An 89,392-nucleotide genomic window follows, 5' to 3' on the forward strand; every position below is an offset into this window, starting at 1 on the left:
CGGCGCGATGGTCACGGGCGAGAGCATCCCGTCGTCCTCCTTCAAGGGCTGGCCGTACGCTGGGCGACCCCGGCTTGCCGAAGGAGAGCTGAACGTCGCGGGGCAGAACGCGGCTTTCTCTCACAGCTACTGGAGGGCGAGCAGGCGAGGACGCGCACTCCGAATCCGGGTTCTTGGACGGAAGTACGCCTACTTGGAGGAAGGGAGCAAGCTGCACCACGCGCTGGTGCGCGACGAAGCCAAGGTCACGACTCGGCGCTCCAGTTGGCGAGAGCCGAGGACCATCTCGGGTACGACCAGTGGTGCGGCCGATTCGGTGGATGTCAGCCTTGCCATCCTCTTTGAGGGAATCTATGCGCGAAACTTGTCGCTTCGCGGGGCGTTGCTCTCGGCGCCGGGCCGAATCATGGACCGCATGGCTTAGCTCCAGTGCTGATTACCGGCAGGGGTGTCCACTCCGTCTGCCACCTTCAGCCCGCGAGGCCGTCGATGTGGTCCGCCAGGCTTCGAAGTTGAGAAGCCCGCTCGCTGAGTTCCTACAGCTCGGGGTCTGCCACGTCGAGTAACTCCGATCATCGGGGGCTACGGTTACGGCATAGCGGTACGGGCGAGAAGGCAGGGGACGACATGGTGTTCGGGAAGGGCGGGGCGCGGGACGAGGCCCCGGTAGCCGCCGTTCCATGGGTCGGGGTGCGGGAGTTCACGGTCGGTACTGTCGAGCGACCTGCGGCGTCGAAGGGCGGGCGTCCGGTGCGCGGCCCGCGAGCCATCCGCGTTCCGGCCGGAGGTGGCAAGCCGCGTGTATTCGCGCCATGCGCCTATATCGCCCCGGCGGCTCCGCCCGTTCCGGCGTCCGCGATGGAGCCTTGCCTGTTCGAGGACCCCGAAGCGCAGCGCTTGCTGTGTTATCTGGTCCCCGACGACGACGAGAGCGGTGACGGTGGCGAACGCTGCTTCCGCGTATTTGACGGCCAGCATGACGCAATCGGAACCATCAGGCGGATTCCGCCATCCAGCAAGCTGTTCAAACACACGTGGCGTATCAACCAGCCCGGGCATTCGGAAATCATCGGACGCAACCAGTGGGTCAGCGGTGACGCCAAGCAGATCGCTGAGCGGGGGGCGGGCAAGGCCTTCACCGAGGTGCTGAGTGCTGTGTCCAGCATGGGGCACGAGGGCAGCGACCAAGGCAGCCCCATACGTAAGAGCCGCAAGCTGGAATGGCGATCCGGTGGCGAGTTGGTCATGATTTCGGAGAGCATCAAACTGCTTGCCGTCAAGGCGAATTGGCTGGATCGCCGACTCGCCTTCGCGTTCGCTGTTCTCGGGGACTCGTAACTCTCGAGGATTCTGGGGCACAGGAACTCCTGAGCCTCGGGAACTGGCATCGAAGGTATCTGCCTAAGTCTCTGGTGGCAGGGCCGCCGGCCTTCGTTATGAGTGCGGTTCTGTGACGGAACGCCTGCTCATGCGGGGCCCGTCCGCATGCCCCGCGAATATCCAGGCGAGTGAAACCGTACGACACGCCGTTCTGCGGTGTCGGGCTCGCTGCGGTGGAGTTCGTACGACGGCGAAGTCAACTGTATTGCCCCAGTTCTGTGTTCGCATGGGGTACACGGCCTAGCGTCGGCCGTAGGACCGGTGCGCGGCGGGCCAGGAAGTCCCACAGTTGGTCGGCGACTGGTCCGTGCGGGCGGTCGCGCCGACGAGCCGCCGAGAGTTCCTCGACCACTCCGGGAAAGTGCCGTCCGGCGATGGAAAGCAGGCTTCCGTCACGCAACTCGTCCTCGATCATGAATCGCGGCACGTGCCCCCACGCCATCCCGTGCAGGATCAGCTCCCTCTTCATGAGGTGGTCCGGAACAGAACTCCGAGGCGCGCCTTCGACCAGGAAGTGCCCTTGTTCGGACGGATGCCGCGCCGAGTCACGGACGACGCATTGGGTGAAGGCCTGCATCCGCTGCGGTGTGATGTCGGCATCCGGAGGGAAGGGCAGGAAACCGGGCGCCACGACGGGCACCAGCGCGACACGGCCGAGATCGATCCACTCCATCCGCACGTCGCTCTTGGGGACGCGGTGCACGATGAGGTCGGCTTCGTCCTCCAGCAGCCGCTCCCAGGGGCCGGTGACCGACTCGAACTGCAGGTGCAGTCGCGTCTGCGGGCGCTGGGCGAAAAAGCGGCTGAGCATCTCCAACACGGGCGGAAGCGGGCACAAGTCCCCGAGCACCACGCGCAGTTCGGCTTCCTCGCCCATCGCCAACTGTGCGGCGTAGGTCTGCAACTCCTCGGCCTCGTGCAGCAGGAAGCGCACCTTGCGGTGGAAGGCGCGCCCCGCCTCGGTGAGCTGCACCCGATAGCCCGAGCGGTCCAGCAGATCCAGGCCCAGCTGGCGCTCCAACTTGGCGACCGCTGCGAACACGGAAGGGTGCGAGCGGTGCAGCCGCTCGGCGGCGGCCTGGAAGCCGCCGTCGAGCACAACGGCGTTGAAGCACTGCAGTTCGTGGAGCGTGAAGTTCGACATTATCCAGAAAACCTACAGGGCTCTTCCAATCTTTGTAATAGAAGTCTGCAGATGGCGATCCTAGGCTGAGTGCATAGCCGCTAGAGCACTGGAGCTGACATGACTTCTCAGACCCGTACGGCCATCACCACCGGCGATGGCGTCCGCATCGCCTACCGCTTCGACGGTGACGAGAGCAAGCCGGTACTGCTGCTCTCGAACTCCATCGGAACCGACCTCCACATGTGGGACGGCCAGGTGTCGGCTCTGACCGATCACTTCCGGCTGCTGCGCTACGACGCGCGCGGCCACGGCGCCTCTGATGTCCCGCAGGGCGCGTATTCCCTGGACCGGTTGGGGCGCGACGTGGTGGAGCTGCTGGATGCCCTGGGCCTGCGGCGGGTGCACGTGCTGGGCCTGTCTCTGGGCGGAATCGTCGCGCAGTGGCTGGGGATCCATGTTCCGGAGCGCGTCGACCGCTTGGTGCTCTCCAACACCGCCGCATATCTCGGCCCGGCGAATCAGTGGGACCAACCGATCGCCGAGCTGCTCCAGGCCCCCGACATGCAGGTCACCGCGGAGACGTTCCTACGCAACTGGTTCCCGGCCCGAATGCTGGAAGGCGACGACGAGGTGGTCGAGGGCTTCCGCCGCACTCTGCTTGCCACGCAACGCGAGGGCGTGGCCGGGAGCTGGGCTGCGGTGCGCGACTACGACCTGCGTCGCACGGCCGCACTCATCCCCAACCCGACACTGGTCATCGCGGGCGAGCACGACACCGTCACATCCGCCGACCACGGGAAGGAGCTCGCCGCGACCGTCCCGGGCGCGCGGTTCACCGTCCTGCCCACAGTGCACATGGCGAACGTCGAAGCGGAGTCGGAGTTCGTCGGGGTTGTGACGGCCTTCCTCACAGAACAGCCGTGACCCCGGCTGTCGGCGTACGAGTGGACGCGCGCCACTTCATGCGACGGAATGTGCACCGATGCTGGTGCGGGCATGGGTCGCGACCGGCGGGGCGGGGACGACTACTAGCGCGCCGTGCGCGCGCACGCGAGCAGGGCATCGCCTTCCGGGAGTTGAGCCGAGCCGAGCCGAGCCGAGCCGCGAGGACAGGCAGTGTCAGAGGCTGTCGGTAATGTGCCGGGCGTGGTCGGAACCGAGGAAACACGCCTGATCGTTCTGCGAGGCAACAGCGCTTCGGGAAAGTCATCCGTGGCGGCCGGCCTGCGCGAGAGATACGGCCGCAATCTGGCACTTGTCGGTCAGGACAACCTACGCCGCACCGTGCTGCGCGAACATGACCGGCCCGGCGCCGCGAGCATCGGCCTCATCGGAATGGAGACCGCCATCGACGCGGCCAGCACGTTGGACGGCACCGTCCAGCGGATCCTGTCCGACACCGGCCTGGACGGTGTGCCCGCAACCGACCGGTGAGCGGCCCCGGGAGCTGACCGCGCTCCCGGGCACCACGCTCAGCACAGACCCGGCCCGCCCTCGCCGATTGCCTCCGTACGCGGCTCCCCGCAGACAGGTGGACGCCGGGGAGCGGATATGGCAGGCAAGGCGTACAACGAACGAACTGCAGCCGAGGGGCCGCCCCTCCTACGCAAGGAGGCAAATGTGACCAGCGAACTGCAGCGCAGGCTCCTGGAGCAGCGCGAGGGAAGAGAACTCGAACGCGTGCTGCGTGCCGCGTCCGAGGTGGTCACGGCGCGCACGCTGACCTTCGCAGAGATACCCGACGACGCTCTGGATGCCGTGCGGGGATTCTGGAGTATGGCGGCCGAGCCCGCCGCAACATTGAACGACGAGGCGGCCAGCGAACGTCTTGACGCATGGGCGGAGGAACTCCTCGCCGAGCACGGCTACCGGACAACTGCCTTCCTGCTCACGGACCTCGGCCTTGCACCGTGGATCGAGTTTCGGCTGCGGCCCGGCTGGTTCACCTCGATCCGCCGGGCCACGGAACCCTCATGGGTCTTTCTCAGGAGCGATCTCGGTGCGGTGGCAGCGATCAGCGAGCAGGAGTATCGGTTCGAGTTCTTCGTTTCACACCTGCCGCAGACCGGTGCCGGTCGGGCTTCACGGCGATCACGGTGAAGCTCATCTGCGTCCGGTGCCTGGTTGTCTGCGCCGCTCGGTAGCGTCTGCCGGGTGACTGATGACGTTGATACGTGGGACCGGCTCGCCGCTTTGCTGCCGGAGGCCGAGGCCCAGGAGGTCAAGGACTGCTGGGACATGGGCGAACAGGAGGCCGGGCTTGGACTGCTCGTGTCCGGGCTGCTCGCCCATGAAACGCCGATCAGCGAGACGACCCGAGCCCAGCTCTCCGTACTCGCAGAGGCCTGGGGCGAGAGGGAGCGTCTGACACCGCAGATCCTCCAATGCCGTGGGGCCGACCAGATCGCCGGCGTGAAGTTGATCGAGACGGACGGCGGAAGCGTCGACGAGGTGCTGGGGGAAGCCGACCACGACCCGGCCGGCCTCGTCCTCGTGCCCTGGATCGCCTGTGCGCGAGGTGGCCGGGTCCTGATGCGAGCCCACACCCGGGAACCCTGGGGCGGTCTTTCCTACCTTGCCCAGCACTACGCGATCACGTCACCGGACCGCGCCGCCGTCCTGCGGGTGTTCCCTCCTAGCTCTACCACCACCGCGTTCGCAGCTCTTCAACGGGAGTGCGAGTGCTCGTAGCGAGCGACAACCGCAAGTGACAACCAAGAGAGGCGCCTACGGCCAGAACGTGGCCTTCTCCCCGCAGTGCAGCAAAACCCGCCGTCGACACCTCCACCGCGCCCGCGGCCTCGCTCAGATCCGCGAGACATTGTGCGGGACTTACGCCTCTCCCGTGCGTTCCTCGGCCCGACTAGCGTTGATCGCTGGCGCTTCTCGAAACGGACGGTCATGTGTAGCAGCGACACCCTCACCCACACCTGCCAGATCAACTCCGGTGCAGGCGGTCTCGTCTCGGAGGACTGGTGCATCACGCGGTTCGCCGCCGTGGTGCGCAACCTCTCGCCCGAGACCAGCGAAGCCGACGCTGCCCGGCAGGAGCTGCTGCTTCACGAGGAGGTCATTCGCGGCAGGCACTTGCAGATCTACTACACCCCCTTCGACCGAATGAACGTCAAGGCGAAGGTGCTCCTGGTCGGCATCACCCCAGGCGTCCAGCAGCTCGCGCTCGCCCTGCAAGCGGCGTCCCGCGCGCTTCAAGCCGGCACCTCGCCCGACGACGCCGTGCGTCTGGCCAAGGCCACGGCAAGCTTTGCCGGCGCGATGCGCAACAACGCCGTCACCATGCTCGATGACATCGGCCTGGCCCGCGCGCTCGATATCCCCTCGGCCTCCAGCCTGTTCGAGCCGGACTGCGACCTCGTCGGCAGCACCTCGGCCCTCTGCCACGCGGTCTTCGTCGACGGGAAGAACTACACCGGCCACGGCCTCAAGATCGACGCGACTCCCGTGCTGCGGGCCTTTGCAGAACAGGTACTCGCCGCAGAGCTCGCGGCCACGTCCGACGCCCTGGTCATCCCCTTCGGCGGCTCCGCCTCTGCGGCCGTGGAGCTCGCCCTTGAAGCGACGGGCCTGTCCGCGGATCGCTGTCTGCTCGGATTCCCGCACCCGTCTGGCGCCAACGGCCACCGAATGCGGCAGTTCACTCAAGAACGCGACCAGCTGCGAGACGCAGTGGAACGCTGGGTCGGCACTCTGTGAGCTGAGCGTAAGACCAACGAATCAGATGGCGGCCCAGGCACTAACGGTGCTCAATTTCTGCTGCCGTGACGCTCCGTGCCATCGGCGGGAGGTGTGACACAGCAGGCGTGTCGCGGGGCCACCTCATGCTGGTGGAGTTCCCCGTCTGGCGGGTTCGTCGGGCCCGGCGCAGAAGGAGTGAGGCGGCGGCGCCCGGGAGCAGGCACCGCCGCCGTGGGAAGTTGCTCTGTCGGCCTGAGTGTTCGCGTGCTTGGGCAGGCAGAACATCAGGGCCCACATCAGGGTGAGGAGGCTGCCCACCCACCACACCACGGTGATGAACGCGTCGCGGTTGAGTGCGGCGTCGGGTGAGCCGTTGGTGGTGGCGAAGAACACCAGGGCGGTCAGCGCGGTGCCCAGCGCGATGCCCAGGTGGATCGCGGTGTTGAACAGGCCCGAGGCGGCCGCGGCGATCCTGTGCGGGACCTTGGCCAGTGACAGGTCGGCGAGCGGGCCTCCGACCATGCCGAGGCCGAACCCGATCAGTACCACCGGCGCGGTCATCGCCAGCAGAGTCAGGTCCGGGCTCGCGTTGATCTGGATCCCGTAACCGGCCATCGCGGCGATCGTGGTGAGCGCTCCGGCCTGGGGAAGGCGGCGGGCGAAGCGTCCGGCGCTCTTCGCCGCGAGGGACGCGCCGGCCAGCTCGCCGAGAGAGAGCAGCACGAAGGCCAGGGCGGCGTGGAAGGGGCTCATGCCAAGGCCGCGCTGGAGGTAGAGCGTCCAGGTCATGAAGAACAGTCCGCACAGCAGTCCGTGCATCAGCTGCGCGGCCGTGCCCCCGGAGAACTGCCTGCCCTGGAACAGCGACAGGGGTACGAGGGGGGCGTTGTCCTGCTTGTGCTTCTGGTGGCGCAGGAAGACACCGAGGATGAGGAGTCCTGTGGCGAGCAGGGCGAAGCACCACAGCGGCCAGTGGTGTACGTGTCCTTCGGAGAGCGGGAAGACGATCAGGACGATGGCTAGAGCGGACAGCCCCATGCCGGTCAGGTCGGAGCGGGCGGCCTTGTTCACGGTCGACTCGGGGATGAACCTGCGTCCCAGGAGGAGCACGGCGAGGCCGACGGGCACGTTGACCAGGAAGATCGGCCGCCAGGACAGCCCGAACAGGTCTGCCTCGGTGAGCAGACCACCCATCACCGGGCCGAGAACGTTGGCAAGCGACATGACGGCCCCGTACAGGCCGAACACTTTGCTGCGGTTCTGGCCCTCGAAGGTGACGTGGAGGGTGGCCAGGATCTGCGGGATCATCAGAGCCGCTCCCAGACCCTGGAGCCCGCGGGCGCCGATCAGCACCCCCGGCACGGCAGCCAGGCCGCAGAGCAGCGAGGCCATGGTGAACACGACGGTGCCGATCAGAAGGAGCTTGCGGCGGCCGTAGAGGTCGCCGAGGCGTCCGCCGGTGATCAGCCCGATGGCGATGGGCAGTGAGTAGCCGGTGGTCAGCCACTGCACCGTGTCCGGTCCGGCGCCGGTCGACTCCTGGATCGCGGGCAGGGCGGTCAGGACGACCGACTGGTCGATCATGTCCATGAGCTCGGCGCCCAGCAGTACCAAGAGGGCGATCCAGGCCGTGAGGCCCATCTTCGACAGGCCAGGTGAGGGGCTGGTCGGGGTCTGGGTGGTGTGCTGCGGCTCGTTGGTGTGCTGCGGCTCGTTGTCGAGCGCGGAGGAAGACAAGGCGGGAACTCCTGATCCAAAGAAGGGGGAGCCTGCCGACAGCCGCACCGGGGCCGGAAAACACGAAACCCGGGGCAGACGGCAGAGCTGCACCCGGGACAGAAAGACTGCGGGGGAGGGTGAAGCAACTCAGGCCAGCGCGACGTCCGCCCCAGAACACGTGCGAGACAACAGCACGTGGGGAACGCGGACGACTACATGGCCTGGTTGATAGGACGTCACCTCGAGATCGACGCAGAAGGAACAGGAAATCCGGTCACTGCCACCGACACCTCGGCGGCAGAGCCACCCGTCGAGTGTACGGCACCGTGTGTATGACAGCAGGTGCTGCTCGGGTATAGGGCACAGAGTCCGATGGATTGGGAAGCCGCCGATCGCATCACTGAGGCGGCACCGCGGGGTCCGGAGAGCGACGCCGCTGTGGCCGGGCTCTCAGGGGCTAGCCGCAGGGGCTAGCCGCAGGGGCTAGCCGGATGGCGCGCGGCTGGTGCGAGGGCAGAAGTTGAGGGCGGTCGGCAGCGCGGTCCATGGAGGAGCTGGCTGGCCGTGGGCGTGCGCTGGTGATCGTCAGGCAGGCGCGGCACCGACCAGGCCGCCGTCGATGACGAGGTCCTGGCCGTTGACGTAGGAAGCGTCGGACGAGGCGAGGAATGCCACGGCCGCGGCGACTTCTTCCGGGCGGCCGAAGCGGCCGGCGACGATCTGGCCGGTGACCGCCGCCGCCTCCGCTTCGGTCAGCGCGTCGGCGGGGTACATCGGGGTGTCGATGTAGCCGGGGCTGACGGAGTTGACGCGTATGCCGCGCGGGGCGAGTGCGGCGGCGAGGGTTCGGGCCAGGTTGTGCACGGCGGCTTTGGTCGCCGCGTAGAGAGTCAGGACGCTGTTGCCCCGGTGCAGGGTCCAGGAGGCGTTGATGACGATCGAGCCTTGGTCGGCCAGCAGCGGCAGTGCCTTTTGGACGGTGAAGAACACGCCCTTGAAGTTGACGTCGACGCCGTGGTCGAAGTCAGGTTCGGTGATGTTCTCGAACGGCAGGAATGTCCCGGCGCCCGCGTTCGCGAAGAGGCCGTCGAGCCGGCCGTGACGGTCCCGTACGGTCTCCATCAGTGCGTCGACCGCGCTGAGGTCGGCGACGTCGGCCACGATCCCCGAGGCCCTGGGGCCGATCTCCTGGACGGCAAAGTCCACCCGTGCGCGGGTGCGGCCGGTGACGATGACACGGGCATCCTCGGCGACGAGGCGGTGTGCGGTGGCCAGGCCCATGCCGCTGGTGCCGCCGGTGATGAGGACGGTCTTGTCGGTGAAGCGGTTCATGCCGGTGTTCCCGTCAGGGTGTGCGTGAGGTGGTCGCTGAGGTGGGGCAGCCAGTCGGGCCGTGCGTTGCCCAGGAGGTGGTCTCCGTGCGGGACGGACAGATAACTGCCGTGCGGCGCCAGGCGAGCCAGTCGCTCACCGTTCGCCACGCCGGGGATGGCGTCCTGTTCGCCTTCCACGACCAGCAGCGGGGCCACGATGCGGGGTGCCAGGGCGGCGAGGTCCACGTGGCGTGCGAACTCGTGGGCGGCGGCGGCTCCTCCGGCGCGCTGGGTCATGATGTCCCGTACCGGCGGGGGCAGTTCCTCCCAGTCGAGACGGAAGGGACCGCTGACGGTGGCGACGGCCGCCACGCGCGGCTCCAGCGCCGCGGCCCGGGCCGCGAAGTATCCGCCCAGGCTCAGGCCGACGAGCCCGATGCGTGCGACGCCGAGCGTGTCGATGACCCGGCCCACGACCCGCTCGTAGTCCGGCACGAAGGTGGTGGTGGCCGCGAGCACGCCCTGTCCGGGGCCGTCCATCGCGAACACCGCAAGTCCCCTGGCCAGCAGCGCGGAGGCCAGGTCGAGGAACTCCTCCTTGGCCGAGTTCAGGCCGGGGACGACGACTACGGTTCCCGGGGCGTCGGCGGGGCCGCGCAGCCAGCCGGTGAATCCCTCGCCGCTCACCCGCCGCGCATCGGGCTCCAAGACGGTGAGCGCCCGGCCAAAGGCGTGATCCGCCTCGGCGGCAGCCCGTGGTGCTTCCGTATAAGGCGCCAGGGTGGCCAGGTGGAACCAGCGGGCCGCCATCAGCAGGTACTCACCCGCTGAGCGGGGAGATCCTGCATTCTCCGCATTCTCCGCGCGCTGGAGGTAGCCGTGTCCGGTGTGCAGGAAGGACGGCCCCCAGTCGCCGAGGGAGCTGAGGCTGTCGGTGACGCGCCGGTACTCGTGCGGGTCCACGCCCGCACCGGTGGCGCGTGTCCACTGGGCGGCAGCGAAGTCGGTGGCGTTCATCGTGTTCCTTCGGTCAGCAGTACGGCCTTGCCGCGTATCCGGCGCTCTCGCAGGTCGACCAGGGTGTCGGCGGTCTGACCCCAGTCGGTGATGCTGCCGATCTCCGGGTGCAGCCGGCCCTGTTCCACGAGGCGTACCAGTGTCGCGAGGTCGAAGCCGTAGGGGGCGCCGGCGTAGTGGAAGTGCTGGATGGTGACGCGCTCGGGCCCGCCAAGGAGCTGGAAGAAGTCGAGAGTCACCGGCGTGCGGCTCGCCTGACCGAACCAGACGAGCAGGCCGCCCGGGCGCACCTTCGACAGCGCGAGGGGCAGATCCGGCCCGCCCGTGGACTCAAGTACGACATCGAACGGTCCCTGGGCCGCCGCGACCTCGTGCACCACCGTCGCGCCCAGCTCCGCGAGCCGCTCGCCGCGCACCGGCGTGGCCGTCACCGCGGTCACCTCGGCTCCCGCGCCGAGGGCCAGCTCGGTGACGTAGTGGCCGACACCCCCCGAGGCGCCGGTCAGCAGCACCCGCCGCCCTGCCAGGGGACCAGCCGTCCGCAGCAGCCGCAGGGCAGTGATCCCGGCCAGGGGCAGGGCCGCCGCCCGTGCGCTGTCGATGCTGTCCGGGAGCACCGCGAGCGAGTGCGTGGGCACGGCGACGTACTCCGCCCAGCCGCCCTGCGCCGGGTGCCCCACCACACGGGTGCCGATACCGGGGCCCGAGCCGTCGGCTGCCGCCTGCACGACGAGCCCTGCGACGTCTTTGCCGGGCAGCGACCCCGGCCGAGGGTGTTCGAGCAGGAAGATCTCGCCTCGGTTCGGGGCGAACGCCTCGACCTTGACCAGTGCTTCACCGGGCTCCGGCAGCGGCTGGGGGACCTCGGCCAAGACGACCGGACGGGCCGCCTCTCCCGTGGGAATCAGTCTTTGCATGGAGAGGATGCAACCCCCGCGGCCGCCCCGCGATCCAACAACGAACGAGCAAAGCCGACAACCTTTGGTTGTCACCTATGGTGGGAGCCATGGATCTCGACGTGGCGCAGGTACGTGCCTTCGTTCGCACCGCCGAGGAACTGCACTTCGGGCGGGCGGCCGAGACGCTCGCCATCTCCCAGCAGGCGCTGTCCAAGAGGATCGCGCGGCTTGAATCGCTGCTCGGTACCGAACTGTTCCAGCGCGGCGGCACCGGCGTACGCCTCACCGAGGCCGGCCAGCGTTTCCTCCCACCGGCGCGGCAGACCCTGGCCGCCGCCGACGCAGCAGTCGCGGCAGCGGTCGGCAAGGACCGGCCACTGCGCGTAGACGTCTGGGGGCACCTCTACGCACCCATGCGGACGCTCGCTCAAGTCGCCGGACGAGCCGGAGAGTTGACGTTGGGTCACGGCCGCGATCTGCCGTCGGTGGCGACGGCACTGCTGCACGGCGACATCGACGCGGCTTTCGGCCGGGTCCACCCTCCGCTCTCCGCCGGGCTAGCGCACCGCCTTGTCCGCCTCGAACCGGTGGACGCCGTACTGAGCGCGGACCATCCGCTCGCAGCCGAACCGGCGCTGCGACCGGACGAGTTGCGCGACAGCGTGCTGTGGGCGCCCGGTGCGCTGGACCGGCTCGACTTCCTCCACCGGTTCGCCGACCGATTCGCCCTCCACAACACGGCCACGAGCGTCAACCTCGGGCTCGCCCACTTCCTCGCCGAGGTAGCAGAAGAACCACGACGCTTCTCACTGCTGCCCGCCGACGTGCCACTGCCCGAGGTCCACGGACTGCGCACCGTCCCCCTGGTCGACCCCACCCCGCTGTACGCCTGGTCACTGCTGTGGCGCACCGGCAACGGACACCCGGGGCTGAACAGCCTCACCACGGCCTGTGCGGCAGAAGCCGGGCGAAGCCGATGGCTGGAATACGACCCGGCTCGCGACTGGCTGCCCGAACGACCCACGAACCCTCCCGAACGCCGGGACGACCCGCATTGAGCAGCACCGCCTCAAGTGTTGCCGCCCTTGTGCAACCCGGGCGCGATCCAGTCAGGACTGCCACGGCCGGGTGGACATCCGCACCGACCTGATCGGCCGATTCCGTCGGGAAACGGGTTCATCGTGATCCAGGTGAGCCCGTTTCGTCGGTGCCCGCAGACGCCTTTCGTCGGCGCCCCAATCTGGATAGGGCACCACTACGCCCTCACCTCCTTCCAGCGGAGGACCTCACTCAGAGTGCGTGACCTCAGCATCCGCAGACGCCCGTTTGCTCAAGAACCGCCGGCACAGGCTCTGTTCATCGGACTCGGATTCGTGCGTTCCCGCAGCACCCGGTGCTCACAGAACCGCGGAACTCCTCTTCCACGTCCCCACCGAACGGAGGGAGAAGAACAGCGTCGCAATCGCTTCCAGCGAGCCGTCGGCGGCTGGACCAAGACCTTCACCGACCTCCGCCTCTGCGCGGCCATCGTCGACAGCCTCACCTTCAACGGCACCATCATCGAGACCGTCACCGACTCCTACCGCCTCGCCAGCACACGGGCCCGAGCGGAACAGACCGCAGAGGGCTGATCAACCACTTCAACGCCTGGCCGGCAGCCGCTGAAGACCGGCCAGGCCGAAGTCACGCTAGCGGGACACGATCTGGGGCCAAGGGCCCGGCGTCCAGATGGGCTGCGATGCGCCTGATGGTCCGGGTGTTGTCCTCGAAGAGGTGTGCTTGCATGCCTGCCGCCCGGGCGGCCTCGACGTTGACCTCGACATCGTCGATGAACAGGCAGTTTTCCGGCCGCACGTTCAAGTTGGCGCAAGCGATCTCGAAGGCACGCAGGTCGGGCTTCTCAATGCCGATCTCGTGGGAGTAGACAATCTGCTCCACCAATTCGTCGAAGTGATACAGCGTCGACTCTCGCTCGCGGGCGCCGACGAAGCTGTTGCTCAGGATGCCCAGCCTGCAGCGTCCGTGCAGCCCCCGCACATAGTCGATGAGGTCCTCGTTCGGCGTCCCCAGATACTCCGCCCAGAGCTCAGCCATGAAGGCTTGTCCCTGGGGACCGTCGAGGCCCAGACGAACCGCCACCTGCTCATGCACCTCTCGCTCGCTGATGCTCCCGACGCTCCCGGCCCGCCACACGTCGCGCATCCGGTCATGGACAGTGCCCAGTGGCAGCTCCAGCCGCTCTTCCCACCGTTGCACCCATCCAGTTTCCGGCGTGATCTCCAACACGCCGCCGATGTCGAGAATGACGCAGGTCGCGGTCACGCGAACCCCCCTCTTCGTCCTTGACCAGCGAGCACAGACCGCCCGCTCATGTGATCGACAGACACTGTCGTCTCCCGCTCTGGGGCAAGGTCAAGCGATCTTCGAAGCTTGTGACAGCCCTGTCGCAACCCGCCGACCCGACTCACCTCAGTCAGCAGGTGCCTTCAAACTCGGGCTCTGGCTCAACTTCTGTGGTGCGTGCACGCTGTGTAATGAGGTGGGGAGGATGGTTCCGGCTGGTTAGGCTCCGAGTTGTGAGCGGACCGGTGTTGGTGATCGAGTTGGCGGAGACCCTTCCCCGCGCGGCGATTCAGCGGCTCCGCGACCTTCTGGTTCGCTCGTCGACACGGTATGAGGAGAAGCGGGTCGGCGAGTACGACCTGCACATTCACGTGGAGAGCCTCGGCATCTCGGAGGCCGGGGGCGTCGACGGAAGCCGGCCCGTCCTGGTCTCCGTCACGGGGCCCGGCATCGGCGACGAGTCCGTATTCGAGGCCGAGCACGCCGATGAAGTCGATCAGGAGTCTCTTATCGGCTTCACGCCGACCCATGCCGTCAATGTCGTCGCCTTCTGCAACCGTCCAGTTGACCATGTCGTCACGGCTCTGCTGACCGCCGCCGTTATCGACGCGATCGGTGGAGTCGTCAACGCCGAACTAAGGGAGGACCAAGTGCCAATGGTGGTCGGCCTTCCCGGCGTCATCGCCACGACGACCGGTCTGTGGCCTGCCGCGTATGGTTCGGCGGAGTTCCTCAGAGCATGGGCTCAGCAGCCCAGCTTCCGGTTGCTGAAGTAGCCGGAACTCGGCCAGCCAGCTCAGGCGAGTAGTACCCGCTTGCGCAACAGACTGAGGCCCGCGGCCGAACATCTGGCGCTTGAGCATTTTGATCCGGTTGACATGCCCTTCGACGACGCCAGAACTTCAGGGCAGAGTGAGGCCGACGATGACGGCGTCGCGGTCGCGGTCGATGCCCACGGTGAGGGTGGGGAGGCTGGGCAGGCGTCCTGCCGGACGGCGGCGAGCTAGTCGGGCAGGCGCTCACCCGCTTGAGGGTGATGTTCTGACGCCCGGCCAGGAGACCTTTCGCCTACATCGCCCATGAGCGCGAGTCCTCCGGTGGGTCCACCGTCGGAGTCGCCCTTCGGCGACACGACCGTGCCGCCCGGCGCCCCGTGCTCGTCACCCATCGGCGCGAGGCCCCCGCCCGGAGCGCCGTCGTTCTGGGACACCTGGAATCCGTTGGGGGCGACCCCTCCGCCTGGCGAGCCGTCGGTGTCGCCCTTGGGCCGGAGGCCCGCGTCGGGTGCACCGTGGCCGTCGCCCATCGGCGACACGACCGTCCCTCCGGACGAACCGGCGTCCTCGCTCATCGGGGCGTAGCCGCTGCTGGGCGTGCCCTGCCCGTTCTGCATCGGCATGACGTGCCATTCGCTTTCATCAGCTGCCGTTGCGGTGCTGGTGGCGAGGGTGAAGCCGCCTGTGGCCAGGAGCGCCACTGCGGTTGCGCGCGCCACCGTCTTCTCGATCGTCATGTTTCCCCCGTCGGGTCGTGGATGGATCGGTACGAGCGTTACGCGCCTGTTGTGGGGGAGGCCATGCCTTACGGTTCTGCTCGAAACAGGACGGCTGACCGGATACCGACCGATGCCATGGACCGCGGGCACGGTCAACAAGCAGCAGCAGCGCGCGACCCGGTTCGAGGGCGCGGCCTGCGTCGGCGCGCTGCCGTCCGAGACGATGGCGCGCGCGTTCCGAAGAGAGGCGTGTGGACGGTTTGCGTGCGGTGCCTGACGAGCACCAACGGCCCGCCTCCCAGGGGGGCGGGCTGTGTGGGGGCGACTCCTCGGTCCTGGAGCAGGAAGCAGCCGAGCGGGCCGAGTTGGTGCACGGGCTGGGGTAATGGCAGCGCTTCTCCTGGCTTGAGTGGCAGCGGCCACCAGAAGTTCCCACGTACGCCCGGTTGCGGGGTAACCGAGGGCGACCGTGTCGGGCCGGCGGCATCAGCCGTGGGCTCGCGGCCGGTTGATCGGTCGGCGCCTTCCGGCCCAGGCCAGTGCATCCTCGGCTTGGTCAGCCAGCGTGGTGACGAGGTCGGCAGCGGCAGGCAGATCGGTGATGAGATCGACGCCCTCGCCCGCCCAAACCGGCAGGGGAGAAATCATTCCTCGAGCCACGTCGTCCTGGTAATCCTGACGAGCCTGGGAATCGCCGGCCAGCTCGACCTCCCGGCCACGCCATCGGTCGAGATAGGGGTGGGCGAGAGTACGGGCGGTGTACCTCTCGTTCGGCCAGCTCGCGCCGCGGACGATGTCCAAGACGCCGTTGCGTTCGGTGTCCTGTCCGCGTCCTTCGAGGATGGCCTGGCTGATGGAGCGGTCGACCAGGGCTTCGGCCGTGGCCTGAAAGCGGGTGCCGATGAGAGCTCCGGCGGCACCCAGAGCCAGCGCTGCGGCGACGCCGCGGCCATCGGCGATCCCGCCGGCTGCCAGGACCGGTACCGGTGCCGCGAGGTCCACCGCGAGCGGCACGAACGGCAGTGTGGAGCGCCCGCGGCGGGCGCCGTGGCCACCGCTCTCCGTTCCCTGCGCCACGATGACGTCGGCGCCCACGTCCATGGCCTGCTTTGCTTCGTCCAGATCGGTGACTTGAACGATCAGAACCGCGTCCGACCGGCGGATCCGATCGACGAACGGGCTCGGGTCACCGAAGGACAACATCACCGCCGCAGGGTTGAACTCCAGTGCCTGCTCCACCGCGTCGGCATCGATCGCCCAGGTCAGAAAGCCGACACCCCACGGCTGGTCAGTTCCCTCCGCGACGATCGGCAGCTCTCTCTCCAGCCAAGCCAGGTCCCCGTACGCACCGCCCAGCAACCCGAGGCCACCTGCTCGGGAGACGGCCGCTGCCAGTGCGCCTCCGGCTGAACCGCCCATCGGTGCCAGCACGATTGGGTGCCGCACGCCCAACAACTCCGTGAACTCCGTCGATAACGCCATGACCCCATCATTGCTCCCCGTACAGGCGGCCATGCCCCGGGTCGTGACAACGCGCCTTCGCAAGAGCACCACTCCGAGCCGCCAGCCTCAGGTGGTTCTCGCGGAGACGGCTGTGGACCTCGGCGTGGGTGGCCTCGCTGTACTTGGTGGCGTTGGCCAGGACTTCATTGGCCAGGGCTGCGTTGGCCAGGGTTTCGGCGATCACGAAGTACGCGGTGGTCTCCACGGGTACGGGCAGACACTGGGGGAGCTGGACGTCGACTGTGACGGGCAGGGCGGCGTGGGTGACAAGGTTCGCAGCTGCGGCGCCGAGGCCGTGGTCGGTGAGGGCTTTGGGATGGACGCCGCGGCTCACGTCGCGTAGTGCGTTCACCGCCATGGACACTTGCTCCTGTGCCGCGGCGAAGTGCCGGGCGGCGGGGGCGCCGGGCTCGGCATCGAGGCGGGCCGGGCCGAGTATGACGTTGAGGGAGACCAGCCGCCCGTTGCGCGCCGTCGTTCAGGTCCCGCTCGATGCGGTGGCGTTCGGCGTCGAAACCAGCGCGACGGGCAGCACCTTGCGGCTGCACCTTGACTGACGGCCACCACCTCGTCTCCGCCCGAAGCGCCACCACCTGCACACCCCGCCCCGCGCCCCCAAGGACGGCACCTAAGCCATGGGTTGGTGGCCGACTCCGCCGACCGGCAGTCCCGGCGGCCCCTCCGGGACAAAGCCGCGGGAAATCCAGCACGCCGGTGAGCTGCTCGCCGCTGATGCCCCGGTTCCATACGCTCCGGTTTCCCGCGGCGGATCCTCGCGGTCCGCGGGGGGCGGGGCGCGACGGCCTACGCGTGGTCCGACAGGAGTGGGCGACGGGCTCCTCTCTCAGGCCGTCGACGGCAGCAACGGGCACTACGCCGTGCGCCCTTTCCGCGTCTGTCCCAGGGGCAGGGTCGCCGCCTGACGGAGGGCGTCCTGGCACGCCTGTATGGCGGGGTGACGGCTCGCTCCGCGGCGTACGACGGTGAAAATGCGGCGGGTACGCCTGCCACCGGGAAGTTGCCGCAAGGGGACGGTCGGGGGACGTCCGTTCCAGACAAGGCCGGGGAGGAAGGCGGCAGCGTGGTCCTGTTCGACGAGGCGAAGGTGGAGCAGGAGATCGGTGCTCTCGAACCGGACGTCCGGTTCGAAGCCGGCCTCGCGGCACAGAGTCATCGCCCACTGCCGCGCGGCAGTGCCCTCGGGCTCCATGACCCAGGGGTAGTGCGCCAGTGCGCGCAACGCTTTCACCGCACTTCCGGTCTCTGCCGGCTGCTTGTGGTGTGGCGGGGCGAGATAGAGGGGGTCGTCCAGAAGGTCCTCCTGTTCGAGTCCAGTGGGCCGCGGGTTCGGATGGCCGGGGTACTCCTCGGCCAGGACCAGGTCGAAATCGCGGGCTTGGAGCGCCGGCAGCGCCTGCTCCGGCTCTCTCTGCGTGACATGGACGCGCAGGCGCGGATGGAGGTCATGCAACAGGCCGAGCGCTGTGGGAATCAGCGCCAGGGCAGCTGTCTGGAACGAGGCAATACGCAGGGTCCCGGTGAGATCGGACGCGGAGGCGGCGATGTCCGCTTCCGCGCGCTCGAGGCGCTCGAGGACCGCCTCGGTGTGGACCACCAGGATCTCGGCCTGCTCGGTCAGGCGTACGCGCCGCCCGACCGGTTCGAGGAGGGGGACTCCCACCTCGGCCTCCAGCTGGGACAGCTGGTGCGAGACGGAGGAAGGGGCGTACGAGAGGGCGTCGGCAACGGCGGCGAGCGTGCCACGGTGCTTGAGCTCACGCAGCAGCCGCAACCGGTGCAGATCGAACATGGGCTGCCCGCTCCCCTTCACTTCTCATGGGAACCTCTAATAGTCGGTCTTTCCGAAGGGTATAGGTCGAAAACATGCGCTGGACCGACTACTGGAGCGTGACGCACCCTGAACACATGCCTGAGACTCCTGTAAGCCCCAGCGCCACCCGTCCCCTCCGTCCGCTGCCGTGGTTCGCGCACTCCACCGCCCGCACCTGGCGTTGTGAACCAGCCCCTGCCGACGTCCGCGCCTTCCATGCCGCCCTGCCCGGCTATGCGCCCACCCCGCTCACCGAACTCCCCGCGCTTGCCGGCGAACTGAGGCTCGGCCGAGTCTTCGTCAAGGACGAGTCGGACCGGCTCGGCCTGCCCGCCTTCAAAGCCCTGGGCGCGTCTTGGTCCGTCCACCGCATCCTCGCCGAACGAGCCGCGAGCGGCGCGGAGCCCGGCCCCGTCACCCTGGTGACCGCCACCGACGGCAACCACGGCCGCGCCGTGGCCCGCACCGCCCGGCTGCTCGGGCAGCACGCCCACGTGTTCGTCCCGCACGGCGTACATCCCCAGGCAGTGGCGGCCATCGGCGCCGAGAAGGCCAAGGTCACCGCAGTCATGGGGCCCTACGACGAGGCAGTGCGTCTGGCGGCCGAAGCTGCCGCCGCGCCGGACGCGGTCCTGGTCCAGGACACCGCGTGGGCGGGCTACGAGCAGATCCCCGGGTGGATCGTCGAGGGCTACTCCACCCTCTGCGCCGAGATCGACGAGCAGCTGACCGACCATGGCGGCATCGAAGGGCCGGACCTCGTCGCCGTACCCGTAGGTGTCGGATCACTGGCCCAAGCCGTGGTCACCCACTACCGCAGCCGCCCCTCCGGACATGCCCCGGCGCTCCTGGCTGTGGAACCGGAAGCAGCGGCCTGTGTCCTGGAGAGTCTCACCCTGGGCGAGCCCGTCAGTGTCACCACCGGTGAGACCACCATGGCCGGCCTCAACTGCGGTACGCCCTCCAGCATCGCCTGGCCTTTCCTGCGCGACGGCCTGGACGCCGCGGTCGCCGTCGACGATGCCGCCAGCACCCGCGCTGCCGTCGACCTGGCGGGGGCCGGTATCTCCTCCGGCCCCTGCGGAGCCGCGACGCTCGCCGGCCTGCGCGCGGCACTCACGGGGGCGGGCGCGGAGGAACGCCGTAGGTCACTCGGCCTCGGGCCGGCGTCGGTAGTCGTGCTGTTGAGCACCGAGGGCACTGACGCCAACCCGCACGACCCCACCGATCACTGAATCCACACCCCGCGCCGTGTGCCACCGGAAAGACCGCTGAGTTGAACGACCGCACCACCACCCTGCCCTTGGCCGGCTCGACTGACCGGGCCGGCTCGGACACGAGGAGGCCTTCAGGATGCTGACCGCTCTCGCCACCGCGGCCGGCGTCCTCGCCCTGCTGACCATCGCCCCGGGCCCGGACATGGCGGTGGTCACCCGCCGAGCCGTCGACGCCGGTCCCAGGGATGCGCTGCATACGGTGGGCGGGATCGCGGGCGGGCTCCTGTTCTGGGGAGCGTTGACCGTGACGGGGCTGACGGCCGTTCTTGCCGCTTCAGCTACGACGTACCTTGTGGTCACGTTCCTCGGCGCCGGATACCTGATCTTCCTCGGCGTCCAGGCACTGTGGGAGCACCGGCCCGCCGTCCCGGCCCCGGTGGACACCCATACCGGCCCGACGGGAGGGAGCCCCTGGCGGACCGGCCTGATCAGCAACATCCTCAATCCGAAGATCGCCGTCTTCTACACCGGCTTGCTGCCCACCTTGGCCCCGCCCCACCCGTCGGCCGCCTGGGGCATGATCCTCCTCGTCCTCCTCCACGCCGCCCTCACTGTCGTCTGGCTGGGCAGTTACGTGGTTTTGCTGTCGAAGGCTGGAAGCCTCCTCGAACGGCCACGGATCCGCCGCGCGCTCGGCCGGACCACGGGTGCCGTACTGATCGGCCTCGGCCTCGCGGTCGCCGCTGCCGCCAGCTGATCGGAACGACGCCACCTGTGAATCGCCCGGGTTCGATGAAGAACTCCGAGCCGGGGCACATTTGAGTTGCAATCAGCCTCTCCTCGAGCCGATCCGTTGTGGCACTCATGGGGAGGTCATCACGTGGGGATCGCTCCGTTCCCAGCAGACGACGACACCAGGAGCACTGACGTGCCACGGTCTAGCGACAGTGAACCCGCTTGACCTGAAGTCGAGTTGAGGTACGAGGCTGTCCCTGTCCGCACCGTGCCGCGCGGACGCTACGCCACAAGAACGCGCCAGCCGTATCAGACGGCGCGCCGTCAGCTGAGGGGGTTCACATGACCAGGAAGGCTGCCACTGCGACAGCAGATGGCCACCCTGATTTCACGCGGCCCGATGCCGCCCTCGTCCGGATCCGCGAATGGACGGTGGCGGGTCCGGAGGAGCAGAGCGCGAAGGCCGCCGCGCTGGTCGAGGAGTGGGACGGTCAGCCGTGGCCGGATGAGCTGCTGTCCCGGAGCCTGTTTGCTGGTGCCGGCCACGACGCGCTGCTCAGTTACGAGCAGTGGGACGATGAGTCCGCCGTTCCGGCCGACAGCAAGGCACGATCCTTCCACCGCCGCCTGAGCTTGATCGCCGACAACGAGCGGCGCGTCCCTGGCATCATCGCGTACGCCGAGATCGACGTGGACGATACGGACTCGGCGCAGGGGCTTTTGGACGCCGTCACCCAGGCGCTCGCGGCTGACCCGGAACGTGACCACCCATGGGGAATCTCCGCCAACTTCCACATCAGCGCCGACGGTGGACGGATGGTCAACCTCTCCGAATGGACCTCTGAAGAACACCACCAGCAGGGTGTCACCGACACCAGCCGCTCACACCGCCCGGCCTGGCGGCGCATCACGACTCTCCCCGGAGTACGTCCTATCGGCGTCCGCCGGTTCCGGCTGTGCAGCCACCAACTGCCCCGTACCCTCCTGGACTCGACAGGCGGAGCACACCTCCGCAACGCTGGGACGTCAGCGGCTCGTTCTTCCGTGGCCAGCCCAGGGGATCAATTTTGAGCGACGGCAATTCACACGTGGAAGAGAGCTTCGCCGGATTGCGACCACCCCTCGACCTACCTACTGGCCCGGCCCGCCCCGGCAGCCCTCGCCCGCTGAATGCGCTGTTCGGCCGGATCAGCGGACTCGGTCGTAGGCCATGGCGATCTCGCCCAGGTCGCCGGTCTCCTGATGGGCGAGCTTCCATTTCGAGCTCGGCAGGCCGTCGTCGAACAGCCGCTGCCCACCCCCGAGGATCTCGGGGAAGATCATGAGGTAGAGCCGGTCCAGCAGGTCTGCCGCGAGCAGCGGCTTGATGACACTCGGGCAGCTGTTGACCAGGATGTCGCCATCACCGGTGGTCCTGAGGTCGGCGACGACATCCACGGCGGGGGCGTTCACCACGCGGGTGTGCTCCCACGGCGCCTCGGCCAGGGTGGTGGAGAAGACCACCTTTTCCGCGTCGACGAGCCACTTCGCATATCCATGATCGCGTGGATCGGCGTTCTCGTCGGTTGCGACCGAGGGCCAGTACCCCAGGAAGCCCTCGGCGTTGACCCTGCCGAGAAGCGCAGTTGTCGCGTCCGGCCAGATACGGGTGAGATGATTTCGCGCGACCTCGGTGGTCACGTAGGGGGCGAAAGCGCTGAAATCGTCGGCCCCGCCGGGACCGTGGTAACGCCCGTCGAGGCTGAGAGTCAGGTTGGCGGTCACCCTGCGGTCGGTCGAGTTGGTCATTTCGTGCTCCTCGTCTCGGTGCTGTCGGTGCCGCGTTCCTCCAGCGCGGTGCGCAGCCTCGGGTTGCCGCCGTACGTCACCGGTCTCGTCGACCACCAGCACCGCCTCGTCGTCGTGCAAAGGCTGCACCACGTCACGTAGTCGCTCACCTCGTTGCGGACCTGGTCGGCATCCCACTTCGTCCGCCCGAGCGGGGGTGGCAGGCCGCCCCGAGTCCCGCCCTCGGCCTTTTCGGTGATGGTCCAGCAGTTCCTGCGCGGCAGGTCCGACAACAGGCCGAGTGCCAACTTCCAAGCCCAGTACCGGAATTCGATCCGCGTGAAGCGCCCCGCTAGCCGGCTCATCAGGCCCTCGAACGCCTCCTGTCAACGCGCAGGGTCTACGCTGTAAACCTGCGGCCACGCATGATCGCTTGCGCTTGTCTTCACACACCGATGATCAACGGTGGCCGCACCCGTCTCCACACCGCGTCAGGTCGCGCAGCGTCTGCCTGCCGTCCCGTGTATCGGAGGGCTTGTGCAACGTGGCGAAGTCTGGTGGGTCCAGTTCGACGAGCGGAGGCTGGTCGTACTGCTGTCAGGAGACGACGCGTCCGGGTTCCAGGTGATGCAGGTCGTCGCTCCGGCGGGCCTCGACATCAGCGGTCTGGGCATCGAAGTGCCGGTCGGCGCCGGTGAAGGGCTGCCGCTCGAAGGCGTGCTGCGGCTCGCGTTCCCGCGTCCAGGCTTCACCCCGTGCACGTGGCTGACCACCGTGTCCCGGGACGACCTGATCGAGCGGGCGGCCGTCCTGTCCTCCAGGAAGCTCAGCGAGATCGACGGTGCCTTGCGACTCGCTGAACAAGCACACGAGCGGACCCCGGCAACGACCGCGAAGCTCAGGGAGATCCGGGACGCCCTCCGTCGCGGTGAACTCGGGTAGACGGTCGGGTAGACGGTGGAGGTGCCGACGCCCGCGACGACACGGCCGATCTCGGGCGAGCTGATCCACGCCGGACACCTGCCGCCCCACGACGCCCTCACCATCGAGATCACGATCTACGGCTGGAGTACTAGGCGGGCGTACGCCCCTGCCCGCCTAAGCTGTTGCGCCAGTGACCTGTTCGCCTGCATGGATAATCGAGCTGAGCATGGCGTGGGCTCCCTGTAGTTGTTCGATGGAGCTGCTCAGCCGCTCTCGTTCGACCTTGAGGTCCCGGTTCATTTCCTCGCATGTCGGCGCCAGTATTGCCCCCTCGTCGGCCATACAGGGCAGCATCTCCCGGATCAGGTCGGTGTTCAGCCCGGCTCCGAGCAGGATCCGTATGCGGCGCACGGTGTCCATGTCGGAGTCGTCGAACTCGCGGTAGCCGCTGGACCGCCGCTGCGGCAGCAGCAGCCCTTGCTGCTCGTAGTACCGCAGGCTCCTGGTGCTGACGCCGGTGCGTTTCGACAGCTCGCCGATGAACATGTGACTCCCGACATGGCAGTTGACTCTGACATTGACGTCAAGGTCTAGCTTAAGCGCCATGACAACAACCCAGCATTCCCAGCCCAGTTCAGCCGGTTACGCGAAGGCCCTGGCCGGCAGAAGGGCCGTCGTCACCGGCGGCACCGTCGGCATGGGCCAGGCCATCGTCCGGGCCCTCACCGACCGTGGCGCCGACGTGGTGTACACCGGCCGCAGCGAGCAGCGCCTGGCCCAGGCCCAGGAGGCGCTCGCCACCCCGCTGGCCCACCCGATCCGCTCCGACGCCACGCATGGCCCCGCCATCGCCGCCCTCCGCGATCAGGTCGCGGACCGCATGGGCGGCATCGACTACCTGTTCATCAACCAGGGCATCGCCGAGTTCCAGAAGCTCGAAGATGTCACCGAAGAATCCTGGGACCGTATCTTCGACGTGAACACCAAAGGCGCCTTCTTCACCGCCCAAGCTCTGGCACCCCTGATGTCCAAGGGCGGCTCGATCGTCTTCACCACTGTCTCCAACGACCAGATCTTCCCCGGCCTCAGCGCCTACTCAGGGGCGAAGGAAGCCGTCACCGCCTTCTCGAAGGTACTCGCCGCGGAGCTGCTCCCGCGGGGGATTCGCGTCAATACGCTCGCACCCGGCTTTATCCTCACTCCCACTATGGGCGTCGCTGAACTGACGGATGATCAGCGTGCCGAGTTCATAGAACAGGGCAACGCGTCCACGCCGATGGGCCGAGGAGGCACCGTGGAAGAAGTCGCCGCTGCCGCGCTGTACTTGGCCGTCGAGGCCACCTTCACCACGGGGGTGGAGCTGCCCGTGGACGGGGGATTCGGTCAGGGCCTCGGCGGATAACCCAAGCCCGCCCTGCACCTGGCTCACGCTTGTTTCCCGGCAGGGCGCTAGTGGTTGCGAAGGGTGACCAGTCCGGATTCGTAGGCGAGGGCATTCGTAGGCGAAGACGCCGTTCGGGGCTCACTGACGTTGTGCCTGTGCCCTGTTGGGCGGGCGGTGACGAGCGAGCAAGCTCAGTCGCTCAGAGCGTCGGTGTGCTCCGGAATCAGAATGCGGAAGGTGGCACCGCGGCCGGGAGCGGTGTGCACCTCCACTTGGCCGTGGTGGGCGGTGACCAGGGAGTGGACGATGGACAAGCCCAAGCCGGCGCCGCCGGACCGGGTCCGGCCGCGTGCGGTGTCGGCGCGGTAGAAGCGGTCGAAGACGCGGGTGGCCTGATGGGCCGTCATGCCGGGCCCCTGGTCGCTCAGTTCGAGGATCGCCTGTCCGTTGTCCGTGCCCACGCCGATGCGGACCGGGCTGCCCGAGGGGGTGTGGGCGATGGCGTTTCCGACCAGGTTGGACATGACCTGGCGCAGCCGTGCCTCGTCCCCCAGCACGGGAGCGCCGAGCGGGGGGCCGCCGCCGGGCCCGGTGAGCGTGACCGTCCGGTCCGGGGCGAGGGCTTTCAGGTCATGCAGGGCGTCGGCCGCGAGCGTGCGCAGATCCATGGGGGTCAGTCGCAGCGGCAGCTGGGTTGGGGCGGTTTTGTCCTCGTCCAGTCGGGCCAGGAGCAGGAGGTCTTCGACGATGCGTACGAGGCGGGCGGTTTCACGTTCGATGCGGTTCATCGCGGTGGCGACATCGCTGCGCTCGGGCATGCCGCCCATGCGGTACAGCTCGGTGAATCCCTTGATCCCGAACAGAGGCGTGCGCAGTTCGTGGCTGGCGTCCGCGATGAACGTGCGCATACGGGCGTTGGTGGCCGCCCGCGCCGTGTCTCCGGCCTCGATCCGGTCCAGCATGCCGTTCAGCGCTGTGGCGAGGCGTCCCAGTTCGGTGCGGGTGGGGGCCAGAGCGGGAACTCGTCTGGACAGGTCACCGTCGGCGATGGCAGCCGCGGTTGTCTCGATACGGCGCAGGGGACGCAGCCCGGCGTGCACGGCGAACCATCCGATGACGCCCAGCAGAACGAGAACCAGCGTATCGATCATCAGCATCCGCAGCCCCAGCTGCCGGATCGTGCTGCTCACCGGTTCCAGCGAGCCCGCCACCACGATGCTGCCGTACCCGCGCGACACGGTCCCCTGTTGCTGCCTGGGGGAAGGTAGTGGCTGGGCGATCACGCGCCAGTCGTTGCCGTCACCCGCTGCCTGAAAGGGGTGCACGCCGCGGGCGTTGATCGCCCCCGCGTTCAAGCGTGGCAGACGGGGCGGCGCCCCCCTCGCGGGGCGCAGGGTCTGCGCCACGGTGCCGTCCGCACGCAGACGAGCCGCGTAGACGTCACCGGTCAGCTCCCGCTCGACCGCTTCGCGCACCTTCGGCGCGGTGGCACCGGTGCCCGCTTCTGTGTCCGGGAACCGCGCCGCCGCGGTGGCGGCCGTACGCAACCGCTCGTCGAGCTGGTCGACCAGCTGCCGCTGGAGGAGCGTGACCAGCAGCGCGTTGCTGGCGAGCAGCGCGGTGACAACCAGCAGCAGACAGATGATCACCAGACGGGCCCGCAGCGACAGACGCCAGTCACGGCGGCGGATCGACGGTGTCATCCTCATGCCCGGGGCCTGCGCAGGACGTAACCGGTGCCGCGCACGGTGTGGATGAGCTTGGTATCCGCCGTGTCGATCTTCCGGCGCAGGTAGCTGACGTAGGAGGCCACGATGGAGTCGTCGCCACCGAAGTCGTAATGCCATACCTGGTCCAGCAGTTGTTCGCGGGACAGGACCTGCCCGGCGTTCTCCATCATCACGCGCAGCAGGCTGAATTCGGTCGGGGACAGGAGCACGGGCATCCCGCCGCGGGTGACGTGGTGGCTGTCGATGTCCATTTCCAGGTCACCCACGGTGAGGCGGTGGTCCTCGCGCTGAAGGCCGCTGGTGCGCCGCAGTACGGCCTGGATGCGGAGGATCAGCTCCTCCAGGTTGAACGGTTTGGTGACGTAGTCGTCCCCGCCCACCTTCAGTCCGCTGATCCGGTCCTCGGCCGCGTCCCGTGCGGTGAGGAAGAGGACCGGCGGGTGCTCCTGCCTTCCGGCCGGGCGTTCGCGCAGGCGGCGGGCGACCTCGAAGCCGTCGATGTCGGGCAGCATCACGTCCAGCACGATCAGGTCCGGGGACGTCTCGCGCACTGCCGTCAGTGCCTGGGAACCGGTCTCTGCTGAGGTCACCTGGAAGCCGGCCAGCTGCAGGCTCGCGGACAGCAGTTCGCGCAGAGTGGGCTCGTCCTCCACGAGGAGCAGGCGTTGTTTCGTCGTCATGGCATCCGTCCCCGACCGGTGATCTACTGCACGCTCAGTGTCGCTGCCGCATCAGGCATCGCGCTTGCGGAACACGACGAACGCCGCCGCAAGGAGCGCGGTCACGCATCCTGCCATGACGCCCAGCCCGGTCCAGGGGGCCAGCAGGTCCGGGTCGCGGACAGCGGTGATGATCTGGCCTCCGGCGATGGGCGGCCAGAACTTCGAGACCCAGTCGCCGAGCGCGCCGGGCAGTGCGGGTGCGAACGCCTGGACGATGAGCATGACGCCGAACAGTGTCGTCACCGTCGCCGTGGTGGAGCGGATCAGCGTGCCCAGTGCCAATCCGAGGAGGGCAGCCAGGGCGAGATACAGGCCGCCGCCGAAGATGCCGCGCAGCGCCACGGCGTTCGTCAGGCCCAGGTGCGGAGCGCCCGCCCCGGAGAGCGACGCCTGCCCGATGAGGAAACCGGCCAGCGAGACCACGGCCCCGACCGGCAGCGTCACAGCCGTCAGAACCACTGTCTTCGCGCCCAGGACACGCGCCCGCTGGGGCACCGAGGCAAGCGTGGGAACGATCGTGCGCGCCCCGTACTCCGCAGTCATCACCAGACCGCCCAGCAGCCCGAACGCGATCTGTGCCACCAGATAGCCCATCAGACTGGTCGCCAGCGGGTCGAACGCAGCCCGGTCGGCGGGGGACAGGTCCGCGTACTCGCTGCCGGAGGACGAACCGTTCAGTGCGGCGAGCCCCACGGCGAAGACCAGCGCGCCCAGGATCACGAACAGCGTCGACCGCATCGTTCGGATCTTGATCCACTCGGCGTGCAGACTGTGCCGGAATCCGGCCCTGCCCGGCTCCGCATCCTGCGGAGCGGACCGTCGACCGCGTACGTGAGAAGGCAGCTCCGCCGAGTCCTGCCGCGGCTCGGGGTGTGTGAGGGGGTGGCTCATCGGTTCGTCTCCGTTTCAGCGTGGTACTCCACCGCATCGCGGGTCAGGTCCATGAATGCTCGTTCCAGGGATGCCTGACGCGGGGACAGCTCGTGCAGTTCCACGCCGCCCGCTGCGGCAAGGGCTCCGATCTTGGCCGCTTCCAGGCCGGTGACCACCAGCCTGTCGTCGTCCTCGGCGCGCACTGCGGGGGCACCGGACAACAACGACCGGAGTACCTCGGACTGAGGGGTACGCACCAAGACCTCGTGCTCGGAGTGCGCCTCGATGAAGCCCCGCATCGTGGTGTCGGCGATGAGTGTGCCGCGGCCGATGACGATGAGATGGTCAGCGGTCAGTTCCATCTCACTCATCAGGTGGCTGGACATCAGAACGGCGCGTCCCTCTGCGGCCATCCTGCGCATGAGCGAGCGGATCCACACGATGCCCTCGGGGTCGAGACCGTTGAGGGGCTCGTCGAAGACGAGCACCGGCGGATCGCCCAGCAGCGCGGCGGCGATGCCGAGACGCTGCCGCATGCCCAGGGAATAGGTTCCTGCCCGCCGCCGGGACACCTTCTCCAGACCGACCTCGGCCAGTACCCGATCTACGCGGCTGCGCGGGATCCCGTTGCCGGCGGCGAGAGCCAGTAGGTGATGGAAGGCAGTACGGCTGGGCAGAACGGCGCCAGGATCAAGGAGCGCCCCGACCGCCCTGAGCGGGGCCGGCTGGGCGCCGTACGCCCTCCCCATGACAGTCGCGGTACCCGAGTCGGCGGCGTCCAGGCCCAGAAGCATCCGGAGGGTGGTCGACTTGCCCGCGCCATTGGGGCCCAGGAAGCCGGTCACCTCTCCTGGACGGACCCGAAAGGTCAGATCATCCACGGCGAGAACCTCGCCGTAGCGCTTGGTCAGTCCGCGTACTTCGATCATCGAGTCTCCCCAGGCCATCGGTGGCAGTAGTGCCCGTGGCGTTCACGAACACCGCACCAGCGTCGTGGCCGGAGATGGGAGCGCATGGAAGAACATGAACGCCGCATGGGAACGGCGATCCTGTGACCTGCCGCTATCGGACAGGCAGCGCGTGAAGGGGGGAGCCTCACATGAATCTCACATGCGGGCACGCTCCCCAGAGGCACGGGCGTTGCATACGCCCGCCCGGGCAGGCCTCGGGCCCGGCGAGTCTTGCGCCATGCTGTGCCCAGCGGGCCGCACCTTGACCGTTGCCATAGAACTTGGATCGCCGATGGAACTTCGATTGCCGTCGGCTACCAGGAGGTCTTGCGTCCTGCCTCGGTCAGCGTGAGGGTCAGGTGGCCGATCCACTCGCCGTCGTCGGGGTACGCCCGGTTGGCGTCGTCGACCAGGACCGCGGGCAACTCATCGCGCGCGATGGCTCTGCCGGGCAGAAAGCCTCTGCTGCCGTTAGGTGTGATCCAGGGGGTGACACGGCAGACGTCGATCCACCCGCTGTCCACGAGCGGCAGCAAGACACGCAGTGGTTGGAGACCGCGCGGGAGTGCGTGAGTCGGTGATTGGCCGAATGAAACCTAGGGCCTGTGCAGGTCCTGCTTTGCGATGCTTACCGCCGGGCTGGATGCGGCCCCCAAAGATGTGCACGAAGTCATCGGGGGCATCGCTGCTGTCCCCAGATGTGAGTACTCAACATGACGGAGAACGGTATGGAGCCATCAGAACTCCGCCGCGCAGTTGAAGCGGCACGGGCGACTGCTTTGGAGCTGGGCCTTCCGGTCGACGATGCGATCGTCATCCACAACTCGGACCGCGTCGCGGTCCGCCTGGTCCCTGGCGATGTTCTGGTTCGGGTCGCACCTTCAAGGCAGCTGGTTGATTCCGAGTTTGAAGTAGAGGTTGCTCGCCGTCTCACCAGCGCCAACGCGCCCGTGGCTGAGCTCGATCCTCGGGTCGAGCCTCGAGTCTATGTGCGTGACGGCTTCGTCATCTCGCTGTGGACCTACTACGAACCGGTGGGTTCAGAGATCACACCGGCCGACTACGCAGACGTATTCCTGCGGCACCATGCCGCCCTGCGCCAGGTCGATCTGGACGCACCGCATTTCACCGATCGAGTCGCCGTGGCAGTGAGAGTGGTGAACGACCGGGATCAGTCCCCCGAGATGCCCGATCCTGACCGGGAACTCGTCAGCGGCACACTCACTGGACTGAACGCCGCGGCCGGCATCGACAAAGCCAGAGACCAGCTCCTGCACGGCGAGCCTCACCCGGGCAACCTCTTGAACACGAGGAGAGGGCCGCTCTTCGTAGACCTCGCCACCTGCTGCCGTGGACCGATCGAGTTCGACCTCGCCCACGCCCCCGAAGAAGTGGGAAAGCATTATGCGGGGGCTGACCACGCCCTGATCCACCGGTGCCGCGCCCTGAACTGGGCGATGTTCTGCGCCTGGCGCTGGCGCAGAGACGATCAAATGCCGGAACGGGACCACTGGAGAGTGGAGGGCCTCAACCAGGTTCGTGCGGCACTCGATCGCTGCTGACCGAGCTGAACTCGACCGGTCTGAAAGACCCCCGCCTCGTGCCCAGGTCAACGACCCGGACGAGTCCCATGGCCGACCGGGCAAGTGCCGAATCCGCCGCCCTAGCCGAGGAGTTGGACGCACCCCGGTCCCGAACGAGCCGACATGGTGCCGCCTCACGGCGAACGCCGCAGCCCGGACAACGGAACTTTGAAGGAGGCTTGTGATGACGAAGGCGCGGGACATCATGACCGGCGGGGCGCAGTGCATCTGCGCGCAGGAGAGTGTGCTGAACGCCGCACGCAAGATGAAGGACCTCGGGGCAGGGGCGCTGCCGATCTGCGGCACCGACAACAGGCTCAAGGGTGTGCTCACCGACCGCGACATCGTGGTCAAGGCCCTGGGCGCGGGCAGGGATCCCGCCACCTGCCAGGCCGGCGAACTCGCGCAGAGCGAGGCGGTGACCATCGGAGCCGATGACGACGCGGAAGAGATCCTGCGCACGATGACCGCGCACAAGGTGCGACGGCTGCCGGTCGTTGACGGACACGACCTGGTCGGCATGGTCGCCCAGGCCGATGTGGCCCGCTCCCTGCCCGACCCGAAGGTCGGCGTTCTCATCGAAGCCCTGTCCAGCGACTGACTTCCGGCTGCCACACGGTGAAGGAGCCGACGCCCGCGACGGCACGGTCGATCTCGGGCGAGATGATCCACGCTGGACAAACCTGCCGCCTCGACGCCCCTCACCATCGAGATCACGATCTACGGTGCTGAGGAGAAGGGGGAGGGCGGATAACCGACCGGAATCGGTACCACCACCTCGTGTTGGTCCGTGGTCACCACTCATGCGGTGGCGGAGGCCACGAAGATGGGAATGGCGATAAGGAGGTGGCCGGTCTCGGCGCGTCGGCGCTGGTCGGTGAGCCATTCGTTGGCCTGGTCGCGGCCGACGGCTCCGCTGGCGCAGGCTGGTTCGGCGATCCTCGAGAGCAGTGACAGCATCTCGGGACCGTTGAACACGCTGGTATGCACCTCGACTGAGACGTCCTTGAAGCCGCCGTCCAGGAGCATGCGGCGGTACTGGCGGCCCGCGCGGGGCGTGGCCAGGAGGTCGGCGCGGGCCTGCACGATCCTGCGGGTGAGCGCCGCGTCATCCGAGTCGATCATGATGGCGTCCCAGTCCTGACCGACCAGGACGATGCCGCCGCCCGGGCACAGGACCCGTCGTGCCTCCTCCACCGCGTGTCCTGGCTCGCGAAGTAAGTGCAAGACCTTGTCAGCACGGTAGCCGTGCACGCTCTTGTCGGCGAATGGCAGAGCCTCTGCTTCCGCTTGCCGGAAGTCGCCTGCCGGCCACCGTTGCCGGGCGGCGGTCAGCATCTCAGGGTCGGGTTCCACGCCCACAGCGTGGACGCCGTGGGCGGCCATCTCGGCGACAGCGCGTCCAGCGCCGCAGCCGACGTCCACGACGGTCGTGCTTGGTGCGAGAGACAGCAGTTCGTAGGACCGGGCCCGCAACAGGGCCGCGTCCGGCATCTGGTCCGCGGCGTCGAGGACGGCCAGCAGGGCTTCGGTGTCACGGTGCTCTTGCACCGCTTCCTGGTTCTTGTCCATGGACGTCATGCTGCGACTTAATGTTGACATGAAGTCAAGCGATGACGGCGGGGCCGACTCGATGAGTATCGGCGCCCTAGCGGCACGGTTCGGCCTGGCCACGCACGCGCTGCGGCATTGGGAGACGGTGGGTCTGTTACACCCCGTACGGGACGCCGGCGGACGCCGCCGCTACGGTGCGGACGACCTCACCCGCGTGGCGACGATCCTCATGTTGAAGGAGGCCGGCCTGGGCCTGAGCACCATCAAGAGCTTGTCCGCAACCGTCGACCGTGCCACCCGGCACGAGATCCTACGTCCCACGGCCGAGGAACTCCGGTCGAGGGTTGCGGCGGCCCAGGCTTCGTTGGAGCTCATCGAGGGCGGCCTGAACTGCACACACGAGGATGTCACTCAGTGCCCGACCTACCGCGGCCTCCTCGCCGAGCGGGCCGCCCAGCGAAGCCCGTCCGAAGAGGGAATGATCCTCGCCGTGGCACCAGCTTCATGAGACCCCGGCGATGCCTCGCAACAACGGCTACGGAATGACATCCAACCCATGCGGTGGGCCTGCCGAGTTGTCGAGTTGTGAGGCGGAAACCTGGGATCTTCACTGACCTGCAGGCCCGCGCCGACACGAAGGACGGGATCACCCAGCCGACCTGTCAGCAGGGCCAACGTGCGTCCGAACCCACGCCCGGCTGCATCGCCCGAAAGCTGGACCCTTCCTTGCGAGAGCGGTACGACCGGCCGTCACTCGACGAACTCCATCCACCAGACTTAAAGGCGCTAACAAAGCCGTTGGACGTGGCGGTGGGTGATCAGGCAGACGGCGAGACCGAGGAAGGCCTCATGGATGTCGTCGCGCCGTTCCCAGCGGATGCGCAGGCGGCGGAAGCCGTGGAGCCAGGCGATGGTGCGCTCGACGACGTAGCGGAAGATGCCCAGGCCGGTGCCGTGTGGCTCGCCTCGTTTCGCGATCACGGGGCGGATGCCGCGCTGCCAGAGCAGGCGGCGGTACTTGTCGTGGTCGTAGCCGCGGTCGGCGAGAAGCGCGTCAGGGCGTCGGCGCGGTCTGCCGACCCGTCCCGCGACGGCTGGGATCTTGTCGAGCAGGGGCAGGAGTTGGGTGACGTCGTTGCGGTTTCCGCCGGTCAGGGTCACTGCGAGCGGGATGCCCTGGCCGTCGACGATGAGGTGGTGCTTGCTGCCCGGCCGTGCGCGGTCGACCGGGCTGGGCCCGCTTTTGGGCCTTTACGAGCTGCCCTGACGTGGGAGGAGTCGATCACCGTCCGGCCCCAGTCGATCTGGTTCTTCGAGCGCAGCTTCTCCAGCAGGACGACGTGGAGTTGGTCCCAGACGCCGGCGTCATTCCAGGCGGCCAGGCGCCGCCAACAGGTCATTCCCGAGCCGAAGCCAAGCTCCTGGGGCAGATACTCCCACTGGATGCCGGTATGCAGCACGAACAAGATCCCGCACAGGGCCTGCCGATCGGGCACCCGCGGTCTGCCCTGTGCCAGCTTCGGTCCAGGCTCGGGCAGCAACGGCTCGATAAGCGACCACAGTTCATCCGACACGATCCACGGCCGCGACTGACGTTTCGCCACAACCAGACCAACGAGCCGACGCGCCAAGAGTCACATGATCAACCGCTTTTGTTAGAAGCAGTAAGTCCGAAGGGCCCACCGGTAAACAGGAAACGGCCGTCGTTGAGGTGAAGAACAACGGCAAGGCGACGTGTACGCTGCGCGGCTACGCCGATGTGTCGCTGATGCAGGGCAAGACGAGTGAGACGCTGCGCGACGCCAGCCAGCCCGAACCCAAGACGGTGTCTCTGGCACCGGGCAAGAGCACGCAGTTCACGCTGCTTTTCCTCAGCGAGAAGGACGAGCCGAAGCAGGCCCTCTCTCCCGACAAAGCGGTGGTGAAACTGCCCGGCAGTGACACCTCTTCCACCCTGCCGTGGAAGTGGGGGCCGGTGACCAAGCAAGAGGCGGCAACCCACCCGGGCAACTCCGTGGGACCCGTCGGAGCCATGCTCCAGGCCGAAGGATCTCCCGCCGGCAAGGAAGTTGACTGCGGCAACGGTTGGAACAACTTGCGTGTCCACGCCGTGACAGCCAGGGACCACAAGGCTGCCTGCTCCATGGCACAGAAGGTATCCAGCGGCTACGGCAAAGCCGTAGAGGCGAAGAAGAGCGAACCGATCACGGTCACCGTGGACGGCAGCAACTGGAAGTGCCAGGAGCAGGAGAGCGACCCCAGCCCCTTCCAGCAGTGCGTGAACACCAAGGATTCAGCGGAGAAGGTCAAGCTGCTGTCCTGAACCGGCATCAGAGGCGTGGAACTGCCGAGACGAGAGGCGAACACTGCGGCGCATTGCCCCCAGGGCAGTGCGCCGCAGTGTTCCTCTCTGATTCCAGGCCGGGGTGGGTTCACAGTGCAGCGCTCGCCTCGTCGTCCGGGAGCGGCTGCGGGGTGGGCGTGATGTCGTCCTGGGGCTGGTCGTCCTTCTTCTGTTCGTCCTGGCCTGCGCCCGGCTTCGGCTTGGGGTTGGTGAGCCAGGAGGTCACCTTGCCGCTGGCGGACATATCTGGAAGAAGAAGATCGGCAAGGACACCTACCTCGCGGTCTACAACCTCGGCACCGGGGCGAGCGACATCAAGGTCGACTTCAAGAAGCTGGGCGCCCACGGCAAGCAGCAGCTGCGCGATGTCGTCGACCGCGAGAACCTCGGCTCCATCAGCAAGAGCTGGACGGCGAACGATGTGCCGGCGCACGGCTCGCGCCTGATCAAACTGTCCTAGCGGGTCGCGGACTACTGCCTCGCCCAGCTGCCCGCCTGGAACAAGGTCACCCAGGATCAGTTCAACGACCCGCGCAACCGGTATCGCAACACCTCCGGCAAGGTGGCCGGATGGACCGTCGCCTTCTCCACCAACCCCTATGGCGGCAACGGATGGTGGTGGCATCCCGCCGGAAACGCCTTGCTGGCCGAATCCCTCTACGAGCACTACGAGTTCACCCAGGGCCGCGACTACCTCGCAAGGATCATGCCGTTGCTCAAGGGCGCCTGCGAGTTCTGGCAGGCACGCCTGAACACGACGACAGTCGACGGCCGCGAGGTTCTGATCGACGACCACGACTGGTCACCGGAGCACGGCCCCCAGGACGCTCGTGGCATGACGTACACCCAAGAGCTTGTGTGGGCTCTGTTCGGCCACTATGAGCAGTCCTGCCGGCTCCTGGGACAGGACACCGCGAACGCCGACACGGTCAAGGGCCTGCGCGAGCGGCTCTACATGCCGGAGGTCAGTCCCAAAACCGGCTGGCTGCAGGAGTGGATGAGCGCCGACAACCTGGGCGAGACCACCCACCGCCATCTCTCCCCGCTGATGGGCCTGTTCCCTGGCGACCGCATCCGCCCGGACGCCACGGGTTCGGATCTACTGCCATCCGCACCAACTTTCAGGCGCCGGGGGTCCGCGCGAGAGGTCAGGCCGGAATGCGCAGCCCCGCCAGGAGCCGGTCGAGCGCCTGCTCCCCGGCCTGCGGGTCCCCGCCTCGCGCGATCCACAGTGCGGCCTCGTTCATCGCCCCCGAGAGCAGCCGGGCCAGGGGCTCCACCGGCTGTTCGTCGATGATCCCGGCTGCGGCGAGCGCTGTCAGGGCCTCTGCGAGGTGCCGCGCGGATGATTCTTCGTCCAGGGCCCGCCACTCATCCCAGCCCAGTACGGTCGGGGCGTCGACCAGCAGGATCAGCCGCACCGCCGGGTCGGTCCCCGCGGCCAGGAAGGCCCGGCAGCCGGCGCGGAGCTGCTCCCAGAGATCCTGATGCCGCTGGGCTGCGGCCGCGACCCGCTCACCCAACTCCCGTTGGACCTCGGAGACGACAGCGCGGAAGAGCCCCGCTTTGCTGTCGAAGTGGTGGTACGCGGCTCCTTTGGTGACTCCGGCTGCCCGCGCCACCTCCGCCAGCACTACGTGGTGGTACCCGTCAGCGGCGAACTGCCGCCGTCCCTCGGCCAGCAGCGCCTGGCGCGTGGCCGCTCGCTGCTCCGCCCGGTTGACCGCCATCGTGCGCACCGCCCTTTCCATTTCGCGTACCCGAGGTATGCTAACCCCACGGTTCACATACCCAGGGTATGTGAAATGCGACGTGAAAGGACTTCTGCCATGACGCACGTGCCCACGGCCAAGCTCGGCGGCTTCTACCCAGTCCTCGCCACCCGCGACGTGGCGGCCTCGCGTGACTTCTACACCCGCCACTTCGGGTTCGAGGTGACCTTCGAGGCGGCCTGGTACGTGAGTCTGCGGCGCCCCGACGCCCCGCAGTACGAGCTGGCCCTCCTGGACCACGCCCACGCGACCGTCCCCGCGGGCCACCGGGGTCCGCTCCAGGGCGGCTTGCTGTTGAACTTCGAGGTGGACGACGTGGGCTCCGAACATCAGCGGCTCGTGGCGAACGCCGGTCTGGATGAGCTACTGCCGCTGCGTACGGAGGAGTTCGGTCAGCGCCACTTCATCGTCGCCGCCCCCGACGGTGTCCTGATCGATGTCATCACCGTCGTCCCGCCCGGCCAGGAGTACGCCGCCCTGTACACCGGCGCCTGATCCTGCGGCTTCGTCCAGTTGATCCGCTGATCCCTGCGGCCGTCTCGGAGACCTCGCCTCGGACTGCGTGTTGCCGCCTCTAGTTGAGCTGATGCGGATAGCCGGTTCCGAGGCGCCGCAACGATAAGTTGGATGCATTGTCTAGAGCTAGAAAGATAGTCTAATGTGGGAATGGCGGGGTATTCGCCGGTCGCGCCCCCCGGCGGCAGCGCATCGATCGAGGAGTAGCCGGAACCGTCCATGAATGCCGAACAGCACTCAGCCGTCACTGTCCCGGGCCTGTACGACCGGTCGGGAAAGCGCTACTCCCTGGACGACCCCCGGTGGCGGGGCGCCGACGGCAGCCCTCTCGCCGTCAGCGCGCTGCCGGGTCTGCGTCCCGATCAGATCGACACCGCCGAGCGGTCCCTGTGGCGCTACCGCGAGGCCTTGCCCGTCCCGGCCGCCCGTTGTGTGAGCCTGGGCGAAGGATGTACGCCGATGGTCCCGGTCGACTGGGCCGGTCAGCGCGTCCACTTCAAGCTGGAGTGGTTCAACCCGACCTCCAGCTTCAAGGATCGGGGCGTAACGGTGATGATGTCCCACCTCGCGGCACACGGCGCCGACCGGGTACTCGAGGACAGTTCGGGCAACGGCGGTTCCGCGGTGGCCGCATACGCCGCTGCCGCAGGCATCCGCGCCAAGATCATCGTTCCCGCCGCAACTTCGGCGGCCAAGATCCTCCAGGCCCGCGCCTACGGGGCCGAGATCGAGCTCGTGGGTGGCACCCGCGACGAGGTCTCTCAGGAGGCGATCCGCCAGTCTTCGCAGATCCAATACGCCAGCCACAACTGGCACCCCATGTTCATCCAGGGCACCAAGACCATCGCCTACGAGATGTGGGAGTCGCTCGGCTTCACCGCGCCCGACAGCGTCGTCCTGGTGGCCGGGGCTGGCAGCAACATCATTGGGTGCGATCTCGCTTTCGGCGAGCTGCTCGATGCCGGTCAGATCGACAGGCGCCCGCGCCTGTTCGTCGGGCAGCCCGAGCACTGGGCGACCATCGTCGACACGTTCAATGGCATCGACCCGGCCTGCCGTGGCGAGCGGGTACCGACGATCGCCGAGGGTGCTTCCATCGCCCACCCGGTCCGGCTGCCCGAGGCGGTGGAGGCCATTCGCCGCTCCGGCGGTGGCGCCTGCGCCGTCCCCGAGGCAAAGATCCGCGCCGCGGTCCGCGCACTGAGCGCGCGAGGCTTGTACGCAGAACCGACCAGCAGCGTCGCCGCGGCGACGCTCGATCACTTCATCGCGACGGGGGACATCGCTCCGGGCGAGACGACCGTGGTCGTGCTCACCGGTGCGGGGCTCAAGTCCGCCGAAACGATGGCCTCGGTGTTCGCCGGGCCATCCCACTGAGCCCGTGCGAGGAAAGGAGAGCGCGATGGCACACCCCTCCGAAGACGATCTGACCGACCACCACCCCGCACGGGAGGGCAAGCACCTTGTAGGGGAGGACGAGCTCCGCGTAAGGGACGACGAGCACCTCGCTCGAGAAGACGAGCACCTCGTACGGGAAGCAGAGCGCATCGCCGTTGCCATCGGGCGCACGTTCCCGGGCCTGTGCGAAGTCGTCCTGCACGATCTGCGCCGGCCCGACAGCGCCATCCGCGCCATCGAGAACAACCTGTCCGGGCGGCAGGTCGGGGACTCAGCCACCGAGCTGGGGCTGCGCCGCATCGCGGACCCCGAGTACCCCAGCGTCATCCAGAACTACAGCAACCAGTTTCCCGACGGACGCCCGGCCAAGAGCACCTCGATCGGCATCAAGAACGCCGACGGGCGTTACATCGCGGCCCTCTGCCTGAACCTGGACGTCAGCACGCTGTCCCCGCTGGCACTGACGCTGGCCAACCTCGTCGCCACGGACGCCGACCACCGGGGCGAGGCACTGGAGACGCTGCGTGACCGCACCGGACGCGAACTCCGGTCGCTCATCGACTCCTTCGCCGCCGAGCGCTCCAGTACGCCCCGCGGTCTCAACCGCGATCAGAAGCGCGAACTGGTCCGGCAGCTGCATCGCGAGGGGTTCTTCGAGACCCGGAGTTCCGCGCAGCTCATCGCCGACCAGCTCGGCGTCTCCCGGGCGACTGTCTACAACTACACGAAGTAGCCGCCCCACCCAGGTGAAGTAGCCAGCCCGACTACACGAAGTAGCCATCCCGCATACCCGCAAGAACATCCCTGTCTGGCCAACAGCACCGCGATGAGATCACCGGCATGTGTGTGCTGCCGGAACACCGCGGACTCGGTGTCGGTGTCCGGGCGGACCTCGTCATTCGCCTTGGCGTAGGTGGTGACCGCGTCCTGGGCTGCCCCGGGCCAGGTCACGCGCCGCCCGCCATACCGTCTCGTGGGCTGTGACTGCTGTGCGGCCACGGGTGGGCGGTCGGCGGACCGTACTGGTCTCGCAGGCGCTCGGCCTGGGCGTGCGCCGCGTCGGCCGCCCGCTGCATCTCGACGAGTTCTTCGAAGGTGCGTGCCTCAGCAGCCGATGGTAGGGAGGACTCAGCGCGGAGTGGCCTCGACTCGCGCAGGAGGCGAGCATGCTGTGGCGTAGGCCGCCCCGCTGACGGCTCGTCTCCACCCTGACGTGGCAGGGCGAGTTGGCGCTCGCCCTAATCGGCGCTACTCGGTCGCGAACCGCTCCGCTTCCGTGCTGACATCGCGATAGGCGCGGCCCGGTCTCGTCAACACTTCTCTGGCATGGGGGAGTGAGGGCCCGGAGCGGGATGATTTACAGTCTGTGGCCCGCGGCGTCGCCGCCGGGGTCGTCGGCCAGCACGACGGCGGCGGTGATCCGCTTGCCCACAGGTTCCCGCTGTACTTGGAAGCTCTTGGACACCGCCATCACGATCTCGAGTCCGTGCTGGCCGATCCGGGAAGGGTCTTGGGCCAGGACTGCGGGGAGTGTGGTGCTGCTGTCCCAGACGCTCACGTCCACCGCGCCGTTCTGGACCTCGAGGGTTACCAGAAAGGGTCCGGGCGCGTATTTGCGGGTGTTGGTCACCAGCTCGCTGACCACCAGCTGCACCATGCCCATCGCTCGGCTGGAGACCGGGAACCCGTGGCCTGCCTGCACATCTGCCAGAAAGCTTCGGGCCAACGCACGAGCGGCGGGGATCTCTTCATCTTCGTCACCGAAGGCCGCTGAAACCGAGATGGTCCCACGGAGCTCCAGCCCTCGTTCGTCTGTCTGGTCCATACGGTTTGCCTTGCTGCCCGGGTGTCCTGCCACGTCGCACAGCAGCTCCCTACCCCGAGAACGGCATCCAACACAGCAGCCGGTCTCGGCAGCCCTGCCGCCTCCAGACCCCGAGCCGTTGGGCGAGCCGCAGACAGGTGTGTGGCGCCCGTGGCGAATGGCGCGGACGGCGATGACGGCTGCCGCCGCGGACCCTCTCATGGCGCGGCGGGGGCAACAGCCGACGTCGCACCTGCGCCGCGAACGTCGACCGCCATCAGCCAAGAGGAGTGCGGGCTGGGGAGTCTTCCTTCGCGCGCCCTGGATCAGCAACGCAACTGCAAGGTGCTCAGCCGCGGGGTCGACGTGGCGCAGCGGCCTGGAGTGGGCTACGGCAGCGCGGCGACGGCTCGGTCCAGCGAGCCGGTGAAGCCCGACCAAGCGAGGTCGGTGTCCGGGCCGCGCTCATGCGGGGAGCGGAAGGTCCGCAGGTAGATGGTGAGATCATCGAGGTCCCAGCGCAGCCGGTACAGGTCCAGCGCCGCCGGGTCGGGCCTTCGACCGGTGACCGCGGTGTACGTCTCGAACTCCGCGCCACTGCCGCCCGCGATCATCCAGAGGTCTCGCTCCGGTGGTGCCGGGGCGACCGTGTCCCAGTCGATCAGCAGCAGCCGTCCGCCGTCGCCTCGCGGCACGTTGCCCGGATGCGGTTCGCCGTGGGTGAGTACCGGCTCGGCGCCGCGTACCCGCTCGCACAGTTGGTCGTAGTGAGCGAGCACGTCGCCCACGATCCGCGGGCCGCGTGCCGCAATGGCCTCGCGGGCCGGCTCGGCGTAGGGGCCGCCGTGCCAGCGCGTGCTCAATTCCCCGAGCGCCGCTTCCAGAACAGGGCGGCCGGCCACCGTCGGGTCGTGCACAGGGGGGCCGGGCACCTTGGGCGTGGTGCGGTGCAGTTCCCCGAGCAGCGAGGGCCGTCCGCTCCGCCTGCGGCGGCTCGTCACCGAAGTGACCAGGGGCGCCATCGGCGTATGGGTAGAGCATCACGGCATACGCGGGGTTCAGCTGCAGGACGGTTTCGCCCTGTGCCGTGGGGGCACCGGGGCGACGACGAGGTCCAGCCCGGCCTCGCAGGCGAGGGCGGCAGTGTCCATGGCCTGGCGCAACCGCTCGTACGGCCGCTCGTCGGAGACTTGGGCCACGCTGACGAACCACCGCCTACCGTCGCCGTCAACCGCCCACCAGTGGTGGTCGCCGAAGCCGACGGGCGCGTAAGTGAGAGTGGTCGCCGCAAGCCCCTGATGAGGACCCCGACCGCGAGATGTGTATCGCTGGCGACTTCCCGCTCACACAGTGGATCGACGAATACGCCGAACAGAGCGCCCACCTCCGCGACGGGGCGACGTAGGCAGCGAGGTTGCCGAGGGTCTGCCGGCCGCCCTCGATCGCGCCGTGCTTCGCGATTGCCTGATCGCGCAGCTCCTTGGTGGGGAACACCGTGAGCATCTCGATACGGGTCGTGTCCCCGCCGGGCGTGAACGTGAGGACGGGTGGGTCCGCAGATAGCGGCGTTCGGCGGCTGGTCGGCTGGCGATGCCGAGCTGGGCCGGAGAGGCGGCCCAGCTCGCGCCCTGCCCGCCCGGTTTCCGTCAGGTCGCTCACCAGCCGGCGAGCTGCTCGCGAATCTCGCGCAGCTCCGGCAGCTCCGGCAGCTCCGGCAGCTCCGGCAGCTCCGGCAGCTCCGGCAGTGCAGCCAGGGGACAGGAGAGAGAAGAGGCGCTCTTCCTCCTCGTGCATGCTGTTCGGCGACGAAGTGCCCTACCAACACGTTGGTGAACCAGCACCTTGGTGACTTCCTCTGACAGCTCCAGGCGCCTTAGTGAGTTCCTCGGCCAGCTCCAGGCGCCGCGAAGCACCACCGGCTGGACCGCTGTCTGCGTGAACAGCGCATCGACCTCGCGAGGCTCGTAGCGGTACTGCGGGGCGGCGCGCCTCGGCTATGCCGATGTGGGCAGCGTGAGGATTTCGGCTCCGTCGTCAGTGATGGCGATGGTGTGCTCGCTGTGTGCCGTCCGGCAGCCCGTTGCGCTGCGCAGCGTCCAGCCGTCGGCGTCGGTGACGAGCGTGGCGGTGTCGGCCATGACCCAGGGCTCCAGGGCCAGGAGCAGCCCAGGGCGCAGCTTGTAGCCTCGGCCGGGCCGTCCGGTGTTCGCGACGTGTGGGTCCTGATGCATGGTCGAGCCGATACCGTGACCGCCGAACTCGACGTTGATCGAATAACCGGCTTCGCTGAGGACCGTACCGATGGCGTGGGAGAGGTCGCCGATGCGTGCCCCCGGCTCGGCGGCGGCGATGCCCGCGGCCAGAGCGCGTTCGGTCGTCTCGATCATGGCGACGCTCTCTGTCGGCCGGGCGTTACCGACGAGGAAGCTGATCGCGGCATCCGCGGCCACTCCGCGCGTGGAGACAGCCAGGTCGAGGGTGAGCAGGTCGCCGTCGGCCAGCGCGTAGTTGTGGGGCCGGCCGTGGAGCACGGCGTCGTTGACGGCCGTGCAGATGTAGTGGCCGAAGGGGCCGCGACCGAAGGACGGTGCGTAATCGACGTAGCAGGACTGTGCGCCCGCCTCGGTGATCATTTCCTTGGCCCACTGGTCGATGTCCAGAAGGTTCGTGCCGGCCGTGCTGCGCTGCTTCAGGGCGTGCAGGATGTCGCCGACCAGTGCTCCGGTGGTCTTCGCCTGCTCGAGCCGGGTGGAGTTCAGGATCTCAATCATGGGGGCCTCTCACATGCTTCCAATAACTATACCGGTCTAACTGTACCGGTATTAGAATGGCGGCATGGTCAGGTTGCCGCTCACTCCCGCCGAGGTCGAACGCGGACAGCGCCTCGGCGCGCTGCTCCGCCAGGCCCGGGGCTGCCGCTCGATGCTCGACGTCGCGCTCGCCGCGGGCATCTCGCCGGAGACGCTCCGAAAGATCGAATCCGGCCGCGTGGCCACCCCCGCCTTTCCGACCATCGCCGCGATCGCGGACATCCTCGGGTTGTCCCTTGACGCGGTCTGGGCCGAAATCAGCCAGCCGGAGCGCGCCGGCGAGGGCCGGCCGGTCCTGCCTGTCGCCCGGCCCGCGCTGTACGCCTCGTAACCCGCTGCATCGATTTCGCGCGGCGGGCTGTGCATCACGGACGCGCGCCGTTGCGCATTGAACATCTTCAGGGGCCCTCCAGGGCCAGGACGACCTTGGCTGCGGACCATCGGCGCGCACTTGATGGGGCGGCAGCTGCGCAGACCACCACCCACCGGCGAGGCGGCAGGTTCTGGCAAAGGGTGCGGCGCGACAGGCCGACAGCAGACACTTCCACTTCATCGGTTGTTGACGCACCGTCAATCCGGGACTCTTAGGTTCCGGAAGCGCCCCCCGCGACCCGCCGCCCGACCGGCGCGGCAGGGACGGTCACGAACCCCTGGAGTGATCAAGTGGAACGTCGTAGTTTCCTGCGCGGAGCAGTCGTCGGCGGCACAGCAGCGGCCTTCGGCTACACGCTCATGCAGGGCGCTGCCTACGCGGCACCCGCACAAAAAGGCCCCGGCCCGTACGGAGCGCTCGGCCCGGCAGACTCCAACGGCATCCAGCTACCCAGCGGCTTCACCAGCCGAGTGATCGCCCGGTCCGGCCAGAAGGTCGGCTCCACCACCTACACCTGGCACGACGCCCCCGACGGCGGCGCCTGCTTCGCCGACGGCACGGGTTGGATCTACGTCTCCAACTCGGAGACTTCCTCCACCGGCGGCGCAGGCGCGATCAAGTTCAACTCGACGGGCTCCATCACCAGCTCGTACCGGATCCTGTCCAACACCAACCGTAACTGCGCCGGCGGGGCGACCCCCTGGAACACCTGGCTGTCCTGCGAGGAGATCAGCACCGGTTACGTCTACGAGACCGACCCGTGGGGCGTGAAGGCGGCCGTGCGCCGCGACGCCATGGGCCGCTTCAACCACGAGGCGGCGGCCGCCGACCCGGTCCGCAAGGTGATCTACCTGACGGAGGACGCGTCGGACGGCTGCTTCTATCGGTACGTGCCGTCCACGTGGGGCAACCTGTCGGCGGGCACGCTCCAGGTCCTCAACGCCGGAACGGCCACCTCCGGCAGCTTCACCTGGACGACCGTGCACGACCCGGACGGCTCGCCCACCCCGACCCGCGATCAGGTTTCCGGTGCCAAGCTGTTCAACGGCGGAGAGGGCTGCCACTACGCCAACGACACCGTCTGGTTCACCACCAAGGGCGATGGCCGCGTCTGGCAGCTCAACGTGGCCGCCAGCACCTATGAGCTGGCCTACGACGACTCCCTGGTCGTCGGGGGCGGAGCCCCTTTGACCGGCGTCGACAACGTCACCGGCTCGTCCTCCGGCGACCTGTACGTCGCGGAGGACGGTGGGAACATGGAGATCTGCATCATCACGCCGGACGACGTGGTCGCGACGTTCCTGCGGATCAGCGGCCAGTCCTCCTCGGAGATCTGCGGCCCGGCCTTCTCACCGGACGGCAAGCGCCTGTACTTCTCCAGCCAGCGAGGTACGGGCGGCAGCTCCTCCAGCGGCATCACCTACGAAGTCACAGGCCCCTTCCGCAGCTGACCGACCCCTGTCACGAGCCGCGCAGGCCCACTCCATGCGTTCCACAGAGAGGTGCGAGTGACAGCAGACGACTCCTTCGGCTGTCTCGATGATGACGACTACCCCGTCACGTAGCTGACAGACCGTCACCCTGGCCTGTACCTCGCCGATCGGGCGGCCCTGGAAGCCGTACAGGCCGAATCGGACGAGACTCAGGCGTGGATGGCGTATCTGGTCCTCGGCGTGGTGGTCGGCTTCTCGGTCATCTCCCTGCTCAACACGCAGATCCTGGCGACGACGGAGCGGCGCAGGGAGTTCATGCTCCAGCGTCTGATCGGCGCCACCCGCCGGCAGGTCCTGCGGATGTTGACGGTGGAAGCGCTGATGATCTCACTGGCCGGGCTGCTCCTCGGCCCGCTCGTCGCCGCCGCGACACTGGAGCGGGCGGTGGACAGCCTCCGCGACGCCCTTTCCTCGGGCCGGTGGGCCGAGCGAAACCGGGACCTCGTCGCCCTCGACGCGGCGGAGCTGGGCCTGCGCCTGCCCGTGGCGTGAATCACTGTGTGCTGCTCATACGTTGGGAGCCGCACCGGCGCTCAATTCAGGTGGCTTCTCCCGGCGCGAGTATGTGCAAGGGGCCTTGGGGCCAGGACGAAGACCCGGATTTCTCGTCGGATGTGGCGGGCGTAGTCGTCGAAGCACGGCATTGCGGCAAGGATTTCGTCCTGGGCTTCTCGTTGTTCCTCGGGGGACAGCAGGCGTGCTTGGACCGGCCAGGAACGGCGGCGCCAGTGGACCGTGGCGCGCGGTTCGCGCAGCAGGTGCCAGGACCAGGCGGGGTGTTGAGGGCGGCCGAAGTTGGTGGCCATGACGATGAAGGTGTCTGCTGCGGTCTGAGAGGTCAGGAGGGGGGTGTGACAGACGGTTCCGTCGCGGCGTGTGGTGTGCAGGATCAGGACCGGAACCAGCAGACGGCTGGGGACCCAGCGGCCACGGGTCCATTGGTGGAAGCGGCGGTCCAGGCGGGGCAGCAGGAGAGGTCCACAGCGGCGCAGGAGCCAGCTGTTACCGACGGCCCGTAGCAAGCGCTGCCGAAGACCCTGGGACCGGCTGGGAGGCTGGATCGGCGTTGTCATGGTCGCTCCTCTCACTTTCCCGGTCCTGCCGGGAGGGAGGGGAATGGACAGCCGGTCAGCTGTTGGGACAGCTGCCACAATCGCTCGGCAGCGCGCCTGGCGCACGCACGTCGGGCGGCTCGCACCAGCACGGGCGGGCCTGACCATTCCCAGCGGCCGCCTGGTCCGAAGAACTCACCCCCGGTGACGTGTGGCTCGGTGGCGGCCCTGAGCAGCGGCCATGCCGCCTGGGAAGGACAGTGCCACCGTGTCTGCATCCATTCCAGCAACCGCGCCTGGCGGTGCAGGCCAACGGCGTGCAGGGCGCTGGAGCCCAGGGAGGTATTCACCAGGCCGGGGTGGGCGGCGATCGCGCGCAGCGGCAGGTGGCGGGTGTGTGCCCATGTGGAAAGTCCGTGTGTGAACAGCAGGTTGGCGAGTTTGGAGTCGAAGTAGGCCATCCAGCGCTGGTAGATGCGCGGCCGGTGCGGCCGGAGAGGGTGGCAGCGGCCCAGCCAGTGCAGCACGGAGGAAACGTTGACTACCCGCGGCTGCGGCGTATTCAGCAGGGCGGGCAGCAGATGGCCGGTCAGCGCGAAATGGCCGAGGTGGTTCACGGCGAAGTGCATCTCGCAGCCCGCGGCGGAGTACGTACGAGGCAGTGCGGCCACACCGGCGTTGTTGACCAGAAGATCAAGTCTTCCTGCCACTAGCCCCGTGATCCGCTCGGCGGCCTCGGGGATCTGGCCCAGCTGAGACAGGTCGCATCCGGCGCTGTCGACCTGGGCTGCGGTGACTCGTTGGCGTACTGCTCTTGCTGCCGCCCGCCCGTGTGCCTCGGAGGGGCACAGGATGATCACATGTGCCCCGTGGCGGGCCAGGTGCTCGACCAGTGCGGCACCGATTCCGCGCGAGGAGCCCGTGACTACCGCGGTACGTCCGGAAAGATCGCCTGCCTGCGCGGGACTCCATCCGGTGTTCCCGGCGCGCCAGCGCCCCCACGGGCCGGGCAGGTCTGCGCTTCTTCCCTCACTCACCGTCGGCGCCCTCGCCTCGACGTCATGGTCGCTTGGTGCAACGACACCCGGGCCGAGCAGGCAACGGCCTCGCCCGTCCTGGGCGTGAGCGTGCCGCACCTGCCGGCCCAGCTCTCCCTCCGGCGGGCTCCTCAACCCAGCTCCGGCCCGGCGGGGCCCGGATCCGGGTGTACTCGCGGACCGAGACGCTGGGGGGAGATGAAGGCCGCCGGTCGGCTGTAGTGGCGGGTGCGCAGGCAGAAGATGACCAGGGCCAGGAGGCTGGTGGCGGCGAACCAGGGCAGTGCCCGGCCGGCGCAGGTGAGGGTGTGCGCAGGGGTGAAGGAAGCGGCCAGGGCAGCCTGTGCGGGCCCGTACAGTGGCAGGGCGCCCAGCAACGCCTGGTCTCCGGAAGGGTTTGAGACCGGGCTTTGCATGCCGACATCGACGAGCGTTGCCATCACCACGACGAAGAAGCCCTCGAGTTCACCGCGCAGCAGATAGCCGGCCATGATCCCCAGACCGCCGTAGGCAAGGATCGCCGCAGCCACTGCGGCCGCGACCGCATGAGGCTGGGCCAGCGGCCAGGACATCCACAGCAGACCGGTGGTGTAGCCGGTGAGCAACACCGTGATGATGAGCAGGGCAAGGATCTTGGCAGTCAGAAGTTGGAGGCGGGGGTAGCCCGCCAGGACCAGACGCAGATCCATGCTCCGGGCGTTGAAGGTCGCCATGAACATCATGAACCCGGCGATCACCGTGACAGCGTGCAGGGCGCTGGAGATCTGGATGGTGCGGTTCATCGACGCGGTCACCTCCATGCCCAAGTTGCTGGTGAACGCGATGTCTTTGTCCAGCGCGGTCGCCCGCACCACGTAGATCCACGTCGGGATGAAGAAGGCGATCATGCCCATCGCCAGACGGTTGCGCAGGTGGCCGGTCAGAGTGAAGCCGAGGGCCACGGTGAACGCCGTCCACTGATGCCTCACTGGTTTGCCCCCTCGTGCAGGCGGCCATCGCGCAGGTGGTGCACGGCGTCAAAGTGCTGCAGGTCGTGCAGCAGGTGCGAGACCACCACCACCGAACGCCCGAGGGAACGCAGCTGGACCGCCAACTGCCAAAAACGTTGGTGCGTATCCCAGTCGAAGCCCTGATAGGGCTCATCGAGGATCAGAAGCGGCGGGTCATGCATCAGTGCCAGGGTCAGGTTCAGTTTCTGCCGGGTCCCGCCGCTCAGCTCTCCCGCTCGCGTACGCCGCTCGGCACCGAAACCCAGCAGGTCCACCAGCTCCCATGCCTGGGTGAGGCGCGGTAGACGGTAGGCGACCTGGAACAAGCGCAGATGCTGGGCCACCGTCAGGGTGTCGTTGACCACTGCCTGCTGCGGGCAGTACCCCAGAGTGCCGAAACGCTGCACGCTGCCGCCATCCGGCATGAGTTGTCCCACGGCGATCCGCAGCAACGTGCTCTTGCCGGAGCCGTTCTCGCCCACCACGCCCGCGAGCATTCCCGCCGACACCGTGAAATCCGCGCCCCGCAACACTGCCCGCCGTCCGTACGCCTTGTGCACGGCCCTGATCCGCAGCCGTGTCTCTGATGCCATCTCGCTGTGTCCTTCGCCGTCTACCGCACCAGCAGTCTTCGCCAGGCCAACGCGGCCGGGGGCTCACGGACACGCAGGACAAGCGTGGTTGCAGCGATCGCCTGAAGGGGGAGACCCTGGAGATTGAGCGTGCACTTGGGACGCGCTGCCTCGTTCATCGACCGTGACGGTGATCATCGCTAGAACCGGCAGGACGAGAGTTGCGCGGCACCTGAGCCGGTACTTCGCTCCACCCTGCATGCCGGTCTTCGCCGGAGGTGCGGTCAGTTGGCGCCTCACCTGGCCCCACTACGAGGGCCTGTGGTGGGGACTGTGCGGCAGCGGCACTTGGGCCTTGCTGTCTGCGGCCGTGGCCTTCTCCGGTACACGCCTGCAGTGGTGGCCAGGCCCCGTCCCCTCCGAGCGACGGCCCCGGCTCATGTTGCTGGCTGCAAGCGTCATCACCGCAGCAGCCGTCTGGCTGGTCTGCGACACCCTTGGCGCTCCCGCCGCGCTCCTGGCGATGGGGTGCATGGCTCCGCTACTGGCAGCGCTGCTCTTTGCCTGCACCTACGCCGGCAACATCTCCCTGCACACCAGCTCGGCAGCCGCCAGCGTCACCCTCTTGACCCTGCGACTAGACCCGGCCTGGGCTCTGCTGTATCTCCTCGTCGCAGCCATCGGTTGGTCCCGCCTCCACTTGCGCGCCCACACGCCTGCCCAGGTCTTTGCCGGTGCCGCAGCGGGGGCCATGGTCTGCAGCACCATGCTCTACATCGCTCCGCTGGGCGCGCGCTAGGCTCTGCGGCCAATCCGAACCGGAGCGTATGACGCAACTTCGTGTGATCCCGCTGTAGAGCCCGCGCGCTCCGCGAAGCCGGTACCGCGAGTACATCCGCCGCTGGGTCGCCACCCTGCAGACCTACTGGCTGCACCGCTGGCAACCGCAAGATCTACCACCACTGAACCCGAGCACCGCCCGGGGCCCGGATCCCTGACAGCGATCCGCGCGCGCCCACGGTGAAGACCACAACGCCTCGTGTTCGTCCATGCCCGGGAATACCGCGCACCAGTTTTACGTACGCGGAACCAGCTGTCCGACTGAGGTCGCCGCCGCGGGCGTACCTTGCTTCGGCGCAGGCGGTGACCCGTGCGTACCCGCGGGCTGGCTGGTGTCACCATCGACGAAGCCTGCGCCGCCCACAGAACCGACCGGGCCGACTGGGCCAGCGAACAACGGCTGCGCGATCTCCCCGAACTTGCTGTACTCGACGCCGGACTCGGCCGGGAAGCGCACCCCGTAAATAGGCAGCACCACCGCCCGGACGCGGGGGCGTCTTGATGCGTGGCCAGCCGACCTCCGGCAACCCTTCATCCGTCTCGCTCGGCGGCACGCCAGCGCATGCTCGATCCGGCACCGCTGGTGCATCTCTGGCGGGCCCACCCCGTACATGGCCACCCGACCATCCGAGAGAACAATCCACCGATGCTCCGCCGGCACCCCGTATGCGCCAGCGGCTCCATGCCCGGCTCCAACATGTGCCAGTCGTTGTCCAGAGTCCGCACCCGCTCCTGCGGCAACCCGCCGTAGATGCACATGAACGTCTGCGCGCGGCCGAGATGCCGCGCCCCCTCGCTTGGTCCCATGCCGTGAGAGTGCTGGCCACCGCGGCATGCCGCACGGCCCGAACCGGACGGGGTATTTGCGGTGCGGGAATCCCCGCCCGGTACGCGAGTTGAACGGGGCATGGTTCCGGCCCGGGAGGGCTGGCTCGCTCGAACGCGCACGAGGGGGTTCTCGGCACGGAACAGGACGCGAGCGGATCCGGGCCGTAGCGCGCACCGCGATGCCGGACATGTTAGAAGCCTGGCCCCCGGCAGAGCCGCGTCCTTGCCTGTCAGGCTGGGTTTCCCACCGAGGCCCGGGCCGCATCAGGGGTTGGGACGGCCACCGTGTCCTCGGTGACAGCGGCTTTCGCCGGCACCCAGATCCCGAGTTTCTCGAGGATCTTCTTCTCGATCTCGTTGGCGAGATCGGGGTTGTCCTTCAGGAAGTTGCGGGCGTTCTCCTTGCCCTGGCCGAGCTGGTCGCCCTCGTACGTGTACCAGGCGCCCGCCTTGCGGACGAAGCCGTTCTCCACGCCCATGTCGATCAGGCCGCCCTCGCGGCTGATGCCCTGGCCGTAGAGGATGTCGAACTCGGCCTGCTTGAAGGGGGGCGCGACCTTGTTCTTGACGACCTTGACGCGGGTGCGGTTGCCGACCGCGTCCGTGCCGTCCTTCAGGGTCTCGATCCGGCGGATGTCGAGCCGCACCGAGGCGTAGAACTTCAGCGCGCGACCACCGGTCGTGGTCTCCGGCGAGCCGAACATCACGCCGATCTTCTCGCGCAGCTGGTTGATGAAGATAACCGTCGTCTTCGTCTGACTGAGCGCGCTGGTGATCTTTCGGAGGGCCTGGCTCATCAGGCGGGCCTGCAGTCCCATGTGGGAGTCGCCCATCTCACCCTCGATCTCGGCGCGTGGCACCAGGGCCGCGACGGAGTCGATCACGATCAAGTCGAGCGCGCCGGAGCGGATCAGGATGTCGGCGATCTCCAGTGCCTGCTCGCCGTTGTCCGGCTGGGACAGGATGAGATTGTCGGTGTCGACGCCGAGCTTCTTGCCGTACTCCGGGTCCAGGGCGTGCTCGGCGTCGATGAACGCCACCGAGCCGCCGGCCTTCTGCGCGTTCGCCACCGCGTGCAACGTCAGCGTCGTCTTACCGGAGGACTCCGGCCCGTACACCTCCACCACACGGCCGCGGGGCAGACCGCCCACACCAAGAGCCACGTCCAGCGCGGTCGATCCGGTAGGGATCACCTCCATGGGCTCATTGGGCCGCTCGCCGAGGCGCATGACCGCACCCCGGCCAAATTTCCGCTCGATCTGTGCGAGCGTGATGTCCAGCGCGTTTTCGTGCTCGGTTCCTGCCATGAGCTTTCACCCGGTCCGATTGTGTGGCACGCCGCACGTCGGAAGACGTGAGCGTCTACTGCCGACAACGGACGTCTCGGAGATCCCAGTAAACGAACATCCGATCGATTTGCGTGTCCATCGAAAGGTACCGCACCGCAGGGAAGCGGGACGGGACGCGCACCGAACCGCTCCGGCGGCAGACCGCGCCGCAGCCCGATTCCCCTCCCGGAACCACGGCGCCGTCGTACGTCGTCACTGCCTCCGAGAATGCGCTGCACCGACTTCGCGACGTATGACGGCGGCGCGTCAGGCGTTGTCGACCCTGTTCAAACGAGCCTTCGGGCTGCCTGGGTGTGCCCGCGCGCCAGGAATCGGTGCCCGGGGTCGCCGGCCTCGTAAGGGGTTGTTCACGGCGCGGGGTGCTGTGGCCAAGTTGCTGGCGATGACCGTTTAACCCCGCGCGGCCGGCGTGGTCGAGGAGTCCGGCGGCAACCATAGTGTCGCCGTGGCAGAGAAGTCGGCCGCCTCGCCGCCGCCAACGGTGGACCGACCGGCGTCGTGGTCTCGGTCGGCGGCGGTGGTCTGTTCGCCGGGGTGGCCGCGGCGCAGCGGGCGCCTCGGTCGGGCCTGCGCGTGTGGGGTGTGGAGACCATCGGCGCCGCCGCGATGCCCCGGGCGCTGGTCTGCGGCGGGCCGGTCCAGATGGATCTGGACTCATGTATCAGCAACCGGTCAAGATCACCTGTCAGCTCGAACCTTTACGACACCAACTCCGAGGCCGCGGGTCCAGGTTGTCTCCGGGAGGGGCCGTCCTGGTCCCGCAGGATCTTCACGGCCCGGTCGAAGGCCGAGTCCTTGTTCTGGTCGAACTCCTCCGTGGTGAAGACCGGCTCGGTGAGGTGCGGCGGGATACCCGCGCCGTCGAAGGTCCTGCCCGACCGGGTCAGCAGCTCCTCGTTCGGCAGCCAGACCGACATGCCGTTGGGGAGCTTGCGCACCATGACGTCCGAGAAGACGCCCTGCGTGGGCTGCCCGATCCGCGCGGTCCGGCCGGGCCGGTCCATGAGGGCCTGGGTGAAGGTCTCTCCCGCACTGACGGTCGAGCCGCCGGTCAGTACGGCGACCGGTCCGGTGTAGCGGGGGGCCTGGGAGGGCGTGACGTACAGGGGCTGGGGGCGTGTGTGACGCGTGGGGTCCGCGGGATCGTTGCGGGCTCGCTTGGAGTAGGCGAGGTAAGGGGTGTCGGTCAGCCGCCCGGCGACGTGGAGCCCCATGGCATCGGAGCCGCCGCCGTTGATCCGCAGGTCGATGACCAGGCCCTTCAGGTGACGGGTGCGTTCCTGGCCGAGGATCGTGTCCAGCGCCTTGTCGAGCTCGGCCAGCTCGGCGGCGTAGGAGGCCTCGCCACCCGCGTAACCGCCGAAGCCGGAGATCCGCAAGTAGCCCTGTCCGCCGGGGAGGTCGGCGTAGGTGATCCGCCCGGCGGCGAAGTCCTTGAGGTTCCGGGCGTTCTTGAGGTCACGCTCCACAATGAACTTCTTGACCTTGGCGTCGAGCTTCCCATCGGGCCGGACGGTGCCTGGGCGGACCCGCGCGAACGCCCGGTCAGGGTCGCCGTCGCCGTCGCCGTCGACGTCCCAGACGGCGACGTGGGCGTCGTGGAGCGGCTCGACCATCTTGCTGAAGACGGCGAAGAGTTCGTCCGGGGTCGTCCCTTCGTGGACGGTGGGCCGGTACCGGTCGCGTACGGCGTGCCAGTCGACGCCCTTGGCGGCGAAGAAGGGATAGTTCTCCTCGAATGACTGCCAGAAGACGTCGAAGGATGCGAGCGGGCCCCGGGCGGCGGAACGCGTGCAGGTGTCGGGCAGTTCGGTCATCCGGCGAAGGTTCCGTTCGCCGACATCGCTGTCCAGCCGTACGGAAGCGCGGTCGTGGCCCCCGCGGGTGCGCACGGTGAGGACGGTGCCTCCAGGCGTGGTGTAGGCGCCGGAGCCGCTCCGTTGCGCGGTGTCGCCCGCGATGCAGCTGACGGCGGTGGTCTGGTACTCCTGCAGGGTTCCGTTCCGGATGGACAGCACGGTGCCGTAGCCATCGGTGCGCCAGATTCCGTCTGTGGCCGGCTGGTGGGTGATGGCGGCCGGCGTGGCTGTGCCCAAGAGGGCCAGGGCGACGGTGGCGGCCGTAACGATGCGCACGATCTTGCCTTCTCTGTAGGCGACTTGCTGGGTACCGCCCCACCGTCGCCGAGACAAGATCTACCGGGCCATCCGGCTGGCCGGTCGATCGGGGGTGGGGCCAGCCCCCGCAACCCGGGCCCCATGCTGTCAGTGTCAGTGTCAGTGTCTGTGGGCTCTGGCTTACTTTTCGTGGAGGGTTGATTGACCGTAATGTCGGCCTCCTGTGGCCAGCGGTGAGAGGCTGACGTGAGCCAGTACTACGACTTGGGCGACCGAACCCTGTGGAACCCGTCCAAGGACAGGGTGTTCCCGCCCGACTCCGCCGACAACGGCAGCAGCTGTCAGGCGGGGAGGGGTAACGCGGACTGTGGTGAGGGCCCGGGCCGTCCGGCGTGCCTCAAGGCTGCTGTTCTTCCGGTCGGCGTCCGGGTACCGCACACGCGGCCGCCCCGCCGGGCATGCGATGTCGGTTGGCCGCCACTAGTCGGTAGACACCGTGGGCGGCCCATCGCATGGGAGGCAGCATCAACGACGCGCCCAGCAGTGACCATCCACGGCCTGCGCTCAGCAGGGCCTTCGCGACAGCCTGCGCACCTCCGTACACCGTGCCCGCCGGGGTCACCCAGAGCACCTCGTACTGGGCACGCTCTCGAGCGACGCCGAGCTTGTCCAGGTCAGCGAACTGCCACGGAACCACGTCACAACGAGGCCGGACACGGCGCTCAGCGAACCTCACCGAGGTGGTGCAGAAACCGCAGTCCCCATCGAAGACGAGCACAGGCTGACTCAACATGACTCCATCATGACGCGCTCGGCACCACCCCACGACTACCGGGCTCTCGGCTGATTGTGTAGATGACACCCCCGGGTGGCGTTGGTAGCGGCCCGCGGCAACCGGCGCTCGCGCGGTGCTGGCGTGCCCATGGACGGAGGGCTGCGTGCGTTGCGGAGTCCGCAACGTGCTGCTCTCCGCGGGCGAAGTCACCTGGAGGGTTCATCCCCAGCGCGTGGAAGCAGGAGCCTGCATCCGTATGAGCGAGTCAGGATCAGGACATCCCGGTCGGGAGGCGTGTCATGGGAGAGGAGCCCCCGCGCCGCCAGACGCTGAGTCATATCCTCAGAGCATGCCAGCAGATGCGTCTCGCAGCCCACGTCGCCCCTATGTCGTAGCGCATACCGCCATCTCCCTAGAAGGCGCGACCACGGGCTTCCCGCCGAACGTGGGCCGCTTCTACGAGCTGGCTGCCACCTGGAACGAGGACATCACTCTGGCCGGGGCCGACACCATCCTCGCCCAGGAGCAGACGCTGGCAGCAGCTTCGCGCCCCGGACCTGCCGCGGATGGACCGCTCCTGGCCGTCGTGGACGGCAAAGGACGCATCCGGCAGTGGCAGGCGCTGCGCGACGTCGGGCACTGGTCGAATGTCATTGCCCTGTATGCGCAGTCCACCCCACCACGGCCCCCATCCTCGACCGTGCCCGAACTTGTCTCCGGGACCGAGCGAGTCGATCTGGCCGAGGCTATCAGCGAACTCGGGCGTCGTGAGGGTGCCGAGGTCGTACGTGTGGACAGCGGCGGTTCCCTCACCGGCGCGCTGCTGGAGGCAGGATTGCTGGACGAAGTGAGCCTGCTTATTCATCCTTGCCTCGCCGGTTCACGAGTTCGACATCCCTGGTACGGATCGGCGCCCTACCTTGCCGACGCGCTGGAGCTCGTCGAGAGCCAATCCTTCGATGATGGCCTCGTCTGGTTGCGCTACCGCACCGCAGGTCAGCCCGCCGCGGACCATCCGAAATCGCCATGACGACCGCGAAGCACCGCTGTTCCACTGCGTGCGTTCCTTTGGCCCAACGTCGCTCACCTGCAAGGCGACCAGTTGCCGAGGATCGAAGCGGCCGACTCCACTGCGGACTTGCCCAGCCTCCGGAACTTCGCACAGCACCTTGAACGCGATCATCGACGCCGTCATCGCGGACCTCACGATTCCCTGCAACTCCGGGTGTTCGGTCGTGCAGGACTCGAACCCCTCCGCAAGCGGGTCCTGTTCTACGAATAGGGGTCAGGTCAGGAGTCTTCCTCAACGAGGCCGCACCCCTCAGGGCAGCCCGCCAGGAATTCGTGACGCGATGGGGCCGCCTCCTCCGCGGCCATCGAACCGAGCAGGTCGATGAACTCGATTCGCTGCTCGCTCGACAGCTGTGTCACCAGATGGGCAACACCCTCCAGCACCTTGACCGCGTCATCCCGGTCCATCTGCTCGTCCTCGCAAACCCCTCAACGAGCCAGAGAACATTGATCAAAGTCCGCGCCAGAGCACGGGTCAGCGACGAGTACGCAGGATCATGATCGGCGAGTGGGTCCTTTCCGGTCTCTGTCGCAGCAAGCAGCTGATCTACGGATAGGCACCAGAAGGCCTCCGGGTGCGCTGCGGATGCGCGACTGAACCAGTCGCCCGAGCTGACAGCCGGCCTTCCCCCTGGGCGGGCTATCCGGTAGGTGGCCGGTGGGACAGACTGGCCCGGCCTGGGCACGCGACTACCACTTGGAGCACGTCGGATGAGTAGCAACGTACTGACCTTTTACGGCGGGCCGAGAAGAATCGACGGCCAGGGCCAGTCGAAAGTAGCGGACATGGTCAGTTTCTCCGACACGTCAGGACCGGCACCGTCGGCCGTGTACGTGGAACGCGAACTGCCGCCAGGAGGCACGTCCGCGTACCTCGCGGCCCGGCGCAGTGGGGCCCGTTCTTTCACCCTGTGGACCGACGATCAACGCCGGGCACGGGTGGCCACCGTGGTGACCCTGTCGGCCGGCGCCGGTGTCGCGAGGTTTCAGGTGCTCGGCGCGCACGGCGAGGTCATTGGCACGCTCATGCGCGAGAAGGCACTCCGCGGCAGGCGCCTGCGTACCCGCTGGACCGTGCACCAGCCCGGCGGTTCCGAAGCGGTCGGCTTCAAGGGGAGGATCGTGTGGTGGTGGATGTGGTGGCTCTTGCTGCCCCTGATGACGGTGGTCCTCCTGATCAGTGTCTTTGACAGCGTTCCTGGCAACGAGGGTGGCTTCGCACGCGCACCCCGGCGCATCCGGTGGCGCGCGAACGGGCAGGTCCCGCTGGAGTTCAGATCCAAGGGCGACAAACTGCACGTACACGCACCTGGTGTGGACTGGCGGCTGGCGGCCGCGCTGATCGCCCTCCTGCGCAGCTTCAACGCCGGCGCGTGGGACTCGGTGAAGTAGCGACCCGGGGGACGACGCTCCGGCGCGGTGTGCGCTGTGGTGGCGGCCACTGGTGTTCCGGGGCCGCGCACGGTAGAACGGGGCTTCATGTCTGATCAGTGGCCGGCCCAACACCCGGCGCCAAGGCCCTTGCCCGGCACGCCCGGCGGGTACGGGCCGCCGCGGTTCCAGGAGGTCAGCGCCGTGTACCGCCGTTGGGCCGGTGTCTTGCTCTGGCTCGCGATCGCTGTCACGGGTCTCATGGTGACCGCTTTCGTGGCCAGCATCGTCTTCCTGGTGAATGCGGACGGGGACGACGCCGCCTACGGCTACCTCGCGCTCTTCCTCTGGCTTGGGATCGCCGCTGCGATTCCGGTGCTGCTGGCGCTCGGTATCCCCGCAATCGTCATGAAGCGGCGTGTACGGCAGCAGGAGCGGCTGGGTCGCGATGCCGTGTACCGAGGGCGCAAAGCCGGCGAACGGTAAGCGAGCGGGCCGGCACCGACGTCGTCGAGGCCGCCGCCGCGTAGATGTCCCACGCCCATAGTGGCGTAATTCCACCTTAAACATGCCTAGGCGGCTCAGCCGTTGTGGGGCCCAACGTCATCTCGAGAATCCCAACGGAGGCTGTGCGGAACCGCATCCTGTGAGCTGCGCATGGTCGCGCATGGAATCTTGGCTCCGAAACTGCGCGCCAGGCACCCACCACGCCCTGCCGCCACCTGCTACGCGCAGAGAGATCGCTGCGGCAGAGCAGCACCTTGGATTCAGCCTTCCCGAGCAGTTGGCTGAATCCCTGCTGTGCCATAACGGGAGCGATCCGACGCGTCTTCCACCTGTGTACGCGCTGCTGAGTGCAGAGGCGATCGTGAGGCATCAGCAGCTGCAGGTCGAACTCGAACACGAGACAAGGGCGGAGTACCTCGCGCATGGCATACCGCTCGAAATCGATGGTCAGTACGCGCGATGGCACCCCGGGTGGCTTCCGTCCAACCCCTGAACGGACATATGCGGGTCCTCGGAGATGACGGTGGTCTGCGGTGGGACAGCACTACCTAAGCGTGTCGTTTAAGGTCCGACGTCGAACAGGGGCCTCACCCAGGGGCAGATCGATGTGGCCCGGCTGCGCCGCTGCGCTGGCTTCAATGCCGTTGCCGAGGGCCGAGGATGATCGGATCGTGCCGGCCGCGGACGTCTCGCCGTGGCCGAGGCCGGACGCCAACACCTGTGCTGCCCGGACCTTCTGTCGCATGTTCGGCCGAGGTGAGGGCGAACACCAGATGATTCCGGGCTGGCCGTACTCCGGCGCCCACGGGGTCGAAGAGACCACGGTGAAGTCGCGCTCCGATGCAGGCGCCAGCAGCATCCCCGAGATGTGAATGCCCACACTTCGACACGGTCACGGTCACGGCCACGGTCTGTGGCTACCAGTATCCACTCCACCGTGCCTGTGAGGAGATGACCTGCGCCTGCATATGCCGCCAGGAGGGGGGCACAAGGAGTTTCGACGACGGAGGTCCAACGGCCTCAGGGCACGTGGCTGCCGACGTTCACCGAACCACGATCATGCACCAGTTGGCCAGAGGGTGCTGCGAGTCCTGTACGGCAAGGGCCGCACCCACCGAAGAGACTTGAAGATCGGAACCCGAAATGATTGTCCTTGGCGCCATTTTGCTCATCATCGGCCTGCTGGCCGGTGTCTCTTTGCTGACGACTATCGGCGGTGTGCTCGTCCTCGTCGGGGCGGTTTTGTGGATCCTCGGCGCGACTGGACGCAAGGTCGGCGGGCGTAAGCACTTCTTCTAGGAGCTGGAACCGTATTTACCGTCACGCAGTGACAGGAGTGTATGGGTCCCATTGACCCTGCCCATTGTGTGACCCGGGGCCCGAGGAATTGATTTTCCTACGGGCCCCGTCGGCATGCTCTGTTCTCGTGTGCCGGTGCGAGGATGACGGAAGGCCCCTCTTGCTGCCTGTGGTCGATTCGCCCAACTCAACGGCCTCGCCCAGGGAACCCTTGTCGCCACCGACCAGATGCTGGGCGAGGGGCTGTCGCCGGGCCTGCTGGCCGTCTCGTCGGTACTGCCGGATGAGGGGGAGGGGGAGGGAGAGCGGGCTGATGGTGATGCCGACGGTCGAGGCTGCGTCTGGCCGATGGCGTCACCCACGAACGGTCTTCTCCGCACCGTCCGAGCCGCCCGCCACGGAGAGCGTCGGCATCGTCCAACTGCCGTCCAGGACCGAGGCATCCGCGCCATAGACGCGGATGGCGACGGTGAAGGGGCCCTCTGGCGCGGGCAGCCAGTTCGCCGCCTGCTTCGGGACGGACGGGGACTCCTTCTGGACGTGACTCGTGAAGATTCATCGCCCCAGTGTTCGCTAGCCGCTGCTCAAACTGGTCGCAAACGCTGTTGCTGAAGGTGAACAAAGCCGCAGGCTAGCTCTCATCGATGATTCTGTGCCACGTCTTCTCGGCCGTTCCGGACTGCGGGCCACCGTGCACCGTAGGGCGTATCGGGTGACGCGCGCGGCGCTCATCGCGCGCCTGACGGTGTGTTGCTTCTGCCTTCACGCAGGCTGACCGTGAGCCTAGGAGGCGTCTCATGTCTTTGTCCGCCTGTGCACCTCGCCGGATGCCGGCTGTCCTAGCCGTTCTGGGCGTGGGTATTCCGGTTCTTGCTCTCGTGTTGTCGGGTACGGCGGGTGCTGTTCCTGGTGCGCCTGAGCCCTCTCATCCTGAGGATGACTTCGCCGGCTCGCAGATCCTCAAGCATGAGGGTATGAGCAAGAGCGGCGTCGCACCCCCGGCCACCCGGGGGACGGAGGGGGTCGACGTCAGCAGTCATCAGCGCAACGTCGCATGGGCACCGCTGTGGAAGTCCGGGGTGAGGTTCGCCTACATCAAGGCGACGGAGTCCAAGAGTTACAAGAACCCGTTCTTCGCCCAGCAGTACAACGGGGCTTACAAGACCGGCATCATCCGGGGCGCCTACCACTTCGCCACCCCCAACACCTCCAACGGCGCCACCCAGGCCCGATACTTCCTCGCTCACGGCGGTGGCTGGTCCAAGGACGGCAAAACCCTCCCCGGCGCTCTCGACATGGAGTACAACCCCTACGGTGCCACCTGCTACGGACTGAGCCACCAGGGCATGGTCAACTGGGTCAGGGACTTCTTCAGAACGTACAAGGCGAAGACCGGCCGGGATGTCGTGCTGTACACCTCCACCAGCTGGTGGAAGACCTGTACCGGGAACTACTCCGGGTTCAGTAAGACCAACCCCCTGTGGGTACCGCGCTACGGTTCGTCCGTCGGAGCCCTGCCTGGGGGCTGGAAATACCAGACCGTGTGGCAGTACACCTCCACAGGAGCGATGGTCGGCGACCACAACCGGTTCAACGGGAGTCTGGACCGTGTGAAGGCTTTCGCGAACGGCTGACCGGCGTCCTGGCATTACACATTGACCACTTCATGAATGGCCTTGCGCTCGACACTCCTCCCGCGCACGGCGGCTAGATGAGCAGCAGCCGGTGGCGCAGCATGGTCGTCGACCGACGCGCCTCACCCTCCCGTAGACCCGGCCCGGACTGACCGTACAAACCACTTGGCCTGCACGGCCGCTTACAGCGCGCCGTGCCTGCTGGCATCGCGCCCGGCGTGGCCCTACCACCACCAACACCACCGGCCGAGGTCGAACGCAGTCGTCCTCACGTCTGCACTGCGGGGCTGCTCTGGTCGAGGAAGATACGTATGAGCTGCGCGGAGCTCCATCGGCAGGCCCAGTGAGTGGTTGACGTGGTCCAGTCGGGAGATCGCGGTAGTGAGTCCGCTGCGGTTGCCGGCGGCTGCTTCGACCTGGAACCAGTCGCGGTGGAGAACACAGATAGCGACGGTGTGTCCAGTGCTCACGATGCGCATCCTGATCTCCAGTTGCAGTGGTTCGCTCCAGGGCAGGGGCTGCGCGCCGAACGGCTGTCCGCGGACCTGGCCCAGCGGCCTTCTCCAGCCGGGTGAGCCCGGCAGGCCGTGGGGGAGTGCTGCTTCGACGGTCTCCTGGAAGCGGTGCCAGTCGCAGCAATTCTTGTCGGAAAGCGCATAGGGGTCGGACTTGATGGCGCGGCGCGGTACATAGGAGCTGCTGTCGCCGTCCTGCCGATGCTGCGGCGCAGCCCGCCCAGGCGCGCGTTGAGTATGTCGCTCGAACAGGGCCTGGCCGGGTCCATGTCCGCGCACAGACTGGCGGTGCTGCGTCCGCTCTTCAGGTGCAGTTAGCGCGGCCAGTTGCGACTCGCGGGTGTCATGGCGGGAGGCTGCGACTCCCGTGATTGCAACCGGGCCGAGAACCCGGATCTGAACAGGCCCACGAGGTGGGTGACTCGCAACGTGCGGGCCTGCGTGGCGAGCGATAGGTGCGCAACCGATCGGCCGTCGGTCGCGAAGCGTAGGGCAGCCAGGTGTGCAGCGTCGCCTGCGCGCGCAGGCAGCTAAGCGCCCCCTCATACCCAGCGGATACAAGAGTGACCTGGCACCGCGCCGCGACGCCGACCGCGCGGTGGCCGGTTCGTCCGTGAGGAGCGGGCGTGCGACGCGCTGGGGCTTAGCTGGCCCTGAGTCATCAATCAACGCAGCCTTAAGGATCACGGTTCGAGGTCGGCAACGGGGGAGTGGCGCCGCACGGACGTCTACGTTCGATCTTGTGAGTTACCAAGCAGCCGTCCCAGACCCGTCCATGTACCCCGCGCTCTCCTCCTACCTGACGCAGACTTCGACGCGCGCGTCGGAACGACATTCGTGTACGGCGGTGGGGGCGTCGCGCCCGGGGGACGGGCCGACACACGTGGCGCCCACCCCGGGCAGGAAGGGAAAGGGACACCACCGCGCGGCCGTTTCCAAAGACCGACGGCCTCAGTCCCGCCCTCATGCCCGCCATGGCGCGATCAAGCCCAGACGGGGCTTCCCGCCGCTCTCCTTCGGCTATGCGTCCGCGGCGCTGCTCGTCCTCACCGCCGGGCTCCTGGCCCAGTCCCAACGTCACCCGGCCCCCGCCAGTCCGCACGCCGCGCCTCCCGCGCGGCAAGGGCACGCTCCCGGTCACAAGTCTTCGCCCGTCCCCGACAAGGCACCCTCCGCGCCCGCCTCGCCCAGCAAGCCCGCTCCACACCCAAGGCTCCCGGGGAGTGCCGAGCACGACGCCCCGCCTGCCCGCTCGAGTCAGGCAGCCGACAGCGCAGCCGCGTCGAGCGTGCTGCACGTGGGCAGCACAGGCACCTCGGTCCGGCAGTTGCAGGAGCAGTTGGGCCGACTACGCCTCTACACCGGCCCCGTGGACGGCTACTACAGTCACGACGTCGCGGCCGCTGTCGCGCGCATGCAACAGGCACGCGCCATCAACGAACCTCTCGGCGTCTACGGCCCGGACACCCGCAACGCCATCAGCACCGCGGCGATGTAACGCTGGCTGCCCTGTGCCAGGGCGGCGAGTACTTGCCCGAGAAGCCTCCGCTGAACGCTCCATCCATCGAAGTGGGGTTGATTCAGCCGGACATGGCGCAGCGGCCGCACTTCTCCTTCCAGGTCGGAGCGGCTACCGTGCGGACATCGTCGTACAGGTGCCATTCGCCCTGCTCTACCCGGGGGGCATAGGTCCGTATGCGGTCGTTGCCGGTGTCGACCTCGTTCATGCCTCCTGTGCCGATGTGCATGCCGCCGGAGTTGTAGGTGGAGGCATAGGCGAACTCGGATGCGCTGTAGAGGCAGGAGAGGGAGTTCCACGAGCAATTCGAAGGTCTCTGGGAGAACATCCGCAAGCGCCGCTCGACCGTCGCAATCGCGGGGCCGGACCCGGTGGTGAAGGCGGAAGGCGCGTTCGCCGACGACGTCAGGTCCTTCAGAAACGACGTCGTACACCGCCGCAAGGGACACCTGTTCACGAGAAGCACCGCTTCGAACGGCGCCTGGACTTCTTCACCGAGGCGGCACGTACAGCGCTGGAGGATGAAGGCCACTCATCCGGGGCCCCTAGCGCAACGGCAGCTCCGTAAGCATGACGGCATAGACCGGGGAGTCGGGGAAGGGCTGAGGCTCCCCAACTTTCCGGAAGCGCGGTCGACGGCGCCTGTAGCGCGATCTTCTCGGCGGATCGGTCGCCGATGCTGCATGTTGCTGGCTACGCTTCTGGTGGGGCCGGGCGCCGGTGCGAGTCCTACTGCGCCAACAGGGGGGGGCAGGTGGACGATATGGCCGTAGGGCGTGATGATTGTCGTCGCTTGTCGAGGGTCAGCGATCCTGCGCAGGCGCCACCGGTCTGACCTGGGGCTGTGCAGGTTGGCTCGAGTGGGTTGGAGCGTGCTGGCTCACCGAATCTGCGCAGAGGTCGGCGCACGCCTGTTGTGAGTTGGTGGGGTGGCGGCAGTGGGTTTGCCAGCAGGACATGGCGAAGCGTCAGCCGCGGTTGCCTACGCGGACCACGACCGGGTGCAGCACCACACATACAAATGCGGGCTCTGTCGGTGGAATGGCTACCGCCTTGCCTCTACGACGCACGCGTGGTCGGCTACTCACGCCCTGAGCACCGGCGCCGAGCCCGACTCGGACAGCGGCCTGTACCGACAGCGGGTCTTCTTCCCGCTCCTACACGACCGCGACAGGCTGCCCACTGGCCTCTACCAAGAAGCCTCTATGGGGGTTCCTCAGGTGGACCGGGTGGATGTGCCGTCCAGGGCACCGTACCCCTCGGCCCGGCCGCCGCCTCGCCACACGTAATGTCCCCTCGCATGGACCACGTTGAACTAAGCGATGCCATAGCGGACTTCGCGAGTCTGATCGGCCGCGTCGAGGAGACCGGCGAGCGGATGTGCATCATCGATGGCGGCGAGCCGACGAGTGTGCTCCTCCCCGCGGCCGAACTCGCCGAGCTGGAACACTTCGCCCAACGAGCCCCCAGCGGCGCGCGGCACCGGCCCAGATCCAGATCGGGGCAGGGGCACCCGTTCGGCCCGGACCCGCAGGGCCCGTACATCCGCTACGTGCACGCTGACGGGGGGAGGATGACCTTCGTACGAGACCGGGTGGTCGTGGCCGAGCTGAGGTCGGTGGAGGAGATCGACTGGCTGGAGGACAGGGCGCGCACGGCCCGCCAGAGCTACATGCCCCCGAAGCAGGCGGACGCGTTCGAGGAGTTCCTCGCCCGCCAGGGCCCGGTGGGCGACGGCGTGGCGTGGATCGCCAGCAGTTGGCGGAACCAAGAACCCTTCACGGAAATCGTGTTCATCAAGGGACCGACCGCCGAGGATGTGGCCCTCGCCTACGGGGCCGACGCGCAGGACGTCGCCGACGGGCTGCTGCTCCGCCAGGTCGAGGAGCAAGACGCGCGGGAGGGTACCGACAACCTCACTCGCGTGCTGGCCTTCGGGGAGGAGAACGGCTGGACGTGGCTGGGCTACCACGACTTCGACCATGCCTTCTCGCGTTCCCTCGAGCCGCCACCCGAGCAGCAGATCACGCTCAGCGCGACCATGGCCAAGGCCATCTACGACTTCAGCTACTTCGAGGACGGTGCGTACCAGAACCCCTTCCCGATCGAGGACGGTGCCACAGACCGGCGGGACATGTATGAACTCATCTGGTACACCCCGGGCAAGGCGCCGTTCGCCCCGGAAGCGCCGCTGTCCTTCCTCAACCTCCACCTCCGCATCGCGGAGAAGGCAGGCAACTGGAGGGACAACATCGCGCTGTTCTTCGAAGGCCTGGAACGGGCCTTCGGCCTCGCCCTGCCCCGGGACGCGATCACCTCCGGGAACGTACGCTGCGCCCGTCCGGCCCGCCGCTGACCAGGGGCGGACAGCGGCGGGGAATCGGCTGCACACGCACTGCTTGCTTGTGGGCACACCCATGCAACTGCGCTGATGAAATCCCCGGGTCTTCGCTGTCCGCCGGCCGCCAAGTAGCTTCTTCCCGCCCTCTGGAGCTCCTGTACGTCGTCTGGCTACCTCAGCCGGATGTCAACCGCGTTCTCTCAGGAGGGGGCGGGTGCGTTGATCCGCGCGGCCTCGAGACGTGCTCGGTCAATATGATTCCGATCATGAGTATGGAAGTCGTGCAGGCGTGGCGCCGTGTCGAGAATTGGCTCGCGCAGAATGCCCCCGGGTCTTACCGCTCCCTGAGGGCGCCGGCATCGGATGTCGACCTCACCCAGGCAGATGAGTACGTGCCTATACACGCCGATCTTCGGTTCTTGCTCGAACTGCATGACGGTGGCGAAGGGTTCGAGGTCGAGGGGGACGAGGAGGGCGAGGTGAATCCGGCGGCATGGCTGCCGGAAGGGTGCGAATGGCTTCCCTTGGACCGCATGCTCGGCCTGCCCGCTGTTGCCCTGCACGGTGCACCGCGGCCCGGCTGGGCTCCTTGGGCCGCGCCCGGAGACGGTGAGGTCGGGTTCGGCGTCGACGCAGGTACAGGGCAGGTGATGCGTTTCCCTGACGATGGGACGGCACCACTTGATTCCGTCGCTCCTGAGTTCAGCTCCATCGCCGTGTACCTCACGGCTGTGTCAGAGGCTCTTGAGGAGGGGACGGGGCCGCTGATCACTGCGGACCATCAACCTGGCATCGCACTCGGTTGTTTGCTGTGGGAGGACCCGGAGCAGGTGTCGCTCGACGAGGTGGAGTGGCGTGCCCTGCACGCTTGAAATCCTCGCCTACCTTAAGGGGGGGGCGATTTCCGCCTGCCGCGGCGTTGGCCGGCGCGGCTTCGGATGGGTTCCTGTTTCATCGCGCTGTGCCGGGAGGAGTCCCGTTCTCACCCGCGCTCCGCAGGCTGATACCGCCAGTCCGGCGGCCTTTGCGACGTTGATGGCCGCAGTGATATCCCGATCGAAGGCGGCCCCGCATGCTTGGCACGTCCATGCGCGGACGTGCAACGGTTTGGGCCGTCCTTGACGCCGCACTGCGAGCACACCTGGCTGGTGGGCTCGACCCGGTCGATCTTGATCAGAGTGCGCCCGTACCGGGCGGCCTTCTCTGCGCGAGGGCGGCTTCGACACGGTGGGCGAGGCCCTGCAGTGGTGCAATGACCGGCTCACCGGCGAGGTCGGTCCGCTCCCGCCGGCCGGCCGGCCGGTGGTGGCGCTTGGGCCCCGGGTAGGTGTCGCTCATGACGGATGCCGCCGCGTCGCCCTCGGTACAGGCCGTCGTTTACGGTGCCGTCGTCGCGAAGGGCGCGCGCGTTGCTGGACCGGGTTCGCCGCTGACTCCTCGGCCCGCGACAGCTCCCGGCGCCGGAAGGTACCGGCGGCCAGAGTCAGCGGGCCGATCAACAATACGAGCACGGCGACAGCGCCAAGCGCGACCGGCAGGCTGGTCAGCTCGGCGACGCCGCCCACCATCGGAGGGCCGAGTAAGAACCCGCTGTAGGCAATGGTTGTCGCAAACGCGACCTCGCGTTCGCCGCCGCCCCCGTCGGGCCGCCGCCCGGCAGCTCCGCTCAACTCGATGACGACGGGGGAGGCGTACGCGAGACCGACACCAGCGACAGCGAAGCCGGCGAAGGTCAGGGCCGGTGACGGCGCCATGACTGCGGTGACCAGCCCGAGCCCGCCGATCGCGGCACCCCCGATAAGCATGTGCGGTGCGCCCCAGCGACGCTGGATCGCCTCACCGCACAAGCGGGTGCACGCCATGGTGGTCGAGAAGCACGAGTAGATCAGGGCACCGGTGGCCTCGCTGAGACCGCGTTCCTGCACACCGAACAGTGCTGACCAGTCCGCCGTCGCTCCTTCGGCTATCGAGGCACACAGTGCCACGCCGCCGAGCAGCCACAGCGCCGGTCGCCTGAAAGGGGCTTGCTCGGCGTGCCCGACCTCAGCGGACACTCTCAGTCGTTTCTCCACGGGAATCCAGCGGACGATGCCGATGGTGACACCGCCGCAGACCACCGCGACGATGACGAAATGACGGCTGGGTGCCAGTCCTTGCCAGGCCGCGACCGCAGCGCTGACTGAACCGGCCAGCGTGCCGAAACTGAAGGCTGCGTGAAAAAGCGGCATGATCGACCGTCCGGCTCGCCGGGTCGCGGTCACGCCGGCCACGTTCATTGCCACGTCCATCCCGCCGACCATGACGCCGAGTACGACCAGCAGCAGGCCGAGCATCGCGGGCGACCTCGCCAGCCCCAGTACCGGAAGCATCGCGGACCCGGCAACGCCGGACACCGCCATCACGATACGAGCACCAAACGCCGCGCAGAGTCGACCGGCGAGAATCGAAGAGGCGATCATCCCTACGCTGGCACCGAGCAGGGACAGTCCCAGCGCACCCTCCTCCGCACCGATCTGCGCGGCCAATGCCGGCACCCGAGGGGCCCACGAGCCGAGCAGCGCGCCGTTGAGCACGAACGCGCCGAGTACCGCGATGATTTCCGGGTTCCTGCCGCTGGCTCGGTCGGGATGGGTGGCGGTCATGGTCAGCTCCGTCCCGGCCCGGTTGGGGCGAGCCACGATCGGTCAGCTTCGCCAGGTCGGCAGCGCCGGCAGAGGGCCTCGCGGTTCGACGCTCAGCATGTGGCCGTCGGTCCGCCTGGTGAGCCAGCCCAGCAGTTCGGCTGCTGGGCCGTTCACACGCGGCCCTGGCCCGTCGCCGAGTACCCGCGGGACTTGGTCCTCGTCGGCGCGCAACGTCATGGGCGGCGTGTGGGGGTTGGTGCGCAGTTTCGCGGTGGTCGCATCCAGTTCGCGGGCGGTGAAGGAGGCGGGCCAACGGGCCGGAGTGTGGCCGGCGTCCAGGTCGGTGTGGTGCACTTCCACCTCGCGCAGCATGCTGGCGACGGCCCCGCGCACCGGCCGCAGACCGGCCCCGAGCCAGCGCACCGGCACGTCCCAGGCGTGTGGGGGGTGGTCGTCGGCTGCGGAGAGGAAGCGGTGCAGCGCGGTGTCCATGTCGTCGAGGAGGGCATCGGCGGACCGTCCGGCGCCCTCCTCGATTTCCCGTTCGCGCTGATCATCGCTGGCGTACTGCGGCAGGTCGGTGCCCGTACGGGCTGAGGTGAGCAGCCGGGTGCGCGAGTCGGCGCTGCGGGCGAGGTGCGTCAAGACGTGGGCGCGGGTCCAGCCGGGCAGCAGGGAGGGGGCCTTCACGTCCTCGTCCGACAGCGTCGCCGCGGTCGAGCGTAGCCGGCCGACACAGGTGCGCAGCAGGGGCAGGAGGGCGGCAGGGCTGGCTTCTTCCTTGTGCGGCATGGGCCTCCGATCGGTGATGACGCGTCGCCTTACCTGTTCCCAGGTTCCCAGTTTGTGGCGCTATGCACTCCGTCGCCCCGCTCACGCTGAGGATGAACAGCCGTACGGGTACTCGTCGTTCACTGCAATGGATCGGGTCGCGTTCCAGGTTTCCCAGGGGCGCAGCCGGCATGAACTGCGCCATGGGCGTGGGCCTGTTCGCGGGTCAGTTCCCCGGAGGTGACGTCTCGCCCAGTGCGAGGGAGATCGCTGCGGTCTGCTGACGCGGGCTGACGGCCTCGGGGGTCTTGCTGGTACTGGGCCGGCGCCGCGTGTCCGCCTCCGGCCCGGATGAGGGCGCGGGCTGGAGACAGGCACGCGGGGCAGCCGGGTTCAGTCGGCAGTGTAAGCCGTCACGGAGGAGCTGTTCGAGAACTGGTAGCGGTAGTTCACGTTGTCCTTGACGTCGATCGCGACGGCCCTCCAGATGTTCGCGTTGGCTGTCCTGTAGTTGGACTGGCAGTAGTTGGGATTGCCTGCTGCCGTGTAGAAGCACACGCGGACCTGGACGCTTGCGGGGTGGACGACCTTCAGGTTGATGTCGCTGCAGGCCGAGGACGTTTTATACATATCGCTGTAACTGTGGTCGATGTGCTTGGTGAACTTGACCGCTCCGCCATAGCAAGTCGCCGCGCTCGCCGGCCCGGCGGTAGCCAGGCCAAGGCCCAGTCCGGATACGAGTAGAGCGACAGCGGACGCGCCGGCATTGAGGCGGGTGGGCACGGAACGCTTCATGGACAGATCCCCCTGGAAACATCGGACGGAATGGCACGGGAAGCACACATCGTTGGTGGACAGCAGGCACGTGACGTGGTCCGAGTTTCGCAGAGAGGGAGAGATCGGGGAACCTTCAACCATCCGCAGCTTAGAGGGAGTTAGGGCCCAGCACCTTCGCCCGCGGCCGGAAGTGCCGTGTTGTAACCGCCTTAGCGTCTGCTCCTTGACGGTTCGGCAGATCCACCCACCGGAGGGCAAGGTTCGTCTCTTGGGCCGACGCCGGGCAGGCTGCGCGTCCTCATGGGTCTGGTTCACGGTCTGCTGACCGGTGCAAGGCGCTTCTCAACCGGCCGTGTAGGGCACCTTGAGCGTGCCCCGGGGGCCTCGTCCGCCCCGCGACGTGGGCCTGCGGGCGATCTTCTCGAGGACGACGTCTGTCTGCGACGTGTCGGCGTGCTCACGTTTGTGCAGAAAGGTAGGGACGGATGAATGTGCCGAGCAAGTCACCGCCGGGTGGCGCTCATTGCGATGCGACGTGATGGGCAGTGGATCAAAGCGGCCTGTTCGAGGACTGCTGCCTGCCCGTCGTAGTCGACTTCATGCCGTTCCATGTCGACGAGCGTTGGCAGGGCCAAGCGCTGCTGCATCTGGGAGACCTCCCTGCTGGGAGATCCAGGGGCATAGTCGCCGCGCAGGTTGAAGCAGCTGCGCATCGCTCGGCTGTCCGTGGCCAGTTGAGATTCCCCACCGACGGTCAGTAAGTGGGGAGTTATCTGGCCGACAGGGATGACGCATAGTGATCGCCGGACGTTTGGCGACGAGCTGACTGTGCTGCTGGGTGAGGCGTGTCGGTAGGCAACCGATTTACCGGGCGTTGCGGGATCACTCCGGTGTCGCAGCTGACTGTGTCTGGGCGTTGAACACCAGCTCCCACAGGTGCCCGTCAGGGTCGGTGAAGTAGCCTATGTAAGCCCCGTCATAGGTGCCCGCGGCCTCGGGTACCGCCCCACCCGCCGTGCCGACTCGGGCGAGGATGTCGTCGACCTCCGCCCTGCTGCCGATGGCGCAGGAAATGACGCACGCGCCCGGCACGGCAGCGTGGGGAATGGCAACGCCGGCACGGTCGAGGTACGTCGCGTACTCCCCGCGCTGGATCAGGAACAGCGACAGGTTCGGCAGCTCGAAGAGGATGGCGTCAACGTCGACGGCTGCCGTGGACAGCCCCAGTCCATCCCGGTAGAAGCGCAGGGAGCTGTCCAGGTCGGCGACCGGAAGCGAGACGACGACGGTTTTCGGCTTCAAGGCTTCTCCTGGCGTCGGGGGGTTCAAGATACCTAGGTGGTGGATACGCAGAGCAACGCCGCAACTGACGGTACATGGGGGATCCGAATTGGCCGCTGTCACGCGGCCCGTGAGGTCAATACTCTTCTCAACCAGGCGCTCAACCAGGCTGCTCGACGAGGCAGCCGCGCGCAGTTCACCCTCGCCGATCTTGGCCGCGCGCTCGACCTGGCACAGCTGTGGCTCGACAGTCTGCACACTAGGCCGGATCTTCCTCCGAACCCCTCCTGCAGGGGTGCTTCAGCCGCAACAGCAAGGCGTGTGCCGGATGGTTGGCGAACTCGCCGTGGGGCAGAGGGACTGCTACGTGATCGTGTGGCATTCCTGATTCCGGCTGACGGTGTCATCGCCAGGACAGTCTCTCTGATCGGGGCGGGATCGCCCGTAGCGCGTCCGTACCCAGTCAGGGCACAGGCGTTGCGAGAGGTCCAGCAGGCCGGGCATGCCTGCTGTCCGTAACGCTTGTCACGCCGACGGCGCGTCGGTGTGTTCGATAACAGTGCTTTCTACCAGCAGTTTCCTCAGACCCGGCGAGACTACTGACGTGTGGCGGCCTGTACATCTGCGGCCGTTACCGTCGCAGGCTTGCCGTCCTGGAGCTGCTGGAGGCGCTCGAGTGTCGCGGCGAGCATGGCCTGCGTCCCCGAGGGGTCTCCCGCAGCGCCGCCTTCGATTCGGACCCGAATGCTGGCATTGCCCGAGCGGACGTACCCGTAGACGGAATCGTTGCTGACCATCATCAGCGTGTTCTCGTCGCCAATGGGCTTCTTGGGGGCGTGCTGCTCGCTCGACTTGGTGCCCTTCCATTTCTCAAACTGACTGTGGGCGGCATCAGCCGAGTCGAAGAGACAGATCGTCACGTGCGCCATGTTGACCGTGGAGCCGTTGTACTCGTATGAGGAGTCGCTGCCACGGACCCAGCCCGCTGGCGCGGAGTCCGCGTCCGGCGAGGCGTTGCAGTACTGCCCCTCCGTCACCGACTTGTCCCCGTGCAGGGAGTAGCCGGTAAGGGCTTCGCCGTCGCCCAGCAGTGCCTGCGTGAGGTGGGCCTGGGAGAGATCCTTGATCGGCTTGTCTTTCGGGGCGGGAGTAGCCTCCTGCTTGTCCGCCTGATCACCGGTATCCGCCTTGTTGCTGTCCGAAGAGCAGGCGGTGAGCAGAGCCGTCCCGGCGAGGGCGGTGATGAGGGCGACGCGTACACGTGACATGCGCACACCCTAGCCGCAGTTGATCTTCGACTATCGAGCCGCCTGGCCTGTCTGATCCCTTTGCGAAGCCTGCCGACGGTAACCGCGCGAAGCGCAGACGCCGCAAACTACTGAACGGTGAGGCTCGACGTCCTTGCTGAAGGCGCCTGATCGAGAGCTCGTCGAACTTGGCACGGGTCACCGTCGCGGCAGTCCGCCTTTGGTTTCTCTCCTGAGCGGCGTCAGGGTGTCAACGTGCCGGCCAGGATGCGCAGCCCGGTCTCTTGATCGCCGGTCCAGCGAAAGGCGGCGTCCGAACTGCGCATCCGCCCCCACAGGAGCAGCACGAGTTCTTCCGCTGTCGCGGAGAGTGTGGCCACGGCAGTGCCGGGGCCGTACATCCAGGATGTCCCGGTGTCCGTCGCGTGCAGGCGCAGGGCGTGCTGCGGAGGTTGCGCTCGTCCACGCGCCATCTGCCGTGGTGCCATCGTGTCGAAGACCTCGGCCACGCCTTCGCCGGCCAGGATCGGGTCGAGCGTTCGCGTGATGCCCAGGGCGTTCTCGGCATCCCAACGGTGAATGAGCGCCTCCAGTGCGCGGCGTCGCTGCCAGAAGCCAACTGTGTGCGGCGGATGGAAAGTCCAGGCGTTGGCACTCGGGTCGGTGTCGAGCGCCTTGAGCAAAGTCGTGGAACTCTCCTCGAACCACCGCGCCAGCTCTCCAGGGCCACGCGGTGCCGGGGCGGCCTTGTACGTGCCGTGATGATCGGTAACCGCGGCTGCCGCCCACAGATTTGAGCTGCCCAGGTGCTCAGCCAGATCATGGAGCGTCCACTCGCCGCAGTGCTCGATGGGCACAGCCAGATCACCGTCAAGGCATCCGCGGAACGCGTCGAGTTCGTCACTCAGGTGCTGCAGCAGAGATTCCGAGTCCATGACCAGCGAACGTAACTCAGCCCACTGACATCGCGCCCCGAGCTCGACCCACAGGCCCTAGTCCAAGCCCTCCACCATTTTGAGCTTGTCGAACTTCCCACCTTCACCTGTCCAGCCCAGACCATCGATCACCTTGGCCATGAGCAGCGCGGTGTAGTCGTCCTTTGAGAGCGCCTCGCACGCCTCCGGCCGGCTCCGCTCGCTCTCCTTGGTCTTCTTCTCCACGGCGTCTGCCGCTTCCTTGGCCACGTCTGCGTACCCTGAACGGACCATGCCTGCGAGCGTCGTGTCGAGCGCATCGACCCGCTTCTCGGCCTCCAGCAGATGGACCAGTGGGTACGGGCCCTGGAACCTCGCTGGATCCGCGGCGTGATCAGCCACCTCACCGCTGCCGACACCGTTCTGGACGCCACCAACGCCGCCCGGTTCACCAAGCCAACCAGTCTGCCGTCCGCACATGGGAGAACTTGCAGTCCGCCGCCCGCGGCGGATACAGCGAGTCCTCCGGGATCACCCTGACCGACCAAGACGTGATCCTCCTCGGGCTGCGCCACAGCGTCTCCGGTAAACGACGGCTGGGTGCGGAAGCTGACCAGCCACGGGGTGTGCGGGCGGGGCCGGGACTACGTCGGCGCGGCGCGTGGCTGGCCGGCCGGCCAGGCAGGGCGCAGCGTCCGGATCCGGCACGTGCCCCACCACGACCACGAGATCGGGATCTGCGACCAGGCCGGCCGCCACCTGCGCACCGCGCACCTCGCCGACGCCGCGACCCCCGACAGCTCGATGAGCTGTGCCGCATCCGCACTGCGCGGGCCCGCCGCCTGCGCGAGGACGCCAAGAAGGCCGAGGCCTTGCGCCGGTCGCGCTTCATCTCGGCCACCGCTCCCACGCCCCCACAGCGCCTTGGCGCCGTTACCGCGGCCGAAGCTGACCAGGAGCTCACGATGGCCACCGTCAGCGACATGGCCGCCTTGGCCCTGCCAGACCTCGTCCCGCCCGCCCCGCCCCCCGACGGCTGGAACACCCCAGTCTCCCTGCGCATCGCCACCCGGGAAGAGAAAGGATGACGAGCCAACTGCCGCTACGGGAAACGGACTACTACACCCAGCTCGCGGACGCCGCGTTCGTCACCACCTGGGCGCTCCTGGCAGCCGGGGGGAACATCGCGGACACGTTCGACGTCAGGGCGATAGCGTGCCTTCACGGTCCTGCCGGCGTTGGCAAGACCCTCGCCGCGGAAGTCTGCCTGCTCCGTCCTGGTGGATGGGGGGAGTGGCAGGGCCGCCGGTGGCCGTGACGGCCTCGCACCGGGGTGACACTGGCGCGGTGACGGGCACAGAACGGCAGAAGACCGAACGCCGCTTGGAACGAGCCATCCTGGAGCTCCTCGACCACCGCGCCGCCGACGCCACGATCTGCCCGTCAGATGCCGCGCGTGCGGTGTACGAAGGGGACGACGACGGCTGGCGCGCGCTCATGGAGCCGGCCCGCCGCGCGGCCCGGAACCTGGTCACGGCGGGGGAGGTGGACATCACCCAGGGCGGCCGCCGCGTCGACCCTGACAAGGCCCGCGGCCCGATCCGCATCCGCCGCCACACCTCCTGACACCCTGTGTGTGCGTGACCGGCCTGGCGGTGATTCCGCTCCCGGGGCCTGGTAACCCTCATCCAGGCCGGAGGGAAGCGCCCCCTCAATTTCCCCCAGAACTTGTCTGGCACGGGCCTTCGCCGTCGCTCAGTCCATGGTCCGCTGGCTCCGGGTGCCCGACCGGTCGATCTCGGCGAGCATGTGGTCCACGAGCGGACGGATTTGTGCCTGCAACGTCTCGTTCCAGCTTTCGTCGGAGTAGTGGCAGTTGAGGTAGAGCTGCCTGGCGTGCTCGAGAGCTGGGCGGTGTTCGGGAGGGAGCTGGGCGAGGGCCCAGTCTGCGGCATCATCCTTCGGCCTGATCTGGCCGGTGGCGAGCGTGGTCCAGATGCGCGCGAAGGTCAGCAGGACGCGCGGGTGTCGCCGTCCAGGTGGTCGAGCAGGTCGGGGATGCCCGCCACGCTTGCCCGGACCAGATCGGATTGCGGAACGGGGTCGAGGATCTGTGTCGGCCGCGGGCCGGCGAGGGGGTAGTCGCCGGGCAGCGCCATCGTGATCAGTAGGGCCGGATCGGGCATCGGCTCCGGCCGGGGGACCTTCCCGGCCTCGTACTCGGCGCGCAGCCACTCGCCGTACAGGAAGTCGCAGTTCGGAGGGTATCGCCATGGCTGGACCTCGGCCTGGACGACCACGGTGAGCTCGACCGGGCGGGTCTTGTTCTGGGAGCCGGAGATCCCGAGCAGGCCACCGAGAAGCGCCCGTCGTTCCCGCTCGGTCATCGACCTCCGGGAGATGAGCAGTACGTCCAGGTCGCTGGCTGGTCTGAGGCCTCCCAGCACGGAAGATCCGTGAAGGCAGGCGCCGATGAGATCCCCGCCCAGCACACCACCGGCCAATCCCGCGATCTCCTGAAGCTGGTTCACTGCGCCAGTGTCTCCGCCATCCGGCATGGCTGCACGGCATGATGGGGCGGTTCACAGTCCACCATCACGCGAGCATGCTGGTTGCCACCGTCAACGAGTGGCTGTGACCAGCACTTTCGCAACAGGCCCTTGAAGCGTTCAGCAATCCCCGCCGTGAGCCTGCCGACGCACGCCGCCGGACCGAACGTGAGGCCGGCAAACGGGAGTATCGGGAGCCGTTGCGCCGCGCGGCCGAGCAGCAGAAGGCCGAGCGGGAAAGGGGCCGGCCGGTGTGCGCTGGCTACGGCGCGCAGTTCACTGACGAACGGTGGAAGGCGACCGCGCCCACCGGGTGGGATGCCCCCGGGATACTTACCGACACCTGTGCGGCGCCTGCAAGCAGCAGACCCGCGCCGCCGAACGCCAAGACGAGCAGGCCGCTCCGGAACACCAGGAGCGGGACCAAGACATGTCCGAGCCCACGCTGAACTAGTGCCATAGCAGGCAACGTTCGCCCCGTCTTCGGCGGCGGGTGGGGTGCTGGTCGTCGGCGTGGCAGACATCTGCAGCCGCTGGTCCCCACTAGATTCGAATGATGGGCGATATCGCTGGTACACCGCGGAAGGGCCCCGAGGATGACCCTGTCCACACCCGGCTCATCGCCCTCGCGAAGGACTGGGCGAATGCCATCGTCTCCAACGACGCCACCCGGATTGGTAGCTTCATTGCCGATGAGTGGGTCATCGTCTCCGCGGCAGGCGTCTCCGCCAAGGAGCAGTTTCTTTCCCTTGTCGAATCCGGAGAGTTGACCCATTCGGCAATGACCAGCATCAGTCAGCCGAGGATCCGGGTCTACGGGGATACCGCCGTCTTCACAGGGAGGGTGACGAACACGGCCCACTACATGGGCCAACGCTTCGACGCCGACGAGTGGACGACCGATGTGTTCGTGAACCGGAACGGCCGCTGGCTGTGCGTGCTGAGCCACATCACGACGGTGGCTCTGGGCTGATGTTGTTGGGTGGGGGTGTAGTTGAGGGGCGGGCGTGGTCTTGGGTGTCGTGGACGAGGGGGTGTCCGTCCGATCAGGAACGGGGCCGGGTGTGGGGTGTGGCGGGGGTGGCGGTGCCGGGGTAGAGGTATCCGCGCTTGTCATTGTGGGTGGCCGCGGTTCTGAACTGTTTCCGGTTGCCGGGGGCTCGTTGCGCAGTGTTGTGTTCTTTGTATCGGTGTTTGTGCCGGTCTTTGTCGAGGCCCGGGGGTCGTCCGCCGCGTGTGCTCCGGGGCAGGTGGGTGGCTTTGTGGTTCTGCTTCTCCAAGATCAGGTGCGGGATGCCGCGTGTGTGGAGGTAGGCGCGGTTTTCGCGGTTGCTGTACGCCTTGTCGGCGCTCCCCCTGTCCGGCGTGCGACGGGGACGGCCGCGTCCCGCGCGCGGGACGTAGATCTTGTCCATGACCGGCTCGAACTGCGTGCAGTCTGCCCGTTGTTCCGGAGTGATCAGCGAGGGCTGATCCAGTCCGCCCTGCTCCAGCAGGGACTCCGCGACCAGGACGGCCATCTGTGTGTCGTCCGTGGCTTCGCCGGGGTCCCAGCCACCGCCTCCGCACATCTCGTCACCGGAACCAGGCGCGGGAAACCGTGCGGAAAACGCTCCCTGGGGGCCGAACTCGAAGGGGCCGCCCAGGGCGTCACCCACCGCTGAGCCGACGACCGCGCCAGCGGCCCGCTGGATGCGCTTCATTCGCGCAGGTTATCTGTGCCACGCTGACGGCCGCACGGCCCTGTTCCTGCTTCGGCTCCCTGAACCATCGGCGGCGAACGCCTCTTGTCTACACAGGTGCGCCACCTGAGACACCCTGGGGCTGGGCCACCCGCACAGGTCACATGACGCCGTCCCGCGCGGTCGCGTCCGGCAGTTGCACGGCCGCGGCCACGCCCTCCGGAAAACGCCGGCCCCATTTCCGTGGCCCGCCTGGAGCGCAGCACCATCTGCCGGCGTCGACGGAGACCAACGCTCGGAGCCCGTCCTATTTCGGCTTGCATGCCCGTGACGAGATGTGTCCCATCGCCGGTGAATGCTTTCTGTACGCCCTGGGCCGTTACTACGCCCAGCCCGGCTGCAGATCGGGCATGGGTACGGGCGTGCTCAGTATCGGCTTTGGCCCGTTTCCTGGGCGAGAGGGAAGCGGCCTGTCATGAGTTTCCCGGGCCGTTCACCGGCAGATCTGGGTATCGAGCTGTGGTTCCTGGTGAGGAACACCGGCGAAGACGGCATGCCCCACACCGGCACACTCCAGCGGATGAGCCCGCACCAGTTCCAGGCCGCCAAGGTCTGGGACCCTTTCCCACCGATCCGCGTCTGTCCGCGTCGGCATGCCGACGGCGTAGGGCTCCTTGGGTGTCACGGGCCGGCGGTGGGGCGAGGGCAGGGCATGTGCAGAGGCAGCGGGCGCGTCGCCGGGCCCGGGCCCATCGGCTGCTTTGGACAGCAGGCGATGGGTGGCTCGCGCGATGGCGGCCTCGTTCCGGCGATGTCCGCCGGCGGCGAGATGGACCTGCAGCCCTTGCAGCTCTCTTCGGTCCACCGGTCGTGCAGGAGGCGCCGGTGGATGAAGGGCGCCTCCACCCACGGGTCGTCGTCGGGGGCTACCCGGTGGTTGAACAGCCAGGCGGCCTCGGGGTGGTTGGGGCAGTAGTGCACCTCCCGGCGTCCCTGGAATGCCGCGAGTCCCGAGGTACCGCGGAAGGGATCCAGGCCTGCCTTGTCCGGGTTGCAGGTGCGGTTGTTGATCTGGAAGCCCGTGCGGTCGATGCGCACCCACGCGGTCGGCAGCAGCTTGCGGTTCTCGCTCTCGGTCAGCGCCGTGGCCCGGTAGCCGCGCAGCGAGATCAGCGCCGCATACATCTGGTTCGGGGTTGAGCTTCAGCCCCGGGGTGAACGGGCTGCGCAGGGCGCCGTGCGGGGTCTGCTGCCGGCGCAGCGCCACCCACTGCTCGAACAGCTCCTGCAATTGCGCGATCGTCCACAGCGGTTGCTTGCGGACTTGTTCGCCGCGCAGGTCCAGACGGTGGTGGGTGTAGGAGGCCAGGTGCTGGCTGAAGCCGGTCTTGATCGCCAGCATGGCGCGCTCGACGATCGACTTGTCGACGGGGGTGCGCAGCCGGGCCTCGCGCACCTCGATGTCCAGACAGTTGCAGGAGCGGGTGAAGTCCGCGGAGACGAACGGTGAGCCGTGGTCGACGACGATCGTCTCGGGTTTGATGACCGGCCGGGCGGCCGCACCGGCGAACCGCTCATCGGCGGCCAGCAGTTCCTCTAAGGGAAGATCCGAGTCTTCCATGAAGGTCTCCGGCGCCCACCCCGGCCGTACCGGCAGCGGTGCGGTGCTCTGCGCCACGACCTGCACTGTGTCGAAGCTGCGGGTGGCGCGCCCGCCCAGGCACCGGCCCGCACCGGCACCACGGCGAAGCAGTAGGCGCAGCACGTCAACTGTCGGGCGGGGTCATGCGGAGTGCGGCGGTTTCTCACATACGCCAGCACACCACCGCCAGTGCCGTTCGCCGTCGCGCAGGACCTGCTCGAGTCCGTGCGGCCAGGACCGTCCCGCCAGCCAGACGGTAGGAGTGGGATCTTCGTGCACAGTGCGGGCGTTGGCGGAGGTGTAGGAGGATCCGGTGCGGGCGGCCCGCCGGCGGGCGCTGCTCTTGCGGGCGTGATCCTTGGGCATGACATGACCACGAGTCCCGCCGCGCGCTGCCCCATGACCACGGCGCGGCGTCGAGTGACATGCGGGCAGTGGTGAAGCCTGCTGCACACCGTGCAGCTCACGTATTTGATGCAGCCTCGCCGGAACGTGGTCCGGGCACCTTCACCGCGAAAACAAGGGGCCGTGACTCGCCGTCTGGGTTCAGGTCCGGGCGGCATGCATCGGCGACGCCGTTCTGGTGGCTGAACGGGTTCGACGGAGATCGATAACGACGAAGGTGCGCGGCTGTTGCGGATCATCCGCCGGGGTACCGGGTCGGTAGTGAACCTCGCGGCGGGCCCGTATGGTGCCGCTGTCCGCGCAGGGCATGCCCGCCGACAAGATCGATGAGGTCACGTTCACCGGCCCGGGCCGGGTCCGCAACGTGATCCACAACTTCGACTCGCTCTACCCCAGGTACCGAGGCGGCAGTCCAAGGACGTTCACGCTGCCCGAGCGGCGCGAGATCAAGAAGATCGCCAAGTCCAAGCTGGCCGAGACCTCGTGGCAGGTGGAGCAGGTTCCGGCGCGGATGCCGCGCAGTACTTCGCTGACGCCTTGGCCATGGCGTGTGCCTCCTTCGCGTCGAGGGGCTGAGCAGTGAAGTCGTGCTGGAGCCAATCGAGTTGGGTACTTCCGAACTTGTTGCGAAGTTTCACGCTCGGATGGTAACTTGGTGACAAGTTGAAGAGTTCAGGTTCTGGGAGGCGGACGGGTGTTGCAGATCCAGATCGGTCCCGAGCGCGAGGCGGGTCCGGACGACGTGCTCGGGCGGTCGACCATCGGATGGCGCTCTGGCATGAGCGAGGACGAGGCATGGCAGGCCGGCCGCGGTATCTGGAAGTTCAACGCCGACCGCGCGCTGTCCCAGGACGAGGTGCAGATCATCAACGCCGAAGGCACTGTCCTCGCCGTGGCGACGATCACCGGGATCTCCAAGCACGGTAACCGCTATGCCCTCCAGGGAGAGCTGCTGCGCGGCGACGACCGTGTCGGCCGTGCCACCAAGAGTCCGCACCTGTCTCGCAACCCCGTCACCTACATCTGAAGGGAGCGTTCCGGTGAGTGATTTCGACGCGATCGACTCGCTCCTCGCCTCTGTCGGCCCGCAGACCGACCTCCCAGACGCCCAGGCCCGCCGCGCCTTGCGCGAGCAGGCTCAGCTGTCCAAGGCGCAGGTGGCCCGCGCCCTCGGGGTGAGCCCTTCCACGGTCAGCGCCTGGGAAGCCGGCCGGGATCCGGCCGGCGAGGTGCGCGTCAAGTACGCCTACCTCCTGGACGGGTTGAGCGCCAAGCTCGCCGCCGACACCACGCCCGAAATCGAGCCGGCGGCGGAGTCCACTGCGGCCGAGCCCGTCGCAGCGGATGCCGCCGCTGCAGCCGAGCCCGAGCCCGAGGGCGGGGACGAAGTCGAGGTACTCACCGTGCCGGAGCCGTGTGTGCTGTGCGGGCGTCCGGCCGGGCGGCGGGTGGAGGGCTTCGCTCAGCACCTGGACCCAGCCGAATGCCAGGACAGCACAGTCGAGGCGCAGCCAGCCCCGGTCGCCGACCGGTCCGCCCCCGCCTCGAAGCCGTCGGAGCGTGCCAAGGGCCCGGCCCGCCGGGCATTCCAGGAGCCGTCAGGCCCGGTGGGCTTGATCCATGCGGCGGTTGAGGGAGCGCTCGCCGAGCACCAGGGCGATGTGGAAGCGGCCACCGCGGCGCTGTTGAAGAAGGCGATCGGGGACGCGATGCGCTTGCTGGACGAGACCCGCAAGGGCGCCCGGTACGACGTGATCGCCCACCCCGCAATTCCCGACATCCTGAAGAAGCAGACCTCCCGGGGCGCGGACCAGATCTGGGAGGCCCGCCCCAAGTGGACCCGCGCCGAACTGCCGCCCGGCGTTCATGAGGTGACGGCACTGGACATCAACGGCGCCTATCTGTCCGCCCTCAAGACTCATCTGCCGCTCGGGCAGCTCGAGCACACCACCGGCATGCCGCACGACGGCCGCCGCGCCGGAGTCCACCTGATCACCCCACCCGCCTGGGAGTACGACGCCGTGCTGCCCAACCCGATCGGCGAGCGCGACGAACCCGGGCCCCTATGGGTCACCGAACCCACCCTGCGTCTCCTGCTGCGCCTGTCCAGCCCGAAGCACGGGCTGTGCGAGGCGCCGGAAGTCCACGAGTCCTATACATCGGGGGCGACGGAGAACCTGCTGGAGAAGTTCCGCATCACGCTCAAGGACGCCCGCGACACCGCCATCGCCGACGGCGACGCGGTGACCCTGGAGTACGTGAAGGCGATGTACTCGAAGTTCGTCTCCACCATGGGGGAGTCGAACTACAACCGGGAGCTGTACCGGCCGGACTGGATGCACATCATCCGATCCCAGGCCTTCGCCAACCTCTGGATGAAGGCGCTCAAAGCCCACGACGAAGGACTCGCCGTCGTCCGAGCGATGGGCACCGACGAACTCCACGTCATCGGCGACTGGCGCCGTGTCTTCCCCGAAGGCCGTGGGGTTACCGAGGTCAAGGTCAAAGACCTCTACACCGCGGGCACCGACACGATGGGGGAGGAGCAGTAGATGCCGGAGAGGAACAATGACTTCGGAAAGTTCGGCGCGAGCGGTGTCAGGGGAAGTGAACTCGTCGGGCAAAAGCTCGACGACCTCGCCGGCGGCATCGCCACCCCCATCACCGCGAAGCGCGGTCTGATGGCGCGCCTGAACTATCTGACGAGGTCCGACCACGCCCGTCAGGCCGCCCGGGATGCCGGGCTGATGGTGACCGACCGCACGCTGAAGGCGTGGCTGGAGGGCAAGCGCCACCCCTCGGCGAAGAACCTGAAGAAGATCGAGGACGCCTACCGGGTGGTGCGCCGGCAGAACGTGGCCCGGCACCTGCTCAAGCGCCTCAACGCGAACGGCGGCACCAGGGTGGAGATCCACCCCCTCAACCAGTCCGGCGTCGCCCGCCCGCTGCAGCGCGACATTCCCTTCCGGCACATGAACGTGCGCCGCTGGGACCGGATCGTCGGCGCGTGGGCGGCCGGTGACCACCATGGCTTGGACGCGGCCTGGACCGACGACATCCTGCCTGATCTGGGGTCCCAGTACGGAGCGTACGAGTACTGCACCAACGTCGGCTTCGCTGCATAGCCCCTGGCCGGAGGTGGTCTGCGGACCTCGCGGGATGGCGTACGGTTGGCTTCACCGACGCGGGGTGGAGCAGCTCGGTAGCTCGCTGGGCTCATAACCCAGAGGTCGCAGGTTCAAATCCTGTCCCCGCTACTGCCGAGCAGGGTCCGGATCCATTAGAGGATCCGGACCCTGCCGCATTTCAGGGGCGCCCGCCCGTTGCGTGCCCGCTGGGCTACGTGTGCGAGTGCCCGGCACGGCGTGCGAGCGGCCCGCGTACTCGTTGGTGGTGAAGGCGCGGCCGAGCTTGTCGACGAAGACGCGACGGCGGACACCCTCTTCCGCCCCTCGGCCACCGAGAGGCAGCGGACACCGCCGTCCCCCTGGTCGCCGGACTCCAGGTGTGCTGGACAGACTTCCTCTACCAGTGACCGGCCCCCGGCCTCACCGCGCCCGCCCCCTGGACTCCCGTTTCCCGGTGCGGTGTCAGTGCCCGCTTCTAGTCTCTCCGCCATGCCATCAGCGAGGCCCAAACGGCCGGTCACCGAGCTCCCGGGCGACCCCGCCCGTCTTCACCTCCACTACGGTCACGGACACCCTGCGGTGCCCTACGACTTTGAGGACACGCTGGAATCCTGGTACGTCGCGGTCACCCACGGGCAGGCGGGCGACGAGGAGTGGGACGACGAGGAGGACGGGGACAGCCACGCTCCGGCTGCGGGTACCGAGGTCGGGCACCTCATTCTGTGGAGGCTGCGCGACTACACCGGCGAGAACCGGTGGGAGGCGGCGGACGCCGAGTCCGGCGATCTCGAGGTCATTGCTTCCGCTGCCCTGGGCCGATCCGGACGCGACGGCTATAGCGCTGCGTTCGAGAAAGCGGTCACTCATCCTGTCGGCGATCTGCTGCTCCTCGACCGCGTCAGCCTCGACAAGGTGTGGAGGGGCTTCGGACTGGGCCCGGCTCTGGCGGCCGAAGCGATCCGCCGTCTGTCCGGGGGTTGCTGCGCGGTCGCGGTCTATCCGGCCATGGGTGAGTACCCCGAAGACCGTGAGCAGGCCACCGAGGCATATCGCCGCCATGTGAAGAAGAAGGTCGCCGCACTGTGGGAGAGCATCGGCTTTCAGCCGTTCCGCCGTGGCGTGTGGCTCCTGGACACCGCTCTGCGCCAGCCAGAGGAGCTCATACGGGCTCGCCGTGCCGAACTGCACGCGCTCAGCGCAGCCTTCCAGCGGTCCGGCCCGCCTGAGAGCGGCCCGGCGGACGGCGTGACTACGAGAGAAAGTGGCACCCAGGCGCCGGGGCCCGGCCTGGACTGACTTCTCGCAGGCACCTGCGCCGCGTGGCTGGACAGGAACACCGAAAATTCGAATCGAGGAGTGCGGAGAACCATGGGGGGAGAGGCAGCCGGTGGACGAGGACATCCAGGACACATCGGACTGGGCGCGGCAACGCCTTGAGGAGATGGGTGTCTTCGGGACGCAGGACGGACTGCGGTGGGCGGCGGCCCACGGTCTCGTCCTGTCCGTCTGGCGCAACGGTCCGATCGAGGACGCGCACGCCTCTCGACCCACCAGCCGGCGCAAGGCATTGCGCGACGGGACGATATTCGCCCGCAACACCTGGCACACCCGGCAGGCGTTCGACGTTCTGGGCTCCGATGACCCGTTCCGTCTCTACGCACTGGAGGACCTGATCCTGGACCGGGACATGGTCTGGCCGGGATGCGAGCGGACTCTGAAGGACTTCGGCTGGGGATTCCTCGGAGAATCAAGAAACAGGCGAAACAGCACATAGACATGTTCAGGCACTTCGAGAAGCGACTGCCGCCAGACGACTTCCTCCTCTTTGCCGGCGCTCCCCGCATCGGGACCAACAGCCGCCACTACGGTATGCCGAAATGGCCTGCCTGCGTGGAAGCGGCGATGCGCCGACTGCGCGGCGAGGACGAGGATTTCCTCCACGAATGGGGTGACCTGATGACCCGTATCGGTCCCGCCCCCGCTTTCGTCACCACGGACCTTGGGACAACCCGGAAACTGCTGCTGGAATCCCCATGGGAACTGGGCGACGAGAACTTGGGCCGGTTCGCCTGGAACCCGATCCTGGAACCACCCGACACGACACCCTAGGCGCGGGGCGGCAGCAGCCGCCACGACCACGCATGCCTTCTCGATGCGGTGATGAACCCGCCTGATCTTGAGTCCGCCCCTGCCGCTTCAACCGCTATTCAGCTTCGCAGGACAAGCTCATAGAGGATGCTCCTCTGTGTCGATCCCGGCACAGGCGACAGCTCACACATGCCCTGGCCCACCATTGAAGTTCAGCCACCACTCCCGGTATCCCTGCCATGGCCTTCGTACGCTCCGTTACGATGAGCGGCAAGATTGTTGGCACGTGACACGGACAGGCCCAGAACCGGCCCGCCCCGCCCCGGGCCAGGTGATGCCGCACAGACGTACGCCGCGGGACGGGCTAGCTCCGCTCCGGACTGCGTCTGGCGACAATGCGTCCGGCCTACGGGGGTGCGGGCGGGATGCGTGGGGTGGGCAGTGCGGACCGACTTCGGGGACCTCGTCGTGGACCAGGCCATCGTCCACATAGTGCCCAGACGCACCCAGAACGAGGAGCTCTTTCCGCTCCAGCTCAGCCAGACGTTCTGCCGCCTGGACGAAGACGTGCGCTACGAACTCCAGGGCAAACTGCGTGACGTCTTCGCCCGTCTGGGGCGCGAGGTCATCGAGGACCCGGAACTCAAATCCCCCCTGCCCGACACGGTCCGCGCCTTCCTCGACACTGAACAGGACCTCGTCCAAGTCTCCGGGGAACTGGCACACGCACTGCGCGACAGCCAAGGAGGAAACAGCCCGGCCGGGCTTCTCTTGGTCGCCTCCGCCCGCCTGGACGGCCAGCAGGCGCTGCTGATGGTCAAACTCGAGCACGAGACCGGCATGCAGACCAACGAGATCGTCACCGACGGCCTGCGCACCTTCGCCATGCAGTACCTCGATGACCTCCTGCTCACCCAGAAATCCAAGGTGTACAAAGTAGCCCTCTTCTCCGAAGAGGGGCTGGCTGAACCAGGGCTTCAGGGATGGGCTGCAGACCCCCAGACAACGGGCAAGGACGTGGCCCGCTTCTTCCTCGAGAAGTTCCTGGGCTGTCGGCATCAAAACGACCCCAGGGAACTGACCCGCCGCTTCCACGACACCGCGATGAACTGGGTCAACAGCCGCTGCACGGACTCAGACACCCGTATGAACTACGTGCTGGCCACTATGGTGGAACTCCAGAGCCCCACCCCGACAGTGGACCCCACGGAGTTCATCCGCACCCACTTGCGCGACGCGCACCAGGCCGACCTTGCCGCATTCCTTGCCGAAAACGACGTCCCTATCGGCACTTTCGAGAAGAACACCGAGCTCATCAGCAACAGGCTCCAGAAGATGCGGGTGGACCTGTCCAACGGTGCCTTCCTAGTCGCCCCGGTAGAAGCCATGCAGGACGGAACCATCCAAGTAGAGGACCTCGGCGACGGCCGGACGACGGTGACAGTCACCTCGACCGTCACCAAGACCAGCAGCGGAGCAACAGCGGGCCGCCCTCCCAAACCACCCACTCAGCGCCCCGAGTTGCCCATCCAGGCCGAGACACTTCCTGGATTCGAGACAATCCGCGCCCTCCCCAAAAAAGCCACGCCTGCCCACAACGGACATGCGCTCCCACCGGCCCAGACGTGACGTTCCGCGGCACCCTCCCCAACGCTTGGCTGGGTCAGCCGTGCCCCTGAGCGCCGATGAAGCCTTCCAGCGCTATCAACACGAACGACCCCGCATCGAAAAGGCAGCCGAGGCGACCAAGGCACACCTGGAGCATCACATTGCCCTCCGCGGGATTGCCTGCGAGGTAACCGCCCGCGCCAAGGAGGTCAGCGGCTTCAACACGAAGATGTACCGCAAGGGCTACACCGACCCCTGGAAGGAAATCACCGACAAAGCCGGCGTACGCGTCATCGTGCCCCACAGAGGTCTGCTCGACCCCGCCCTGAAAATGATCAAAGAGTGCCTTGACGTCCGGTGGGTAGAGGACGACCGGGACACCCCCGGCGACGAGGACCGCCTGCGCTACCCCCGCCTGCACATCCAAGCCGTCATGGTCGGCAGGGAAGAAGACCCCGACGGCAACCCGTACGACTGTGAGATCCAACTACGCACCGAGGCCGTCGACTTGTGGTCACGCATGTCCCACAAGCTTCTCTACAAGCCCGGCGTCACCCCACCCCCCGATGTCAGACGCTCGCTGTACCGTCTGATTGCCCTGGTCGAACTATTCGACCTCGAGGTCGAACGGGGGGTGGAAGCCATGGCACAGCACCCCGACCTTGCACACAGCAACCACCTCCTCAACACGGCCGAACAGATCTACCGCACCTTCACTGACCACCCCTACAGCACCGACCTGTCCCACGAAGTCATCGACACCCTCTCCCAGACCATCGATGACACCACCGCCTACAGCGAGCAACTCACCCAGTTCACCAAACGCTTCCGCGAGCGTCTCGAACGTGCCTACACCGAGTACGGACCCACCAGCGCCCTTTTCCTCAAGCACGGCCGCTACCTGCTGGCCAGCCAGCCAGAAAGCCTGATCATCTTTGAACGGCTATCCCAGATCCGTTCCCGCTTCGACCTGCACATCGCCTGGAAGAACAGCGAGCTACCGGACAGCATGATCACCGACATGGCCCAGATCTGGGGAGTCGCCCTATGACGAGCCCAACACAGCCCGAGCCCCCAGCCCTCGTGGCCGCCACCGCGATGTTCATCGAGGTCCTCGTGGTCGGCATCGGCGCGCTCACCGCAGCCGTGCTCCTCCTCGTCGCTCTGATCGGCCCAGCTACCACGGCCAAACTCGCCCCCCTCGCGGGCTCCTCCGCGGCGGCCGGAGTAGCGCTCGCCGCCGCCTACGCCCTGGGCATCCCCATCGACCGGGCGGCCGATACCGCCCTCACGCCGCACCGCCGTCGGCTGCGCACCCGCTTCTTCCCCTCCAACACCGCCTACGCCCAAGCGCGCTTGCGCCTGGCCGACTTCCCGGTCTTGGCAGCCCGGGCGGACTACGCGCGCTCCCGCATGCGGATCTGCCGCGGATGGACTCTCAACACCCTGGCCCTGACCCTCACCGCAGACCTGGCCATGCTGCGCTACTCCTTCGAGCACCGCCCACTCATCCTGGGCGCTACCACCGCCCTCGGCGCAGCGACCGCCTTCGGCTTCTACCGCGCCTGGCGCTCCCTCACTACGACCGGCTACCGCAAACTCGCTGAACAGACCGTACCCGCCACCATCCCACCAGTACCCGTCCCGTCTCAGCCCGGCACCACACCACCCTGAGGTACCCCCGCACAGCCTGTGCCGAGTGAGGGAGGATGGGCACGACCATGCCGCCGTGAGCCCGAGGTTATCCGTGGTGATGCCCCCAAGCCCCAGTCCCCAGCCCGCGGCCCCGCGCCCCGCCTCTGACCCCAACACCCCCCGCCGGGTGCTGCGGCCGGATCAGCAGGCGGCGGTGGACAGCGGGGTACGCGGGCTGAGGAAGCCGGGTACGCGCGGCCACATGGTCTCCGCGTGCGGCACCGGCAAGACGCTGATCGCGCTGCGCACCGCCGAGGAGCTCGATACCGCCCGTCTCCTCATCGCCGTACCGTCTTTGGACCTGATCGGCCAGTGGGCCCAGGCTGCTCGCGCGGATGGCCGCACAGAGCCGCTGATGGCCATCTCCTCGCTGCGCGCGGACAAGCATCCCCTGCTCGCAAAGGCGGGAGCGGTGAGTACGGGTTCGGGTGCGTTCCTGGCGTACTGGCTTAGTCGGCACGAGAAGGCGACCGTGTTCGTCACCCTGGACTCCCTGCCCCGGATCGAGGAGACCCAGCGCTCCTCCTTCCCCGCACCCGTCTTCGATCTGCTGATCGTGGACGAGGCGCACCGCACTGCAGGCAGCTGGGACAAACGCTGGACGACCCTGCACGATAACCAGCGCATCCCCGCCGACCGCCGTCTCTACCTGACCGCCACCCCCTACGAGTGGGAAGCCCCCCGCCTGGCCGAAGCCCCGGACCAGCGCCCCCAACCAAAGCGCACCGCCGCGACCGCGCCTGCGTGGGAGGCCCCCTCAATGATCGCTTCCATGGACGACCCCAAGGTCTTCGGGAAACGCCTGCACACCTACTCCCACGCCGATGCCATCGACGACGGCGTCCTGGCCGACTACCAGCTCCTCATCCCCACAGTCACCGACACCGACCTGCGCACCGTCCTGACCGACCCAGACCTGCGCACCAGCTTCGGCCCCAACGCCCGCCGGACCACAGCGCTGCACCTGGCCGTCCTCAAGGCCATGAACGACCACGACCTCCACCATGTGATCGTCTACTTCCAGCAGGTCGCCGACGCAGCCGACTTCGCCCGCCAGTTCGCCCACACCCTGCGCACCCTCCCCAAAGAGCAGTGCCCCGCCTGGGCCGCGGACCTGGTCGTGCAGTCGATCAACGGCACTCACACCCCCGACCAGCGCCAGAGGATCCAGGGCCGCTTCATCGCCGCCAACCACGGCATCCTGACCAACGCCCAGGTCCTGGGCGAGGGTATCGACCTGCCGGCCGTGGACGCCGTCGTCTTCGCCGACCGCACCGCCAGCGTGCGCCGCATCGTCCAGTCCCTCGGCCGCGCCCTGCGCAAGCCCCCGACCGTCGACCACAAGACGGCCAGCCTGGTCATCCCCGCCCACATCCCGCCTGGCGCCGACCCCACCGACCTCCTGGGCACCCCCTACGAGGCGCTGTGGCTCGTCACCGCAGCCCTACGCCGCCACGACCAGACCATCGCCGCCCGCGCCCCCAGAAAGAACACCAAGCACCGCCTGGACCGCGACACCCACCGACTCCTCGCGCGCCGTTTCCGCTTCGACTTCACCCTCGACCCCGAACATATCGCCCGCACGATGGACCTCATCGCCTGGCCCGCCACCGGCGCAGCCCTCTCCCAACCCCGCCGCGCCGGACTGGCCGCCGCCATCCGCTACCACGAAGAACACCATCACCTACGCGTCCCCGCAGACTTCGAAGACGCCTACGGCTACCGCCTCGGCGCCTTCATCACCGGGCAACGCACCGCCTACCACCAGGGCGTTCTCGACTCTGGCTGGATCTCCGAACTAGAAGACCTCGGCATGGTCTGGGACGACAACGAAGCCGCCTGGCAAGCCAACCTGGCCACCCTCGAAGCCTTCCACGAAGAACACGGCCACCTCGCCATCCCCGCCACCGCCCCCGGCGGCCAGTTCCTCGTCAACTGCCGCGGCCTCGCCCGCAAACAACTCCTCAACTCCAACCGCGAAGCCCAACTCACCGCCCTCGACCCCACCTGGACGCTTCCGTACGGCCCGGACTGGCACCGCAAATACCACCTCCTGCACCACCACATCGAGGCCGGTAACCACCCAGCCACGCTGCGCCGCGACACGATGGTCGGCGGAGTGAAAGCCGGATCCTGGCTACACCGCCAGTTCACTACCTGGTCCCAGCTCGACCCCGGCCAACGCGATCTCCTCACCCGCCTCGGCCTGACCCCCGACCAGATCCCGCTCCCCGCCCCCAAGGCCGTTATCCCGTCCACTGGTCCACGGCGCCGCCGTTCCTTCGAGCAGCACACGACGCTGCTCCGGGCCTTCGTTGAGCGGCACGGCCGACCGCCCGGCGCCCGGGAGTGGATCGAGGTGGACGGCGAGCGCGTCATGATCGGCCCGTGGCTGTCCAAGACGCGCACCAAGCATAAGAACGATCAACTAGCCGAAGAGCAAAGCAAGTTGATGCAAGAGATCCTCCGCGAGAACTGGACCGTACCCTCCAGCACGGCCGGAGAGGACTGCCCCGATCTCCCGGAGATCACTTAGATTTTTCTGCATCCAAAAAGCAGAGGAACGGCGCCAACTCGGCTACGCTGAGACCCAGAGGGCGAACCTTCCTGCACCTTGAGGGAGTGCCCAACCGGTACGACCGTCACAGCTCAGGTCGCGAGGGGGTCCGTCACCTCGGTCCGCCGAGCAAGGTGCCGGGCCATCAGACTCCCTTCTGTAGCTGCACTTTAAGGAATCCGCGGAGCGGATTCCGCTGGCTCGAATCGCGGAGCGATTCGAGCCGTGGCCAACGGAGTTGGCCACGGCGGCCACGGAGTGGCCGGCCAGCAGCGCGGAGCGCTGCGCCTCTTCCGCCGCGTAGCGGCGGCGCGTTGTGTCTGCGGAGCAGACCGCGCGC

95 protein-coding genes, 1 tRNA gene and 13 pseudogenes (1 of these 109 running past the window's edge) are annotated in these 89,392 nt (G+C 67.7%); 59 read left to right on the top strand and 50 right to left on the bottom strand.

The window, feature by feature from the left end:
• On the top strand, nt 1-424 hold the 3' portion of the coding sequence (locus ABXJ52_RS37005) for a hypothetical protein (RefSeq protein WP_367048568.1). It extends 23 nt beyond the left edge of the window; the window shows 424 of its 447 coding nt (coding positions 24-447); the start codon falls outside the window, past its left edge; it ends in the stop codon at nt 422-424.
• Between the two features lie 203 nt (nt 425-627).
• On the top strand, nt 628-1,338 hold the full coding sequence (locus tag ABXJ52_RS37010; RefSeq protein WP_367048570.1) for a hypothetical protein: 711 nt from the start codon (nt 628-630) through the stop codon (nt 1,336-1,338).
• 238 nt (nt 1,339-1,576) lie between these two features.
• Here ABXJ52_RS37010 and ABXJ52_RS37015 read toward each other — a convergent pair whose 3' ends face one another.
• On the bottom strand, nt 1,577-2,524 hold the full coding sequence (locus tag ABXJ52_RS37015) for a LysR family transcriptional regulator (RefSeq protein ID WP_367048572.1): 948 nt from the start codon (nt 2,522-2,524) through the stop codon (nt 1,577-1,579).
• A gap of 99 nt (nt 2,525-2,623) precedes the next feature.
• On the opposite strand from ABXJ52_RS37015, the gene pcaD reads away from it, so the two are divergent.
• From pcaD to ABXJ52_RS37040, 5 genes are all read left to right on the top strand, one after another.
• Nucleotides 2,624-3,430 carry a 3-oxoadipate enol-lactonase gene (gene pcaD / locus ABXJ52_RS37020; RefSeq protein WP_367048573.1) on the top strand — a complete coding sequence of 269 codons (807 nt, stop codon included), beginning with the start codon at nt 2,624-2,626 and terminating at the stop codon, nt 3,428-3,430.
• Nucleotides 3,431-3,643: 213 nt separating this feature from the next.
• Nucleotides 3,644-3,940: a hypothetical protein gene (locus tag ABXJ52_RS37025; RefSeq protein ID WP_367049486.1), complete on the top strand. Its 297-nt coding sequence runs from the start codon at nt 3,644-3,646 to the stop codon at nt 3,938-3,940.
• 186 nt (nt 3,941-4,126) lie between these two features.
• Nucleotides 4,127-4,606, top strand: coding sequence for a hypothetical protein (locus ABXJ52_RS37030; protein WP_367048574.1), 480 nt, complete (start codon nt 4,127-4,129; stop codon nt 4,604-4,606).
• Between the two features lie 54 nt (nt 4,607-4,660).
• Nucleotides 4,661-5,197 carry a hypothetical protein gene (locus ABXJ52_RS37035; protein WP_367048576.1) on the top strand — a complete coding sequence of 179 codons (537 nt, stop codon included), beginning with the start codon at nt 4,661-4,663 and terminating at the stop codon, nt 5,195-5,197.
• Nucleotides 5,198-5,407: 210 nt separating this feature from the next.
• Nucleotides 5,408-6,217: a hypothetical protein gene (locus tag ABXJ52_RS37040; RefSeq protein ID WP_367048577.1), complete on the top strand. Its 810-nt coding sequence runs from the start codon at nt 5,408-5,410 to the stop codon at nt 6,215-6,217.
• Between the two features lie 123 nt (nt 6,218-6,340).
• On the opposite strand, the gene ABXJ52_RS37045 is transcribed toward ABXJ52_RS37040, so the two are convergent.
• From ABXJ52_RS37045 to ABXJ52_RS37060, 4 genes are all read right to left on the bottom strand, one after another.
• Nucleotides 6,341-7,936 carry an MFS transporter gene (locus tag ABXJ52_RS37045; protein ID WP_367048579.1) on the bottom strand — a complete coding sequence of 532 codons (1,596 nt, stop codon included), beginning with the start codon at nt 7,934-7,936 and terminating at the stop codon, nt 6,341-6,343.
• A gap of 567 nt (nt 7,937-8,503) precedes the next feature.
• Nucleotides 8,504-9,250, bottom strand: coding sequence for an SDR family oxidoreductase (locus ABXJ52_RS37050; protein ID WP_367048581.1), 747 nt, complete (start codon nt 9,248-9,250; stop codon nt 8,504-8,506).
• Nucleotides 9,247-10,248, bottom strand: coding sequence for an alpha/beta fold hydrolase (locus ABXJ52_RS37055; protein WP_367048583.1), 1,002 nt, complete (start codon nt 10,246-10,248; stop codon nt 9,247-9,249). Before ABXJ52_RS37055 ends, ABXJ52_RS37050 begins: the two co-directional genes overlap by 4 nt.
• Nucleotides 10,245-11,165 (bottom strand): zinc-binding dehydrogenase, encoded by a 921-nt coding sequence (locus ABXJ52_RS37060; protein WP_367048585.1) that lies wholly within the window; start codon nt 11,163-11,165, stop codon nt 10,245-10,247. The genes ABXJ52_RS37055 and ABXJ52_RS37060 overlap by 4 nt, the downstream gene beginning before the upstream one ends.
• 89 nt (nt 11,166-11,254) lie before the next feature.
• On the opposite strand from ABXJ52_RS37060, the gene ABXJ52_RS37065 reads away from it, so the two are divergent.
• Both ABXJ52_RS37065 and ABXJ52_RS37070 read left to right on the top strand, forming a co-directional pair.
• Complete coding sequence (locus tag ABXJ52_RS37065; protein ID WP_367048587.1) at nt 11,255-12,205, top strand: LysR family transcriptional regulator; 951 nt, start codon at nt 11,255-11,257, stop codon at nt 12,203-12,205.
• 349 nt (nt 12,206-12,554) lie between these two features.
• Nucleotides 12,555-12,778: pseudogene (locus ABXJ52_RS37070) on the top strand (ATP-binding protein); the annotation flags it as partial.
• Between the two features lie 52 nt (nt 12,779-12,830).
• Here the strand turns inward: ABXJ52_RS37070 and ABXJ52_RS37075 are convergent.
• The gene (locus ABXJ52_RS37075) at nt 12,831-13,469 is read right to left on the bottom strand and encodes an HAD family phosphatase (protein ID WP_367048588.1); all 639 of its coding nucleotides are present in this window, start codon (nt 13,467-13,469) and stop codon (nt 12,831-12,833) included.
• Nucleotides 13,470-13,723: 254 nt separating this feature from the next.
• On the opposite strand from ABXJ52_RS37075, the gene ABXJ52_RS37080 reads away from it, so the two are divergent.
• A complete protein-coding gene (locus ABXJ52_RS37080; protein WP_367048589.1) occupies nt 13,724-14,266 on the top strand; it encodes a DUF6368 family protein in 543 nt (180 codons plus the stop codon).
• Nucleotides 14,267-14,493: 227 nt separating this feature from the next.
• Here ABXJ52_RS37080 and ABXJ52_RS37085 read toward each other — a convergent pair whose 3' ends face one another.
• The 4 genes from ABXJ52_RS37085 to ABXJ52_RS37100 all read right to left on the bottom strand — a co-directional run bounded on the left by ABXJ52_RS37085 (nt 14,494) and on the right by ABXJ52_RS37100 (nt 18,298).
• Complete coding sequence (locus tag ABXJ52_RS37085) at nt 14,494-15,003, bottom strand: hypothetical protein (RefSeq protein ID WP_367048591.1); 510 nt, start codon at nt 15,001-15,003, stop codon at nt 14,494-14,496.
• Between the two features lie 468 nt (nt 15,004-15,471).
• A complete protein-coding gene (locus ABXJ52_RS37090) occupies nt 15,472-16,467 on the bottom strand; it encodes a nitronate monooxygenase (RefSeq protein WP_367048592.1) in 996 nt (331 codons plus the stop codon).
• 7 nt (nt 16,468-16,474) lie between these two features.
• Nucleotides 16,475-16,846: a hypothetical protein gene (locus tag ABXJ52_RS37095; protein ID WP_367048593.1), complete on the bottom strand. Its 372-nt coding sequence runs from the start codon at nt 16,844-16,846 to the stop codon at nt 16,475-16,477.
• Nucleotides 16,847-17,359: 513 nt separating this feature from the next.
• Nucleotides 17,360-18,298: a LysR family transcriptional regulator gene (locus tag ABXJ52_RS37100; protein ID WP_367048595.1), complete on the bottom strand. Its 939-nt coding sequence runs from the start codon at nt 18,296-18,298 to the stop codon at nt 17,360-17,362.
• 116 nt (nt 18,299-18,414) lie between these two features.
• On the opposite strand from ABXJ52_RS37100, the gene ABXJ52_RS37105 reads away from it, so the two are divergent.
• The 3 genes from ABXJ52_RS37105 (at nt 18,415) to ABXJ52_RS37115 (ending at nt 21,342) form a co-directional block, all read left to right on the top strand.
• Nucleotides 18,415-19,554 (top strand): diaminopropionate ammonia-lyase, encoded by a 1,140-nt coding sequence (locus ABXJ52_RS37105; protein WP_367048596.1) that lies wholly within the window; start codon nt 18,415-18,417, stop codon nt 19,552-19,554.
• Nucleotides 19,555-19,672: 118 nt separating this feature from the next.
• A complete protein-coding gene (locus ABXJ52_RS37110; RefSeq protein WP_367048599.1) occupies nt 19,673-20,293 on the top strand; it encodes a LysE family translocator in 621 nt (206 codons plus the stop codon).
• Between the two features lie 320 nt (nt 20,294-20,613).
• Nucleotides 20,614-21,342 (top strand): hypothetical protein, encoded by a 729-nt coding sequence (locus tag ABXJ52_RS37115; protein WP_367048600.1) that lies wholly within the window; start codon nt 20,614-20,616, stop codon nt 21,340-21,342.
• Between the two features lie 117 nt (nt 21,343-21,459).
• Here ABXJ52_RS37115 and ABXJ52_RS37120 read toward each other — a convergent pair whose 3' ends face one another.
• Together ABXJ52_RS37120 and ABXJ52_RS37125 are read right to left on the bottom strand one after the other, a co-directional pair.
• A complete protein-coding gene (locus ABXJ52_RS37120) occupies nt 21,460-22,059 on the bottom strand; it encodes a dihydrofolate reductase family protein (RefSeq protein ID WP_367049487.1) in 600 nt (199 codons plus the stop codon).
• A 66-nt stretch (nt 22,060-22,125) separates the two neighbouring features.
• Nucleotides 22,126-22,403, bottom strand: a pseudogene (locus ABXJ52_RS37125) (transposase); the annotation flags it as partial.
• 172 nt (nt 22,404-22,575) lie between these two features.
• Here ABXJ52_RS37125 and ABXJ52_RS37130 point away from each other — a divergent pair.
• A complete protein-coding gene (locus ABXJ52_RS37130; protein WP_367048601.1) occupies nt 22,576-22,980 on the top strand; it encodes a type II toxin-antitoxin system PemK/MazF family toxin in 405 nt (134 codons plus the stop codon).
• A 156-nt stretch (nt 22,981-23,136) separates the two neighbouring features.
• Here the strand turns inward: ABXJ52_RS37130 and ABXJ52_RS37135 are convergent, their stop codons facing one another.
• Entirely contained in the window at nt 23,137-23,508 is a 372-nt protein-coding gene (locus ABXJ52_RS37135; protein WP_367048603.1) for a MerR family transcriptional regulator, read from the bottom strand.
• Between the two features lie 58 nt (nt 23,509-23,566).
• On the opposite strand from ABXJ52_RS37135, the gene ABXJ52_RS37140 reads away from it, so the two are divergent.
• Nucleotides 23,567-24,364, top strand: a complete 798-nt coding sequence (locus tag ABXJ52_RS37140; protein ID WP_367048604.1) for an SDR family oxidoreductase — start codon at nt 23,567-23,569, stop codon at nt 24,362-24,364.
• Nucleotides 24,365-24,537: 173 nt separating this feature from the next.
• On the opposite strand, the gene ABXJ52_RS37145 is transcribed toward ABXJ52_RS37140, so the two are convergent.
• The 5 genes from ABXJ52_RS37145 to ABXJ52_RS37165 form a co-directional block, all read right to left on the bottom strand.
• Entirely contained in the window at nt 24,538-26,055 is a 1,518-nt protein-coding gene (locus tag ABXJ52_RS37145; RefSeq protein ID WP_367048605.1) for a HAMP domain-containing sensor histidine kinase, read from the bottom strand.
• Complete coding sequence (locus tag ABXJ52_RS37150; RefSeq protein ID WP_367048607.1) at nt 26,052-26,756, bottom strand: response regulator transcription factor; 705 nt, start codon at nt 26,754-26,756, stop codon at nt 26,052-26,054. Before ABXJ52_RS37150 ends, ABXJ52_RS37145 begins: the two co-directional genes overlap by 4 nt.
• 51 nt (nt 26,757-26,807) lie before the next feature.
• Complete coding sequence (locus tag ABXJ52_RS37155) at nt 26,808-27,689, bottom strand: ABC transporter permease (RefSeq protein WP_367048609.1); 882 nt, start codon at nt 27,687-27,689, stop codon at nt 26,808-26,810.
• A complete protein-coding gene (locus tag ABXJ52_RS37160; protein ID WP_367048610.1) occupies nt 27,686-28,600 on the bottom strand; it encodes an ABC transporter ATP-binding protein in 915 nt (304 codons plus the stop codon). The genes ABXJ52_RS37155 and ABXJ52_RS37160 overlap by 4 nt, the downstream gene beginning before the upstream one ends.
• Before the next feature lie 335 nt (nt 28,601-28,935).
• The gene (locus ABXJ52_RS37165) at nt 28,936-29,157 is read right to left on the bottom strand and encodes a hypothetical protein (protein ID WP_367048612.1); all 222 of its coding nucleotides are present in this window, start codon (nt 29,155-29,157) and stop codon (nt 28,936-28,938) included.
• Nucleotides 29,158-29,349: 192 nt separating this feature from the next.
• Here ABXJ52_RS37165 and ABXJ52_RS37170 point away from each other — a divergent pair, with 192 nt between their 5' ends.
• Nucleotides 29,350-30,183 (top strand): phosphotransferase, encoded by an 834-nt coding sequence (locus ABXJ52_RS37170; RefSeq protein WP_367049488.1) that lies wholly within the window; start codon nt 29,350-29,352, stop codon nt 30,181-30,183.
• Nucleotides 30,184-30,388: 205 nt separating this feature from the next.
• Entirely contained in the window at nt 30,389-30,805 is a 417-nt protein-coding gene (locus tag ABXJ52_RS37175; protein WP_367048614.1) for a CBS domain-containing protein, read from the top strand.
• A 200-nt stretch (nt 30,806-31,005) separates the two neighbouring features.
• On the opposite strand, the gene ABXJ52_RS37180 is transcribed toward ABXJ52_RS37175, so the two are convergent.
• Nucleotides 31,006-31,776: a methyltransferase domain-containing protein gene (locus tag ABXJ52_RS37180; RefSeq protein ID WP_367048615.1), complete on the bottom strand. Its 771-nt coding sequence runs from the start codon at nt 31,774-31,776 to the stop codon at nt 31,006-31,008.
• A gap of 28 nt (nt 31,777-31,804) precedes the next feature.
• Between ABXJ52_RS37180 and ABXJ52_RS37185 the strand changes: the two genes are divergently transcribed.
• A complete protein-coding gene (locus tag ABXJ52_RS37185) occupies nt 31,805-32,266 on the top strand; it encodes a MerR family transcriptional regulator (protein ID WP_367048617.1) in 462 nt (153 codons plus the stop codon).
• A 278-nt stretch (nt 32,267-32,544) separates the two neighbouring features.
• On the opposite strand, the pseudogene ABXJ52_RS37190 reads toward ABXJ52_RS37185, so the two are convergent.
• A pseudogene (locus tag ABXJ52_RS37190) lies at nt 32,545-33,362 on the bottom strand (IS5 family transposase).
• Between the two features lie 83 nt (nt 33,363-33,445).
• On the opposite strand from ABXJ52_RS37190, the pseudogene ABXJ52_RS37195 reads away from it, so the two are divergent.
• The 3 genes and pseudogenes from ABXJ52_RS37195 to ABXJ52_RS37205 form a co-directional block, all read left to right on the top strand.
• Nucleotides 33,446-34,081 (top strand): annotated as a pseudogene (locus ABXJ52_RS37195) (DUF4232 domain-containing protein); the annotation flags it as partial.
• 103 nt (nt 34,082-34,184) lie between these two features.
• Nucleotides 34,185-34,562, top strand: coding sequence for a hypothetical protein (locus tag ABXJ52_RS37200; RefSeq protein WP_367048618.1), 378 nt, complete (start codon nt 34,185-34,187; stop codon nt 34,560-34,562).
• 9 nt (nt 34,563-34,571) lie between these two features.
• Nucleotides 34,572-35,186 (top strand): annotated as a pseudogene (locus ABXJ52_RS37205) (glycoside hydrolase family 95 protein); the annotation flags it as partial.
• 64 nt (nt 35,187-35,250) lie between these two features.
• Here ABXJ52_RS37205 and ABXJ52_RS37210 read toward each other — a convergent pair.
• On the bottom strand, nt 35,251-35,832 hold the full coding sequence (locus ABXJ52_RS37210; protein WP_367049489.1) for a TetR/AcrR family transcriptional regulator: 582 nt from the start codon (nt 35,830-35,832) through the stop codon (nt 35,251-35,253).
• 99 nt (nt 35,833-35,931) lie between these two features.
• Here ABXJ52_RS37210 and ABXJ52_RS37215 point away from each other — a divergent pair, with 99 nt between their 5' ends.
• The 4 genes from ABXJ52_RS37215 to ABXJ52_RS37230 all read left to right on the top strand — a co-directional run bounded on the left by ABXJ52_RS37215 (nt 35,932) and on the right by ABXJ52_RS37230 (nt 38,909).
• The gene (locus ABXJ52_RS37215; RefSeq protein WP_367048620.1) at nt 35,932-36,369 is read left to right on the top strand and encodes a VOC family protein; all 438 of its coding nucleotides are present in this window, start codon (nt 35,932-35,934) and stop codon (nt 36,367-36,369) included.
• A 240-nt stretch (nt 36,370-36,609) separates the two neighbouring features.
• Complete coding sequence (locus ABXJ52_RS37220; protein ID WP_367048621.1) at nt 36,610-37,767, top strand: pyridoxal-phosphate dependent enzyme; 1,158 nt, start codon at nt 36,610-36,612, stop codon at nt 37,765-37,767.
• Nucleotides 37,768-37,792: 25 nt separating this feature from the next.
• Nucleotides 37,793-38,521, top strand: a complete 729-nt coding sequence (locus tag ABXJ52_RS37225) for a PAS domain-containing protein (protein WP_367048623.1) — start codon at nt 37,793-37,795, stop codon at nt 38,519-38,521.
• 247 nt (nt 38,522-38,768) lie between these two features.
• On the top strand, nt 38,769-38,909 hold the full coding sequence (locus tag ABXJ52_RS37230) for a hypothetical protein (RefSeq protein ID WP_367048624.1): 141 nt from the start codon (nt 38,769-38,771) through the stop codon (nt 38,907-38,909).
• Between the two features lie 236 nt (nt 38,910-39,145).
• On the opposite strand, the gene ABXJ52_RS37235 is transcribed toward ABXJ52_RS37230, so the two are convergent.
• The 3 genes from ABXJ52_RS37235 to ABXJ52_RS37245 all read right to left on the bottom strand — a co-directional run bounded on the left by ABXJ52_RS37235 (nt 39,146) and on the right by ABXJ52_RS37245 (nt 40,791).
• Nucleotides 39,146-39,613 carry an ATP-binding protein gene (locus tag ABXJ52_RS37235; RefSeq protein ID WP_367048626.1) on the bottom strand — a complete coding sequence of 156 codons (468 nt, stop codon included), beginning with the start codon at nt 39,611-39,613 and terminating at the stop codon, nt 39,146-39,148.
• Between the two features lie 368 nt (nt 39,614-39,981).
• The gene (locus ABXJ52_RS37240; protein ID WP_367048628.1) at nt 39,982-40,614 is read right to left on the bottom strand and encodes a phosphotransferase; all 633 of its coding nucleotides are present in this window, start codon (nt 40,612-40,614) and stop codon (nt 39,982-39,984) included.
• Between the two features lie 36 nt (nt 40,615-40,650).
• Entirely contained in the window at nt 40,651-40,791 is a 141-nt protein-coding gene (locus ABXJ52_RS37245) for a hypothetical protein (RefSeq protein WP_367048630.1), read from the bottom strand.
• A gap of 98 nt (nt 40,792-40,889) precedes the next feature.
• Between ABXJ52_RS37245 and ABXJ52_RS37250 the strand changes: the two are divergent.
• A pseudogene (locus ABXJ52_RS37250) lies at nt 40,890-40,985 on the top strand (mini-circle protein); the annotation flags it as partial.
• A 601-nt stretch (nt 40,986-41,586) separates the two neighbouring features.
• On the opposite strand, the gene map reads toward ABXJ52_RS37250, so the two are convergent.
• Nucleotides 41,587-42,363 carry a type I methionyl aminopeptidase gene (gene map, locus ABXJ52_RS37255; RefSeq protein ID WP_367048632.1) on the bottom strand — a complete coding sequence of 259 codons (777 nt, stop codon included), beginning with the start codon at nt 42,361-42,363 and terminating at the stop codon, nt 41,587-41,589.
• Nucleotides 42,364-42,427: 64 nt separating this feature from the next.
• Here map and ABXJ52_RS37260 point away from each other — a divergent pair, with 64 nt between their 5' ends.
• The 3 genes from ABXJ52_RS37260 (at nt 42,428) to ABXJ52_RS37270 (ending at nt 44,760) form a co-directional block, all read left to right on the top strand.
• Nucleotides 42,428-42,733 carry a helix-turn-helix transcriptional regulator gene (locus ABXJ52_RS37260; RefSeq protein WP_367048633.1) on the top strand — a complete coding sequence of 102 codons (306 nt, stop codon included), beginning with the start codon at nt 42,428-42,430 and terminating at the stop codon, nt 42,731-42,733.
• Between the two features lie 332 nt (nt 42,734-43,065).
• Nucleotides 43,066-44,226 carry an alkaline phosphatase PhoX gene (locus ABXJ52_RS37265; protein WP_367048635.1) on the top strand — a complete coding sequence of 387 codons (1,161 nt, stop codon included), beginning with the start codon at nt 43,066-43,068 and terminating at the stop codon, nt 44,224-44,226.
• A 201-nt stretch (nt 44,227-44,427) separates the two neighbouring features.
• Nucleotides 44,428-44,760 (top strand): ABC transporter permease, encoded by a 333-nt coding sequence (locus ABXJ52_RS37270; protein ID WP_367048637.1) that lies wholly within the window; start codon nt 44,428-44,430, stop codon nt 44,758-44,760.
• A 41-nt stretch (nt 44,761-44,801) separates the two neighbouring features.
• On the opposite strand, the gene ABXJ52_RS37275 is transcribed toward ABXJ52_RS37270, so the two are convergent.
• The 4 genes from ABXJ52_RS37275 to ABXJ52_RS37290 all read right to left on the bottom strand — a co-directional run bounded on the left by ABXJ52_RS37275 (nt 44,802) and on the right by ABXJ52_RS37290 (nt 47,939).
• Nucleotides 44,802-45,341 (bottom strand): nitroreductase/quinone reductase family protein, encoded by a 540-nt coding sequence (locus ABXJ52_RS37275; RefSeq protein ID WP_367048639.1) that lies wholly within the window; start codon nt 45,339-45,341, stop codon nt 44,802-44,804.
• A gap of 11 nt (nt 45,342-45,352) precedes the next feature.
• Entirely contained in the window at nt 45,353-46,357 is a 1,005-nt protein-coding gene (locus tag ABXJ52_RS37280) for an SDR family NAD(P)-dependent oxidoreductase (protein WP_367048640.1), read from the bottom strand.
• A 131-nt stretch (nt 46,358-46,488) separates the two neighbouring features.
• Nucleotides 46,489-47,298 (bottom strand): hypothetical protein, encoded by an 810-nt coding sequence (locus ABXJ52_RS37285; RefSeq protein ID WP_367048642.1) that lies wholly within the window; start codon nt 47,296-47,298, stop codon nt 46,489-46,491.
• Nucleotides 47,299-47,321: 23 nt separating this feature from the next.
• A complete protein-coding gene (locus ABXJ52_RS37290; RefSeq protein WP_367048644.1) occupies nt 47,322-47,939 on the bottom strand; it encodes an ABC transporter ATP-binding protein in 618 nt (205 codons plus the stop codon).
• 418 nt (nt 47,940-48,357) lie between these two features.
• On the opposite strand from ABXJ52_RS37290, the gene ABXJ52_RS37295 reads away from it, so the two are divergent.
• Both ABXJ52_RS37295 and ABXJ52_RS37300 read left to right on the top strand, forming a co-directional pair.
• Entirely contained in the window at nt 48,358-48,717 is a 360-nt protein-coding gene (locus ABXJ52_RS37295; RefSeq protein WP_367048646.1) for a phosphatase PAP2 family protein, read from the top strand.
• Between the two features lie 351 nt (nt 48,718-49,068).
• Nucleotides 49,069-49,260: a hypothetical protein gene (locus tag ABXJ52_RS37300; RefSeq protein WP_367049499.1), complete on the top strand. Its 192-nt coding sequence runs from the start codon at nt 49,069-49,071 to the stop codon at nt 49,258-49,260.
• 90 nt (nt 49,261-49,350) lie between these two features.
• On the opposite strand, the pseudogene ABXJ52_RS37305 reads toward ABXJ52_RS37300, so the two are convergent.
• Nucleotides 49,351-49,851 (bottom strand): annotated as a pseudogene (locus ABXJ52_RS37305) (hypothetical protein); the annotation flags it as partial.
• Entirely contained in the window at nt 49,817-50,893 is a 1,077-nt protein-coding gene (gene recA / locus ABXJ52_RS37310; protein WP_367048648.1) for a recombinase RecA, read from the bottom strand. The pseudogene ABXJ52_RS37305 and the gene recA, both read right to left, overlap by 35 nt.
• A gap of 540 nt (nt 50,894-51,433) precedes the next feature.
• On the opposite strand from recA, the pseudogene ABXJ52_RS37315 reads away from it, so the two are divergent.
• Nucleotides 51,434-51,532 (top strand): annotated as a pseudogene (locus tag ABXJ52_RS37315) (threonine/serine dehydratase); the annotation flags it as partial.
• Nucleotides 51,533-51,633: 101 nt separating this feature from the next.
• Here ABXJ52_RS37315 and ABXJ52_RS37320 read toward each other — a convergent pair.
• Together ABXJ52_RS37320 and ABXJ52_RS37325 are read right to left on the bottom strand one after the other, a co-directional pair.
• Entirely contained in the window at nt 51,634-53,070 is a 1,437-nt protein-coding gene (locus ABXJ52_RS37320) for a S41 family peptidase (RefSeq protein WP_367048650.1), read from the bottom strand.
• 379 nt (nt 53,071-53,449) lie between these two features.
• Nucleotides 53,450-53,845 (bottom strand): DUF393 domain-containing protein, encoded by a 396-nt coding sequence (locus ABXJ52_RS37325; protein ID WP_367048652.1) that lies wholly within the window; start codon nt 53,843-53,845, stop codon nt 53,450-53,452.
• A 331-nt stretch (nt 53,846-54,176) separates the two neighbouring features.
• Between ABXJ52_RS37325 and ABXJ52_RS37330 the strand changes: the two genes are divergently transcribed.
• Nucleotides 54,177-54,857, top strand: coding sequence for a dihydrofolate reductase family protein (locus tag ABXJ52_RS37330; protein ID WP_367048654.1), 681 nt, complete (start codon nt 54,177-54,179; stop codon nt 54,855-54,857).
• A 260-nt stretch (nt 54,858-55,117) separates the two neighbouring features.
• Here ABXJ52_RS37330 and ABXJ52_RS37335 read toward each other — a convergent pair whose 3' ends face one another.
• Nucleotides 55,118-55,306: a hypothetical protein gene (locus ABXJ52_RS37335; protein WP_367048655.1), complete on the bottom strand. Its 189-nt coding sequence runs from the start codon at nt 55,304-55,306 to the stop codon at nt 55,118-55,120.
• 303 nt (nt 55,307-55,609) lie between these two features.
• On the opposite strand from ABXJ52_RS37335, the gene ABXJ52_RS37340 reads away from it, so the two are divergent.
• Complete coding sequence (locus ABXJ52_RS37340; protein ID WP_367048657.1) at nt 55,610-56,290, top strand: hypothetical protein; 681 nt, start codon at nt 55,610-55,612, stop codon at nt 56,288-56,290.
• Nucleotides 56,291-56,385: 95 nt separating this feature from the next.
• Here the strand turns inward: ABXJ52_RS37340 and ABXJ52_RS37345 are convergent, their stop codons facing one another.
• Nucleotides 56,386-56,523: a hypothetical protein gene (locus tag ABXJ52_RS37345; RefSeq protein ID WP_367048659.1), complete on the bottom strand. Its 138-nt coding sequence runs from the start codon at nt 56,521-56,523 to the stop codon at nt 56,386-56,388.
• A gap of 22 nt (nt 56,524-56,545) precedes the next feature.
• Here ABXJ52_RS37345 and ABXJ52_RS37350 point away from each other — a divergent pair, with 22 nt between their 5' ends.
• From ABXJ52_RS37350 to ABXJ52_RS37365, 4 genes are all read left to right on the top strand, one after another.
• A complete protein-coding gene (locus ABXJ52_RS37350; protein ID WP_367048661.1) occupies nt 56,546-56,755 on the top strand; it encodes a hypothetical protein in 210 nt (69 codons plus the stop codon).
• Between the two features lie 181 nt (nt 56,756-56,936).
• On the top strand, nt 56,937-57,269 hold the full coding sequence (locus ABXJ52_RS37355) for an SMI1/KNR4 family protein (RefSeq protein WP_367048663.1): 333 nt from the start codon (nt 56,937-56,939) through the stop codon (nt 57,267-57,269).
• Nucleotides 57,270-57,414: 145 nt separating this feature from the next.
• Nucleotides 57,415-57,648 carry a hypothetical protein gene (locus tag ABXJ52_RS37360; protein WP_367048664.1) on the top strand — a complete coding sequence of 78 codons (234 nt, stop codon included), beginning with the start codon at nt 57,415-57,417 and terminating at the stop codon, nt 57,646-57,648.
• A 271-nt stretch (nt 57,649-57,919) separates the two neighbouring features.
• Nucleotides 57,920-58,075, top strand: a complete 156-nt coding sequence (locus ABXJ52_RS37365) for a hypothetical protein (protein WP_367048666.1) — start codon at nt 57,920-57,922, stop codon at nt 58,073-58,075.
• Between the two features lie 354 nt (nt 58,076-58,429).
• Here ABXJ52_RS37365 and ABXJ52_RS37370 read toward each other — a convergent pair whose 3' ends face one another.
• Nucleotides 58,430-58,630 (bottom strand): DUF1214 domain-containing protein, encoded by a 201-nt coding sequence (locus ABXJ52_RS37370; protein WP_367049490.1) that lies wholly within the window; start codon nt 58,628-58,630, stop codon nt 58,430-58,432.
• Nucleotides 58,631-58,902: 272 nt separating this feature from the next.
• On the opposite strand from ABXJ52_RS37370, the gene ABXJ52_RS37375 reads away from it, so the two are divergent.
• A complete protein-coding gene (locus ABXJ52_RS37375; RefSeq protein ID WP_367048668.1) occupies nt 58,903-59,709 on the top strand; it encodes a lysozyme in 807 nt (268 codons plus the stop codon).
• A 1,812-nt stretch (nt 59,710-61,521) separates the two neighbouring features.
• Complete coding sequence (locus tag ABXJ52_RS37380; RefSeq protein ID WP_367048670.1) at nt 61,522-61,722, top strand: peptidoglycan-binding domain-containing protein; 201 nt, start codon at nt 61,522-61,524, stop codon at nt 61,720-61,722.
• A gap of 82 nt (nt 61,723-61,804) precedes the next feature.
• Here the strand turns inward: ABXJ52_RS37380 and ABXJ52_RS37385 are convergent, their stop codons facing one another.
• On the bottom strand, nt 61,805-62,275 hold the full coding sequence (locus ABXJ52_RS37385; RefSeq protein WP_367048672.1) for a hypothetical protein: 471 nt from the start codon (nt 62,273-62,275) through the stop codon (nt 61,805-61,807).
• Nucleotides 62,276-62,288: 13 nt separating this feature from the next.
• Nucleotides 62,289-62,369, bottom strand: a pseudogene (locus ABXJ52_RS37390) (GNAT family N-acetyltransferase); the annotation flags it as partial.
• Nucleotides 62,370-62,744: 375 nt separating this feature from the next.
• On the opposite strand from ABXJ52_RS37390, the gene ABXJ52_RS37395 reads away from it, so the two are divergent.
• The 3 genes from ABXJ52_RS37395 to ABXJ52_RS37405 all read left to right on the top strand — a co-directional run bounded on the left by ABXJ52_RS37395 (nt 62,745) and on the right by ABXJ52_RS37405 (nt 64,956).
• Nucleotides 62,745-63,032, top strand: a complete 288-nt coding sequence (locus ABXJ52_RS37395; RefSeq protein ID WP_367048673.1) for a DUF6009 family protein — start codon at nt 62,745-62,747, stop codon at nt 63,030-63,032.
• A gap of 11 nt (nt 63,033-63,043) precedes the next feature.
• Nucleotides 63,044-64,099 (top strand): type II toxin-antitoxin system Phd/YefM family antitoxin, encoded by a 1,056-nt coding sequence (locus ABXJ52_RS37400; protein ID WP_367048675.1) that lies wholly within the window; start codon nt 63,044-63,046, stop codon nt 64,097-64,099.
• 251 nt (nt 64,100-64,350) lie between these two features.
• Nucleotides 64,351-64,956 carry a hypothetical protein gene (locus ABXJ52_RS37405; RefSeq protein ID WP_367048677.1) on the top strand — a complete coding sequence of 202 codons (606 nt, stop codon included), beginning with the start codon at nt 64,351-64,353 and terminating at the stop codon, nt 64,954-64,956.
• A gap of 9 nt (nt 64,957-64,965) precedes the next feature.
• On the opposite strand, the pseudogene ABXJ52_RS37410 reads toward ABXJ52_RS37405, so the two are convergent.
• From ABXJ52_RS37410 to ABXJ52_RS37450, 9 genes and pseudogenes are all read right to left on the bottom strand, one after another.
• Nucleotides 64,966-65,285: pseudogene (locus tag ABXJ52_RS37410) on the bottom strand (zinc ribbon domain-containing protein); the annotation flags it as partial.
• Nucleotides 65,286-65,418: 133 nt separating this feature from the next.
• The gene (locus ABXJ52_RS37415; protein ID WP_367048679.1) at nt 65,419-66,726 is read right to left on the bottom strand and encodes an MFS transporter; all 1,308 of its coding nucleotides are present in this window, start codon (nt 66,724-66,726) and stop codon (nt 65,419-65,421) included.
• 42 nt (nt 66,727-66,768) lie between these two features.
• On the bottom strand, nt 66,769-67,500 hold the full coding sequence (locus ABXJ52_RS37420; protein ID WP_367048681.1) for a maleylpyruvate isomerase family mycothiol-dependent enzyme: 732 nt from the start codon (nt 67,498-67,500) through the stop codon (nt 66,769-66,771).
• A gap of 372 nt (nt 67,501-67,872) precedes the next feature.
• Nucleotides 67,873-68,274 carry a hypothetical protein gene (locus ABXJ52_RS37425; protein WP_367048683.1) on the bottom strand — a complete coding sequence of 134 codons (402 nt, stop codon included), beginning with the start codon at nt 68,272-68,274 and terminating at the stop codon, nt 67,873-67,875.
• A gap of 485 nt (nt 68,275-68,759) precedes the next feature.
• Nucleotides 68,760-68,903, bottom strand: a complete 144-nt coding sequence (locus ABXJ52_RS37430; protein WP_367048685.1) for a hypothetical protein — start codon at nt 68,901-68,903, stop codon at nt 68,760-68,762.
• A 235-nt stretch (nt 68,904-69,138) separates the two neighbouring features.
• A complete protein-coding gene (locus tag ABXJ52_RS37435; RefSeq protein WP_367048687.1) occupies nt 69,139-69,795 on the bottom strand; it encodes a VOC family protein in 657 nt (218 codons plus the stop codon).
• A 338-nt stretch (nt 69,796-70,133) separates the two neighbouring features.
• Nucleotides 70,134-70,805, bottom strand: a complete 672-nt coding sequence (locus ABXJ52_RS37440) for a hypothetical protein (RefSeq protein WP_367048689.1) — start codon at nt 70,803-70,805, stop codon at nt 70,134-70,136.
• 221 nt (nt 70,806-71,026) lie between these two features.
• The gene (locus ABXJ52_RS37445) at nt 71,027-71,719 is read right to left on the bottom strand and encodes a maleylpyruvate isomerase family mycothiol-dependent enzyme (protein WP_367048691.1); all 693 of its coding nucleotides are present in this window, start codon (nt 71,717-71,719) and stop codon (nt 71,027-71,029) included.
• Between the two features lie 57 nt (nt 71,720-71,776).
• Nucleotides 71,777-72,100 (bottom strand): hypothetical protein, encoded by a 324-nt coding sequence (locus ABXJ52_RS37450; RefSeq protein WP_367048695.1) that lies wholly within the window; start codon nt 72,098-72,100, stop codon nt 71,777-71,779.
• Between the two features lie 682 nt (nt 72,101-72,782).
• Between ABXJ52_RS37450 and ABXJ52_RS37455 the strand changes: the two genes are divergently transcribed.
• Nucleotides 72,783-73,016 carry a hypothetical protein gene (locus ABXJ52_RS37455; protein WP_367048697.1) on the top strand — a complete coding sequence of 78 codons (234 nt, stop codon included), beginning with the start codon at nt 72,783-72,785 and terminating at the stop codon, nt 73,014-73,016.
• Nucleotides 73,017-73,045: 29 nt separating this feature from the next.
• Nucleotides 73,046-73,324: a DUF3253 domain-containing protein gene (locus ABXJ52_RS37460; protein WP_367048699.1), complete on the top strand. Its 279-nt coding sequence runs from the start codon at nt 73,046-73,048 to the stop codon at nt 73,322-73,324.
• 129 nt (nt 73,325-73,453) lie between these two features.
• Here the strand turns inward: ABXJ52_RS37460 and ABXJ52_RS37465 are convergent.
• Nucleotides 73,454-74,229: pseudogene (locus tag ABXJ52_RS37465) on the bottom strand (aminoglycoside adenylyltransferase domain-containing protein).
• A 574-nt stretch (nt 74,230-74,803) separates the two neighbouring features.
• Between ABXJ52_RS37465 and ABXJ52_RS37470 the strand changes: the two are divergent.
• On the top strand, nt 74,804-75,220 hold the full coding sequence (locus tag ABXJ52_RS37470; RefSeq protein ID WP_367048700.1) for a nuclear transport factor 2 family protein: 417 nt from the start codon (nt 74,804-74,806) through the stop codon (nt 75,218-75,220).
• Between the two features lie 499 nt (nt 75,221-75,719).
• On the opposite strand, the pseudogene ABXJ52_RS37475 reads toward ABXJ52_RS37470, so the two are convergent.
• Nucleotides 75,720-75,950, bottom strand: a pseudogene (locus ABXJ52_RS37475) (ADP-ribosylglycohydrolase family protein); the annotation flags it as partial.
• 660 nt (nt 75,951-76,610) lie between these two features.
• Nucleotides 76,611-77,114: a hypothetical protein gene (locus ABXJ52_RS37480; RefSeq protein ID WP_367038167.1), complete on the bottom strand. Its 504-nt coding sequence runs from the start codon at nt 77,112-77,114 to the stop codon at nt 76,611-76,613.
• Between the two features lie 52 nt (nt 77,115-77,166).
• On the opposite strand from ABXJ52_RS37480, the gene ABXJ52_RS37485 reads away from it, so the two are divergent.
• The 13 genes and pseudogenes from ABXJ52_RS37485 (at nt 77,167) to ABXJ52_RS37545 (ending at nt 89,031) form a co-directional block, all read left to right on the top strand.
• Nucleotides 77,167-77,439, top strand: coding sequence for a hypothetical protein (locus tag ABXJ52_RS37485; protein ID WP_367038165.1), 273 nt, complete (start codon nt 77,167-77,169; stop codon nt 77,437-77,439).
• A 715-nt stretch (nt 77,440-78,154) separates the two neighbouring features.
• Nucleotides 78,155-78,454, top strand: a pseudogene (locus tag ABXJ52_RS37490) (IS630 family transposase); the annotation flags it as partial.
• A 216-nt stretch (nt 78,455-78,670) separates the two neighbouring features.
• Nucleotides 78,671-79,003 carry a hypothetical protein gene (locus tag ABXJ52_RS37495; protein WP_367038163.1) on the top strand — a complete coding sequence of 111 codons (333 nt, stop codon included), beginning with the start codon at nt 78,671-78,673 and terminating at the stop codon, nt 79,001-79,003.
• A gap of 13 nt (nt 79,004-79,016) precedes the next feature.
• The gene (locus ABXJ52_RS37500) at nt 79,017-80,528 is read left to right on the top strand and encodes a helix-turn-helix transcriptional regulator (protein WP_367038161.1); all 1,512 of its coding nucleotides are present in this window, start codon (nt 79,017-79,019) and stop codon (nt 80,526-80,528) included.
• Nucleotides 80,529-81,101: a helix-turn-helix transcriptional regulator gene (locus ABXJ52_RS37505; RefSeq protein ID WP_367038159.1), complete on the top strand. Its 573-nt coding sequence runs from the start codon at nt 80,529-80,531 to the stop codon at nt 81,099-81,101. It begins immediately after the preceding gene.
• Between the two features lie 58 nt (nt 81,102-81,159).
• A tRNA-Met gene (locus ABXJ52_RS37510) sits at nt 81,160-81,233 on the top strand.
• Nucleotides 81,234-81,683: 450 nt separating this feature from the next.
• A complete protein-coding gene (locus tag ABXJ52_RS37515) occupies nt 81,684-82,400 on the top strand; it encodes a hypothetical protein (protein WP_367038157.1) in 717 nt (238 codons plus the stop codon).
• 91 nt (nt 82,401-82,491) lie between these two features.
• Nucleotides 82,492-82,878: a hypothetical protein gene (locus ABXJ52_RS37520; protein ID WP_367038155.1), complete on the top strand. Its 387-nt coding sequence runs from the start codon at nt 82,492-82,494 to the stop codon at nt 82,876-82,878.
• A gap of 2 nt (nt 82,879-82,880) precedes the next feature.
• Nucleotides 82,881-83,213, top strand: a complete 333-nt coding sequence (locus tag ABXJ52_RS37525; RefSeq protein WP_367038153.1) for a hypothetical protein — start codon at nt 82,881-82,883, stop codon at nt 83,211-83,213.
• 447 nt (nt 83,214-83,660) lie between these two features.
• Nucleotides 83,661-84,821, top strand: coding sequence for a nucleoid-associated protein (locus ABXJ52_RS37530; RefSeq protein WP_367038151.1), 1,161 nt, complete (start codon nt 83,661-83,663; stop codon nt 84,819-84,821).
• Between the two features lie 40 nt (nt 84,822-84,861).
• Nucleotides 84,862-85,851 (top strand): hypothetical protein, encoded by a 990-nt coding sequence (locus ABXJ52_RS37535; RefSeq protein WP_367038150.1) that lies wholly within the window; start codon nt 84,862-84,864, stop codon nt 85,849-85,851.
• Nucleotides 85,848-86,474 carry a hypothetical protein gene (locus ABXJ52_RS37540; protein ID WP_367038148.1) on the top strand — a complete coding sequence of 209 codons (627 nt, stop codon included), beginning with the start codon at nt 85,848-85,850 and terminating at the stop codon, nt 86,472-86,474. The genes ABXJ52_RS37535 and ABXJ52_RS37540 overlap by 4 nt, the downstream gene beginning before the upstream one ends.
• A gap of 79 nt (nt 86,475-86,553) precedes the next feature.
• Nucleotides 86,554-89,031 carry a Helicase associated domain protein gene (locus ABXJ52_RS37545; RefSeq protein WP_367048702.1) on the top strand — a complete coding sequence of 826 codons (2,478 nt, stop codon included), beginning with the start codon at nt 86,554-86,556 and terminating at the stop codon, nt 89,029-89,031.
• Nucleotides 89,032-89,392 lie beyond the last annotated feature (361 nt).

Origin of the sequence: Streptomyces sp. Je 1-332, from assembly GCF_040730185.1 — a bacterium.
Lineage (GTDB): Bacteria > Actinomycetota > Actinomycetes > Streptomycetales > Streptomycetaceae > Streptomyces.

Excerpts from the sequence above, each read along its gene's own strand:
- ABXJ52_RS37290 (WP_367048644.1), bottom strand. The coding sequence starts at position 47,939 with ATGGCATCAGAGACACGGCTGCGGATCAGGGCCGTGCACAAGGCGTAC.
- ABXJ52_RS37455 (WP_367048697.1), top strand. The coding sequence starts at position 72,783 with ATGACGAGCCAACTGCCGCTACGGGAAACGGACTACTACACCCAGCTC.
- ABXJ52_RS37040 (WP_367048577.1), top strand. The coding sequence starts at position 5,408 with ATGTGTAGCAGCGACACCCTCACCCACACCTGCCAGATCAACTCCGGT.
- ABXJ52_RS37110 (WP_367048599.1), top strand. The coding sequence starts at position 19,673 with ATGCTGACCGCTCTCGCCACCGCGGCCGGCGTCCTCGCCCTGCTGACC.
- ABXJ52_RS37220 (WP_367048621.1), top strand. The coding sequence starts at position 36,610 with ATGAATGCCGAACAGCACTCAGCCGTCACTGTCCCGGGCCTGTACGAC.
- recA (WP_367048648.1), bottom strand. The coding sequence starts at position 50,893 with ATGGCAGGAACCGAGCACGAAAACGCGCTGGACATCACGCTCGCACAG.
- ABXJ52_RS37545 (WP_367048702.1), top strand. The coding sequence starts at position 86,554 with ATGCCCCCAAGCCCCAGTCCCCAGCCCGCGGCCCCGCGCCCCGCCTCT.
- ABXJ52_RS37415 (WP_367048679.1), bottom strand. The coding sequence starts at position 66,726 with ATGACCGCCACCCATCCCGACCGAGCCAGCGGCAGGAACCCGGAAATC.
- ABXJ52_RS37470 (WP_367048700.1), top strand. The coding sequence starts at position 74,804 with ATGGGCGATATCGCTGGTACACCGCGGAAGGGCCCCGAGGATGACCCT.
- ABXJ52_RS37340 (WP_367048657.1), top strand. The coding sequence starts at position 55,610 with ATGAGTAGCAACGTACTGACCTTTTACGGCGGGCCGAGAAGAATCGAC.
- ABXJ52_RS37210 (WP_367049489.1), bottom strand. The coding sequence starts at position 35,832 with ATGGCGGTCAACCGGGCGGAGCAGCGAGCGGCCACGCGCCAGGCGCTG.
- ABXJ52_RS37090 (WP_367048592.1), bottom strand. The coding sequence starts at position 16,467 with ATGGCGTTATCGACGGAGTTCACGGAGTTGTTGGGCGTGCGGCACCCA.
- ABXJ52_RS37115 (WP_367048600.1), top strand. The coding sequence starts at position 20,614 with ATGACCAGGAAGGCTGCCACTGCGACAGCAGATGGCCACCCTGATTTC.
- ABXJ52_RS37295 (WP_367048646.1), top strand. The coding sequence starts at position 48,358 with ATGTTGCTGGCTGCAAGCGTCATCACCGCAGCAGCCGTCTGGCTGGTC.
- ABXJ52_RS37405 (WP_367048677.1), top strand. The coding sequence starts at position 64,351 with ATGAGTATGGAAGTCGTGCAGGCGTGGCGCCGTGTCGAGAATTGGCTC.
- ABXJ52_RS37420 (WP_367048681.1), bottom strand. The coding sequence starts at position 67,500 with ATGCCGCACAAGGAAGAAGCCAGCCCTGCCGCCCTCCTGCCCCTGCTG.
- ABXJ52_RS37360 (WP_367048664.1), top strand. The coding sequence starts at position 57,415 with ATGCCGTTGCCGAGGGCCGAGGATGATCGGATCGTGCCGGCCGCGGAC.
- ABXJ52_RS37140 (WP_367048604.1), top strand. The coding sequence starts at position 23,567 with ATGACAACAACCCAGCATTCCCAGCCCAGTTCAGCCGGTTACGCGAAG.
- ABXJ52_RS37095 (WP_367048593.1), bottom strand. The coding sequence starts at position 16,846 with ATGGCGGTGAACGCACTACGCGACGTGAGCCGCGGCGTCCATCCCAAA.
- ABXJ52_RS37225 (WP_367048623.1), top strand. The coding sequence starts at position 37,793 with ATGGCACACCCCTCCGAAGACGATCTGACCGACCACCACCCCGCACGG.
- ABXJ52_RS37100 (WP_367048595.1), bottom strand. The coding sequence starts at position 18,298 with ATGTTCGATCTGCACCGGTTGCGGCTGCTGCGTGAGCTCAAGCACCGT.
- ABXJ52_RS37355 (WP_367048663.1), top strand. The coding sequence starts at position 56,937 with ATGGAATCTTGGCTCCGAAACTGCGCGCCAGGCACCCACCACGCCCTG.
- ABXJ52_RS37155 (WP_367048609.1), bottom strand. The coding sequence starts at position 27,689 with ATGAGCCACCCCCTCACACACCCCGAGCCGCGGCAGGACTCGGCGGAG.
- ABXJ52_RS37150 (WP_367048607.1), bottom strand. The coding sequence starts at position 26,756 with ATGACGACGAAACAACGCCTGCTCCTCGTGGAGGACGAGCCCACTCTG.
- ABXJ52_RS37330 (WP_367048654.1), top strand. The coding sequence starts at position 54,177 with ATGCCAGCAGATGCGTCTCGCAGCCCACGTCGCCCCTATGTCGTAGCG.
- ABXJ52_RS37135 (WP_367048603.1), bottom strand. The coding sequence starts at position 23,508 with ATGTTCATCGGCGAGCTGTCGAAACGCACCGGCGTCAGCACCAGGAGC.
- ABXJ52_RS37085 (WP_367048591.1), bottom strand. The coding sequence starts at position 15,003 with ATGACGATCGAGAAGACGGTGGCGCGCGCAACCGCAGTGGCGCTCCTG.
- map (WP_367048632.1), bottom strand. The coding sequence starts at position 42,363 with ATGATTGAGATCCTGAACTCCACCCGGCTCGAGCAGGCGAAGACCACC.
- ABXJ52_RS37050 (WP_367048581.1), bottom strand. The coding sequence starts at position 9,250 with ATGAACCGCTTCACCGACAAGACCGTCCTCATCACCGGCGGCACCAGC.
- ABXJ52_RS37400 (WP_367048675.1), top strand. The coding sequence starts at position 63,044 with ATGGACCACGTTGAACTAAGCGATGCCATAGCGGACTTCGCGAGTCTG.
- ABXJ52_RS37540 (WP_367038148.1), top strand. The coding sequence starts at position 85,848 with ATGACGAGCCCAACACAGCCCGAGCCCCCAGCCCTCGTGGCCGCCACC.
- ABXJ52_RS37365 (WP_367048666.1), top strand. The coding sequence starts at position 57,920 with ATGATTGTCCTTGGCGCCATTTTGCTCATCATCGGCCTGCTGGCCGGT.
- ABXJ52_RS37335 (WP_367048655.1), bottom strand. The coding sequence starts at position 55,306 with ATGGACCGGGATGACGCGGTCAAGGTGCTGGAGGGTGTTGCCCATCTG.
- ABXJ52_RS37180 (WP_367048615.1), bottom strand. The coding sequence starts at position 31,776 with ATGGACAAGAACCAGGAAGCGGTGCAAGAGCACCGTGACACCGAAGCC.
- ABXJ52_RS37375 (WP_367048668.1), top strand. The coding sequence starts at position 58,903 with ATGCCGGCTGTCCTAGCCGTTCTGGGCGTGGGTATTCCGGTTCTTGCT.
- ABXJ52_RS37160 (WP_367048610.1), bottom strand. The coding sequence starts at position 28,600 with ATGATCGAAGTACGCGGACTGACCAAGCGCTACGGCGAGGTTCTCGCC.
- ABXJ52_RS37275 (WP_367048639.1), bottom strand. The coding sequence starts at position 45,341 with ATGACAACGCCGATCCAGCCTCCCAGCCGGTCCCAGGGTCTTCGGCAG.
- ABXJ52_RS37505 (WP_367038159.1), top strand. The coding sequence starts at position 80,529 with ATGCCGGAGAGGAACAATGACTTCGGAAAGTTCGGCGCGAGCGGTGTC.
- ABXJ52_RS37215 (WP_367048620.1), top strand. The coding sequence starts at position 35,932 with ATGACGCACGTGCCCACGGCCAAGCTCGGCGGCTTCTACCCAGTCCTC.
- ABXJ52_RS37325 (WP_367048652.1), bottom strand. The coding sequence starts at position 53,845 with ATGTTGAGTCAGCCTGTGCTCGTCTTCGATGGGGACTGCGGTTTCTGC.
- ABXJ52_RS37120 (WP_367049487.1), bottom strand. The coding sequence starts at position 22,059 with ATGACCAACTCGACCGACCGCAGGGTGACCGCCAACCTGACTCTCAGC.
- ABXJ52_RS37170 (WP_367049488.1), top strand. The coding sequence starts at position 29,350 with ATGGAGCCATCAGAACTCCGCCGCGCAGTTGAAGCGGCACGGGCGACT.
- ABXJ52_RS37240 (WP_367048628.1), bottom strand. The coding sequence starts at position 40,614 with ATGGCGCCCCTGGTCACTTCGGTGACGAGCCGCCGCAGGCGGAGCGGA.
- ABXJ52_RS37060 (WP_367048585.1), bottom strand. The coding sequence starts at position 11,165 with ATGCAAAGACTGATTCCCACGGGAGAGGCGGCCCGTCCGGTCGTCTTG.
- pcaD (WP_367048573.1), top strand. The coding sequence starts at position 2,624 with ATGACTTCTCAGACCCGTACGGCCATCACCACCGGCGATGGCGTCCGC.
- ABXJ52_RS37175 (WP_367048614.1), top strand. The coding sequence starts at position 30,389 with ATGACGAAGGCGCGGGACATCATGACCGGCGGGGCGCAGTGCATCTGC.
- ABXJ52_RS37010 (WP_367048570.1), top strand. The coding sequence starts at position 628 with ATGGTGTTCGGGAAGGGCGGGGCGCGGGACGAGGCCCCGGTAGCCGCC.
- ABXJ52_RS37015 (WP_367048572.1), bottom strand. The coding sequence starts at position 2,524 with ATGTCGAACTTCACGCTCCACGAACTGCAGTGCTTCAACGCCGTTGTG.
- ABXJ52_RS37425 (WP_367048683.1), bottom strand. The coding sequence starts at position 68,274 with ATGAAGCGTTCCGTGCCCACCCGCCTCAATGCCGGCGCGTCCGCTGTC.
- ABXJ52_RS37430 (WP_367048685.1), bottom strand. The coding sequence starts at position 68,903 with ATGCAGCAGCGCTTGGCCCTGCCAACGCTCGTCGACATGGAACGGCAT.
- ABXJ52_RS37235 (WP_367048626.1), bottom strand. The coding sequence starts at position 39,613 with ATGGACCAGACAGACGAACGAGGGCTGGAGCTCCGTGGGACCATCTCG.
- ABXJ52_RS37185 (WP_367048617.1), top strand. The coding sequence starts at position 31,805 with ATGAAGTCAAGCGATGACGGCGGGGCCGACTCGATGAGTATCGGCGCC.
- ABXJ52_RS37445 (WP_367048691.1), bottom strand. The coding sequence starts at position 71,719 with ATGGACTCGGAATCTCTGCTGCAGCACCTGAGTGACGAACTCGACGCG.
- ABXJ52_RS37480 (WP_367038167.1), bottom strand. The coding sequence starts at position 77,114 with ATGTATGCGGCGCTGATCTCGCTGCGCGGCTACCGGGCCACGGCGCTG.
- ABXJ52_RS37270 (WP_367048637.1), top strand. The coding sequence starts at position 44,428 with ATGGCGTATCTGGTCCTCGGCGTGGTGGTCGGCTTCTCGGTCATCTCC.
- ABXJ52_RS37260 (WP_367048633.1), top strand. The coding sequence starts at position 42,428 with ATGGTCAGGTTGCCGCTCACTCCCGCCGAGGTCGAACGCGGACAGCGC.
- ABXJ52_RS37440 (WP_367048689.1), bottom strand. The coding sequence starts at position 70,805 with ATGTCACGTGTACGCGTCGCCCTCATCACCGCCCTCGCCGGGACGGCT.
- ABXJ52_RS37065 (WP_367048587.1), top strand. The coding sequence starts at position 11,255 with ATGGATCTCGACGTGGCGCAGGTACGTGCCTTCGTTCGCACCGCCGAG.
- ABXJ52_RS37055 (WP_367048583.1), bottom strand. The coding sequence starts at position 10,248 with ATGAACGCCACCGACTTCGCTGCCGCCCAGTGGACACGCGCCACCGGT.
- ABXJ52_RS37145 (WP_367048605.1), bottom strand. The coding sequence starts at position 26,055 with ATGAGGATGACACCGTCGATCCGCCGCCGTGACTGGCGTCTGTCGCTG.
- ABXJ52_RS37105 (WP_367048596.1), top strand. The coding sequence starts at position 18,415 with ATGCCTGAGACTCCTGTAAGCCCCAGCGCCACCCGTCCCCTCCGTCCG.
- ABXJ52_RS37525 (WP_367038153.1), top strand. The coding sequence starts at position 82,881 with ATGTTCAGGCACTTCGAGAAGCGACTGCCGCCAGACGACTTCCTCCTC.